Genomic DNA, 113,555 nt, shown 5'->3' with positions numbered 1-113,555 from the left:
CCAGGCAGCATAACGCCAGCACGCCCGCCAGCATGTTTGCTGCCGGGCCGCTGAAGGTAGACTGAAACTGGTCATAAATTGCCGTGGTGAAGGTATCAAAGCGGATCATCACGTACAGGCCATATTCCGCCAGCAGGTGCAGCGCCACCAGCAGCGCGCCGCCGCAGATAGCCAGCTTGAGCTGGGGCAGCACCACGCGGAAAAAGACCCGCCACGGCGGGGTGCCGAGCGATGCGGCCACATCTTCGAGCGTCGGGTCAAGGCGGCGCAGCACCGCCGCAACCGGCATGTAGATAAAGGGATAGTAGGCCAGAACGGAGAGAAACACGCCCGCGGAGAGCCCGTGCATGGACGGAACAACGCTCACCCAGGCATAACTTTGCACAAACGCGGGGATCGCCAGCGGGGCGACCGCCAGTGCAGACCAAATTCCACGACCGGCAAGCTGCGTGCGCTCTGTGAGCCAGGCTATCGCCACGCCCGTCACGATACACAGCGGAACCGCTAAAGCCGTCAGCCACAGCGTGTTGCTGAGCAGCTCAGCCACACGCGGGCGAAACACCAGCGCCTTTATCGTTTCCCAGCCCGTCTCAATGCCAATGGCAATGATAAAACCCAAAGGCAGAAGCGCCAGTAATGAAAACAAGACAGCTAACGCAACCATCGGCAGTGCAGGACGCCTGCGAGCAGGCTCCTGCACTCTGTTTTTTCCGATGTCGAGACTCAGACCAGACATAAGACGTTCACTTCACTCTCAGTGATCACAGCAGACCGGCTTGCGTCATCAGCTCGATAACTTTCTTACTGTTGAGCGTTGAAGGTTCAACTTTCGGCGCATCAAGATCTTTCAGCGGAACCAGTTTCGGGTTGGAGGACGCGTTCACGCCCACGGCGTATTCAAAGGCGTTGTTGGTACGCAGACTTTCCTGACCTTCTTTGCCGGTAATGTATTTGATGAAGGCCTGCGCCTGCGCTTTGTGTTTGCTGGACACCAGCACGCCACCGCCAGAAAGGCTTACGAACGCGCCCGGGTCCTGGTGTTTGAAGTAGTAGAGCTGGGTGTTTTTGCTGTTTTCACCGGTTTTGGACTGATCGACAAAGCGGTAGTAGTGATAAATCACCCCGCCATCAATCTGACCGGCATTGACCGCTTTCATCACCGTGCTGTTACCTTTATAGGCAACGAAGTTGGCTTTCATCGCCTTGAGCCATTCCAGGGTGGCTTTTTCGCCTTTCAGGGCCAGCATCGCGCTCACGATGGCCTGGAAATCCGCGCCTGAAGGAGATGCTGCCCAGCGGCCTTTCCACTCGGGTTTCGCCAGATCCATCAGCGATTTAGGCAGCTGCTGTTCGCTCAGCTTCGCCGGGTTATAGACGAATACGGTGCTGCGGGCGGCAATGCCGATCCAGCGGCCGTGCGCCGGACGATACTCTGCCGGTACCTGCTCCAGAGTGTCGGCATCCAGCGGTGCAAACAGGTTGGCGTTATCCACCAGCACCATGGATGGCGAGTTTTCCGTCAGGAATACGTCTGCCGGCGATGCGCTGCCTTCCTGAACCAGCTGGTTACCCAGCTCGCTGTCATCACCATTACGCAAAGTCACTTTAATCCCGGTTTCTTTGGTAAAACCGTCAACCCACGACTTCACCAGGTTTTCATGCTGCGCGTTATAGACAACGATACCGTCGTTGTTATCGGCGGCAACCGATTGTGTGGAAAGGAAAAGGGATGAAGACAACAAGGCAAGCGAGAAGCAGGACAGCAGGCGAGAATTCATGAACATATCCTTAATAGACCAACGGGAGTAACCACTCATAGCTTTGTGGGACAGGATTAAAGCATACAACAACGCTAATGATAATTAGTATCAATCCAGTTTACGCGTAAAAGTGTAAAATTTCTTTTTAGCAGATTTTGTAATGATAAAAATCCAAATTTTAACGCGAGATAATTTCTAGATTAAGAAAACCTTAAGCCTGCCAACAACGAAATTCATTAGCCTTCTATTCATTATGGCGCGAAGGTAAATCTGTTATTCGCGCTCCCGGCAGATATAAAAATGCCCCGATATTGCGGGGGCTTTTTATGGTTATCCGGAGATAGCTAAATTTATTAGGCTACTCATTTAAAAAGCATTACATAGCCGCATGAGGGGCATACACAGGATAGGTGAAGAACAATAAATGCACGCAGTTCAGTCCAAAATGGAATAACGTTGCAACCCAGAGCCTGCCGCTCCACATCCACGCCAGGCCGTAAATAATGCCGGAGAGACTGGCAAAAATAATCAGTAGTAAACCGCCGCTATAATGCATCAGCCCAAAGATGACTGAGGTAATCAACAACGCGACAACAGGATGAACGATCCGGGACAAGCGCTGCTGCAGGTAGCCTCTGAACAGGGCTTCCTCGGCCAAAGAGACGAAGAAAATATTCGCAAGGGCAAATTGCGCGAACCATTCTGGCGCATGCGGCTCAATTCTCAGCCCGCCCAACGCCACAGCCAGAAGTAACAGCGCGGGTACCGCAAGTACCAATATTCCCCAGCCGAGCTTGCCAATTTTATAGAGGGGTTTTGCTACGAATAGCGTTGGCATGCACGTAATTAAAAAGAACGGCACCACCGCCTTGTCCATATTAAAGTACATACTGAACGGTATGCTTTGCGGACCAACGACGACAGCATCCAGCACTTTGGGATTATGGAAGCCCGGGAGCACATGCATAACCAGGGCAACGGCGATGACCACGCACAGGCCTTCAATCAGATAAGTATATTTATCATCTTTATTACGTAGCCATTCAACAACAGACCAGCCAATTACGATTGATGCAATAACCAGCAGCGCCGGGGCGTCAAGAATGCTCTGTTTCCAGCCGAGAAATGCCGTTAATCCCAGCAGCAGGTAAGCCAGGCTTTTATTAAGGGAAAGTGCGGCAAGCGAAATTGCGAGTAGATACCACATAAATGTCCTTCGTGACCGATAAATTTTAGGGTCGATGTCCCAAATATGTCCCAAAACGGAAATCAGGAGGATGTGAGTGAGGCGTAACTCTATGAAATGAAATGGCACGCCCTGTAGGATTCGAACCTACGACCTACGGCTTAGAAGGCCGTTGCTCTATCCAACTGAGCTAAGGGCGCACTGAGAAGCGTGTACTTCGCGGCGGTGAAACGCGAAGAATTATACGGTCAATGGCAGGTGAGTCAATGCCTTTTCCGTTTTAAGGAGCAATTACCGCTAGCCGATTGTAAATACGGCTATTTTCTCAACATTTATCCCCGTTTTACCGTAAAATTTAGCGCTGCGAAAAGGCTTAGTTGCATTTAAGTAACGCCTGCTGTTTTCCTGTACGTCAGCTCGTCACACTAGAGTCAGGTATCCCGGCCGCCTGGAGGCTGACAGACAACAGGACAATGGAGTGACAGCGCAAAACCTGATCGATACGCCCCCCCGGTTACAGTACTTATCTCAGGACATCGTCGGCATTAAGCTTGAGCCCATCGTCGCCCTTACCTCCTTGCGCCAGGTTGGCGTCGAGGTCCTTAGCGTTCTGGCCGACACGCGGCACAGTGAGGACTTTTTTTGCGATCGGTCCGCTGAGTGGTCGATAACGCTGCTTGAAGCGCAGCTTGCCACGTTAAAAAATACGCCGCACGGTCATAACCTTTTTATTAATCTGCCGATAACCGTCCTGACAGAGCCTGCGTCCTTTCAGCGTCTTATCAGACTCCCCTGCGTGCCGCTCAATATTGAGTTTGTCGACCCTGCGGCTTTTTTGGCGCTGTCTGTCGCGCGCAAGCAGCTTGTGGTTCAGAATCTGCTGCAGCTGAGCAGACAGGGGCACGCAATCTGGCTGGATGACATCGATGACGTCTTAGTGCAGTCGTTTTTATCCTGTCGACTCCCGTTAAGCGGCATCAAAATAGATAAGGAAGCATTCTGGCGTTTACGCGACACCCCTGCGCTGAGGCAACTGGTTTCCCTTTGCTTTCAGCTTGCCGGGAAAGTGCTTATCGAAGGTATTGAGACTGAACGCGATCGTACCTGGGCACTGCAGGCAGGCGCAGACTTCGGCCAGGGATATTACTGGCCGTCCTGGACATGGCCGGAGGATTAAAACGCCATTTCCAGGAGGGAGACCATGCGAATGACAGTGCGCCGTTACCGGCGGCGGCGTACAGGAAGTGATGCACTGGGATTTACGCGCTCACCTTTTGCTCCCCCCTTTTTCGACCGGCTCGAATTCTTGAGCCAGTCCATCAGCCAGCCCCGCAAAACAGACGCCCCGTTTATCCTTCTGGTGACGGAGGATCACTATCTGCGCACCGGTTTTCTCAACGGGCAGTTCCCGCTGAGCAGCTGCTGTGACTACGCCACGCTGGATGACGCCCTTGTCGCGCAGACGCAGTGGCCCTCTGCCCGTCTGGTCGTGGATATTGAAAGCCGGTCCACGGGGCTTCTGGAGAAACTGGATCAGTTGAGACGCCACAGCCTGTTTCCGCCTTTCCTTACGCCCTGGCTGTTAGTCCGGGCCGATAATTACGACACCCGCCTCTTCTGCAAAGCGGCAGGTCCTTTTCATGTGCTCGAACGCCAGCTGAACGCCGCAGCACTTCAGCACAGCCTGCTGGATACCCGCCCCCCACAGGGCTCCGACAAAGACTGGTTCTCCCGCAACGAATGGCCGATCCTGCAGGAACTTTCCCGGGGCAAGACGTTACGTCAGATTGCCCTTATGCAGAATCGTCCCTATAGCCGCATTATCTATCGTCTCAGCTGCATCCTGGTGAAACTGGGGCTGAGTCATCGGCAGGAATTACTTCACCTTCTTAATAACCTCTCAGACTGCACGTTTACACTCACGTCCTAACCCCTTATTTCCTAAAGCGCTTTAGGAATTTACTTACCATTCGTGTTTCAAAAATGTTAATTTTTAACAATAAAGTCGAAATTATAACTATTCCTAATTTATGGCCGCGAACCTTGCGAAATGCCACAAATTGAACGAACGGCAGCACTTTCCTCCATCCGTTAAGTGAATGCAGACGGCGTTAACAAGATGATAATGATGTAAAAACAAGCAGGTTAGCGGGAACGCTCAGGAGGAAAAAGCGAAGCGGATAGCATGTTCTCCTGTGCATGAGATGTGGGCCTTCGGGTCAACCTGCGCGCTTTCAGATGAAGGTCTGACGGCCTGCGAGGGCAATTGTTGTCCTCATCAGCGTGGGCTTGTCCCCCTGAATGACGCGTATTTTTGTTAACAATTGATCAACATAAAGAGATATGTGTTATTTTTTGTTATTACATAAAGATGAAAATATGCGGTAAATGAGATAACAGGATATTTCCGCTAAATTTAAAAAAATAGCGATTCAGATCCAGAAGATAATACAAACCCATAAGCGGATATTAATTTACAGGGTTTTCGGAAAAAACTTACCCTGTATAATAAGATGCGTACCAAATCTGAATAAGAAAAACCTTTTTGCCAACACCAGCCTAATGAGATGACCGCGCTGAGGCATAGTTCTTTTCATTACGTAAACAAGGATGCTTTCGCTCTTTCCAGGGAAATACTACGGTATAGGGATCTGCACATTATATCCTTCCGGCATTTCGAGAGTTTTACCAAACTCTGCATAACGCTTTTAACAATCTGAGGCATTAAAAATGAAACCGGCATCCGTTATCATTATGGACGAACATCCTATCGTCAGAATGTCGATAGAAGTCCTGCTACAGAAAAATAAGAATATCACAGTCAAGCTCAAGTCTGGCGATAGCCATGAAGTTCTTGACTGTATCCGTAATCACCCTATCGATCTGGTGATCCTTGACATTGAACTCACGGGCACGGATGCTTTCGCTTTACTCAAGAGAATCAGAAACTTAAACAAAGACATTAAGGTTCTGTTCCTCTCGTCTAAATCAGAGTTATTTTACGCGGGTCGCGCTATTCGCGCCGGGGCAAATGGCTTCGTCAGTAAACGTAAAGATTTGGGTGAGATCTACAACGCCGTAGAAATGATCCTGATGGGCTATTCCTTTTTCCCGTCGGAAACGCTGAACTTTATAAACCATTTGGGTTCAGGGAAAGGGATGGCTGTCGATATGCCATTATCGAATCGCGAGGTCACGGTATTACGGTATCTGGCGAATGGATTATCCAATAAGGAAATTGCTGAACAGCTACTATTAAGCAACAAAACCATTAGCGCGCATAAATCCAATATTTATTCCAAGCTGGGTGTGCAAAGCATCGTGGAATTAATTGATTACGCCAAAGCGCACGAGCTGCTTTAACCTGAATTCACTCCCTGCAGCTTATCTGAGCTGCAGGGAGTGCGGTCAGTGCTAATTATAGTTAATCATAAAGGTGGCATCCGCATCGGCTCGTCCGGGCTGAGGGTTATCTGCAGTGGCAATATAATTGGCATAAAACGACAATGTTGCATTCCCCTGCGCATCAACCGAGACCGGCTGGCTGGCCTGCTGGAGAGCCAGACGCGTTTTATCCGCATCCCTGATCTCTACCGCAACACGGCTCGCTGTACTGGCGTCGTTCAGCGCCAGCAATCCGTTATTGCTCCCGTCGGCTTTGCCCGAAAACGTAATGGACGCCGCCCCCGGCGGACAGCCGGTCAGCTTCAGCGTAAACGGCATGGGCTGCGTGCGGCTCCCGGTCGTGCTGAGCTGTTTCGTGGGCCAGGTGCCCAGCGTAACGGTCTTGTCGCTGTCGCTCCCCTCGGCGACGCAGGTAAAATCGACAATGTTGCCGTAGAGCCGAATGTTAATTTCGCCCAGCGCGGTGTCCGCCTGAGCCTGTGTACAAAGCGCATAAAGCGCCACGGTGATAAAACGGATCCCGTTTCGCATATCGGCTCCTTAGTCGTAATCCACACGCAGATACCCGCGCGAGGTAAAACGCCCTTCCGCTGGCTTATTGCCCGTCACGCTCACCGGCCAGACCCGGATCCCCACCTGTGCCTGCGCGCTATCGTCGAGGCGGAACGGAATTTTGCTTGTCAGGTTGTTAGGCGTCAGCGGCGCCCCGCTCTCGTTAGCGATGATAAACCCGACGTCCGGGTTATCCGACACCAGCACATTATCAGAGACTTTTTCCGCCTCAACGCGCATCGTCAGCATGGCGTTCGCCTCCACGTTGGTGCATTTGATCGCAATGGTTTTGCTTTGCGATGAGACCCCCTCCGGTTTGTTACCTACACCCGCCTTGCTGAACAGGGAGGCACCAATGTCACCGAAATCAAACTCCACCACGTTACCGGCATTGATGGCGCAGCTTTGCGGCACCTGGATGGTACCGCTGTAGCTGATGGTATAGACCGGCGTGGTGAGCGGATCGGAAGAGGTGGTGGTGACGTAAACGCGGAACATGGTGGCGCGCGGGATCACGACCATGTTAATAAAACGCCGGGTCACCTTAAGGCGGAAGACAAGGCTGGAGTCCTGCACGCCAAACGGTTTGTTTTTCGAGACGTTAGGGTGGCTCCCCATCTGGATATAGTTTTTGGGCGGATAAAACACGCCAGCATAGCTGTCCGTGATTTTCATGGCCCCGTCCAGATAGTCGTTAAGCTTCAGATACTGATAGCCATCGCTCGTGCCCGTTACCGGGTAGTCGGTCACATAGCTACGCTTGGTGGTATTCCCGACGGTGCCCTTCGGGCAGACGGCATTCACCCCTACCCACTGCGACTTCTCGCTGAGCGTCACGACCTGTCCAATCTGGTTATTCGAGCTATTGAATTTATCCGTCAGGTCGTAATGCACCTCCGTCGGCACGCCCTTTTCATTGACGCACACGGTAGCGAATGCGTTTGTCGCAGGCAGTAACGCCAGAAGCGACAAGGCAAAGATGTGGGTTTTATTCACAGCGAATCCCCTTCAGTGTGATTGCCTGTTGCAGGCTCTTTTCAGGCAAGCTGTAAGGCGCGCGACACTGGGACTGCGCCCCGTCGCCCCACTGGATCAGCAGTTCGCCTTCCAGCGGCAGCCCGCTCAGGTAAATTTGCCCGTCGTCCCCCACCATGCTGGTGACACCGCTCCGGGTCTCACGGACCACCGCACCGAACGGCACCGGCTGGTTACCGCGCATCACCGTCAGCAGGGCGCGCACGCCAATGCGGGTATCAAAGCTGGCGCGCACCAGCGCGCCTTTGGTCGGTACCACGCTGCTCACGTTGTTTTCGATGTCGGTGTTGTTGCTCATGGTGTTGGTATCCAGCGCCACGCGGTTATAGCGGTAGACGGTGGCATACGGCATTACCGCGTAGCCTCGCCAGTCGGTTTTCACGCCAGTCTGGTTTTCGACACTGACGCCGGATGCCCCCGGCGCTTTGATCAGCACGTTGGTGTCGCCCAGCGGCTGGCTGAAGGTCACGCCGTCGGCATGGCCGACGACCCCGCCGGAGAGCTGCCAGTTGAGATCGTGCTGATCGTCGCTGTAGTTGTAGCCCACGCCCAACGTGCCGTAGGTCGCCTGCCAGTTGGCGCTGGCGCTTCCGCTTGCGCCGTTGGTGCTGGTGTGTCCCTGGGTCACGCTGTAGTTCAGGTTGCGGTCCTCCAGCAGCGTGCCGCTGACGCCGGTTTGCCAGCTCGTGTCGCCATCGCTGTTCCGGCTGGCGGAGGCCGTGGCATAGGCGCGGTCAATCGCGCTGTCCCGGCGATAGCCCTGGCGAGTAAAGATACTGAACGGCACGGAGACGTTAAACGACGCGATCCGGTCGGTGCCGTCGATCCCGACGGATTTGTTCCACGACCACGAAACGGAGTAGTTGATCCCCTTCACGCCCCCCGCGTAGCCCAGCTGGTACCAGAGGTTCGACTCGTCGGTTTCCCAGTAGGTCTGCTCGCTGCCGGAGATATAGATCGAGCCGTAGTCCCCCAGAGACTGAGATACGTTGAGCTGGAAGCGGCCTTTTTTATTCCACGTCAGGTTGTGATAACTCTGCACGTCCGGCACACCGTCATTATCCTGGCTGTCGGCATACTGATAGCCTTCCATTGAGCGCCAGGCCACATCATCGAGGGTGTAAAATCCTTTTGTGGAGTAGCGGTAGCCCAGCAGCTGGAAGTTGGTGCCGAAGCCGTTAAGGGATTTCGCATAGAGGAAGCGCAGAGACTGCCCTTCATGCTTGCTGTCGTCCGCGAGCTGGCTGCGGGCGTGGGTGATATCGAGCGAAACCGCGCCCCAGTCGCCCAGGTTTTTTCCGGCCCCGACGGCGACCGCGGTATAGCGTGAGGCCAGCTGCGTTCCGCCGTAGAGCGTAAAGCCGTTGGCAAGTCCGGTAATCAGGGTGCCCTGGGTGAAGAACGGCGTGTCCTGATCGCTGTTACCGCTGCGGTAATCCCCCGCGACGAGGTCATACTTCCAGCGCCCTTCGCGCTGCAGAAGCGGCACGGTGGAGTACGGCACGGTATAGCGCTGCTGGCTGCCGTCTTTCTCTTCCACCGTCACTTCCAGGTCACCGCTTGAAGAGGTGGGGTTGAGATCGGTAATCGCAAAGGCGCCCGGCTGCACATAGCTTTGATAGATCACGTAGCCATTCTGACGGACCACCACTTTGGCGGGCGTGCGGGCGATCCCGCGCACGGTGGGCGCGTAGCCCTGCAGGCTGTCCGGATACATGCTGTCAGACGAGAAGAGCCGTCCGCCGCGGAACCCCATACTGTCGAAGACGTCATTGCCGGTATTGCTGTCGCCCAGGACCAGTTCGCTTTTCAGCGGGATCACGGTGCGCTGCGCCCAGGTGCCAATATTCTGCCACTCGCTGTGCCGCTGCCCGTTGGTCTGCGTGTATCGCCAGGCGCCGTTGTTACGCAAGCGCCAGGCGCCATAGTTCAGCCCGCTCTGCAGGTTGAGATAATAGCTGTCGTCTTCGCTGCCCCGGTTGCCGGAGAAGCTGTAGTTCAGCAGCGCGGCGGGAATGCCCTCATCCCACTGTTCAGGCGGAATGTAGCCCCGGGCGCTGTTCTGCAATGCCACCTGCGGCAGGCTGACGTTCAGGCGCTGTGAGGCAAAGTTGAATACCGTTTCGCTGCCGGGAATGGCCGTGGTCAACGGGACGCAGGTCTCGCCCTGGACCTGAGCCAGCTCGGGAAACGCCGCGACGTTGACGCCAAAGCGGTCGAGCATCGCCCGCGTAATACACGGCGATAACCCGCCCGCCACCGGCGGCGTGTTCTCAGCCTGCTCAAAACGCACGTCCTGAGTTCCGATAAATTCATCGTTACGCCAGATATCCACGCGATAAACGCCGGGTGCCTGCTGGTGCCCTTGTTCAAAACGCGACAAATCCGCCACGCTGGCGGTGTCGTCGGACAAAAAGGCCGGGTTGAAATAGCTTTCGCTCCAGCCAGCCTGTGGCCAGAGCGCAGCCATCAGCGCCAGCGCAACCGGGCAGTAACGTCCCTGGTGGTTTTTCATCGCCCTGACTCTGCTCACAGGTTGACGCTACGCGCCGGCGTGATGGCACCGTAGTCATTCACGCTCTGCCAGGAGAGCGTGCCGCCGGCACCGGCTGGCAGCACCTGCTGTGCCGCGCTTTTCGGCGCAACCATCAGGTTATCCAGCGTCTTCCCGCCCAGCTTCAGATTGACGAGGGTGATGTAATACGGAGACGCGTTGCTGACTTTGAGATGGTTGCCGGCGCGCTCAAACCGCAGCTGGGAAAGCGCCTCTTCCGGCTGCATCGCCAGGTTGTTCGGGCGCACAAACAGCTTGATGCGCGAGAGGATAGCCAGCTGCAGCACGTTATTGTTTTCCGTTTTGGCTTTGTTCACTGACGGGATCGCTTTCACGTTCATGTAAAACAGCGATTCACGGTCGGCAGGCAGCGCAGGCCCGGCGTAAATAATGCGCAGCGTGTTTTCACTGTCCGGCTCGCTAACAAACAGGGGCGGCGTGACGGCAAACGTTTTTTCTTTTTGCCCGTTTGCATTTTCAATCCACGCGTTAATTAAATAGCGTTCCTGTTTATTGCTGTTGGTGATTGCCAGCGACGTTTGCTTCGCCTCTGCGGGATAAATAACGCGGGTGGCTCCCAGCGCAATACCGCCGGATGCATTCGCGCATGCAGAAACCATCATTAAAATAAACGATAAAAAAAGTCCTGGTTTAATTAGGGTATTCATCACAACCGTACCTTTAATAATGTGTTCGCAGGTGTTATGGATAAATCAACGTAAACCAGACATCCGACTGAATTTTGCCTGGCTCGAGGTGTTCGGAAATAGCCCGATAGCGGGCGCTAAAATGGAACGCCAGCTCGCGGGTATCGATCGGCAGCCAGCTGACGGCCGTGGCATTCGGGATAATCTGACGTTGCTGTTCGTCAAAGAGCGCCAGCCCGACGCCGCTGCTGACAGGCGTTTCACCTGGCCGCGATGTCGCCAGAAAGACCTGCGGATCCTCTGCGGGTGTGACGCCCTGAAACTGGATCCCCACGGTGCGCGAAACATCAACGCTGCAGTCCAGCAGCCGCACGGTGAACGGCACATTCACCGTGGAAAAACTGCCCACGCCGGAAAATGAGTTGGTTCGGTACTGCCCCATATCGATGCGCATGTTCTGACTGTCGGGCGCCACGGCGCAGCCGCCGTTCACCAGTTCACCCCGGAGATGAACCTTGCCGCCTTCGATCACCACGGTATGCGCCGATGCCGGGCAAGCCATCGCAAGGGTTAACAGCAGTAGTGTTCCTGTCCTTGTCATCCTTCGTTCCTGGCAATAGCGTATGACGGGCCTCGTCCCTGAGGCCTGAACATCCCTGTGCGGAGGAATTATTCGTATTTCATTACGAAGGTGGCGTCAGCGTTCGCCTGGCCTGGCTCGGTAGTCGCAGCCGTTGATTTATAACGCGCGGTGAACTTCAGGGTGTTTGTCCCTTCGATCAGCGTCTGCGCAGCAGAGAAGGTCGCACCGTCTGGGGTCAGAACGCTGGATTTGCTGTCGAGGATCTCGATACCCACGCCTTTCGCGGTGTTGTCGTTGCTGCCAGAGGTGACGGCCAGCAGGGTTTTATCGGTTGGGTCGATCTGACCGGTGAACGCAACGGCTGCGGTTTTGGCGACCAGCGGATCGCAATCGTTCAGTTCAATGTTGAACGGAATATTAGAGGTGGTGTCGCCCACTTTGGTGAATTTCGCGGTACGATACTGACCCAGATTAACGGTCTGCTCGGAAGAATCAGTATTGACTGAACAAGCCGCATTAACCAGCTCACCTTTAAAATGTACGGTACCGCCATTTACGGAAACCGGGGCAGCAGGATCTGCTGCATTTGCGGCACCCGCAACCAGGGCCAAAGTTGCAATAACAGTAGAAGCAATGTTGCTGAGTTTCATGTCTATTCCTTTAAAATGTAAATAACCCTTCCCGCGAATAATCGGGAATAAGAAATACGTTCAATTGATAAATTGAAAGCTTATTTCGGAGGAGACAAAGTAGCTCAGGAGGCGATTTTTAAATATGTCAAAACGCTGCCATTTCGCCAGGTCACATCCTAATCCCGCCTAAGAAATTGACCATCCCTTAAGAAGGGTTTTTGCGGCTTGCTGATAAAAACGCGCAAAGGGTGACTGACAGCGAGGCTCGCTTCTGACAAAATACACGCATCCCCCCTTTCGAACGTTACAGACGGAATCTTCTCTCTGATGGCAGCAAAGATTATTGACGGTAAAACGATTGCGCAGCAGGTGCGCTCTGAGGTCGCGGAAAAAGTGAAGGCGCGTAAAGCGGCCGGAAAACGCGCCCCCGGGCTGGCCGTTGTGCTGGTTGGCAGTAACCCGGCATCGCAGATTTATGTCGGCAGCAAGCGCAAAGCGTGTGAAGAGGTCGGCTTCGTCTCCCGCTCTTACGATTTGCCGGAAACCACCAGCGAAGCAGAACTGCTGGAACTTATTGACACTCTGAATGCCGATAAAGAGATCGACGGTATTCTGGTTCAGCTGCCGCTGCCCGCCGGTATCGACAACGTGAAGGTGCTGGAGCGTATCACACCGGATAAAGACGTGGACGGTTTCCATCCGTACAACGTGGGCCGCCTGTGCCAGCGCGCGCCGCGTCTGCGTCCGTGCACGCCGCGCGGTATTGTGACGCTGCTGGAGCGTTATAACATCGATACTTACGGCCTGAACGCCGTGGTCATTGGCGCGTCCAACATCGTGGGCCGTCCGATGAGCATGGAGCTGCTGCTGGCCGGCTGCACCACCACCGTTACCCACCGCTTCACCAAAAACCTGCGCCACCACGTTGAGAACGCCGATCTGCTGATCGTCGCGGTCGGTAAGCCGGGCTTTATTCCAGGCGAGTGGATTAAAGAGGGTGCGATTGTCGTGGACGTCGGGATTAACCGTCTGGAAAACGGCAAAGTGGTCGGCGACGTGGTGTATGAAGATGCCGCCGCGCGTGCCTCTTACATTACCCCAGTACCGGGCGGCGTAGGCCCAATGACCGTCGCGACGCTGATTCAGAATACCCTGCAGGCATGCGAAGAATATCACGACGTAGAGGACGCGTAAGATGGCCACATTTTCATTAGGCAAACACCCGCACGTTGAGCTGTGCGATCTGCTCAAGCTGGAAGGCTGGAGCGAAAGCGGCGCGCAGGCGAAAATCGTCATCGCCGACGGGCAGGTAAAAGTCGACGGCGTGGTGGAAACCCGCAAGCGCTGCAAGATTGTTGCGGGCCAGACCGTGAGCTTTGAAGGCCAGAGCGTAACCGTTACGGCCTGAGCCCCCTCACCCTAATCCTCTCCCCAACGGGGAGAGGGAACAGTCCGAACGCCGTATCCAGGCCGGGTAAGGCGAAGCCGCCACCCGGCAATGTCTCTCATCATCCCCTCACACCCATCACGGTTATTTATCGATCCACTTCAAATAATCACTATTTCATCTGTTGAAAAGTAAGAATTCAGTTGCGCGTTTTTCACTCTTTGCGCACGATAAGTAGAACGTTCTACTAAAACGTTCTACTTACAATAACAGCGCCAAAAAAAGCGCTACTCGGGGGAAATCAGCATGAGTCTGATATCAGGGTTTGTTAAATCGCTGTCTAAGTTATCGATGATTGGTCGCGCCTTAATGCTGCCAATTTCACTGCTTCCCGCTGCGGGCCTGCTGCTGGCCTTTGGCGATAAGTTCCATCTGCCGCTGATGATGAACGCGGGCGGGGTTATTTTTGATAACCTGCCGATGCTGTTTGCCATTGGCTCTGCCGTGGGCCTGGCGTCAGAATCCGGTATTGCCGCGCTGTCCGCGGCGGTCTCGGTGTTTGTCACCAATATCACCATCAGCACCGTGCTGAGCATCACGCCGGAAATGGCCTCCCAGGGCGGGAAATACGCCATGGTAGTGGGCATTCCGACGCTGCAGATGGGCGTCTTTGGCGGCCTGATCTGCGGTATTCTCGCGGCCTGGTGCTACAACCGCTTCCACACCATGCAGCTTCCGGAATTCCTGGGCTTCTTCTCCGGCAAGCGCTTCGTGGCGATTGCAACGGCGTTCCTCTCGTTCCTGATGGGGCTGCTGCTGCCGTATGTCTGGCAGCATATCCAGGCCGGTATCGACGCCCTCTCCGTGGTCGTTAACGGCGATAATCAGGCGGCCTCGACCTTTATCTTCGGTCTGGTGGAACGCGCCCTGATCCCGCTCGGTCTGCACCATATCTGGTATCCGTCGTTCTGGTATTCGTTTGGGGATTACACCACCCAGGCAGGCCAGGTGATCCACGGCGACCAGACCATCTGGTTCAAGATGCTGGAAGAAGGGGTGAAATCCTTCAGCAGCGACACCTACCAGAACGCCGGCAAGTTCATGCAGGGTGAATTCCCGCTGATGCTGTTCGCGCTGCCTGCGGCGTGCCTGGCGATGTATCACGAAGCCCATACGAAGAATAAAAAAATCGCGGCCGGTATTCTGTTCTCTGCGGCGCTCACCTGCTTCCTGACGGGGATCACCGAACCGGTTGAGTTTACCTTTATCTTCGTGGCACCGATTCTGTACGTCTTTAACGCCATCATGGCGGGCCTGGCCTACATGACCATGTACCTGCTGCATGCGCATATCGCCAAGTCGTTCTCTGCAGGCTTTATCGACTATCTGTCATTCGGGATCCTGCCGTCGTTTAACGGCTACCAGACCCACTTCCTGAGCGCCATTATCATCGGCATTCCAATGGGCCTGATTTATTACTTCACGTTCCGCTTTGTGATCCGTCGTTTCGACGTGAAAACGCCGGGCCGCACCGAAGTAACCGCCAACGCGGATGAGAAATCGGATTCCGAGCTCGCGACCGAGATCATCACCCTGCTGGGTGGCGCGCATAACATCGACTCCGTCGGCGCCTGTATCACTCGTCTTCGCCTGGAAGTGACAAAAAGCGAGGCGGTGGATAAAGACGGCCTGAACGGACTCGGCGCGCGCGGCGTAGTGTTTGTCGGCGACAACGGTATTCAGGTGATTTTCGGTGCCAGAGCACAGTTTATCGCCCAGACCATGTCCACCATGATCGGCAAATAATAAGATGCCTGAACGACACGTCTCCTGTACGCTGGGAGACGTGTTTTATCTGGCTGATAATCGGTAAATTTCAGGGAGCGGTTTTGAAGAAAGTCAGCATTATTGATGTCGCGAAGCACGCGGGCGTGTCGGTTTCCACCGTCTCGCTGGTGCTGCGCCAGAAAGGGAAAATCTCAGAGGCAACGATCGAGAAGGTCAACGCTGCCATCAATACCCTGGGCTATGTTCATAACGTTGCCGCTGCCAACCTTCGCGCCAATACCTCCAACCTGATTGGCCTGATCCTCCGTGACTTTAGCGACAGTTTCTCCATCAAGGTGATGGCGAGCATCGTTCAGGATCTTGAAAAACAGGGGTATATGGTTTTTCTCGGTCAGCCCCAGAACGACCATGACCATCTTGAGAGCTGCCTGCTGTCGTTTAAGCAGCAGGGCGTTGCAGGGGTGATCTATCTGGCCTCGGATACCCGCACCGCCACCCTCCCGGAAAAGATTCGCCACTGCCCGCTGCCGCTGGTGGTGGTCTCGCAGTCGCTGCTGGATGAAAAATGCAATCTGGTGATGCGCGATAACCGACAGGCGGCCAGTCTGGCGGTGCGTTATCTTATCGAGCGCGGTCATCGTAATATCGCCTACATTGGCGGACGCGAAGGCTGCCTTATCCGCGAACAGCGCCTGCTCGGTTTTCGCAGCGCGATGGCGCAAAACGGGCTGGTCTGGCGCGATGAATACTCTCCGGCCTGCAGCGATGACACGCTGGCAGCGGGTTTCGCGACCCGCCAGCTGCTGGAAAAAAACAATACCATCACCGCCCTGCTCTGCCACTCGCCGGATGCCATGATCGGCTCCATCTCCGGTATTCATCAGGTCGGGCGTACGGTGGGTAAAGATGTGTTTCTGACGCAGCAGGTCGCCCTGGTCGGTTTCGAAGATATGCTCCACGTTAACCTCACCTCACCCTCGTTTACCTACGTTTCGTCCGCCAGCGAAGAGACGGGGCGTCAGGCGGCCGGGCTGATTATTCGCACGCTGAAGGAGCCGGCACTGCAAACCCAGCGCATTACGCTTTCCGGGCAGCTTATCGCACGCGAGTCGGCGTAAAATCAGAATTTCGCACAGGTTTTTTAGCGCGGAATGACTGCTATATTTCCATGATTTGCCATGGATAATCACAATGCCTACCGTCATTACACACGCTGCTGTTCCGCTTTGCCTGGGCTTAGGCCTGGGGACAAAAGTTATCCCACCCCGTCTGCTGTTTGCCGGGATTGTTCTCGCCATGCTGCCGGACGCCGACGTGCTGGCGTTTAAGTTCGGCGTCGCGTATGGCAACGTTTTCGGCCATCGCGGCTTTACCCACTCCCTGCTGTTTGCCTTCGTGGTGCCGATAATTTGCATACTGACTGGACGACGATGGTTCAGGGCCAGCCTGACGCGGTGCTGGCTGTTTTTAACCGTGTCACTGCTGTCGCACAGCCTGCTGGATTCGATTACCACAGGCGGGAAAGGCGTCGGCTGGCTGTGGCCGTGGTCTGATGAACGCTTCTTTGCGCCGTGGCAGGTGATTAAGGTCGCGCCGTTTGCGCTCTCACGCTATACCACGCCGTACGGGCATCAGGTGATTATTTCAGAACTGCTGTGGGTGTGGCTGCCGGGGGTCGTGCTGATGGGAATGTTGTGGTGGAAAAGAAGGTAAAAAAAGCCGGGTGGCGGCTGCGCCTTACCCGGCCTACTTTTGCCTGTAGGCCCGGCAAGCGTGAGCGCCACCGGGCGTTACAGACTTACTTACGGCGCCAGGTGGTGCCCTGCGGGCCGTCTTCCAGGATGATGCCCATCTCGGTCAGACGGTTACGCGCCGCATCTGCCGCAGCCCAGTCCTTCGCCTGACGCGCTTCCAGACGCGCCTTGATCAACGCTTCAATTTCCGCCACTTCACCGTCGTCCGCCTGCGCACCGCTCTGCAGGAACGCGTCCGGCTCCTGCTCCAGCAGGCCAAGCACGGCAGAGAGCTTACGCAGATGGGACGCCAGCGCATTCGCCGCGGCCATATCTTCTGACTTCAGGCGGTTCACTTCGCGCGCCATGTCGAACAGTACGGAGTAGGCTTCCGGGGTGTTGAAGTCGTCGTTCATCACCTCAATAAAGCGCGCTTCGAACGCTTCGCCGCCTGCCGCCGGAACAGACCTGTCGGTACCGCGCAGCGCGGTGTAGAGACGCTCCAGCGCCGAGCGCGCCTGTTTCAGGTTCTCTTCGCTGTAGTTCAGCTGGCTGCGATAGTGGCCGGACATCAGGAAGTAGCGCACGGTTTCCGCGTCGTAGTATTTCAACACATCGCGCACGGTAAAGAAGTTACCCAGCGATTTCGACATCTTCTCGCGGTCAACCATTACCATCCCGGAGTGCATCCAGTAATTCACGTACTCGCCGCCGTGGGCGCAGGTGGACTGCGCGATTTCGTTTTCGTGGTGCGGGAACATCAGGTCTGAGCCGCCGCCGTGAATGTCGAAGTGTTTGCCCAGCTGCTTGCAGTTCATCGCAGAACATTCAATGTGCCAGCCCGGACGGCCTTCGCCCCACGGGGATGGCCAGCTTGGCTCACCCTCTTTGGACATCTTCCACAGCACGAAGTCCATCGGGTTACGCTTCACGTCAACCACGTCAACGCGGGCGCCGGCCTGGAGCTGATCCAGATCCTGACGGGAAAGCGCACCGTAGGTTGGGTCCGTCGGCACGGAGAACATCACATCGCCGTTGTCGGCAACATATGCATGACCGCGGGCGATCAGCTTTTCGGTGATCTCGATGATTTCGTGAATATGGTGGGTCGCGCGCGGCTCGCTGTCCGGACGCAGAATATTCAGGGCGTCGAAGTCTTTGTGCATCTCAGCGATCATGCGATCCACCAGCGCGACAAAGCTTTCGCCATTTTCATTCGCGCGCTTGATGATCTTATCGTCGATGTCGGTGATGTTGCGCACGTATTTCAGGTTGTACCCCAGAAAACGCAGGTAGCGTGACACCACGTCGAAGGCGACAAAGGTACGGCCATGGCCAATGTGACAGAGATCGTAAACCGTAATACCACACACGTACATGCCGACTTCCCCGGCATGGATAGGTTTAAATTCCTCTTTTTGGCGCGTCATTGTATTAAAGATTTTTAACATCGAAGATTCCATGTAAACACGTGTGTGGTTGAAAACCGGCTATTCTACCCTTAATTCAAACCCGAAGCAGCACACAATGCAAGGTGATCGCATCCTGTGGTTATGCTATAACAAGCCCCTATAGATGACCCGAAGGCGGGTCGACGTACCACAATAACGGAACAGGATGCAAAAATGGTTACTTTCCACACTAATCATGGCGATATCGTAATCAAAACCTTTGATGACAAAGCGCCTGAAACAGTTAAAAACTTCCTGGACTACTGCCGCGAAGGTTTCTACAACAACACCATTTTCCACCGCGTGATCAATGGTTTTATGATCCAGGGCGGCGGTTTCGAACCTGGCATGAACCAGAAAGCCACTAAAGAGCCGATCAAGAACGAAGCGAACAACGGCCTGAAAAACACCCGTGGCACGCTGGCGATGGCACGTACTCAGGCGCCTCACTCTGCTACTGCACAGTTCTTCATTAACGTGGCGGACAACGACTTCCTGAACTTCTCCGGCGAAAGCCTGCAGGGTTGGGGCTACTGCGTATTCGCAGAAGTGGTTGAAGGTATGGACGTGGTTGACAAGATCAAAGCCGTCTCTACTGGCCGCAGCGGTATGCACCAGGACGTTCCAAAAGAAGACGTTGTGATTACAAGCGTGACCGTCAGCGAGTAATTGGTGGCGACACTCTTTATTGCGGATCTTCATCTGCAAACAGAAGAACCGGCGATAACCGCCGGTTTTCTGCGTTTTTTACGCGGTGAAGCGAAAAGCGCCGATGCGCTGTACATCCTGGGCGACCTCTTTGAAGCCTGGATTGGCGACGATGATCCTAACCCGCTGCACCGTGAAATGGCCGCCGCCATTCACGCGCTGGTGGATTCCGGCGTCCCCTGCTACTTCATTCACGGCAACCGTGATTTCCTGATCGGCAAGCGCTACGCCCGTGAAAGCGGCATGACGCTGCTGCCGGAAGAACAGGTGCTCAACCTCTACGGCCGCAAGGTGCTGATCATGCACGGCGACACGCTCTGCACCGACGATACCGGCTACCTGGCGTTTCGCGCCAAAGTCCACACCCCGTGGATCCAGAAGGTGTTCCTTGCCCTGCCGCTCTTTATCCGCAACCGCATCGCCGCCAGAATGCGCGCAGGCAGTAAAGCCGCCAACAGCAGCAAATCCATGACCATCATGGACGTTAATCCACAGGCGGTCGTGCGGGTGATGGAAAAGCATGACGTTCAGTGGCTCATCCACGGTCATACCCATCGTCCTGATGTGCATTCACTTATCGCCAACGACGAACCAGCCCATCGCGTGGTATTAGGTGCCTGGCACACCGAAGGCTCTATGGTCAAAATCACGCCTGAGGGTGTGGAGCTGATCGCGTTTCCGTTTTAACCCCTCTTCATATCATTCTATTTTTTTGAATAATAACGGCAAATTGTTTCGATTTTAATCAGCCCGTGGTCGGCCTATTATTTATCACATCAGGGCAACACGCCCTACCCCAGACAAAACACTTAAGGAATACGACCATGAAATCCATCAAAACTTTCGTTGCAGTTGCAGCTCTCTCCCTGGTTTCTTTCGGTTCTTTCGCGCAGAGCGTGAGTGCAACCGCCTCTACCCTTGACCGCGCAGAAGCGAAAATCGCTGCACAGGCTGCTGAACAGGGCGCGTCTTACAAAATCACCAGCGCGAAGGTCGACAACCGCGTCTATATGACCGCAGAACTGACGAAATAATGATTGCCCTTCGACAAAAACAGACCGCCAGAATGCGGTCTGTTTTGTTATGAATTGATGGCAACAACGGCTCAAGATTTAACCGCGCAACCGTTTTCCTTGCCCGTATAACATGCTATTCTCTGTGCCCTCGAAAGCAGTGTGTTTCGCACCACAGGAGTTTTAAGACGCATGTCTTCCCGCAATAATCCGGCGCGTGTCGCCATCGTGATGGGGTCCAAAAGCGACTGGGCTACCATGCAGTTCGCCGCCGAAATCTTTGACATCCTGAATGTTCCGCACCACGTTGAAGTGGTCTCCGCGCACCGTACACCGGACAAACTGTTCAGCTTCGCCGAAAGCGCCGAAGAGAACGGTTATGAGGTGATCATTGCCGGTGCGGGCGGCGCAGCACATCTGCCGGGCATGATTGCCGCCAAAACCCTGGTGCCGGTGCTGGGCGTCCCGGTACAAAGCGCCGCGTTAAGCGGTGTGGATAGCCTCTACTCCATCGTCCAGATGCCGCGTGGCATTCCCGTCGGCACGCTGGCGATTGGTAAAGCGGGTGCCGCCAATGCCGCCCTGCTGGCCGCGCAGATCCTGGCGACGCACGATAAAGACTTACATCAGCGTCTGGCGGCGTGGCGTAAAGCCCAGACCGACGAGGTGCTGGACAATCCAGACCCGCGGGGTGCCGCATGAAGCAGGTTTGCGTTCTCGGTAACGGCCAGCTAGGCCGCATGCTGCGTCAGGCTGGCGAACCGCTGGCGATTTCCGTCTGGCCCGTCGGCCTGGACGCCGAGCCGGAAGCGGTACCGTTCCACCAGAGCGTCATTACCGCTGAGATCGAACGCTGGCCGGAGACCGCCCTGACCCGCGAGCTGGCGCGTCATAACGCCTTCGTTAACCGCGACGTGTTCCCGATCATTGCCGACCGTCTGACGCAAAAGCAGCTTTTCGACAAGCTGGGCCTCGCAACCGCACCGTGGCAACTCCTGTCTGATAAAAACGAGTGGAACGACGTCTTCGCCATGCTGGGCGAGCTGGCGATCGTGAAGCGCCGCGTGGGTGGCTACGACGGCCGCGGCCAGTGGCGCCTGCGCGCAGGCGACACCGCCGAGCTGCCGGATGATTGCTACGGCGAGTGCATTGTTGAGCAGGGCATTAACTTTAGCGGTGAAGTGTCGCTGGTTGGCGCGCGTGGACATGACGGGCACACCGTGTTTTATCCGCTGACGCATAACCTCCATCAGGACGGCATTCTGCGCACCAGCGTGGCCTTCCCGCAGGCCAATGCTGACCACCAGGCGCAGGCGGAAGAGATGCTCTCTGCCATCATGCACGAGCTCGGGTACGTGGGTGTGATGGCGATGGAGTGCTTTATCACCCCGTCTGGTCTGCTGATCAACGAGCTGGCACCGCGCGTGCATAACAGCGGCCACTGGACGCAAAACGGCGCCTCCATCAGCCAGTTCGAGCTGCACCTGCGCGCAATTACCGACCTGCCGCTGCCGCAGCCGGTGGTGAACAGCCCGTCGGTGATGATCAACCTGATCGGAACCGATCTGAACTACGACTGGCTGAAGCTGCCGCTGGTGCATCTGCACTGGTATGACAAAGAGGTTCGTCCGGGTCGTAAGGTTGGCCACCTGAACCTCAACGACAGCGACACGGGCCGTCTGAGCGCCACGCTGGAAGCCATGATCCCGCTCCTGCCGCCGGAATACGCGAGCGGTATTGTCTGGGCACAGTCAAAGCTTAAATAGTTATCCCTCCGCCGGGGAGTTGACCTCCTCTTTCCCCGGCGTACAATTCCCGCCCATTGCTGCTTAGCTTTCTTCTGGAATAACCATGAACGATGGAACGGACTATCGCGCGATCCTCGCGTCCGATACCCCTTTAATCGACGTTCGCGCGCCGATCGAATTTGCCCAGGGCGCGATGCCAGCGGCAGTCAACCTGCCTTTAATGAATGATGACGAGCGCGCCGCCGTCGGCACCTGTTATAAACGTCAGGGACCGGACGCCGCGCTGGCGCTCGGCCATCGCCTGGTGAGCGGCGACACGCGTGAGGCCCGCATCAACGCCTGGCGCGAGGCCAGCCTTGCCCATCCTGAGGGCTTTCTCTGCTGCGCGCGCGGCGGCCAGCGCTCGCATATCTCGCAGGCCTGGCTGAAAGAGGCGGGTATCGACTACCCGCTAATCCGCGGTGGCTATAAGGCCCTGCGCCAGACGGCAATTCAGGTGACCATTGAGCAGTCGCAAAAGCCGATGGTGCTTATTGGCGGCTGTACCGGGAACGGTAAAACCCTGCTGGTGAAGCAGCATGCACAGGGTATCGATCTGGAAGGACTGGCGCACCATCGCGGTTCATCGTTTGGTCGCACGCTGACGCCGCAGCTTTCCCAGGCCAGCTTTGAAAATCACCTTGCGGTTGAGCTATTGAAAAAAGATTCCGCGCGCTGGGTGCTGGAAGATGAAGGTCGGATGATTGGCTCCAACCACCTGCCAGCCTGCCTGCGCGACCGCATGGTTGAAGCCCCTATCGTGGTGGTAGAGGATCCGTTTGAGATCCGTCTTGAGCGCCTGCGCGAAGAGTATTTCGACCATATGTGGGCGGATTTTTCTGCTGCCTACGGCGAGGAAGCAGGCTGGAAAGAATACAGCGAGTACCTGCATCACGGCCTGTTCGCCATTCGTCGCCGCCTGGGGCTGCAGCGCTTTGCGGAATTTACCGCGCTGTTAGATTCCGCGCTTTTGGAACAGCAACGATCTGGCCGCACGGACGCGCACTTCAGCTGGCTTGTACCGCTCCTGAACGACTATTACGACCCGATGTACGGCTATCAGCTGGAGAAAAAAGCGGAGAAGATTGTCTATCGCGGGACGTACGAAGAAATTGCTGAGTGGCTTGATCGCTGAAAAATAAAGCCGGGTGGCGGCTACGCCTTACCCGGCCTACGCGTACTGTTGTAGCCCCGGTAAGCGCAGCGCCACCGGGGAACAGACGGCTTAGAAGTCGTAACGCAGACGCACCAGGTTCATGTCGCCCAGGTTGTCGGTGCTGGAAGTGAACACGTGTTCGTAATCCACGCGGAAACCGTAATCCAGCTGGAAGCTGATACCCACGCCGTTGTCGATGCGCTGGTAGTTACGGCCGTTCACGTACTCAATGCGGTCACCCATGAAGTAAGGCTGGATGGATTTAACCGCGTACTGACCGATTGGGAATTTATAACCTGCGAAGTACTCAATACCCCACGCGTCGCCCGCAAAGTAATCGTTAACAGACACTTTTTTGGTGGTCAGGAAGTTCTGGTACCAGCCGCCGCCTGCGGAGAAGGTCCAGTTGTCCGGGGTCCAGCTCAGCGCGGTACCGAGAATGTTCTGGTCGTAGGTTTTGCTGTCGCCGTTGTCCGGGTTACGCATGTCGGCGCGGGTGTAGTTCCACGCGGCGCCCCAGGTCAGGTCGGTAGTCAGGTGGTAATCCAGGCCCAGTGAACCGCCGCCTTTACGCTTGTAGCGCAGGCCGTTGCCCGGCAGGTATTCACTGTCTTCAAACAGGTAGGATGCATAAATATCAGCATCGCCCACGGTTTTCTTATATTTCAGCATCTGGCGTGAACGGTAAGAACCGTCGTAGTCGCCGTTGATCCCGTTACCTGGCGCCTGAGCGATCATGTCGTAGTCCCAGATATCGGTTTTCGCGCCCACCACATCATAGTAAACGCTGTTCTGTTGACCGAAGGTCAGCGTACCCCAGGTGTCGCTCTTCAGACCGGTGTAGAGCATACGACGCGTGGTGTCGTGTGCGCCTTCGGCGTAGTGGTGATCCCAGTTAAACTGCGCAGGAATGTTCACACCCAGCTCGTAGTAGCTGATCCAGCTGATGTCATCAAACAGGTAGTAATCTGCAGCGAAACGGAAACGGGTGCCGCCGTCAAAGCCGTTACGCTTGTAGCTGTTTTTACCGTCGTCGCCGGTCATGTTCTGGAACTGAGGACGAATACTGCCGCCAACGGTGAAGTTCAGGCGGCTCAGCGGATTACCCGCCTGAGGATCCTGCTTAAGAACGGTGATTTCCGCCTGAGAAGCGAAGGTCGTTAATGCCACTGCCGCGCCGATCGTTGCCGCCAGCGCTGATTTTTTTATAGTCATTATTTTTCCTTAATAGACACGCTGCTAAATATTTAGCGGGTGAATATTAACTGGAAATAATCGGGCTGTGTGGTTGGGTTTTTAATGTTTTGTGCTACTAAATGAGTGGGTATTATCACTTTGTGCTATTTAAACACTACGCACCGGCATAAAAATCCGGTGCGTAATTATCACCATACTAAATCAACTCGCAAACTGACGGAACAGGGCTTTGCCCTTTAACAGCCGCGTGCCAAGCCAGCCTCCGCAGAGAGAAAGTAGCGCAGCGCCGCACAGAGGCAGGATCAACCAAAGACGCCAGTCAGGCTCCCACGGGAAGTCGAAGACCTTTGTCTGCAGCACCGCCAGCGCCGTCTCTGCGCCAATGGCGGCCACCAGACCGGCCACCAGCCCCAGCAGCGCAAACTCGCTCCAGAGCGTCATTCGCAGCAGCCGCTTACCGGCCCCCAGCGTGCGGTATACCACCAGCTCCTGATGGCGCTGGCGCATGCCCACCTGCACCTGGGCCAGCAGCAACAGCACGCCGCAGATCGTCACCAGCACCACCATCACCTCCAGCGCGCGGCTCACCTGCTCCAGCACCTGCCCCACCTGCTTCAGGATCGCCCCAATATCCAGCAGGCTGACCGTCGGAAACTCCCGGTTAAGCTGGGTCAGCATGCCGTTGCCATTTTCCCAGCGGAAGCTGGTCAGCCAGCTCTGGGGCTGCCCGTCCAGCGCCCCCGGCGGGAAGATAAAGAAGAAGTTGGGCCGCAGGCTTTCCCAGTCCACTTTACGCAGGCTGGTCACTTTCGCGGTGAAATCCTGGGTATCCCCTGTGAAGGTGACGCTGTCTCCCAGCTTCACGTTCAGGCGCGTCGCCAGCCCCTCCTCCATCGACACTTCTCCCGCTTTCGGCGGCCAGGTGCCGGCGGTTATCGGGTTGTGGTCAGGGCGTTTCTCCTGCCAGGTGAGGTTCAGCTCACGGTTAAGCGACTCGTCCTTGTTCCCCTCCGTTGGCTGCCCGTTGATCTGCGTCAGACGCGCGCGAACGATGGGATAGAACGACTCAGGGATGATGTGATGCTCCGCCAGGAAGCCCTTCAGCGGCGTAACCTGCTCAGGGGCGATATTGATCAGGAAATAGTTCGGGCTTTCCGGCGGAAGCTGCTGCTGCCAGCGATCGAGCAGATCGCCGCGCAGCACCAGCAGCAGCGCCAGCAGCATAAACGACAGCGAGAACGCCGACAGCTGGCTGAGCGTAGACCAGGGCTGGTGCAGCAGACGGTTGACCGCCAGGCGCACGGGCAGGGATTTTACCGTCACCCTTTTCAGGAGGTTAAGCAGTATCCAGCCCAGCACGCCGCACAGCAGCGCCAGCACAACCGCCCCGGCCAGCACCGCCCACAGCAGCGTGCTGCCGCCCATCAGCCACGCCAGCAGCCCCACCGCCACCGCAATAATCACCGGAAGGTAGAACTTCAGCGGCCAGACGTTCGCCACCACATCGTTGCGAAGCACGCGCAGCGGCTGCGTGGCGAGCAGCAGGCGGTAAGGCCGGAGCCCCACCAGCACCGAGATCACCGTCATCGTGCCCATCGCCCATAGCCACGGCCAGAGGCTGGCCGGCGGCAATGCGGCCGGGAGCACCGGTTTTAGCATCACCATCAGCAGTTTTTCAAACAGCAGCCCCATTATTCCGCCGGTCAGCGCCGACAGGACCAGCAGCATCAGCCACTGGCCGACGATCAGCTTGCGCAGCTGCGCCCGGCCCGCCCCGAGGGTTTTGAGGATCGCCACCAGGTCGTAGCGGCTGCGGCAGTAGTGCCCCATCGCCACGGCCACCGCCGCCACCGCCAGCAGCAGGGTCAACAGGGCCGACAGCAGCAGGAACTGCTGAGAGCGCTCCAGAGATTTACCGAGCGCCCCCTCGTCCTGCTCCAGCCCGTACCAGCGATGTTCCGGTTTGAGCTGCGGCAGAAGCCATTTTTCATACGCGTCAAGCTGGGCGGGCGTGCCGCCAAATTTATAACGCCAGGTAACGCGGCTGCCCGGCTGTACCGCATGGGTGGCCGCGACATCCGCGGTGTTCATCAGCAGACGCGGCGCAAGCTGGAACGGGTTAAATCCGCCGTCGGGCTCCTGCACCACTTCCCCGGCAATCCTGAGGGTAGCGTCACCGACGTCGATACTGTCGCCGGGTTTCAGGTTCAGCAGCGCCATCAGACGCGATGCCAGCAGCACCGTACCGGGCGTCGGCTTTAATCCCGGCGGGCGGGTCTGCAAGTCACCGTACATCGGGTAGATATTATCGACGGCCTTGACGCTCGCCAGCTGCGGCGTGTCGCCCGCGAAGGTCATGGTCTGGAAGGTGAGCTGCTCCCCCACCTTCAGCCCTTCTTTACGCGCTGCGTCAATCCAGCCCGGCGGCACGGGGCGGGAGCTTTCCAGCGCCCTGTCCCCCGCCATAAACTCCCGGCTCTGCTGGCTGAGCCCTTTTTCCATGCGGTCGCTGACGCTGCCGAGCGCCAGCACGCAGGCCACCGCCAGGCTGAGCGCCAGCCAGACAATCAGCAGCGAGGGCGAGCGCCACTCGCGCCAGAACCAGCGGGTAATCATGCTTCCTCCTGCAGAACGCCGTTCACCAGCCGCAGGCGACGGTCGCAGCGCGCGGCGAGCTGCGGATCGTGGGTCACGAGGATAAGCGTAGTGCCGTGCTCGCGGTTGAGCGAAAACAGCAGGTCGGCAATCCGGTCTCCGGTTTTACGGTCAAGGTTGCCGGTAGGCTCATCGGCAAACAGCACCTCAGGGCGGCCGTTAAACGCGCGGGCCAGCGCCACGCGCTGCTGCTCACCGCCGGAAAGCTGGGCGGGAAGATGGTCGAGACGTTTCCCCAGACCGAGCTGTTCCAGCAGCGCCTTCGCGTGAGCGCGGCTTTCACGGCTGTTTTCACCGCGCAGCAGCGCCGGGAGCTCGACGTTTTCCAGCGCGTTCAGGGTCGGGATCAGCATAAAGGACTGAAAGACAAAACCAACGTGACGCGCGCGCAGCGCGGCCCGCGCCTCTTCATCAAGCTGATGCAGCGGCTGCCCGACAAGGTGGACCTCACCGCTGCTGCCGTCGTCCAGACCGGCTAAAATCGCCAGCAGCGTGGACTTACCGGAACCGGATTCGCCAATCAGCGCAATGGTTTCAGCGCGTTTGACAACGAGTTCAACTCCGGTAAGGATGGAAAGCTCGTGCTCCCCCTGACCGACGGACTTCTTAAGATGATGAACTTCAACACTGTTTTCCGCTGGCATTTGCCCTTCCTGTTTTTGATTCTGATGACTTTCCGCGCGGCGGCAGCGGACACGTTACTGGTTCTCGGCGACAGCCTGAGCGCAGGCTATCGTATGGCGGCCAGCGCGGCCTGGCCCGCCCTGCTTAATGACAAATGGCAGAGCAAAACGGCTGTAATCAACGCCAGCATTAGCGGCGACACCTCGCAGCAGGGGCTGTCGCGCCTGCCTGCGCTGCTCAAACAGCATCAGCCACGGTGGGTGCTGGTTGAGCTTGGCGGTAATGATGGCCTGCGCGGTTTCCAGCCTCAGCAAACGGAGAATACGCTGCGCACCATTTTGCAGGACATCAGGGCGGCAAACGCCCAGCCGCTGCTGATGCAAATTCGCCTGCCCGCCAACTACGGTCGTCGGTATAATGAGGCCTTTAGCGCGATCTACCCCAAGCTTGCCAAAGAGTTTGATATTCCGCTGCTGCCATTTTTCATGGAAGAGGTCTATCTCAAACCCCAGTGGATGCAAGACGACGGGATCCACCCCAATCGCGATGCGCAGCCGTTTATTGCCGACTGGATGGCAACGCGGCTGGCTCCTTTAGTTAAACATGACTCCTGATTAAGCGGAGATCCTGACAGGTAAAGTTATGCAAAAATCGGTCTTAATTACAGGATGTTCCAGCGGAATCGGCCTGGAAAGCGCGCTCGAATTGAAGCGCCAGGGGTTTCGGGTTCTGGCGGCCTGCCGCAAACCCGACGATGTCGAACGCATGAACGGTCTGGGCTTTACCGGCGTGCTGCTGGATATGGACTCGCCGGAGAGCGTTGAGCGCGCCGCGGACGAGGTGATCGCACTGACCGGTAATCGTCTGTACGGCCTGTTTAATAATGCCGGCTACGGCGTGTATGGCCCGCTGGACACCCTCTCCCGCGAAACGCTGGAGAAGCAGTTTTCGACCAACTTCTTCGGCGTGCATCAGCTCACCATGCGTCTGCTCCCCGCGATGCTGCCGCACGGTGAAGGGCGCATCGTGATGACGTCGTCGGTGATGGGGCTGATTTCCACCCCGGGCCGCGGCGCCTACGCCGCCAGCAAATATGCGCTGGAGGCCTGGTCCGACGCCCTGCGTATGGAGTTACGCCACAGCGGCATTAAGGTCAGCCTGATTGAACCCGGCCCGATCCGCACCCGCTTTACCGAAAACGTTAACCAGACGCAGGCGGATAAACCGGTCGAGAACCCCGGCATCGCCGCACGTTTTACCCTCGGGCCAGAGGCGGTGGTAGCCAAAGTGCGTCATGCTTTTGAGAGTGAACATCCCAAAATGCGCTATCCGGTGACGCTGGTCACCCATGCCGTCGGCTGGTTAAAACGCCTGCTGCCGGGCCGGATAATGGACAAAATTTTACACGGTTGAGTTGAAGCGCCGACGCGCATCCCCATGTAAAGAACAAACCGACAAAAGAGAAAGCCGCATGTCCGTACAGAATATCGTCAATATCACAGAAGCTAACCTGCAACAGACGCTTGAACAGTCGATGACCAAACCGGTCCTGTTCTACTTCTGGTCTGAACGTAGCCAACACTGTCTGCAACTGACGCCGGTGCTGGAAAGCCTTGCCGCCCAGTACAACGGTCAGTTCATTCTCGCGAAGCTGGATTGTGACGCCGAGCCGATGGTCGCGTCTCAGTTTGGTCTGCGCGCCATTCCTACCGTCTATCTGTTCCAGAACGGCCAGCCTGTTGATGGCTTCCAGGGGCCACAGCCGGAAGACGCTATCCGCGCCCTGCTGGATAAGGTGCTGCCGCGCGAAGAAGAGCTGAAAGCGCAGGAAGGCATGGCGCTGATGCAGGAAGGCAAATACGACGAGGCGCTGCCGCTGCTCAAAGAGGCGTGGCAGCTGTCAAAACAGAACAGTCAGATTGGCCTGCTGCTGGCGGAAACGCAGATCGCCCTGCACCGCTCAGAAGACGCAGAAGCCGTACTCAAGACGGTTCCGCTGCAGGATCAGGACACCCGCTACCAGGGGCTGGTTGCACAAATTGAGCTGCTTAAGCAGGCGGCGGATACCCCGGAAATTCAGCAGCTGCAGCAGCAGGTTGCCGACAACCCGGCGGACGCCGCGCTGGCAAGCCAGCTGGCGCTGCAGCTGCATCAGGTTGGGCGTAACGAAGAGGCGCTTGAGCTGCTCTTCAGCCATCTGCAAAAAGATTTAGCCGCCGCAGACGGTCAGGCGCGCAAGATGTTCCAGGAGATCCTGGCCGCACTGGGCACCGGAGACGCGCTGGCGTCGAAATATCGCCGTCAGCTTTACGCGTTGTTGTATTGATGCACTTTGCCCGGTGACGGCTTCGCCTTACCGGGCCTACAAAAGCACGAATCGTAGGCCGGGCAAACGCAGTGCCGCCCGGCACAATCACCGCACCTTTTTCAACTGCGTCACCACCAGCTGGTGACGCGCGTTGTAGAACTTCCGATAGGTCAGGTAGCAGGCAATGATGGTGGACAGGCTTGCCGTGGAAAGCAGCATAAACGTCACCATGATCTGGTACTTAATCGCTTTTACCGGATCGATACCGGCAAAAATCAGCCCCGACATCATGCCCGGCAGGCTCACCAGCCCCACCGTTTTGGCGGAATCTACCGTAGGGATCAGCGATGAGCGAATGCTCTCGCGAATCAGCCGCGCCGAGGCCACTTTTGGCGTTGCCCCCAGGCTTAGTTTCTCCTGCAGCTGCTGCTGTTCGCTGCTGAAACGCTGGCCGAGATTGTTATAACAGAGCCCAACGGCCACCATCGCGTTCCCCGCAATCATCCCCGAGATAGGGATAACCTGCATCGGCGTAAACTCAATCGAGCCGGAAAGTACCAGCACCGCCAGCGTGAGCGCCGTTCCGGTGGTAATCGCGATAAACGATGAAACAAACGCCTTATCGATGTATTTACTGCGCTTTTGCGCATTCCACGCCGCGTTAAAGCAGATAAAGAGCACCATCAGCAGCGTCAGCACCGCGTGGTTAACGTTGAAGATATACTTCAGCACATAGCCGACGATGATGAGCTGAATCACCGCGCGACAGATACTCCATACGATATCTTTTTCCAGCCCCAGCTTTTCGCGGTAGCTGACCACAATCGCAATCAGCACCAGCACCATCGAAAAGGCCAGCGATTCGTTGGTAATGTTGTGTTCACCCACGGTTTGCCTCCTGCATTTTCCCGCCGTGCGGCTGGAGCGTAATAACGTCATCCGCATGGGTTATTTCGTTAGCGTCGTGCGTCACCCACAGCACGGCAATGTTCTGCTCCCGGGCGTAACGATGAATAATCTCGTTAACGTTGCGCTTGTTGACGTCATCGAGCGCGCTGGTGATTTCGTCCAGCAACAACACCTTCGGTAAAAACTGCAGGTTGCGGATCAGCGAGACCCGCTGCTTTTCGCCGCCCGACAGCGCGTTGATGGATTTGCTCAGCGTCTCCTGCGCCAGGCCAAAGCGGGCCAGATCCTGGATAAACTTTTCCGGCTCCGGCGTTTTATTGCGGATTTGCCACGGGAAAATCAGGTTGTCATAGACCGTATCGCCAAAAAGCACGGGCGTTTGCACGCAGTACGAGACCTGCTGGCGATAGCTTTCCGGAGAAAGCGAGGCGATATCCTCGCCTTCAAACAGAATGGCGCCCTCCGTCGGGCTGAGGAGTGACGCCACAATCTTCAGCAGCGTGCTTTTACCACAGCCTGAGGGACCCGTGATTAATTTAAACTCGCCCGGCGACAGGCTAAACCCGACGTGCTGCAGGATCGTGTTTTCCCCGACTCGAAATCCGACATCCCTGAGCAGTAATACGTTTCTTTTATCGTTCATCGCGCTTCCGTTGACCGCTTCGTGTAATAACCGCCTGTAGCATAATCCTTTCGCCCGCACAGCGCGAATAGCCTCACGCTGAAGCAAGTGTTAAACTTTTTGTTTGCAAATTGTCACCTTCATCACTACAGGAAGTATGCGACATGGCACATATCTTTTATGAGTTTCCCTCCCTGAAGCCTGGTGTTCCTGATGTAGAAACATTAATGGAAGTCATCAAATCGTCGGAGCTCACGCGTTTTGTGATAGGTGCAGAGGTGGTGGACTTTGTTAAGAAGGCGCTCATCGTGAACACCACGATCGGCAGCTTCAAAAATTGCTATTTCGCCTTCGACAACGGAACACACTTCCTTGAATTTGACGGTGAAGGCAAATCAAAACGCTTCAATGAGGTGCCGGACTGGTTCGTCTCTCCGGCGGAATTTTCACGCACCCAGTGGCTTATCAACCACAATCTTGCGGATGTGAAAGCCACACAGTTCATTGACGTCCTGATGTCCTACCCGCTGAAAGCGCGCCGCGCGCACTGCAATTTGCTGTTCGGACTGGAGCTGGAAAAGGTGAACGCGGTTCCGGCCGCGGCATCAGCGGCAGGTAAAATCGGCAATAAAAACGGTAAAACCACCAAGCCCCGCGTCACCGATCTGGGCTCGTTCGAGCTGTTCAGCCAGTTCTTTGCGCGCATGAAAACCGCCGTGCTGGCCGATGAGTTCCCGACTCTGCAGATCCTGACGGGCATGGATAACCTGGCAAAAGCGCCGCATAATTTAAAGCAGGGCATCAGAACCTGGTTTAAAGCCATCGCGGGCGACCTTCCACCGAATAACAAACGCGTTGAAGCGGGGAATGCCGTTCTGTTCTGCGCCCCCATTCGCGAACAGATCCAGCGTATCGAAGCGCTGGGGCTGGAGAATTACTACCAGGGATTATCGAAAGCCATTGCTGAAGCGGGTGATGGATTCATCTCTGACTTTACCTATACTTACGAGCAATAAACACACACTTTCACTCGCCACAGCATGCAAAACAGGAGGTTTTTATGCTTATCGTTGTTCCCGTCCTTATTTTCGTTGCGCTGGTTATCGTGGGCGCCGGCGTCAAAATTGTCCCTCAGGGTTATCAGTGGACCGTCGAGCGTTTCGGCCGATACACCAATACACTCCAGCCAGGCTTAAGCCTGATTGTTCCGTTCATGGACAGAATTGGTCGCAAGATCAACATGATGGAGCAGGTTCTGGACATTCCGTCCCAGGAAGTGATCTCCAAGGATAACGCCAACGTCACCATCGACGCCGTCTGCTTTATTCAGGTGATTGACGCGCCGAAAGCGGCCTATGAGGTCAGCAACCTGGAGCTGGCGATCGTCAACCTGACGATGACCAACATCCGTACCGTACTCGGCTCGATGGAGCTGGACGAGATGCTTTCCCAGCGCGACAGCATTAACACCCGCCTGCTGCACATTGTCGACGAGGCAACGAACCCGTGGGGAATCAAAGTTACCCGCATCGAGATCCGCGACGTGCGCCCGCCGGCGGAGCTGATCGCCTCCATGAACGCCCAGATGAAAGCCGAGCGAACCAAGCGCGCCTATATTCTGGAAGCCGAAGGGGTGCGCCAGGCGGAGATCCTCAAAGCGGAAGGGGAAAAACAGTCGCAGATCCTGAAAGCGGAAGGTGATCGTCAGTCCGCGTTCTTGCAGGCGGAAGCGCGTGAGCGTTCCGCCGAAGCGGAAGCCCGCGCGACCCAGATGGTGTCCGAGGCGATTGCCGCCGGTGATATTCAGGCCGTGAACTACTTTGTCGCGCAAAAATATACCGACGCGCTGAAAGAGATTGGGTCGGCGAACAACAGCAAAGTGGTGATGATGCCGCTGGATGCCAGCAGCCTGATGGGCTCTATCGCGGGCATAGCCGAACTGATCAAGGACAGCGGAAACGAGCGTAAAAAATGATTGAGCTGATCGTTGCACATCCACATGCCTTCTGGCTAAGCCTCGGCGGCTTATTGCTGGCGGCGGAGATGCTGGGCGGCAACGGCTACCTGCTCTGGAGCGGTGTAGCCGCCGTCATTACCGGTCTTCTGGTCTGGATCCTTCCCCTGGACTGGGCGTGGCAGGGCGCGCTGTTTGCCGTGCTGACGCTGGTGGCCGCCTGGCTGTGGTGGCGCTGGCTCAACCGGCGGGTTAACGAGCAGAAACCGGTGGACGCCCATCTTAACCAGCGCGGGCAGCAGATTGTCGGCAAGCGTTTCACCCTCGACAGCGGCCTGGTGAACGGACGTGGGCACATGCGGGTAGGTGACAGTTCGTGGCCGGTGGTGGCCGACGATGACCTCAGCGCCGGCACGCGGGTGGAGGTCATCGCGGTGGAGGGCATTACCCTGCGGGTAAAAGCCTGCTAAGCATGGGTTTTGCGATGGCAGCAGCCGGCAAGGTTATCGATAATCGGGCAGTCGGCGCTGTCATCCCCCGGACAGGACGCCGCGAGCTGCAGCAGCTGTTCGCGCATCGCCTGTAGCTCGACAATGTGGCGTTCAATTTCAGCCACCTTTTCCAGCGTGCGTTTTTTCACGTCGGCGCTGTGACGCTTTGGATCGTTGAACAGGTTAACCAGCTCGCCGCACTCTTCCAGATTAAAACCGACCTGTCTGGCCTGGCGCAGCAGCGTCAGTTCATCCAGATGCAGCTGCGTGTAGCTACGGTAGCCGTTTTCACTGCGCAGCGGCGGCGTCACCAGCCCCTTCTCTTCATAAAAGCGAATCGCTTTGCTGGTTAAGCCGGTTTTTTTTGCCACATCACTGATATTCACATTTCCCCCTTGACCTTCCCCTTGATGGAAGGTTTAACCTTCATAACAGTTAGTGAAAAGCGTTACTCCGGTCAACAACTGACCAAAATATTATACGGGAGTTTTGTTATGTCTCACACTATTGACCTGACGCTGGACGGTCTCTCCTGCGGCCACTGCGTCAAACGCGTTAAAGAAAGCCTGGAACAGCGCCCTGATGTGGAAAGCGCTGATGTGACTATCGATCATGCCGCTGTGACCGGCAGCGCCAGCGCGGATGCGCTGATCGATACCATCAAGCAGGCCGGTTACGGGGCGGAGTTAAGCCACCCAAAGGCTAAACCGCTGGCAGAGTCATCATCCCCGTCGGAAGCACTGACAGCGGCCACTCCTGAGCTTCCGGCAGCGGATGATATTGATGACAGCCAACAGCTGCTGATCAACGGCATGAGCTGCGCCAGCTGCGTCTCCCGGGTACAAAACGCCCTGCAGGCGGTACCGGGTGTCGCGCAGGCACGGGTCAATCTTGCGGAGCGTACTGCGCTGGTAATGGGCAGCGCCTCCGCCGCAGAGTTAGTGCAGGCCGTTGAGAAAGCGGGCTACGGCGCGGAGGCCATCGAAGATGATGCCGAGCGCCGCGAGCGCCAGCAGGAAACGGCTATCGCCACCATGAAGCGCTTCCGCTGGCAGGCGATTGTCGCCCTGCTGGTCGGTATTCCGGTGATGGTGTGGGGCATGCTCGGCGACAACATGATGGTCACCGACGACAACCGCACGCTGTGGCTGGTGATTGGTTTGATTACCCTTGCGGTGATGGTGTTCGCAGGCGGACATTTCTATACCAGCGCCTGGAAGAGCCTGAAAAATCGTACCGCGACGATGGATACCCTGGTTGCCCTCGGTACCGGCGCGGCGTGGCTCTATTCGATGAGCGTGAACGTCTGGCCCCAGTGGTTCCCGATGGAAGCGCGGCATCTCTATTATGAAGCGAGCGCGATGATTATCGGCCTGATTAACTTAGGCCATATGCTTGAAGCCCGCGCCCGCCAGCGCTCCTCGAAAGCGCTCGAAAGATTGCTTGATTTAACCCCACCGACGGCCCGCGTGGTCACGGACGAAGGGGAAAAAAGCGTTCCGCTGGCCGAGGTTCAGCCCGGCATGACGCTGCGCCTGACCACCGGCGACCGGGTTCCCGTTGACGGCAAGATAACCCAGGGTGAAGCCTGGCTGGATGAAGCGATGCTGACCGGGGAGCCTATCCCTCAGCAGAAATCAGACGGCGACGCCGTGCATGCCGGTACGGTCGTGCAGGACGGCAGCGTGCTATTCACCGCCAGTGCCGTCGGTAGCCACACGACGCTGTCGCGTATTATCCGCATGGTGCGCCAGGCGCAGAGCAGCAAGCCGGAAATTGGCCAGCTTGCTGATAAAATCTCGGCCATTTTTGTGCCGGTGGTGGTCGGCATTGCCCTTCTGAGTGCGGCGATCTGGTACTTCTTCGGCCCGGCGCCGCAGATTGTGTATACCCTGGTGATCGCCACCACGGTACTGATCATCGCCTGCCCTTGCGCCCTTGGTCTGGCGACGCCAATGTCGATCATCTCCGGCGTAGGCCGCGCGGCCGAATTTGGCGTGCTGGTGCGGGATGCGGACGCGCTGCAGCGGGCCAGCACCCTGGACACACTGGTGTTTGATAAAACCGGCACGCTGACGGAAGGCAAACCGCAGGTGGTCGCCGTCCACACCGTGGGCATTTCGGAAGAGGATGCGCTGCGTCTTGCCGCCGCGCTGGAGCAAGGCTCCAGCCATCCGCTGGCGCGCGCCATTCTTGATAAAGCCAATGCGTCTGCCCTGCCGCAGGTGAATCAGTTCCGCACCCTGCGCGGGCTCGGCGTGAGCGGTGAAGCAGAAGGCCACGCGCTGCTGCTGGGCAACCAGACATTGCTCAATGAAAACGGTATTGATACCGCCGCGCTGGACAGTGAGCTGAAGGCGCAGGCGTCACAGGGCGCCACCCCGGTTCTGCTGGCGGTGGATGGCAAAGCCGCCGCGCTGCTGGCCGTGCGCGATCCGCTTCGCCAGGACAGCGTGGATGCCTTACAGCGCCTGCACCGTGCGGGATATCGTCTGGTGATGTTGACCGGGGATAACCCGACCACCGCCAACGCCATCGCGAAAGAAGCCGGTATTGATGAGGTGATTGCGGGCGTACTGCCGGATGGCAAAGCGGACGCCATTAAAAACCTGCAACGTCAGGGCCGTCAGGTGGCGATGGTCGGCGACGGCATCAACGATGCCCCGGCGCTGGCCCAGGCGGATGTGGGGATCGCAATGGGCGGCGGCAGCGACGTGGCCATCGAAACCGCGGCCATCACGCTGATGCGCCACAGCCTGATGGGCGTGGCCGATGCGCTGGCCATTTCGAAAGCTACGCTGCGCAACATGAAGCAGAACCTGCTGGGGGCGTTTATCTACAACTCGCTCGGTATTCCGATTGCTGCCGGTATTTTGTGGCCGCTGACCGGCACGCTGCTTAATCCGGTCGTCGCGGGTGCGGCGATGGCGCTCTCCTCCATCACCGTGGTCAGCAACGCCAACCGGCTGTTGCGGTTTAAACCGAAGGATTGAACCTTGTACCCGTACGCGCTAGCATGAACCTTTCCGTTTATGGAGCGCGTATGGGTCTGTTTCATCGTATAAAAACATCGTTCCGCGCCCTTTTCCCTCGCCGTTACGCCTGGCCCGGTCTGGATATTTCGCTTCCCGGCGGGCAACACCTGCACCTGGTTGGCAGCATCCATATGGGCACGCAGGATATGTCTCCCCTGCCTCCCGGCCTGATTAAACTGCTGAAACACGCCGATGCGCTGGTCGTTGAGGCGGACATTTCGGGTCAGGAGTCACCGTTTGCCGGGCTCGAGAGCGATCTCACCCTGGCGGAGCGCCTGGATGAAGCCCAGCTTGCGGAACTAACGCGCGTCGCCGAGGAAACCGGCGTCTCGCTCTCCATGATTGACACCCTGCCGCTGTGGCAAATCGCGATGGTATTGCAGGCTACGCAGGCGCAGCGTCTGGGCCTGCGCGGTGACTACGGCATTGATTACCAGCTGCTGAACGCGGCAAGGGCGCGCAGTTTGCCCATCATCGAGCTGGAAGGAACGGACAGCCAGATTGCGCTCCTGCGACAGCTTCCCGACGACGGTCTGATGCTGCTGGATGATACGCTGACCCACTGGCACACCAACGCGCGCCTGCTGCAGACCATGATTGGCTGGTGGCTGGATGCGCCACCCGCGGACGGCAGGCTGGCGTTACCATCGACGTTCAGCGAATCGCTGTATGATGTGCTGATGAATGCGCGCAATAAAGCCTGGCGGCAGACGCTGCATGCCTTACCTGCGGGGCGTTACGTGGTGGCGGTCGGGGCATTACATTTGTACGGAGAAGGGAACTTGCCGTCGTTGCTGAAATAAAAAAATGGCCAATATTTCTATTGGCCCGTCAAAGAGGAATTTCATCGTTTTTATTATGCCGAAGGAGACCTTCGGTTGAGCCGATTGTCGCTCAAAGTGACCATCACTGCCAACACTATTGCGCAAGATGGTGCTATTTTTTAGACAAACGTCAGGCGTATGCTGTTGGCATGATTTGTCTGTCGTAAGAAGGATAGCTATGACTCCCGCCGTTAAATTACTCGAAAAAAACAACATTTCTTTCCGGATCCACACCTACGATCACGATCCGAATGAAACCAACTTTGGTGATGAAGTGGTGCGTAAGCTGGGGCTGAACGCTGACCAGGTTTATAAAACGCTGCTGGTGGCGGTGAACGGCGATATGAAGCACCTCGCCGTCGCGGTGACGCCCGTGGCAGGACAGCTGGATCTAAAGAAGGTCGCCAAAGCGCTGGGGGCGAAGAAGGTGGATATGGCGGATCCGATGGTGGCGCAGCGCACCACGGGCTACCTGGTGGGCGGCATCAGTCCACTCGGGCAGAAAAAACGCCTGCCGACGCTGATCGATGCCCCTTCACAGGAATTTGACACCATCTTTATCTCCGGCGGCAAACGCGGGCTGGACATTGAGCTTGCCGCGGGCGATCTGGCGAAAATGCTGGACGCGAAGTTTGCGGATATTGCCCGCCGGGAGTAAAAAAAGCCGGGTGGCGGCTACGCCTTACCCGGCCTACATTTTGCACCCGTAGGCCCGGTAAGCGCAGCGCCACCGGGCAACACAACGGCACTACTGCCAGCTCACCTCACCTTTCGGCTCATACGCATTCACGTCAATCGGCGAATTCTGCTCGATATACTGCTTCAGCACTTCCGCGTCGATAAAGCCGGTGTTCACGTATCCCGGTTTATTATCAATATGCGGATAGCCGTCGCCGCCAGTAGCGTTAAAGCTTAACGTCGCCAGACGGTAGGTTTTCGCCGGGTCAATCGGTTCGCCTTTGATCTTCAGGTCGTTAAGCTTGCCGTCTTTCGCTACGAAGCTCACGTTGGCAAACTGCGGATAGGCCCCGGAATCCGGCTTCATCTGCGCCACGGCGGTCAGGTAGTCAATGACCTCCTTCCCGCTCATGTCGGCATAGACCACCACGTTACCGAACGGCTGCACCTTCAGAACGTCTTTATAGGTGATGTTTCCACCTTCGATGGAATCACGAATGCCACCGCCGCTCATTACGCCAAAATCAGCCCCGGTGCGCGCCATTTGCGCCGCCAGCACCAGGTGGCCCATGTTGGTCTGCACGAAGCGAACTTTACTGCGATCCCCCTCCAGACGCCCGTTCAGCGTGCCGATTTTCACATCCAGCTGCGCCTTGCCTTTGTTCTGGAACGGCGTCAGCAGGGAGAGCATCTGCTGGTTTTCAGCGATCTCTGGGGTGTAAAGTACGCGCTCGCTTTTCCCGTCAGGGTAAGTGACTTTCTTCTTCAGATTGACCGGAATGAGTTGGTAGTGGACCAGCTTCATCTCGCCGTTACGGAACTCAAAGTCTGCCCGCCCCACGTATTTGCCCCACTCGTGCGCCTGCACGATCCAGATACCGTTTTGACGGTCTGGCGCACACGGCGTACCCGGGACGTAGTCCACCTGCTTTTTGTTTTCGGATGCCATGCACACCGGATCCTGTGAGTGACCACCCACAATCATCGCTAGCGAGCCCGCAGGCAGGCTGCGCGCCATCTCCACGTCACCGGGCGCGTTAGAGCCGTGCTCACCGTTGTCGTAGTGCCCCATATGCGTGGTGGCGATAATCACGTCCGGCTTTTCGTTTTGCTGCAGCTCCTGAATCACCAGCTTCGCTTCGTCTGCCGGTTTGCGGAATTCGATATCGGTGAAGAACTCAGGGTTGCCAATTTTCGCCGTATCGTCGGTGGTTAAGCCGATGACCGCGATCTTCAGATCCTGACGCTTAAACAGCGCCCACGGCTTAAACAGGCGCTCGCCGGTACTTTTCTGGTAAATATTGGCGGAGAGGAACGGGAATTTGGCCCATTTTTCCTGCTGACGGAGTACGGTCAGCGGATTATCAAATTCATGGTTACCGACGGCCATCGCGTCGTAGCCAATCAGATTCATGCCGCGAAAGTCGGGTTCGGCGTCCTGCAAATCGGATTCCGGCACGCCGGTGTTGATATCGCCGCCTGAGAGCAGCAGCACGCTGCCGCCCTGGGCTGCGACCTCTTTACGAATGCCGTCCACCAGCGTTTTTTGTGCCGAGAGGCCATATTCGCCGTATTCACTGCGCCAGAAATGACCGTGGTGGTCGTTGGTATGCAGAATGGTAATTTTATAGGTTTTGTCTTTTTCATACGCCTGCGCGGGCAGGCTTACCAGCCCCCACGCCGCGATGAGCGCCAGCGCGACGCCCCGCTTCATTAACTTCATCTTCTCTCTCCCTGACCAATAGACAAAGGCAGAAATTACAGTGACTAATAAGAATAGACAAATAAGTTTTCATAATTGCGACTTTCTTCAAATGTCGCAGGCGGGTATGTTAGTCGGATAATAATTACTCCCTGCACTTCTGCTAACAAAACGTGGTATTTATGGCAATCAGTGAATCAACCCAGCCCGTTTCGGGCGCGCCGGCGTCGCGCACCTCCTTTAAAGTCTTAGGTGCAATCAGTCTTTCACACCTGCTCAACGACATGATCCAGTCGTTGATTCTGGCAATTTATCCGCTGCTGCAGTCCGAATTTTCGTTAACCTTCGTGCAGATCGGGATGATCACCCTGACCTTCCAGCTGGCTTCCTCGCTGCTGCAGCCGGTGGTGGGCTACTGGACGGATAAATACCCGATGCCGTGGTCGCTGCCGATCGGCATGTGCTTTACCCTAAGCGGTCTGGTGCTGCTCGCCATGGCCGGGAGCTTTGAAGCCGTGCTGATCGCCGCCGCGCTGGTGGGTACCGGCTCGTCCGTGTTCCATCCGGAGTCCTCCCGCGTGGCGCGGATGGCGTCCGGTGGTCGTCACGGCCTGGCGCAGTCACTTTTCCAGGTGGGCGGTAACTTTGGTAGCTCACTCGGCCCGCTGCTGGCCGCAGTCATCATTGCCCCTTACGGTAAAGGCAACGTGGCGTGGTTTGTGCTGGCCGCGCTGCTGGCGATTATCGTGCTGGCGCAGATCAGCCGCTGGTACGCCGCACAGCATCGCGTCAATAAAGGAAAACCTAAAGCGAAGGTTATCAATCCCCTGCCGCGCAATAAGGTTATCCTGGCGGTAGCCGTCCTGCTGGTGCTGATTTTCTCGAAATACTTCTATATGGCGAGCATCAGCAGCTATTACACCTTTTATCTGATGCAAAAATTCGGATTATCGGTACAAAATGCGCAGATTCACCTGTTTGCCTTCCTGTTCGCCGTTGCGGCCGGTACGGTCATTGGCGGGCCTGTTGGGGATAAGATTGGGCGTAAATATGTCATTTGGGGCTCTATCCTCGGCGTGGCGCCCTTTACCCTCATTTTGCCGTACGCCAGCCTTGAATGGACGGGAATTTTAACCGTGATTATTGGTTTTATCCTCGCTTCCGCGTTTTCCGCCATTCTGGTCTATGCCCAGGAGCTGCTGCCTGGCCGTATCGGTATGGTTTCCGGACTCTTTTTCGGTTTTGCCTTCGGCATGGGCGGGCTGGGTGCAGCGGTGTTAGGGATGGTTGCGGATCACACCAGCATCTTCCTGGTTTATAAAATCTGCGCTTTCCTGCCACTTCTTGGGATGTTGACCATATTCCTGCCTGATAACCGCCACAAAGCGTGAATTACGGGCAGCCAAAGTGCGACGTTGGCTGCCTGACACCCTGATGCCATAAGGGTTTCTTCTTTCTCCTCTCGCTGAATTTATCAAAATGCGCTTTTTTACGCGCATATTGCTGTTTTATTCAAACTTCAACAATTATTCATAAACATAAGAGTAAAAATTGTCATAAACTATTACTCGGTTTTTTGGTTTTTCACCAAAAAGGAACACCCACAACGAAAGGAGACGGAATGCACCACGCCACACCGCTTATCACCACCATTGTTGGTGGACTTGTGCTCGCTTTTATCCTCGGCATGATTGCCAATAAACTGCGTATTTCTCCTCTTGTCGGCTATCTGCTGGCAGGTGTGCTGGCGGGACCGTTTACGCCAGGTTTCGTTGCGGATACCAAACTGGCCCCTGAACTGGCGGAATTGGGCGTGATTCTGCTGATGTTTGGCGTCGGTCTGCACTTTTCCCTGAAGGATTTGATGGCGGTAAAGTCGATTGCCATACCGGGAGCGATCGCCCAGATAGGGGTGGCGACGCTGCTTGGGATGGCGCTTTCGGCCGTGCTGGGCTGGTCGTTAATGACCGGTATCGTATTTGGGCTGTGTCTCTCAACCGCCAGTACCGTGGTGCTGCTGCGCGCGCTTGAGGAGAGACAGCTGATTGACAGCCAGCGCGGGCAGATCGCGATTGGCTGGCTGATTGTTGAAGATCTGGTTATGGTCCTGACGCTGGTGCTGCTGCCCGCCGTCGCCGGGATGATGGAAAAAGACAACGTCGGCTTCGCCTCGCTGGCGCTGGATATGAGCATCACCATCGGTAAAGTGGTGGCGTTTATCGCCATCATGATGCTGGTGGGCCGCCGTCTGGTACCGTGGATCATGTCCCGCAGCGCGGCGACCGGCTCCCGCGAGCTGTTCACCCTCTCCGTGCTGGCGCTGGCGCTGGGCATCGCCTTTGGTGCCGTTGAGCTGTTTGATGTCTCCTTTGCCCTGGGCGCGTTCTTCGCCGGGATGGTGCTGAACGAATCCGAGCTGAGCCACCGTGCGGCGCACGATACGCTGCCGCTGCGCGATGCGTTTGCCGTGCTGTTCTTCGTCTCCGTCGGGATGCTGTTTGACCCGCTGGTGCTGATCCAGCAGCCGCTGGCCGTGCTGGGCACGCTGGCGATCATTATTTTTGGTAAGTCGCTCGCCGCCTTCTTCCTGGTGCGAATGTTCGGCCACTCCCCGCGGACGGCGCTGACCATTGCCGCCAGCCTGGCCCAGATTGGCGAGTTCGCCTTTATTCTGGCCGGTCTGGGCATGGCCCTGAACCTGCTGCCGCAGGCCGGACAAAACCTGGTGCTGGCGGGGGCGATCCTGTCGATTATGCTGAACCCGGTCCTGTTTGCCCTGCTGGAAAAATACCTCGACAAAACCGAAACGCTGGAAGAGCAGACGCTCGAAGAGGCCATCGAAGAAGAGAAGCAGATCCCGGTTGATATTTGCAATCACGCCCTGCTGGTCGGCTTTGGCCGCGTGGGCAGCCTGCTCGGCGAGAAGCTGATGGCGCAGGGTATTCCGCTGGTGGTGATTGAAACCTCACGCACCCGCGTCGACGAGCTACGCGAGCGCGGTATTCGCGCGGTGCTGGGCAATGCGGCAAACGAAGAGATCATGAATCTGGCGCATCTGGACTGCGCCCGCTGGCTGCTGCTCACCATACCCAACGGCTATGAAGCGGGTGAGATTGTGGCTTCCGCGCGCGCGAAGTGCCCAACGATTGAGATTATCGCCCGGGCGCATTATGACGACGAGGTGGAGTACATCACCGAGCGCGGTGCAGATAAGGTGGTGATGGGCGAGCGCGAGATTGCTAACACCATGCTGACGCTACTGGAGAAACCGCCGGTTGAAGAGGCGGTGACGGGGTAGGTTTGGTGCGGCCTGATGCCCTCACCCTGACCCTCTCCCTGTGGGAGAGGGAACAAACATTAAAAAAGGCAACTTACGTTGCCTTTTTACATTTACCGATCCCAATACGCCTCTTCGAGGCTGTCTTCCCGTTCCGGCAGGCCACGCGTTAAGCGCGGCGAGTGCTGGTTCAGCACCTGATAGCTTACGCGGTTGGCGTACTTGCACACCTGCGCCAGCGACGAATAGGTCAGCCAGCTGAACTTATGCTTGCTGGAATTCGGCACGTTGGTTTTGTGGTAGGCATTGGCGGTAATGTCGTGCAGCAGCGCGGCCAGCGCGCCGTCGCCTGCGCCGTTGGTGTTCATGATCTTCTCCGGACCGCCCATGTAGGGGGCGATGTGAGAATAAATACGCAGCGGATTCACGCAATCCTTGTAACGCATGCCGCGGCTGAACTCGTACTGGTTAAACTCGGCAATCGCGCCGGGCAGCAGCGGATGCTGGGTTTTGCGTTTGCTCTCTTCCTCCGTGAAGCCGGCCATATACAGTCCGACAGGGCCCGCGGTGCAGAGCACCAGATCCACCCAGTCCAGCGCTTTATCGGACGCCAGCAGCGGATCGCTTTCACCGGTCAGCGCTTCGGCCTCCTCTTCGTTCATCGCCAGAATCGAGACGTGCTCTTTCAGGAACGCCTGCCACCACTCTGGGTTATCGGCAATCACGAATTTGGTGCCCAGCGTCAGAACGACCGGCACGTCGTACTTCTTCGCGTACTCAATCGCCTTCATGGTCGCTTCCGGCATCGGCTCGCCCGGCTTGCAGCGCACCAGGTAGGAGGTCAGCACCAGCGCCGAGGCGCCCGCAATCACCTCTTCGGGAATGCTTTCCGCACGCAGCTTGTTCATATGCCCAGGACTGATGGCAAAGGTCCGCTCGCCGGATTCGCCGATCAGCGTAAAGCAGCGGCCAATCGGGCCGTCGACGCCCTGAAGATAGTTCAGATCGGTACGGCTGGAGGTGTTGCACAGATAGCGGTAAGCGTAGCCGCCGATTTCAATGTTGCTGCACATCACGCCAAGCAGTACTGAACGGTCGTCAGCCAGCACGGAGTAGTTGTGCATGGTGTTACCGATGGTACCGCCGGCGAACTGATGGGTAATCAGGTTTTCGCGCACCAGCTCCTGGTACAGCGCTTCGGCAACGTCATCCTCAATCACCAGCGAGTGCCCGGCGCTCAGACCGTAACGGGCGACAAACGCATCATCCACTTTCGCCTCAATATCCACCAGCGTCTGATCGATACCGACGACCCACGCCGCACTGGTTTCATTTTCTGGCTGGATCTGCTGCAGGAGCGGATCGCGGGCATCGACGGGGAAGTAGTGTTTGGATTTACGTTTACCGGGAAATTTCATGGTCTGAACTGTACGAAGAATATGGGCCGGGAATGGTAGCACAAACCCGGCCCGGAGTGCGATCAGCGGCTGTTCGTCACCAGTGAGACCATCATGTCGATATGCTCAGGCGAGTCGTTAAGCGCCGGAATGTATTCGTACTTTTCGCCGCCAGCCTCCAGAAAAAATTCCCGGTTTTGCACCGCGATCTCCTCCAGCGTTTCCAGACAGTCTGCCGAGAAGCCCGGCGACATCACCTGAATATGCTTCACGCCCTTCTCGCCGAGCATTTTGAGGGTTTCATCAGTGTACGGCGTCAGCCACGGCTCGCGGCCGAAGCGCGACTGGAAGGTCATCATCACCTTCTCCGGCGGCAGGCCAAGGGCGGAGACCAGTTCGCGGGTGGTATCGCGGCAGCGCTGCGGGTAATCATCACCCTCGTTAGCGAAACGCTGCGGGATCCCGTGATAGGAGAGCAGCAGCAGATCCGGCTCACCGTGCTTTTCAAACGACGCGCGCGCGCTGTTAGCAAGCGCCTTGATGTAGAGCTCGTTATCCGCGTAGTCGCGAATAAAGGTCACGCCCGGAATGCGGCGGCGGGTTGCCAGTATGCGCGCCAGCTCGTCCCAGACGGCGGCCACCGTCGAGCAGGAGTACTGCGGGTAGAGCGCCAGCACCACGATATGGTCCACGCCCTGCGCCAGCAGGGATTCTACCGCGCTTTCCAGAGAGGGTTTGCCGTAGCTCATGCCGAGCGCGACGGGCATCTCCGGCAGGCGGGCGGCCAGCGCTTTTTCCTGGCGACGGCTGTAGACCATCAGCGGCGAGCCCTCTTCCATCCATACGGACTGATAGAGTTTGGCGACGCGCGGAGAACGAATCGGCAGAATGACGCCACGCAGCAGCGGCCACCACAGCAGTCGCGGAAAATCCACGACGCGCGTGTCGCTTAAAAATTGTCGCAGGTAGCGTTTTACCGCGTCTGATGTAGGTGCTTCTGGAGTGCCCAGATTGGCAAGCAGGATGCCGGTTTTCGCCTGACTCATTCACGCCTCTTAACCATTTGAATGGTTGTCAATTGTAGCGGAAATGCGTTTAAACGGAACCCATTGCTGCAATAGGTAAGATGAGAATATTTCTCACCCGGAGGACCCGGGTGAGAGAAGTGCAATTAGCCGAGGATTTTTTCCAGCTCTGCACGTACGTCAGCCACGGCTTTGGTGCCGTCGACTTTGGCGTATTTGGTGTTACCCGCCTGCGCTTCTTTGGTGTAGTAGCCGATCAGCGGCGCGGTCATTTGATGGTATTCCACCAGGCGCTTGCGCACGGTCTCTTCCTGATCGTCTTTACGGGTGGTCAGCTCTTCGCCGGTCACGTCATCTTTGCCTTCAACCTTAGGCGGGTTGAATTTGATGTGGTAAACGCGGCCAGAAGCAGCGTGTACGCGACGGCCAACGATGCGGTCAACGATCAGCTCGTCCGGTACGTCGAACTCCAGAACGTAGTCCACGTTGATGCCCGCTTCTTTCATGGCGTCAGCCTGAGGAATGGTGCGTGGGAAGCCGTCCAGCAGGAAACCGTTACGGCAGTCTTCCTGAGCAATGCGCTCTTTGACCAGAGCAATTACCAGCTCGTCGGTCACCAGCTTGCCTGCGTCCATGATGTCTTTCGCCTGTTTACCCAGCTCGGAGCCAGATTTAACAGCGGCGCGCAGCATATCACCGGTGGAGATTTGCGGAATACCGTATTTCTCCATGATGAACTGAGCCTGAGTTCCTTTACCCGCGCCCGGAGCGCCAAGCAGAATAATACGCATTGCGAAAATCCCCTCAAAAGTCGTTTCAATTTTTCAAAAGCGCTAAACAATACCACCAGAACGGGCATCGCTCAAGGAAGGCAGGAAGGCTGAAACGGTTAATGGGGGGAGATAATTTGGAGTTGTGCGGTCTGGTGCCCTCACCCCGGCCCTCTCCCACGGGGAGAGGGAGAAGACCAGGAGAGGCGTGGTCAATTACGCCAGCAGCAGCGCATTCACACGTTTAATGAAGAGGTTAGGATCTTCCAGCGTGCCGCGTTCGGCCAGCAGGGACTGATCCAGCAGGAGTTCAACCCACTCGGCAAAGCGGGCGTCGTCCTGGGTATCCGCCGCGCGTTTCACCAGCGGATGATCCGGATTAAGCTCAAAGATATATTTCACTTCCGGTACCGCCTGGCCCGCTGCCGCGAACAGCTTCGCCATCTGGGTGCTCATTTCGTCGGCATCGGTCGTGACGATGGCCGGGGTGTCGGTCAGACGGTGAGTGAAACGCACCTCTTTCACGCGGTCACCCAGCAGGGTTTTCACGCGCTCAACGAACGGCTCCAGCGCCTTCTCGGCTTCTTTCGCGTTCTCATCCACTTCATCCGCCAGCTTGTCGATAGATTCGTCGGCTTTGGCAACGGACTGGAACGCCTTACCGTCGAACTCGGTCAGGTAGTTCATCATCCACTCGTCGATGCGGTCAGAAAGCAGCAGCACTTCGATGCCTTTCTTACGCAGCAGCTCCAGGTGCGGGCTGCTCTTCGCCGCGGCGTAGCTGTCGGCGGTGATGTAGTAGATCTTCTCCTGCCCTTCTTTCATGCGGGAGACGTACTCTTCCAGCGACACGGTCTGCGCGGAGGAGTCGGTGTGCGTAGAGGCGAAGCGCAGCAGTTTGGCGATGGTTTCAACGTTCGCGGTGTCTTCTGCCGGGCCTTCTTTCAGCACCAGGCCGAACTGTTTCCAGAAGGTCTGATATTTTTCCGCATCATCTTTCGCCAGTTTTTCCAGCATCTGAAGCGCACGTTTGGTCAGGGCGTTGCGCAGGTTACGGGTGACGGTGCTGTCCTGCAGAATTTCACGGGAGACGTTCAGCGGCAGATCGTTGGAATCGATCAGGCCGCGGACAAAGCGCAGGTAGTTCGGCATGAACTGCTCGGCGTCATCCATGATGAAGACGCGCTGCACGTACAGCTTCAGACCGTGCTTATGATCGCGGTTCCACATGTCCCACGGCGCCTGTGCCGGGATGTACAGCAGGCTGGTGTACTCCTGCTTACCTTCCACACGGTTGTGGCTCCAGGTCAGCGGGTCGGTAAAGTCGTGGGCGATGTGCTTGTAGAATTCGTTGTACTCGTCGTCTTTAATTTCAGACTTGTTGCGCGTCCACAGCGCCTGCGCCTTGTTGATTTTCTCCCAGGAAACCACGGTTTCACCGTCTTTCTCTTCCTGTTTTTCAATCTCAACCGGCAGGGCAATGTGGTCGGAATATTTGCTGATGATGGAGCGCACGCGCCAGTCGTTCAGGAAATCATCTTCCCCTTCACGCAGGTGCAGGGTGATTTCGGTGCCACGGTCCGCTTTGGTGATGTCATCAACGGTGTATTCGCCTTCCCCTTTGGATTCCCACAGCACGCCGTTCTCGGCGCTGTCACCTGCCGCACGGGTGCGCACGGTGACTTTGTCCGCCACGATGAACGCCGAGTAGAAACCGACGCCGAACTGGCCGATGAGCTGGCTGTCTTTCGCCTGGTCAGAGCCCATGGACTCCAGGAACGCCTTAGTGCCGGATTTCGCGATGGTCCCGAGGTGGTCGATCACCTCGTCGCGATTCATCCCGATGCCGTTATCGGCGATGGTCAGGGTGCGGTTCTCTTTATTGAACGAGACGCGCACGCGCAGCTCGCCGTCGCCTTCGTACAGATCCGGGTTAGACAGCGCGCGGAAGCGCAGCTTGTCCGCCGCATCCGAGGCGTTGGAAATCAGCTCACGCAGGAAAATTTCTTTGTTGGAATACAGGGAATGGATCATCAGGTGCAGAAGCTGTTTTACTTCTGACTGGAAACCACGGGTTTCTTGTCCTTTCATCTATGTCGACCTCAACAATGCCATTTAATGGGGTTTTAAAACGTTGAGTGAGAGATGGGGATACGGGGGGAAATTTTCAAGCGGAGGCCACGCGCGCAGCCTCCGTTTGGTCAGAAAATAATCTTGTGACGTCCGGCCAGAGAGTGTGACAGCGTGGTGCCGTCCACCATCTCCAGCTCGCCGCCGACCGGCACGCCGTGGGCGATGCGGCTGGCGTCAACGCCATACTGCGAGCACAGCTCGGCGATGTAGTTGGCGGTTGCCTCCCCTTCCACCGTGGGGTTGGTGGCGAGGATCACCTCTTTGATCGTTTCGGACTCAAGACGCTGTTCAAGGCGGTCAAGACCGATATCGTCCGGGCCAATACCGTCCAGCGGGGAGAGATGCCCCATCAGCACGAAATAGCGGCCGGAAAACTGCCCGGTTTGTTCGATGGCGTAGATGTCCGCCGGACTCTCCACCACGCAAATCTGGCCGTTTTCCTGACGACGCGGGTTCGTGCAGATGTTACACACGTCCTGCTCGGTAAAGGTACGGCAATCCGCACAGTGACCGATTTCTGACATGGCGCGGGTTAAAGCCTGCGCCAGGCGCATCCCGCCGCTGCGGTCGCGCTGCAATAGCGTAAACGCCATACGCTGCGCCGACTTCGGGCCAACGCCCGGCAGGCAGCGCAGTGCTTCCATTAACTGCGTGAGCAGCGGACTGGTTTGCATCAGAACGGCATCTTGAAGCCAGGCGGCAGCTGCATGCCGCTGGACACGGAGGCCATTTTCTCTTTCTGGGTTTCGTCGATACGGCGAGCGGCATCGTTAAACGCGGCTGCAACCAGATCTTCCAGCATCTCTTTGTCGTCTTCGAGCAGGCTCGGGTCGATTTCCACGCGACGGCAGTTGTGCGCACCGTTGATGGTCACCTTGACCAGACCGGCACCGGATTCACCCGTGACTTCCAGCTGAGCGATCTCTTCCTGCATCTTCTGCATTTTTTCCTGCATCTGCTGAGCCTGCTTCATCAGGCCACCCAGACCGCCTTTTCCACCAAACATAGGCTTCTCTCTTCTTTCACGTTTAAGGATTACAACCGTAAGTCAGACTCACGATCAAATGGGGCGAATACTCTCTTCATCCAGATCGGCGTCGAAGAACCGGCGCAGAGTCTGAATGTTGTTATCCGCAATAATCGCCTCGCGCGCCTGCGCGAGCTTCTCTTCATAAATGGCCTGGCGCCACTCGAGCGGCGTTTTCACTGCCGGATTATCATCTTCAATGATAGTCAATTCAACCGGTGCCCCCTGTAAAGCGGCGAGCGCCTCGGCCAGCGCCTTTTGCGCGCCAGGGGAATTGAGGTGACGCTGGCCCGGACGCAGGTGCAGACGCACCTGATTGCCGTCCTGCTCTTTCCAGGCGTTCAGCGCGACCTGCTCGACCAGCTTCGGCAGCTGGAGTTTGCTGACCTCGGCGGCCCAGGCATCGCGCGCAATGGACTCTTCGGCAAGCTTCGCGGAAAGCTCCGGCGTTTTTTCATGCTCCAGCGCCTTTTTCAGCGCTTTCGGCGTGGCCACCTCTTCCTTCACGGTTTCAGTGATGGTGGTTGCCTTCCAGCGGTAAGCCTCTTCTTTCACCGGGGCTTTCTGCTCGAGCGCGGACGGTGCCGGACGCGACTGAACGCGCTCCGTTACCGAGGCCAGTCGTTCAAGCGCGGCGTTGTTCACCGGCCGCGATCTTCCTGGCGCTGCCGGTTCACTCTTTTTTGGTTTGGTTACTCCCTGGGCACGCTGCAGCTGGCTGCGCGCGGCAAGCACCGAACTGGTGGCATCCGACAGCGGTACGTTCTGCTGCGGTGGCGGCGTCGGCTGCGGCGGCACCTGCTGCGGTGACATCACCGCCGTGGGCGCGACCGGCGCGAAAGACTGTCGCGGCACTTCCGGCTCCGGCAGCGGCATGCGCGGGTGGAACGCCAGCGCGCGCAGCAGCGTCATTTCAACGCCCATCCGCGGATCCGGCGCAAACGGTAACTCTTTGCGGCCAATCAGCAGCGTCTGGTAATAAAGCTGGACGTCGGCAGGCGGCACGGTGCGGGCAAGCTCACGCATCCGCTGTTCAATGGCCGCCATATCCGCACCAATCGCGGAAGGAGAAAGCTGCAGCATCGCCACGCGGTGCAGCAGGCTGAGCATCTCAACCAGCAACCCTTCCCACTCAATACCGCGGGCAGCGGCCGCGTTCACCTGCGACATCACGCGTTCGCCGTTAGCGGCAATCATCGCTTCGATAAGCGACAGCGCCTGATCGTCATCCAGCGTACCGAGCATGGTGCTGACCGCCTCGGTGGAGAGTTTGCCGTCACCGCTGGCAATCGCCTGATCGGTCAGACTGAGCGCATCGCGCAGGCTGCCGTCCGCCGCGCGGGCCAGTAGCTGCAGGGCGCGCGGTTCGTGGACAATGTTCTCTTCATCGAGAATGTGCTCAAGCTGCGCACGGATCTGCTCGACGTCCAGTGCCTTCAGGTGGAACTGCAGGCAGCGCGATAAAATCGTGACCGGCAGCTTTTGCGGATCGGTGGTCGCCAGCAGGAACTTCACGTGCGCGGGCGGCTCTTCCAGCGTCTTCAGCAGGGCGTTGAAGCTGTGGCGCGACAGCATGTGCACTTCATCGATCAGGTAGACCTTGAAGCGGCCGCGCGCCGGGGCGTACTGCACGTTGTCGAGCAGGTCGCGGGTATCTTCCACTTTGGTGCGCGAAGCGGCGTCGATCTCGATCAGATCGACAAAACGCCCCTGCTCGATCTCCCGACAGTTATCACACACGCCGCACGGCGTGGCGGTGATCCCGGTTTCGCAGTTGAGACCTTTTGCCAGCAAACGGGCAATAGAGGTCTTACCGACGCCACGGGTGCCGGAAAAAAGATAGGCGTGATGGATGCGACCTAGCGACAAGCCGTTCGCCAGGGCCGTCAGCACATGTTCCTGACCGACAACGTCAGCAAAGGTTTGTGGTCGCCATTTACGGGCTAACACCTGATAACTCATGGGCAGGCTCTGCAACGCTGGAAGGTGAATTTATGGAGGGGAATGCTATCACAACCTCACCCATTGAGCGAGGTTGTGAAAACCGGGATTAGTGACCCGGGAAAGGCACCAGGCTGTAGCTGGTAATACCCTGTTTTTCCAGGCGCTGTTCACCGCCGAGATCGAACAGGTTGATGATGAAGGCCGCGTCGGTCACTTCCCCACCCAGACGGCGGATCAGCTTCACGGTCGCTTCAATGGTGCCGCCGGTCGCCAGCAGATCGTCAACCACCAGCACTTTGTCGCCAGGCTTGATCGCGTCAACGTGGATCTCCAGCTGATCGGTGCCGTACTCCAGCTCGTAGCTTTCTGCAATGGTTTCACGCGGCAGCTTGCGCGGCTTACGCACCGGCACAAAACCTACGCCCATCGCCAGCGCAACCGGTGCGCCAAACAGGAAGCCACGGGCTTCGGTACCTACTACTTTGGTGATCCCGGCGTTTTTATAACGCTCGACCAGCAGTTCAATGCTGAGAGCGTACGCTTTCGGGTCTTCCAGCAAGCTGGTGACATCACGGAAAAGAATGCCAGGCTTTGGATAGTCCTGGATGCTTTTGATGCTGTTTTTCAGATATTCAAGCTGCTGTGCAGTTGCGGTCATCGGTTTGTGCCTAAATGAAACAGTGTTACTCACGGCGCGCAACGGGTCGGCAAAGGTAACAATTGTTTAACCTTTAACCAGGCGCGCCTGTGCTCGAAAACGGTCGAATTTACTGGCTGTACGCAATAATTGCAACAGCCATGATAAGGCTTCAGTGCTTTTGTTGCTTTTCATCAACCACGGGGATTCGCCACATGAAGATAAGTAGGCAGGTCAGGATGACCAGCAGCAGGATCCGCACCCACATCATTTTCACCAGCCATAATGAAATGGCGAAGGTGATAAGGATCACCGCGATCGCGCGCGGCTTCGCGCCGGGCGGCATGGCCCGGTGTTTTTGCCAGTGCCGCAGATAGCCGCCAAACCATGAGCGATAGAGCAGCCAGTGGTGAAAACGCGGTGACGAGCGGGCGAAGCACCACGCCGCCAGCAGGATAAACGGCGTGGTCGGCAGCAAGGGTAAAACCACACCCAGCGTGCCAAGCACTACCGCGAGCCAGCCAATGATGATTAAAATAGTACGCTGCATAATGCGAATCGTTATCAAACTGAACGGCTACTTTACCACTGGAGAGCGCCTTGAAAACAGCACTGCTTCTTGAGAGGCTGCAAAATCAGCTGATTGCTCTGCGGGAGCAGGCCACGCCGCTGATGGGGCACGCCACGCTGAAACCGCGCTTTGACCGGCAGCTTTTTCGGACCCGCAGCACCGTTATTCAGGATTACCTGGCTGAAGCGCAGACGAACCTCGACGAGCTTCGCCATGCGGTTGAGCATGAACAGCAGGAACAGGTGGCGTGGCTTGCGGCGCATCTCAGCGAGCAGATCACCGCGCTGCATCGCGAAATCGCCGCCTGGCCGCTGCGCGCCTGGGACAGCGCCTCGCCGGGGCTCGGCAAATGGCAGCGCAAGCGGCTGGAGAACCAGGAGTTTGAACGCCGACTGTTTGAGATGAAGCGCGAACGCGAGGTGCGCCTGAACAACAGCGAAACGCTGGAAGAGCAGCAGCTATTGATGCGCGAGATTAGCGCGCTGGAAGGACGCATCGTCCGCTGCCGTCAGGCGCTGGATGAAATTGAACGCGTCATAGAACGTTTGACCCGTTAACAGGAGCCACACCCATGTCACTGGAAAATGCACCCGATGAGGTCAAGCTGGCCGTCGATTTGATTATGCTGTTGGAGAATCATGATATTCCCGCCGGGACGGTGCTTAAGGCACTGGAGATTGTACGGCGGGATTTTGAGGGGAAACTTACCCCTCACCCTAACCCTCTCCCACAGGGAGAGGGAAAATAGATTAAGCCGGAGTCGGGTCGTCGCCCTTAATGTCGCGCTTCACTTCCGTATGCTCATCACCTTTCTCGTTACGCAGGTGAACCTCAAGCTGGTTGAAGGCGATATTAATATCGTTTTCACGGCACAGACGATCGATAGAGCGGTTAAGCTCATCCACCGTGTAGCTGCGGTCACGCAGTTCACGCACGTATAAACGCAGCTCGTGATCCAGCGTACTCGGCCCAAAGGTGGTGAAGAAGACCGCCGGAGCCGGATCGTGCATCACTTTCGGATGTTCAGACGCCGCCTTCAGCAGCACCTCTTTCACCTTATCCAGATCCGATCCATAGGCCACGCCCAGGCGGATCACCACGCGTGTCACCGTATCCGAGAGCGACCAGTTGATCAGACGCTCGGTCACGAACGCTTTGTTCGGGATGATCACCTCTTTGCGATCGAAGTCGGTGATGGTGGTCGCACGAATACGGATCTTGCTGACCGTTCCCGAGAACGTGCCGATGGTGACGGTATCGCCGATACGTACCGGACGTTCAAAGAGGATGATCAGGCCGGAGACAAAGTTACCGAAGATCTCCTGCAGGCCAAAACCAAGACCGACCGAGAGGGCGGCCGCCAGCCACTGCAGTTTATCCCACGAGACGCCAAGCGAACCAAAGACCGTCATCGCTCCAACAATAATGATGACGTAGTTGAGGATCGTGGTGATGGCGTAGGACGCCCCCTGGCGAAGATTCAGACGTGACAGGAGCAGCACTTCGAGCAGGCCAGGCAGGTTGCGGATCAGCGCCCAGGCGACCACCGACGACACCAGCGCAAACAGCAGGCTGCCCATGGTCACGCTTTTCATGACCGCCGCGCCGGCTTCGGTTCCGTTGTATTGCCAGAGGGTAATACTGTCGAGATAGGCGAAAACGGTAATAAGATCGGACCAGATCGCCCAGAACATCACGGCAAACAGGGCGATCATCACCAGCATGGTGATGCGCAGCGTCTGCTGGTTAACCTGCTCCAGCGCGATGGTCGGCTCTTCCTGCGGCTCCGCGCCCTCGGCCCCCTCTTTCACCTGATGTTGACGACGCGCGATGGCACGGCGATAGGCAATGCGGCGAGCCGCCACGCTCAGGCCGCGCAGTACGGTCTGATAGAGCAGGTTCCAGACGATCACCAGATAGACCGTTTCAATCCAGCGCCCGGACAGGCGCAGCGTGGTATAGAAGTAGCCCGTTGCCGTCAGCACCATCAGCGCCAGCGGAATGATCGCCAGCACGGTCACGGTGGCCAGACGGATATTGTGGGACTCTTTATCACGCCAGCTGTCGCGGCACATCGGCCACATCAGGATAGCAATCAGCAGCAGGTTCAGCAGGATGACCAGCTGGCCCAGCACATCATCCATCAGATGCAGCGGGGAAAGCTCAGAGACAACCGACCAGAAGTGCAGCGGCAGCAGCGCCAGGCTGATGCGCACAATCTGACGACGCCAGTGGCTGGTCAGCTGCGCAGGCATGTTGAAATGACGCACCGCCACGCCGTCTTTTTCCAGCACCTTCCAGCACAGGCCAAACACCAGCCAGAACAGCGCCAGTTTTTTACTGAACGCCCACAGCAGATCGCTGACGTTGAGCTGCATGGTGAGCAGAATCAGACCCACGGCCAGAATAATCAGGCACACCGGCAGGGCGCGAATAAGGTCGATCAGAATCGCTTTTGGCGTATGGAGCTGGCTATCGTTACGCAGCTGCCCCACTTCGGACGCCAGCTTCGCCTGGTATTTTTTCAGCCAGCCCAGACGCCAGCGAATCAGACCTGCGATCAGCAGCAGCGGCAAACCTGCCAGGAAAGCAATCATTACCGCAGGCCAGGCTTTCTCCCAGTTCACGGTGATTTTCATGCTCTTGATCTGCGTTTTCAGCGTCTCAGGGAAGGATTTAATCCAGTCCCAGTCCATCGGTTTGTTGCTGTTTACCCAGAAAATCTGCTGGGTCAGGATCTCCTGCAGACTTTTCGAAACGCTCACCAGCTGCTGCTGGTTGATTTGCAGGTTAATGGCCATCATCAGCTGGTTGCCCAGCTGTTTGTTGAGCTGATCCAGCAGCTCGCGACGCATATCCACGACCTGGAGCAGCGCATCGTGCACTTCCGGGTTCACGTCGCTGGAGTGCCCTTCTTCAATTTTGGCGACAAAGGTATCGCTCTGGAAAAGGGCATCGCGCTGCTGGTTGACGTCAAACTGTTCCAGACGTAAATCCGCAATGCGGTTGGTCATGTCTTCCAGCTCATCGGCAGACGGAAGCGTCTGCTGCTGCTGGTAGAGAATACGCGACAGCAGGAGACTGCCTTTCAGGACCGCGATCTGCTCTTTGATGTTGCGTTCCGCCTGCAGGGCGCGATCCAGCCAGTTCTTCACCTTGATATTTTGCTGAACCAGCGAGTTGCCATTTTCGGTCGCCAGTATCAGGCGCTGGCTAAGCTGGTGGTTGGCCTCGAGTTCCTGCTTCACCAGAGGATTAGCCTGGATGCGGGCGGTTTCGTCAGGGGATACGGCCTCCTGGGCGGTTTTTTCTGTCAGCGTCAGGCGCTTGCTGTTAACCGCTTCCTGCAGCAGCTGTAGCTGGTGCTCCAGACGATTAATGTTCGCGGTGACGTAATCGCGCTGTTTCTGCAGGGTGTCCTGCAGCACCGTATTCCCTTCCAGACTTTTACGCTGCTGTTCAATCTGCGCATTGAGCAACGTCTGCTGCACCAGCAGCAGGGTTTGCTGCGTCGGGCGCAGCGTGCCCTCTCCTACCGTTGTGCCGTTGAGGCGGTTGCGGATCTGCTGCAGCTGCTGAGACGCGGCGTACATCGCATTTTGCACGCGCTCGGGCTGGGTCTGCAGGGAGACAAGCTGGCTGTTGTAGGTGGCGAGATCGGACTGCGCCGTTTGCAGGTCGTCGAGCAGTTGCGCCACGCGCGACTCGAGCTGGCGTAAGGAGAGCGCGGCGAGCGTTTTGCGCGTTTCGTCGTCGTTATCCACGTCGCTCAGGGCATTCAGCGATTCCGTCGCTTTGCGCATGTTTTCTGGGGCCTGGGCCACCTTCTGACGAAGCTGTGCGGTTTCGGCCTTAACGCGTTCAATTTTATCCAGCGTTTCCAGTGTTTCCGTCAGATCCTGCTGCGTCTGTTTTTCCTGAGGAGAGAGTTCTTTTTGTTTGTTCAGCGTGTCGAGCTGCGACTGAACATCCGCACGCGTGGGGATATCGTTGCTGTTGTCGGCGCGGGCCCAGGTCAGCGGCGCCGTGGCGAAGAAAAACAGCATCGCAAAGAGCAATGCAAAAACAGGATGTTGCGAGCGATTGATGGGCAGCATAGTTGTGAATGATGTCAGAAGATGACCGAAAATAGTCCGGCGTGAAGAATATCACGCTCGCCGGAAGCAGAATAGCGCGAACGTGAGCCTCTGAGATAAATCCTGGAAATGAGTCAGGCGGTTAGCGACGGCGCGTCACTGCGCAGCGTCGGGCAGAGCTGTAGCATTTCCAGTAAAATCGCGACGTAGCTGCGGGCCTCCGCTTTAAGATCAAACGACTGTGGCGCAAACAGCCAGTTTTCCATCAGACCGGAAATGTAGCTACGCATCAGAATCGCCGCCCGGCGGGTCAACAGGTTGGCCGGCAGCAGTTTTGCCTGCATGCACTGATTCAGGTTGTATTCAATACGGTCATAGCTCTCCAGGCTGAGGCTGCGTTGTGCCTGCTGAACAATCGCCATCTCGCCCACGAACTCGCATTTATGAAAGATTATTTCCATCATTAATCTGCGACGTTCTTCAACTACCGTAGCTTCAAGGATATATACTAATATTTCTCTCAATACTGAGAGTGGATCGTCAGGGAATTTTGCCCGATACTCACTCTCGAGATCGCTAATGCTGGACTCTGAAAGCTCCCAGATTTCACTGAACAGATCTGACTTGTCTTTAAAATGCCAGTAAATCGCTCCCCGCGTCACACCGGCAGCCTGAGCAATTTGTGCCAGCGAGGTAGATGAAACACCCTGCTGCGAGAACAAACGTATTGCCACATCCAGAATGTGTTGTCGGGTTTCCAGCGCTTGTTGTTTAGTTTTTCGTGCCATAGGTGGGTGAATTTACAGGAGTCAGATTTACATACATTTGTGAATGTATGTACCATAGCATGACGATAATATAAACGCAGCAATGGGTTTTTAGACTCAGGACCCTTGATCAATTTGAAATCGGACACTCGAGGTTTACATATGAACAAAAACAGAGGGTTAACGCCTCTGGCGGTCGTTCTGATGCTCTCAGGCAGCTTAGCGCTAACAGGATGTGACGACAAACCGGCTCAACAAGGAGCTCAGCAGGCGCCAGAAGTAGGCGTTGTGACGCTCAAATCTGAACCTCTACAAATCACCACCGAATTACCCGGCCGTACAAATGCTTACCGCATTGCGGAAGTGCGTCCTCAGGTTAGCGGCATTATCCTGAAACGTAACTTCACCGAAGGCGGTGATGTGAAGGCCGGTGAGTCTCTGTATCAGATTGATCCCGCAACCTATCAGGCGTCTTATGAAAGCGCGAAAGGCGATCTGGCTAAAGCACAGGCCGCGGCTAAAATTGCTCAGCTGACGCTGAACCGCTATCAAAAACTGCTCGGCACTAAGTACATCAGTCAGCAGGATTACGATACCGCCCTGGCGGATGCCCAGCAGGCTAACGCAGCCGTGGTGGCAGCCAAAGCGGCCGTCGAAACCGCGCGCATTAACCTGGCCTATACCAAAGTGACCTCGCCTATCAGCGGTCGTATTGGTAAATCTTCCGTGACGGAAGGGGCTCTGGTGCAGAACGGTCAGACCACTGCGCTGGCGACCGTGCAGCAGCTCGATCCGATCTACGTTGACGTCACGCAGTCCAGCAATGATTTCCTGCGCCTGAAACAGGAGCTGGCTAACGGCACCCTGAAACAGGAAAACGGCAAAGCCAAAGTGGAGCTGATTACCAACGACGGTATCAAGTTCCCGCAGGAAGGTACCCTGGAATTCTCTGATGTGACGGTCGACCAGACCACCGGTTCCATCACCTTACGTGCGATTTTCCCGAACCCTGACAAGAATCTGCTGCCAGGTATGTTCGTTCGCGCGCGTCTGGAAGAAGGAACGAATCCAACCGCACTTCTGGTTCCACAGCAGGGTGTGACCCGTACGCCACGTGGCGATGCGAGCGCGCTGGTTGTCGGAGCAGATGACAAAGTCGAAACGCGCAATATCACCGCCACGCAGGCGATTGGCGATAAATGGCTGGTGACGGAAGGTCTGAAAGATGGCGATCGCGTGATTGTCTCTGGTTTGCAAAAAGTTCGTCCTGGCGCGCAGGTTAAAGCACAGGAAGTGAAATCTGACGATAAACAACAAGCTTCGGCCGCTGGCCAGTCAGAACAAACCAAGTCTTAACTTAAACAGGAGCCGTTAAGACATGCCTAATTTCTTTATCGATCGCCCCATATTTGCGTGGGTGATCGCCATTATCATCATGCTGGCCGGGGGACTTGCGATCCTGAAGCTGCCTGTCGCGCAATATCCAACGATTGCGCCACCGGCGGTGACTATCTCCGCAACCTACCCGGGGGCTGATGCGAAAACGGTGCAGGACACCGTCACTCAGGTTATCGAACAGAACATGAACGGTATCGATAACCTGATGTACATGTCCTCAAACAGTGACTCTACCGGTACAGTTCAGATCACCCTGACCTTCCAGTCAGGTACGGATGCTGACATTGCGCAGGTTCAGGTGCAGAACAAACTGCAGCTGGCGATGCCTCTGCTGCCGCAGGAAGTACAACAGCAGGGTGTGAGCGTCGAGAAATCGTCCAGCAGCTTCCTGATGGTTGTCGGCGTTATCAACACCAACGGCACCATGACGCAGGAGGATATTTCCGACTACGTGGGTGCCAACATGAAGGACGCCATCAGCCGTACTTCCGGTGTGGGTGACGTTCAGCTGTTCGGTTCTCAGTACGCGATGCGTATCTGGATGGATCCGAACAAACTGAACAACTTCCAGCTGACCCCTGTTGACGTGATCAATGCGATTAAAGCGCAGAACGCCCAGGTGGCAGCCGGTCAGTTAGGCGGTACGCCGCCGGTGAAAGGCCAGCAGCTTAACGCCTCGATCATCGCACAGACCCGTCTGACCTCTGCCGATGAGTTCAGCAAAATTCTGCTGAAAGTGAATCAGGACGGTTCCCAGGTTCGCCTGCGCGACGTGGCTAAAGTCGAGCTGGGCGGTGAGAACTACGACATCATCGCGAAGTTCAACGGTAAACCGGCTTCCGGTCTGGGTATCAAACTGGCGACAGGGGCTAACGCCCTGGACACCGCCACGGCGATCCGCGCAGAGCTGAAGAAGATGGAACCGTTCTTCCCGTCAGGTCTGAAAATCGTTTACCCGTATGACACCACGCCGTTCGTCAAAATTTCGATTCACGAAGTGGTTAAAACGCTGGTAGAAGCCATCATCCTGGTGTTCCTGGTGATGTACCTGTTCCTGCAAAACTTCCGCGCGACGCTTATCCCAACGATTGCCGTGCCGGTTGTTCTGCTCGGGACCTTTGCGATCCTGTCGATATTTGGCTACTCGATAAACACCCTGACGATGTTCGGGATGGTGCTCGCCATCGGCCTGCTGGTGGATGACGCCATCGTCGTGGTCGAGAACGTCGAGCGCGTAATGGCGGAAGAAGGTCTGCCGCCGAAGGAAGCGACCCGTAAATCAATGGGTCAGATCCAGGGCGCGCTGGTCGGTATCGCGATGGTGCTGTCTGCGGTATTTATCCCGATGGCCTTCTTCGGGGGCTCTACCGGTGCGATTTACCGTCAGTTCTCGATTACCATCGTTTCCGCGATGGCGCTGTCGGTGCTGGTCGCATTGATCCTGACCCCTGCGCTGTGTGCCACCATGCTGAAGCCGATTCAGAAAGGCGGTCACGGCGAGCATAAAGGGTTCTTCGGCTGGTTTAACCGCATGTTTGATAAGAGCACGCACCACTACACCGACAGCGTGGGCAACATCCTGCGCAGCACCGGTCGTTACCTGCTGCTCTATATCATCATCGTCGTGGGGATGGCGTTCCTGTTCGTTCGTCTGCCAAGCTCGTTCCTGCCGGATGAAGACCAGGGCGTGTTCCTGACGATGGCACAGCTTCCTGCGGGCGCATCGCAAGAGCGTACCCAGAAAGTGCTGGACGAAGTGACGGACTACTACCTCACCAAAGAGAAAGACAACGTTGAATCCGTGTTTGCGGTTAACGGCTTTGGCTTTGCAGGTCGTGGTCAGAACACCGGTATTGCCTTCGTTTCTCTGAAAGACTGGTCTGAACGTCCAGGCAAAGAGAACAAGGTTGAAGCCATTACCGGCCGTGCGATGGGCACCTTCTCGCAGATTAAAGATGCGATGGTGTTCGCCTTCAACCTGCCAGCGATTGTTGAACTGGGTACCGCGACCGGCTTCGACTTCCAGCTTATTGACCAGGGCGGTCTGGGTCACGAAAAACTGACGCAGGCGCGTAACCAGCTCTTTGGCGAAGTGGCTAAGCACCCTGACCTGCTGGTCGGCGTGCGTCCGAACGGCCTGGAAGATACGCCGCAGTACAAAATCGACATCGACCAGGAGAAAGCCCAGGCGCTGGGCGTATCCATCAGTGACATTAATACCACGCTGGGCGCCGCCTGGGGCGGTAGCTACGTTAACGACTTCATCGACCGCGGTCGCGTGAAGAAAGTGTACGTGATGTCCGAGGCGCAATACCGTATGTTGCCAAACGATATCAACAGCTGGTTCGTGCGCGGCAGCAATGGTCAGATGGTACCGTTCTCGGCGTTCTCAACGTCTCGCTGGGAATACGGTTCGCCGCGTCTGGAACGCTATAACGGTCTGCCATCGATGGAGATCCTGGGTCAGGCCGCTCCGGGCCGAAGCACCGGTGAAGCCATGAACCTGATGGAAGAGCTGGCGAGCAAACTGCCTTCGGGGATCGGCTACGACTGGACCGGTATGTCCTATCAGGAACGTCTGTCCGGAAACCAGGCCCCTGCCCTGTACGCGATTTCACTGATCGTCGTCTTCCTGTGTCTGGCAGCGCTGTACGAGAGCTGGTCAATTCCGTTCTCCGTTATGCTGGTGGTACCGCTTGGGGTTATCGGTGCGCTGCTTGCGGCAACGTTCCGCGGACTGACCAACGACGTGTACTTCCAGGTAGGCCTGCTGACAACCATTGGCTTGTCGGCGAAGAACGCGATACTTATCGTTGAATTCGCCAAAGATCTGATGGAGAAAGAAGGTAAAGGTCTGATTGAGGCGACGCTTGAGGCTGTTCGTATGCGTCTGCGCCCAATCCTGATGACATCACTGGCGTTTATCCTCGGCGTACTGCCGCTGGTTATCAGCTCCGGTGCTGGCTCCGGTGCGCAGAACGCGGTTGGTACAGGCGTTATGGGTGGTATGGTTACCGCAACCGTACTCGCTATCTTCTTCGTACCGGTGTTCTTCGTGGTGGTTCGCCGCCGCTTCAGCCGGAAAAATGAGGATATTGAACACACGCATTCGGTAGAACCTCACTGATACCGGTTTCACATGATAAAAAGGCCGCATTAGCGGCCTTTTTCATTTTCAGAAAAAATCATAAATTACGCTTATTGTGGTTCTATTTATTTTCTGCCATCTTAATTAGACATATCATAATTAACTGATAACTTAATCGGTGAATTCAGGATTTTTTTAATTTCATTTCCCCGCTTAAGCTATTAGGAATATTCCTAATAAGAAGTTCTGACAAAGAGAAGTTCGAATCTGAACTTTTCAGGCCGTTTTGCTAAGCCAATGAAACGTAAGGAAGCGATAAAAAATCGCGTTAATTTGGATAAAAAAAGGGTGTCCAGGACGGAACATTGCGTACATGCTCGCAGTCTACGGTTTTATTTGTAATTTTTCGTAATAGCGCGATGAAATCCAGGAAGGAGTGGCTTATAGTTAAGTTATCAGGAACACAGCACTCATGTAGCTAAGTCAGTTGTATCCATCCCGACTATGATGTTCGGTGAGTAAGAAATCACTCAGAAGGGGATGCGCTATGGACGAGTACTCGCCAAAAAGGCATGATATCGCGCAGTTGAAATTTCTCTGCGAATCCTTGTACCATGACTGCCTTGCCAACCTTGATGAAAGTAACCATGGCTGGGTAAACGACCCAACGTCTGCCATCAATTTACAGTTGAATGAGCTGATAGAGCATATCGCAACCTTCGCACTTAATTATAAAATTAAGTACAATGAAGATAATAAGCTCATTGAGCAAATTGATGAATACCTGGACGACACCTTTATGTTGTTCAGTAGTTACGGCATTAACGCCCAGGATTTGCAAAAATGGCGTAAATCGGGAAACCGGCTATTCCGCTGTTTCGTCAACGTGAGCAGAGCTAACCCGGTTAGTCTTTCCTGTTAAAATTATTACAATTACTAAGGTGAATTTATGTCTGATAAACCACTCACAAAAATCGATTATTTGATGCGCTTACGACGTTGTCAGTCAATTGACACGCTCGAACGCGTCATTGAAAAGAATAAATACGAGCTTTCTGATAATGAACTGGCCGTATTTTATTCAGCCGCGGACCATCGTCTTGCTGAACTGACCATGAATAAGCTGTATGACAAAATCCCTACTTCTGTATGGAAATTTGTCCGTTAATGTTTGAAGGGTGTCTGTAGAGTTCTACGCCACGTTCTAAGCTGTTTTTACCTATCCCGTTATGCTCCCTGTGCCCAGGCCAGGTCTCCGTGTAAAACGTGTTTATCAGCAACATTGTTGTGACGCCAGTCACATCGGCTTTTCGGGAACGTTCCCCTCCTGGCCTGTTCCTATTACTCTGCGGTAATCTTTTCCAGAGAGGTTTCCTATGAGCGTAGAAAAACAGAAGATGATTGCCGGTGAACACTACCGCCCCGGCGATGAGACGTTACGGGCCGACAGACTGCGGGCCCGCCATCTGGTGTACCGCTATAACCACACCGCGCCCGATGAAAAGACAGAACGCCAGAACATCCTGGCGGAACTGCTGGGGCAAAGCGAAGGCGCTTATATCGAACCGAGCTTCCGCTGCGACTATGGATATAACATCTCTCTGGGTAAAAACTTTTACGCGAACTTCGACTGCGTGATGCTGGATGTCTGCCCCGTTCGTATCGGCGATAACTGCATGCTCGCGCCGGGTGTACATATTTATACGGCCACCCATCCGCTGGATGCAGAGGAACGGAACAGCGGCGTGGAGTTTGGCAAACCCGTCACCATTGGGAATAATGTCTGGATCGGTGGTCGGGCGGTTATTAACCCTGGCGTCACCATTGGTGATAATGTGGTGGTGGCCTCCGGAGCCGTGGTGACGAAAGACGTCCCGGCTAACGTTGTCGTGGGCGGCAATCCGGCAAAAATCATCAAAACGCTGTGAGGGAGTGGGGAGCCAACTGTTATGGTCTTTTAGCACCAGACTGTTACTTTTTTCAGCCCAATGGCTCCCCTAAAATTGGCAGACACCCTGTATTGTCAACTCTCATAAAGGCAAAAAATGACCGAGATACAGCGCCTGCTCACCGCCACCATCGACGATCTTAACCTCCGCGAAAAGCGCGACAATCGCCCGCGCTTTAGCATTAGCTTTATTCGCAAACATCCTGGACTGTTTGTCGCCATGTATGCCGCCTGGCTGGCGACGCTTATTGTGATGCTGAAGTCTGAAACACTGGTGGACTCCGTCTGGCTGCTGGTTGTGCTGTTTGTGGTCTTTAACGCCTTTTTCTTTTTCGACGTGAATCCGCGCTACCGTTACGAAGATATCGACGTCCTCGATTTCCGGGTCTGCTATAACGGCGAATGGTACAACACGCGTTACGTGCCAGAAGAGCTGATCGACAGCATTCTGCACTCTCCGGCCGTTGAAACCGTGCAAAAAGAGAAGCTGCAGAAAATGGTCTCTACCAAAGGTCAGCTCTCTTTCTATGACGTCTTTACCCTTTCGCGCCCTGCTGCTGCGTAATTAACGCCTGCAGACGCCGGATCCCCGGCGCAAACTGAGAAGCAGAGGTATTGCCGTAACCTAAAACCAGACCGGTTTGCCCCTGCTTCGCCTCCAGGTAGTACCCGCTCAATGCAGCGGGTGCCAGCTGAAACGCCCTCGCCTGCTCCACCAGTTTCTGGTCATCAATATCGTCTATCGCCAGCGTCAGATGCATCCCGCCTTCACCGGCCAGAATACGGTGCGGCGCATGAAGCTCTGCGCCCAGCACCTCTCGCAGCTGGCGGTATCGTTTACGATAGAGCCGACGCATGGCGGCAAGATGACGGGCATAGTGACCTTCTTCGATAAACAGCGCCAGCGTGCGCTGTTCGGCACGATGCCCACCGCGCAACAGCGAGCCGATGGCCGAACGAACCGCCTTCGCCAGCGCAGGCGGCAAGACCATGAACCCTATTCGGAGCGACGGAAACAGCGTTTTACTGAACGTCCCGAGATAAACCACGGGTGCGTTGTTGACCATTCCCAGCATCGCCGGCACGGGCTCACCGGCATAACGGAATTCGCTGTCGTAATCGTCTTCTATGATCCACGCGTTGTGCTGCCGGGCGAGCTCCAGCAGCGCCAGACGCCGTCGGGCGCTGAGCACGCTTCCGTAGGGGAACTGGTGTGAAGGTGAGGTAAAAATTAACGAGGGAGAAGGGGCATTCAGTCCCTCCCAGCACATCCCCTCGTCATCAACCGGGATCCCCGTCATGGTCAGGCCGGTTTTAACAAACGCGCTTTTTGCCCCGCTATAGCCGGGGTTTTCTACCCAGGCGATATCCCCCGGCTCACTCAGCAGCATTGTGCACAGGTTGACGCCCTCAAGCGCGCCTTCCGTGATCACAATCTGGCTCGCGTCGCAGTCGATACCGCGAGACAGGGCGAGATGCCGGGCAATCGCTGCCCGCAGCGACGGTTCACCGGCCGGGTCGCCATACCCCAGCAGGGCATTTCCCTCCTCCCGCATCACGCGATCGTACAATCGCCGCCACAGCGGCAGAGGGAAATAGTTGATGGCGGGTGTCCCCGGCGTAAATGCCAGTACCGGGGTATCCCGCTGCACCGGCGCAGGCAGCAGGCCAACCCGCCGGGCGAGCCTGATGTCAGGGTCCGGCAATGTCCGGGTGGCCGAACGGTAAGCCAGCTGTGCCACCCGCGTTCCCTGGCGGTTACGCTGCAAATACCCTTCCAGCGTGAGCTGGTCCAGCGACGCATTGACGGTATTGCGGGAAAGGGAGAGCTGCTGGGCCAGCGTTCGCGAACCGGGAAGCTGGCTGCCGGACAGGAGTCTTCCGCACAGAATCGCCTCCCGTAAAGCAAGATAAAGCGCGCGCTGGAGCGTCTCTTCCCCGCGTTTTTTCAGGGCTGCGTTGAGCAAGGTATAAAATTCATCACCCGGTATATTCATCTCGCCTCCTCGTGGCACCATCAAAACATAGCGCAGTGGTTCTTTTTAAGGAACCAGCAATTCACTAGTCTGAAACTCTTTTCAACGTCACGGAAATTAAGATGAAGACATTCAATCAGTTCGGACAGCCAGTGGGCGAAGCGCTTAGCGACTGGCAACCTCGTCAGCCCCCATCCCGGGTCGTGCTTCAGGGCCAGTATTGTCGCCTTGAACCGCTGCGCGTGGAGCATGCCAACGCGCTGTTCTCCGCCTATTCCCTGGCCGGAGATACGCGCAGCTGGACATGGCTGCTGCGTGAACCCGACGCTACCGCAGAGGAGTTTGCCGAATGGGTGGCGAGCGTAAGTGAGTTATCCGACCCCATACACTTTACCGTTATCGATAACCGGACTCAGTCACCCGTTGGAACGCTGTCCCTGATGCGGATCGATCCTAAAAACGGGGTCGTGGAGGTGGGGCACGTTCACTTCTCGCCTCTTTTAAGCCGCACGCCCATGTCGACAGAGGCGCAATATCTGCTGATGCGGTATGTGTTCGATACCCTGGGCTACCGGCGTTATGAGTGGAAGTGCAATAGCCTGAACGAGCCTTCCCGCAAGGCCGCCCTGCGTCTGGGTTTTCAGTTTGAGGGGCGTTTTCGTCAGGCGCTGGTGATTAAAGGCCATAACCGGGATACCGACTGGTTTTCGATTCTCGATAAAGAGTGGCCGACGCTGGCGAACGCCTTTGAAAGCTGGCTTGCCACCGACAATTTTACTGCCGATGGCAAACAGAAAAGATCCCTGGAAAGCTGGCGAGAAACGCGCGTTTAGCGTCTTTTTTTACGTCCCTGAACCGCCTTAAAGCGCGGATTGGATTTGCAAATCACGTACAAGCGTCCCTTGCGTTTGACTATCTGGCAATCCGGGTGACGCTGTTTTGCACTGCGCAATGAGTTAAGTACCTGCATGGTTAGCCCCGCTTCGCATTGAGAAAACCACCAAAACGCTTGCGGAAGCGCGCTGCGCTACCGTCCGTGGAGAACGTTTTCTGCTTACCGGTATAAAACGGGTGCGATTTTGAAGAAACCTCGATGGTGATGTACGGATACGTTTCACCGTCGAGTTCAATTTCGCGGTCGGTCTTAATGGTTGAGCCCACTTTGAAGTATTCATTCGCGCTGGTGTCATGGAAGACCACGGTGCGATAGGCGGGATGGATATTGGGTTTCATCGTCAATCCTTTATGTTTTGTTATAACATAACAAAATAATATCCAGGCCAGATTCAAAAAACAACCCCTCCCCTTTGATGATATTTTCTGGTTTACCTGAGATAAAATGAAAACCAGGCCACCCACGTGCTATAACTATATCATTTCGCGGTAAAATCTTTCTCTTCAGGCAGGGAACTCAGTGCTCAGGAACGGGTATACGAGGAAGGACACGACAGCATGAAAACCCGACATCTGGTCAGTCTGGTGACTGGCGTACTCATCTTTTCCGTGCTGGTCCCCATTTGCCTGAGCATCTGGCTGGCCCATCGCCAGGCGGAAGATAAATTTGTCGATGCGCTGGAAAACTATGCCTCACGCGTGCTGATACGCACCGACAAGGTCGTGGATCAGGCGAAAGAAGCGCTTAATCATCTGCAGGCCTTTGAGGGCGTGCCGTGCAGCCCGTTGCAGTTAAGAGAGATGCGACGGGTCGCTTTCTCGTGGCGATACGTTCAGGAAGTGATTTATATCGACAACCTCAGGCCGCTCTGCTCCTCTCTTGAGCAAACCAGCCATGCCGCCCCTTTCCCCCCGCCGATGCGCATTACCGAAGACGGTTACAGCGCATGGCTGACCACGCAAAACGATCTTGGGTTTCATCGCTACATGGCCGTGCTGGGGCAAGGTCATTACCTTGTCCTGGTCGATCCGGCCTCACTGGTGGATGTCATCCCTTTCGGCGAGATAGCGATTGATGCTGCCCTGGTAGGAAGCACAACACACCGTATCTTCGCCAGCAGCAGTACACTCGATCCGCATATCCGTGACATGATCAAAGGTCAGGCGATGACCAGCATACAATACGACGGTTCAATGTACGTTATGAAGCCTGTACCTGAACTGGGGTTTACCGTTGTCGCATGGGCTACGCTCAAACCGCTGGCGGAAACCTGGCACCGGCAGCTGCTTTTATGGCTGCCCTTCGGCGTCCTGATAAGCCTGCTTGCCGCGCTCTTTGTCCTGCGGATACTGCGTCGCATCCAGTCGCCGCGCAACCGCCTGCTTGACGCCATTAACAGCCGCGATTTTGTGGTTCACTATCAGCCCATCGTGGCGCTGTGTAGCGGAAAAATTGTCGGCGCAGAAGCGCTGACGCGCTGGCCGCAGCCGGACGGAAGCAGCCTCTCGCCTGATATTTTTATTCCCCTTGCTGAGCAAACCGGGCTTATCTCCCAGCTGACGCAGCTCGTTATCGAAAAAGTGTTCGAGGATATGGGCAGTTGGCTGCATCTTCATCCCGATCAGCATATCTCCATCAACCTCGCGCCCGCCGATTTGACCTCCGGCACGCTGCCGCCGCTGCTGAGTCACTTGCTAAACAAATGGAAGGTCCATCCGGGCCAAATCGCCCTTGAGGTCACCGAGCGCGGCTTTGCCGATCCCAAAATCAGCGCGCCGGCAATCGCCGCATTCCGCCGTTCGGGGCACCCTGTCTATATTGATGATTTTGGTACGGGCTATTCCAGCCTGAGCTATCTGCAGGATCTGGATGTCGACACGCTAAAAATTGATAAATCGTTCGTGGATGCGCTGGAGTACAAAAACGTGACGCCACATATAATTGAAATGGCGAAGTCGCTGAAGCTGGCGATGGTGGCGGAAGGCGTCGAGACCGCCGGGCAGCTCGCCTGGCTGCACCAGCACGGCGTGCAGTACGGGCAGGGCTGGTACTACAGCAAAGCGCTGCCGAAAATGGAATTTATCCTTTGGGCAGAGAATAACCTCGGCACGCACGCTACTTAAGATAGGATTTGATCACCTGCAGCACCACGCCAAGATCGGCTTCACGCTGCGCTTCTTCAGGTTCTTTCACCACATGATCGGTTAAATGCCCTTCGATCACCTGCATCATCATGCCGTTGACCGCCCCGCGGATCGCCGCCAGCTGCTGTAACACCTCGGCGCATTCGTGATCGCTGTTCAGCATTTTCTCCAGGGCGTTGCTCTGCCCCTGAATTTTCTTCAGCCGAGTCAGTAACATTTTCTTGTCGCGAACGGTATGTGACATCTCTCTATCCCTTATTTTTGGCTTTTAAAGCATAACACGCTCTACTCCCCCTGAGTATTTTTCTACTGGGGGGTAGTATTACCCTACTGGGGGGGAGTAGTATTTGCAGACATTTTCCACGCCGGAATCCCCCATGACCGATTTTGCTTCACTTCTGCAGCAGGGTAATGCCTGGCTGTTTGTTCCCAGCGCCATCCTGCTTGGCGCGCTGCATGGCCTGGAACCGGGCCACTCAAAGACCATGATGGCCGCCTTTATCGTGGCTATCCGCGGTACGCTGAAACAGGCGGTCCTGCTCGGCCTGGCGGCCACGCTTTCCCATACGGCAGTGGTCTGGATTATCGCCATGGCGGGTTTATGGTTTGGGCGGGGATGGGATGCGCATACGTCTGAACCCTGGTTCCAGCTGATCTCAGGGGTATTGATCGTTGCGATCGCCCTGTGGATGGCGTGGCGAACCTGGAAAGAGAGCCAGCCACACGATCATCATCACGACCATGATCATCACCACCACCATGATCATGACCATCATCATGAGCATCACTACCACGAACACCCGCTGGTTGAAGAGGAGCGGCAGGACGCCCACCAGCGCGCGCACGCGCAGGATATCAACCGGCGCTTTAGCGGACAAAACGTCACCACAGGACAGATCGTCATGTTTGGCCTGACCGGCGGGCTTATCCCCTGCCCGGCATCCATCACCGTTCTGCTGATCTGCCTGCAGCTGAAGCATTTTGCCCTCGGCGCGACGCTGGTGTTCAGCTTCAGTATTGGTCTGGCGTTAACCCTGGTGGCTTCCGGCGCAATTGCCGCCTTAAGCCTCAAGCACGCGACAAAACGCTGGCCCGGGTTTAACGAGCTTTCCCGTAAAGCGCCGTGGATTTCCGCTGCGCTGATTACCGTAGTAGGAATTTATATGAGCCTGCACGGTCTGAGCGGCATTCTGGCGTAAGCCTGCGGCCACGCCCTGTGGCCGCATCTCAATGATCCGTTAAGGATTTTGCTGCCAGCTAAAGGTGTAGCGGAGCTGGCGTGTCTGCAGAATGAATTCCGGTGAAACGCTGGGGCTCCAGGAATCGTCGCCGCCCACGCCCATATGGAAAGCATCGAGGTTGAGCCAGCACCCCGGCTCTTCCCGCAGCAGATGGTGATGGGTTGTCTCGCGCAGCTGCTGCTGGCTGTAGCGGCTCACCGAGAAATGGAACCGGCCAAGTAGCTGATGCATTCCCAGCGCCAGCTCCCGCGTATCACAGCGCAAACCATTTTCCGTCGGGAAAATATACGGGGTGTGCATCTCCGTCAGGGGTAATGTCCAGCGTCCCTGCTGTGCCGCCAGCGTTCTGTCCGGGTAGTTTTCATGCGGCCCCAGCCCCAGCCAGGACACATTTTCCGGCGTTTCGGCGAGATGAACGCTCAGGCCAATACGTGCGGGTTCCGGGATATCGGACGCAATATCCACCTGAATATCGCCGTGCAGCCTCCCGTGGTCATCCACCCGCCAGACTTTACGGCTCAGGAACAGCGTTTTGCCATGATACTCCCCGACGTGAAGGGTATTGACCACGACTTCGCCCGCATGCTGCTCTGCCTCACAGTAAAGAACGCGTGAGGTGAAATTGTACATGCCCGCCGCTTTCCAGCGTTCAACCCAGGCATTCGGATCGATCCTCGTCGCTTCACTCACGCCAATATCATTGTCCAGCGGCGCACGGCTGACGTTATCCGTCAGAGGTGACATCAGCGTTTCCACGCCATTTCGCCACCATTGGGTCAGGTTTCCGGATGCAAGATCGAACTGCCAGCGCTGTTGACCATGCGCGATCGCCAGGATGCGGTCGTTTTGCGTCAAAACCGGCGGCTCGCCCGCAGAGGCTGGCGGTGCGACAAACAGCGGAGACGGAAGCGGCCACTGCTCCCACGCGCAGCGATGGTCAGCCGGTGACCACGGCGTTGCACGCGGCTGGCGCACTTCAATATTCAGCCAGACTTCCCCCGGTTCGGCTTTCAATTCTGGCAGAGCGATCTCCAGACGCTGAGCGCCTTCAGGGGCTATCGCCAGCGTCACCTCGCCCGAAGCCAGCACCTCCCCATCCCGGGCGACCGTCCAGCTCAGCACCTCGTTATCGGTATGGCGGAACAGGTAACCGCTTTGCACCTCAATCACCAGCGGAGAGGTGCTGACCCGCGTAAAGGTGAAGAACTGCTGCGCGCGCTGCGCCTCGTACAGCGCCGGGTGCGGCGTGCGATCGGGGAAGACCAGCCCATTCAGGCAGAACTGTCGGTCGTTTGGCTTATCGCCAAAGTCCCCGCCGTATGCCCAGAACGAATTGCCCTCTTCATCTTGCTTCGTCAGAGCCTGATCGACCCAGTCCCAGACAAATCCCCCCTGCAACCGAGGGTGGCTGCGAAACGCCTGCCAGTACTTCGCGAACCCGCCGAAGCTGTTCCCCATCGCGTGGGCGTATTCGCAGAGGATCAGCGGGCGTGTTTCATCCGGCATGCCGATCCATTTCTTGATTGACCATTTAGGCACTGCCGGGAAGGGCTGATCCTGATCGACCCGGGCATACATCGGACAGACAATATCGGTCGCCGCCGTGTTCGCGCCGCCACCTTCATACTGCACCGGACGCGTCGGATCCGTGGATTTCACCCAGCGGTACAGCGCGTCGTGGTTTGCACCGTGCCCGGACTCATTGCCCAGCGACCAGATGATAATTGAGGGATGATTACGATCGCGCTGCACCATACGGGTCACGCGCTCGCTCATGGCGGGCAGCCAGCGCGGATCGTCAGCAAGGCGGCTCATCGGCACCATGCCGTGGGTTTCGATGTTGGCTTCGTCAACAACGTACAGCCCATAGCGGTCGCAAAGCCGGTACCACAGCGGATGATTCGGGTAGTGCGAGCAGCGCACGGCGTTGAAGTTGTGCTGCTTCATGATCTCGATATCGCGACGCATCGTCGCTTCGTCCATCACCTGGCCGTTTTCCGGATGATGCTCGTGCCGGTTAACCCCGCGGATCAACAGCGGTTTACCGTTGAGCTTCAGCAGGCCGTTGCTGATGTCAACCCGGCGGAAGCCGACATCGCAGGCTTCCGTCTCCAGCACGGTGCCCTGCGCATCCAAAAGCGCGATCGTCAGGCGATAGAGTTCCGGGGTTTCTGCACTCCATAACGCCGGGGCTGTAACCGGGATCGCCGCCGTTAACCGCTCGGCCCAGTTGCCGCGCTCGTCCACAATGGCAGAGCCTGGCCGTTGGGTAGTGCTGCCACAGCGTTCACCGTTGCGCCACAGCGTTATCGCCACGTCGCACTCCGCGTAGTCAGCGCCTGTCAACGCGACCTCAACTTTCAGCACCGCGCGGTCCAGCTCCGCATTCAGATCGGTGACCACATGATAATCCGCAATGTGCGTCTCCGGCTTATGCAGCAGGGAGACATCACGGAAAATGCCGCTCATGCGCCACATGTCCTGATCTTCCAGATAGCTGCCGTCACACCAGCGCAAGACCATGACCGCCAGGCGGTTCTGCCCGGGGCGTAATGCCGCCGAGAGGTCAAACTCGGCGGGCAATCGACTGTCCTGGGAATAGCCTATCCACTGCCCGTTACACCACAGATGGAACGCCGAGTTCACGCCATCAAAAATTATTCGGGTTTGCCCGCTCTGAAGCCAGGCGTCATCCACGTCGAATGTGAGCGAGTAACAACCTGTCGGGTTTTCCTGCGGTACAAAAGGCGGGTTAACGGGGATCGGATAGGTGACATTGGTATAGATGGGCGTGTCGACCCCCTGCATCTGCCAGTTAGACGGCACGGGCATCGCGACGACATCAGCGCAATCTTCGGTGACCCATGCCTGAGGAACCCGCTCGGGAGCAGAAAAGTAGCTAAACCGCCAGATCCCGTTGAGGGAGCGCCTGCTGAGGGATCCAGCGTCATCCCTGGCGGAAGATTCATTACGCCAGCTGTGCAACGGCGCGTGTGCGGGCAGGCGGTTCCACTGGGTAACGCCGGGGTTTTCCCAGTCCCGACGGGCCAGGATGTCGCTGAGGGTCAGCGAAGGTGTATGAGACATATCAACCTCTTTGCGAAGCGCTCACAATTTTGGTTAACATGCCCTGGCACTCTGCGACGGTAAAGCGTTCGATCGCAGGGTAGCGAGTCCGATCACAAAGTTTTATTTGCGGGCAAGCTGCTCGGCCAGAAGTGCCAGACTTCTGAGCTGCTGCGCCAGATCCTCGCGTTCGGCCTGCTGCGGCGTGCGGCGCGCGCTGGAATGCCGGGTAACCAGCGCCACCGGCAGCTGAACCTGCCAGCACGTCTCGCCTTCGGTGGGGGCCAGCAGCCACTCCACGCTGCGCTCGCCAGCCTCGCGAAATGCCTGGCGAATGGTCGTCAGCGGCGGGGAAAACCAGGCGCTGTCAGCCGTATCGTCGAACCCGACCACCGACATCTGACCTGGAATCGCGATCCCCTTTTCAGCACAGGCGCGCATCACTCCGAGCGCCATTTGATCGTTCGCCACCAGAATGGCATCCGGCACTGCGCTACCCGACAGCAGCACATGCCCTTTCTCATAACCGCTGGCCGCGCTCCAGTCTCCATAAGCCACCGCAGCGGCGTCATGCCCCGCGCGGGCCAGAGCCGCTTTCCATCCTGCCAGGCGCGCCCGAGCAGAGACCGAGCTTTCCGGCCCGCTCAGCAGGGCAATATGCTGATGCCCCAGCGAAAGCAGGTGCTCAACGCCCAGATGCGCCCCCTGCCCGGCGTTAAACACGAGGCTGTTTACCTGTGCTGAAGGCGAGACATCAAGGAACAGCACCGGAACAGGTGATGCCAGCGCCCTGAGCGCTTCGGCGTCAGGATCGTCGAGCGGCACATTCACCAGCAGCGCGTCCACCCGCTGCGCCAGTAGCGCCTGAAGTGCGGCCTGACACTGCTGCGGTTGCTCCACCATGGAAATGAGGACGCTCGCCCCTTTTTCGGCCGCACGTGATTTTACCGCCGACACAATTTGCGAGGGCGCATGCAGGGCAAGATCGGTGGTGATGAGTCCCAGCGTGCGGGTGCGTTTACCCGCCAGCTGCTGTGCCCGCAGGTTAGGCACGTAGTGCAGTTCTGCCATCGCCTGCTGCACCTTTTCCCGCGTGCGGGCAGAGACATGCTCCGCGTCGTTAATGACGCGAGAGACGGTCTGATAAGAAACCCCCGCAAGGAGGGCGACATCATAGAGAGTGATCGCTTTCATGCATTGTGGCATCGCGTGAGTTGTGGCCCATTATTGTGGCACAGCGACGCCGCTAAAACATGTGAGCGCTTCGCAAAATTAAACAACCCGCTCCGGCTGCGCGATTTCAGCAACGCGCGGCTTCTGGCGGAACCAGGGCAGACAGAGCTGGATAAGTGGGCCAATGGTCAGGGCATACACGACCGTTCCCACCCCAAACGTGCCGCCAAGCACGCACCCAATCAGCAGGACGGACACCTCAATGGAGGTGCGCACGCTGCGAATGGACCACCCCAGACGGGCATGAATGCCGGTCATCAGGCCGTCGCGCGGACCAGGCCCAAAACCGGCGCCAATGTACATGCTGGTCGCAATCGCGTTCATCACGATGCCCGACACCAGGAAAGCGATGCGAACAGGTAACGAATCCAGTTCCGGAATAAGCGCCATGCTGGCGTCCGCCGCCAGACCGATACAAATCACGTTGCTGATGGTGCCCAGGCCCGGCATCTGGCGCAGGGGGATCCACAGCAGCAGCACCGCAGCACCGGTTAAAATGATCACCGTCCCGATGGTCATCCCCAGCTGTATCCCCACCCCAAGGTGAAAAACATCCCAGGGATCGACACCCAAATCGGAACGAATAAACATCGCGGTGGACAGGCCATACAGTCCTAAACCGACATAGAGTTGTAGCAGACGACGTACCATTTTTATCTTCTCCAGTGAACCAGGCTTTCATCCTGACCTAAAATGGCACTATGATTAATGTCCAGTTTTCAAATAGTGGACTGCATATGTCGTCACGTCGCTTCGGAAGCCAGTCGCTGGTACGCCTTTTAGGCCACTGGCAGCAAACCTCATCCCGCACGCCGCTCTGGCGGCAGCTGGCCGATGCGCTGCGCCTGTTAATTCTTGATGGGCGTCTGGCACTGAATACACGGCTACCGGGAGAGCGCGAGCTGGCCACGGCGCTGGACGTAAGCCGGACCACCATCAGCAGCGCCCTCGCCCATCTGCGCGAGGAGGGATATCTAGAGAGCCGCCACGGCAGCGGGTCACGCGTGATCCTCCCGGATACGCGCGCCGTTCCCACGCTTTCCGCAGCGAGTGCCGCGCTGGATCTCTCCACTGCCGCTCTCAATGCCGGGCCGGAGATCCACCAGGCGTATACCCATGCGCTCACGGCCATTACGCAGCACCTCTCGCTGACGGGCTACGATCAGCTAGGACTGCCAACGCTGCGGGAGGCCATCGCTGCGCGTTATACCGCGCGGGGCCTTCCCACCCGCGCGGACGAAGTGATGGTGGTCAATGGCGCCGTCAGCGGCTTCGCGCTGGTCCTGCGGATGATGACCGGGCCCGGGGATCGCGTTGTGGTCGATCACCCCACCTATCCGCTGGCGATTGCCGCCATTCAGGGCGCGCAGTGTCGGCCCGTGGGGGTGTCGCTGCCGGAAACGGGCTGGGATACGGATGGCTTCGCCGCCACGCTTGCCCAAACCGCGCCGCGCCTGGCGTATCTGATGCCTGATTTTCATAACCCCACCGGGCGCTGTATGGATATTGCGACGCGCCAGGCCATTACCGATATTGCTGCGCAAACCCGTACGGCGCTGGTGGTGGATGAAACGATGGTGGATCTCTGGTTTGACGCTCCTCCTCCGCCCCCGCTGGCCTCCTTTAACCCGCAGGCCACCGTCATCACCTTAGGCTCCGCCGGAAAAAGTTTCTGGGGCGGGCTGCGTCTCGGCTGGATCCGCGCCTCCTCGCGCACGATCGCCACGCTTGCCCAAACGCGAGATACCCTCGATTTAGGTTCGCCACTGCTGGAACAGCTGGCGGCGCTGTGGCTCATCAACAACAGCGAGACGTTTCTACCCGCCCGCCGCAAAATGCTGGCGGAACGACGCAATCGATGCGGTGAACTGCTGCGTGAACATTTCCCGGACTGGACATTCCATGAAGCGGAAGGCGGGCTCTCTTACTGGATCGAGCTACCGGGCATGCTGGCGACACAGCTTGCCGCGCGGGCTGAGATTCTGGGGATTAATCTGGGAACCGGTACGCGGTTTGGCTTATCGGGCGCGTTTGACCGCTATTTGCGGATGCCCTTCTCGCTCGAACCAACAGAGCTTGAACAGGCGCTGCTGAGGATTAAACCGTTATGGCTCGCCCTGAATAAAAACGTGCCAGCCGTTAAACGCAGCGTGATTTAATATTAAAAGTTTGAAGCCGATCATAAAAAATAAAAACTGCTGACTGTCACGGATACAGTCAGCAGTTTTCACCCATCCGGAATTAATGCTGAGCAGGAATAGGAAACCCTTTCAGTGAAATAACGAAGTTTTCACCGTCTTTCTTTATTTTTGCGCCAGTATCACACCAGTCAGACGCAATACGAAAGAACTCATCACTTCCGACATTCCAGCCAAGACGTACATGCTTCACGTAGCCTGAACGCAATAGATCGCAGGCCTCTTTGTAGTCACTGGCAGTTGACAGTTGTTGTTTCATTTTCTCTTCTTCAGAAGTTTGCGTAGAGCTTTGATTTCTTTAGGAGTAAAAGGAGAAACACTCTCTTCTTCCGTATGCTGATTATCAATATCCTCTTCCGATACTCCCGCCTCTTCTACTGCTTCGAACGCCAGCAGCAGCAGTTTCTCTGTCGTCACGCTTAAGTTCTCGTTATTCACTTCCGCATAGTGGCGAAGCCTTTCTTTTAGCGCGTCATCAATCTTAACGTTTAATACCGCTGTAGCCATGTTTGTCACTTCCCTTCGGAATAAGTACTTTATTTAATACACGAAGTTAACAATGTTATCCAGATATATATTTTTTTGAGTTATGCCAGAAAATAGACGGCCAATGATAAAATGCCCGACTATTATTACAGGTTTATGACATTAATATTTCAGCACGATGAAATATATATTACACGATATAGGCATACTATTATTGTGGGATAGCCGTCAAAAGTGAGAGGTGAAAGCAGGAAGATTTTATGAGAGCGAAAATGGGTGGGGGCCCTGCCAGCTACATCCCGGCACACACGTCGTCTGCCCTGGCTGCTTCCTTCCGGACCTGACCTGGTGAACAGAGTAGCGTTGCGGGAGAACCAACAGAGCCCCCATTGAGAGCGTTGATAACCAACGCACTGGCGCATTATCCCTGTGCGAAGGCCCAATTGCAAGCCGCCAGGAACCGGATGCTGGTTTCTTGCGCAAACAGGCGCAGCAATCATGACGATCTTCGTTTACCATGGCTCTCCAGAAACTCCCCACAGGTGAAGGTATGGACGAGCACGACTCCTTTCCACAGCGCGTATGGCAAATCGTGGCTTCAATCCCGGAGGGCTATGTCACCACCTATGGTGATGTCGCGCGCCTGGCCGGTTCCCCGCGCGCGGCGCGACAGGTTGGAGGCGTCCTGAAACGGCTGCCGGAAGGCAGTACGTTACCCTGGCATCGGGTGGTGAACCGTCATGGCGTCATCTCACTCACCGGGCCGGATCTCCAGCGTCAGCGTCAGGCGTTACTTTCAGAGGGGGTGCAGGTGTCAGGGTCGGGTCAGATCGATCTGCAGAAGTACCGGTGGGTGTATTAACCCCTCTCCCGAAGGAGAGGGGAATACCCATTACATCTGAGTGGGTGGGGTTGGCAGGGACGGCTGATTGGTCTGCGGTGCGATCGGCACTTCGGTCTGCTGCACAGGCACCAGGTTCAGGTCGATTTTGGTCCCACCGTTGTTAATCGCTTCCTGGACCGTATCGGTGATAAACACCAGCTTACCGTTGATGGTGACCGCTGCGCTCAGCAGAATACGGGCATTAGGCTGCACGTCCGACGGGTTATACGGCAACACGAAGCTAAACGGCGCCTGCTTGCCTTCAGTACGGACGGCACGCTGAGCCACGACTTTCGACGGCGCGTCGGCCAGGGAAGCATCAGACAGCGTCACCGTTAATACCGCATCCGGCGGCAACGCAACTTTCTGTTTAATCCAGATGGTACCGGAAACGTTAGGCTGCTGAATGGACTGCTGCGAAAGGGTATTAATCCCGTTCGGGTCAGCTGCTGGCACTGGCACCTGGGCGCTCTTACCGGCACAGGCGGACAACGCCACCGCAATCGCTACACCACTTAGCATAGGCACGAGTTTCATTGAAGTCTCCTTATCATCAATGCACCAGCGGGATCGATCCCATCCGATGTCGTTTCAATCACATAACGTAGTTAAGTGTGGCACAACTCACTGATTAATGCCTGAAATCATCCCGATATTCAGATTATTCTACCCATCGGACCACTTTCATTTCTGCGTTATACTCTGCCTATCTTTCGCTACGGCGTTTATTGAGGACAACTATGAGTCAGGCACTGAACAATCTGCTGACATTACTGAATCTGGAAAAAATTGAGGAAGGACTCTTTCGCGGACAAAGCGAAGATTTAGGCTTACGCCAGGTCTTCGGTGGGCAAGTCGTTGGACAAGCGCTGTACGCTGCAAAGGAGACTGTCCCGGCAGACCGTCTGGTGCATTCATTCCACAGCTACTTCTTACGCCCTGGCGATAGCGCGAAACCCATCGTGTATGACGTTGAAGTTCTGCGAGACGGTAACAGCTTCAGCGCGCGCCGCGTCGCGGCCATTCAGAACGGTAAGCCGATCTTTTACATGACCGCCTCCTTCCAGGCGCCAGAGCCGGGTTATGAGCATCAGAAAGTCATGCCCCCTGCCCCCTCGCCGGACGATCTCAAATCGGAAACGGATATCGCTCGCGCCCTGGCGCATCTGCTGCCGCCGCAGGTCAAAGAGAAGTTTCTCTGCGATAAGCCGCTTGAGATCCGCCCCGTCGAATTCCACAACCCGATGAAAGGCCACACCGCCGAGCCAAAACGCCAGGTGTGGATCCGCGCCAACGGCACCGTGCCGGAAGATTTCCGCGTCCATCAGTATCTGCTGGGCTATGCGTCTGACTTCAACTTCCTGCCGGTGGCGCTGCAGCCGCACGGCGTCGGCTTCCTCGAAAAAGGGATGCAGGTCGCGACGATCGATCACTCGATGTGGTTCCACCGTCCCTTCAACATGAATGAGTGGCTGCTCTACAGCGTGGAGAGTACGTCGGCATCCAGTGCCCGCGGATTTGTGCGTGGGGAGTTTTATACTCAGGACGGCGTGCTGGTGGCTTCAACGGTGCAGGAAGGGGTAATGCGTAACAGAGGTTAATGTAAAAAGCCCGGTGGCGCGACGCTTACCGGGCCTACGTTTTGTGCTGTTGTAGGCCGGGTAAGGCGAAGCCGCCACCCGGCAAGACACTCAGATCATGCGTTATACGCATTCTCGCCGTGGCTGTTCACATCCAGACCTTCGCGTTCCTGCTCTTCCGGTACGCGCAGACCGACCGTCATGTCCGCCAGCTTGTAGCCGATGAACGCGACAACCGCAGACCACACCACGGTGATAGCAATACTTTCCAGCTGCACCAGCACCTGATGAACCATGGTGACGCCTTCTGCATAGCCCACACCACCGAGCGATTTCGCCGCGAAGATACCGGTCATGATACAGCCGACAATCCCGCACACGCCGTGAACGCCAAATACATCGCAAGGGTCATCCACGCGCAGCAGACGTTTCAGTGCGGTCACGCCCCACAGACCCGCCAGACCGGACACCAGACCGACCAGCAGCGCGCCGCCGACACCGACATAACCACACGCAGGGGTGATACCAACCAGACCCGCAATCGCCCCCGAGCAGGCACCCAGCAGGGAAGGTTTACCGCGCACCGCCCACTCGCCAAATACCCAGGAGAGGATTGCACCCGCCGTGGCCACCACGGTGTTCACGAAGGCCAGTGCGGCAATTTCGTTCGCGGCACTGGCTGAGCCGGCGTTGAAGCCAAACCAGCCAAAGTAGAGGATCGCGGTACCGGTAAAGACCATCGGCAGGTTGTGCGGTTTGAACGCCTCTTTGCCGAAGCCCACGCGTTTGCCAATCAGGTATGCGCCCACCAGACCCGCGACCGCGGCGTTAATGTGAACAACGGTACCGCCCGCGAAGTCCAGCGCGCCGTGCGTCGCCAGCAGACCGCCACCCCAGACCATGTGCGCAATCGGCACATAGGAGAGCGTCAGCCAGACCACCACGAAGATCAGGACCGCAGAGAAACGAATACGCTCAGCGAGCGCGCCCACAATCAGCCCGACGGTAATGCAGGCGAAGGAGCCCTGGAACGCCACGTGAATATACTGATAGAAGCTGCCCATCAGCGCGGTCAGTTCAATGTTTTTCAGCATCACCCAGTCGAAGTTACCAAAGAACGCGTTGCCCGTGCCGAACGCCAGCGAGTAACCGTAAACCACCCATAGCACGCAGACCAGTGCGAACGTCACGGCAACCTGCGTCAGCATGGAGAGAACGTTTTTGCCACGGATCAGGCCGCCGTAGAACAGCGCAATGCCCGGAATGGACATGAACAGCACCAGCGCGGTGCTGATCATCATAAAGGCGTTATCGGCTTTGTCGGCCACCGCTGGGGCAGCAGCCAGCGCCAGGCCCGGCAGCAGCGCCAGCGAACCCAGACCCGTTTTAAGTGTTGCTATCTTCATTTTCTCGATCCCTATCACTGTGTGCCAGGCGTTAATTACAGAGCCGCTTCGTCAGATTCGCCGGTACGGATGCGAATGACGCGCTGCAGTTCGGCAACGAAAATTTTGCCGTCGCCAATTTTGCCGGTGTAGGCCGCTTTGCTAATGACATCAATGACTTCATCAAGCTGATCGTCAGCAATCGCGACATCAATTTTTACTTTTGGCAGAAAGTTAACGCTGTATTCCGCCCCGCGATAAAGCTCGGCATGACCCTTCTGACGACCAAAGCCTTTCACTTCGGTGACAGTCAGTCCCTGAATACCCATTGAAGACAATGCTTCACGCACGTCTTCGAGTTTGAATGGTTTGATTACAACCGTAACCAGCTTCATAGATCCCCTCCAGTCAGAATTCGGTAATGGCCGCAGCTTACGCGGAAGGTATTGCAAGGGATGTGCCAGAAATGAAAACGGGAGGGAATCGCGGTGCGATGTGCGTTACACGGTCCTGATAAATGAACCGGTGAAAAAAAACGCACCATGCCGGTGCAGGGTGCGTTTCAGTTTTGCACCAACAGGAATGACTGTTAGCGCGGCGCCTCATTTTAGTGCATCAGGCGCTAAGCGACTCTTCATCACGCACGCTGGCGGCCAGCTCTTCACCCGCCAACTGCAGCTGGTACATCTGCCAGTAGCGCCCTTTTGCTTCCAGCAGCTCGCGGTGCGTACCGCGCTCCACGGCTTGTCCGCGATGCAGCACCAGAATAGTGTCCGCGTCGACGATGGTGGAAAGACGGTGGGCAATCACCACCAGCGTCGTATGGTCGCGTACGGCGGCCAGCGCCTGCTGAATCGCCTGCTCGGTACCGGAATCTATGCTGGCCGTGGCTTCGTCAAGAATCAGCACCTGCGGCGTTTCAATCAGGACGCGCGCCAGCGCCAGGAGCTGTTTTTGCCCCACGGAGAGATTGTTGCCCTGCTCGCCCAGCTTCGTGTTGATCCCGTCGCTGAACCCGCGCGCCAGCTCTGCCAGCTGCACCGTTTCCAGTACTGCCCAAACCTGCTCCTCCGAATAGTCCCGTCCCAGGGTTACGTTGGCAAAGAAGGTATCGGCCAGTACGACCGGATCCTGCTGCACCATCGCAACGCCTTTGCGTAACACCGTGTGGCTAAGAGACGCGAGCGGGCGTCCATCGAGGCGGATTTCGCCTTGCGTGACCGGGTAGTAGCCCATCAACAGGCTGGCGAGCGTGCTCTTACCGCTGCCGGTATGACCCACCAGCGCGACGAAACCGCGCGACGGAACGTCAAGCGTGATGTCCTGCAACACCAGACGGTCTTCACGATAGGCAAACGAGACGTTATCAAAGGCGATAGTCCCGCTTTGCAGAGGTCGCTCATCATTGCCGTAGGCCTGACGCGGCCTGTCCATCAGCTCAAAGACGCGCTCACCGGCGACGACCGCCTGTTGCAGCATCGATTGCTGCGTAGTGAGCTCGATCAGCGGCTCGTTGAGGCGTCCCAGATAGCTAATAAAAGCGTACAGCACGCCCACCTCAATCGTACCGTTTGAGCTCAGGCCAAAGAGCATCAGCAGCCCACACAGCACCAGCGCTGAGAACAGGCTCAGCAGCGGTCGCAGCAGGAAACCGTCCAGGCGCAGCGTCTGCATACGCGCCATATAGTGTGAACGGCTGGCTTCGCCCATGCGCTCGCCAAAGCGCGCCTGCTGGCGGAACTGCTGGATGACGCTCATGCCGTTAATCACTTCGTTGAAGCCATCGTTGATGTCGGCCAGATAGGCGCGAACCCGACGCACAATCGGCGTGCTGTAACGCTGGTAAATCACCATGACGATCAGCACCGCCGGGAAGATAGTGATCGCCACCAGCGCCATGCGCCAGTCGAGGCTGAACATCGCCACCAGCATCGCGCCAATCAGCGCCGCGCTGCGAAATACCGTCGCAACCACGGTCACGTACAGATCGCGGATCACCTCGGTATCGTTGGTCACGCGCGAAATCACCTGCCCGACCGGCTGGATATCAAACTCGCTGAGCGGCTGGCGAAGCGCCGCGTCCATGACATCGGTACGCAACTGCTGAACAACGCCCACGGCGGCCCGGTTAAACAGCAGCGACTGAGCATAATGCAACCCTGCCGCCGTCAGCTGTAAGCCGACGTAGGCCACGCCTAAACCCGCCACCAGATCCAGCGGTAGATAGCTTTTGGCGACCATGTTGTCGATAAAATAGCTGATGAGCAGCGGACCGCTCACTTCGGCAATTGCCGCAATCCAGAGTAAAAGCACGGCAACCGAGAGCGGTTTACGCCACGGTGAGCCGTAGGCCAGCAGACGTTTAAGCGTCGGCCACATCGTTCCGAGCTTACGCATTGGCGGCCTCCTGATCCTGCTCCGGCGCATCGTCAAGCGCCGCTTCAAGCTGTTGATAGCGGTACATATCGCGATACCAGCCCGGCTGCTCGGCCAGCGCGTCATGCTGCCCGCGCTGGGCAATATGGCCGTGCTGCAATACCAGAATTTCGCTGGCTTCGGTAAGCGCTGACAAACGGTGGGCACTGATGATTATCGTGCGTCCGTCACCCCACTGGCGCAGGTTATGCAGGATCTGATGCTCGGTACGGCCATCCACGGCGGAGAGCGCATCGTCCAGGATCAGGATTTCCGCATTCAGCAGCAGCGCGCGGGCAATGGAGATACGCTGTTTTTGCCCGCCGGACAGCATGACGCCACGTTCCCCGACTTCGGTGTCGTAGCCCTGCGGCAGGCGCAAAATGTCATCATGTACGCTGGCTAAACGCGCCACATGCTCGATCTCTTCCTGCGTTGCTGCCGGGCACCCAAGCGCGATGTTGTTCGCCACGGTGTCAGAAAAAAGAAACGGCGTCTGGCTGACAACCGCCAGGCGACCACGCCACTCATCCAGCAGCAGGCTGGTGAGCGGAATATCATGGAAGCGAATATCGCCCTGCGTGACGTCGAAGTGGCGCTGGAGCAGCGACAGCACGGTACTTTTACCGGATCCCGTCGGGCCACAGATGCCCAGCATCTGGCCGGGCTGCAGCGTAAAGCTGACGTTCTCCAGCACCGGATGCTCCGTATGCGGATAGACAAACTTGCGGACGTCGACATGCATGACGCCGCGCCCTTCCGGTACGGCTTCGCTACCGTCGATGACCACCGGCGCTTCGGCCAGCATGGCGCGAATGCGGCTATAGGCGGCACTGCCGCGCTCAACAATATTAAACATCCAGGCCAGCGCCAGCATCGGCCAGATCATCAGCCCCAGATACATGGCAAAGCTGGTCAATTGCCCCAGGGTGAGCGTGCCCTGTACCACCATCCAACTGCCGCCGCCAATGGCCAGCAGGTTTGCCATGCCGATTGCGATATAGATCGTCGGGTCAAAGCGGGCGTCAATACGCGCGACGCGCATGTTCTTCGCTCCCGTGTCCGCGGCATCGGCCGCAAACAGCGCTGATTGCCGGTCCTCCAGGCCAAACGCCTTGATCATGCGGATGCTGGTCATGCTCTCCTGGGTGCGATCGTTCAGCGACGAAAACGCCGCCTGCGCCAGCTTGAAGCGCTCGTGCAATTGTTCGCCATAGCGATTGATCGCCAGCGCCATGAGCGGCATCGGCAGCAGGGCCAGCAGGGTCAATTGCCAGCTGATCTGCGTGGACATGACGATCAGCACCGCACAGCCCATCACCAGCGAGTCCACCAGCGTCAACACCCCTTCCCCGGCGGCAAAGACCACGCGGTCAACGTCGTTAGTGGCGCGCGCGATGAGATCCCCGGTGCGGTGGCGCAGATAGAATTCGGGATGCTGTCGGCTCAGCTGGTGATAAAAATCTTCGCGCAGCTCAACGGCCAGCTGATAGGACGCACCAAACAGCAGCACGCGCCAGACGTAGCGCAGCAGATAAACAATGACCGCCGTCAGCACCAGCGTGCCAACCCACATCAACACCCGTGCGGTGGTGTAATGCTGTTCGGTGACGCCATCCACGACGTAGCCCACCACTTTCGGCGGGATCAGCTGCAGGATGGCAATGATAATAAGCAGGGCGACTGCACCGAGGTAGCGTTGCCACTCCCGACGAAAGTACCAGCTTAATTGGGCAAATAATCGCACGCGGTTTGTTCCTGAAGGTATTTTACGAAGTTATTCAATAGGTAATGCTGTGGTGTATTTAATCTGTTCCATGGCGAAGCTTGAGGTGACGTCCGATAACCCCGGCACGCTGTTCACCAGCCGCTTGTAGAAGTCATCATAGCGCTTCATGTCGGCCACCTGGACGCGCATCAGGTAATCGTACTCGCCGGCCATGCGCCAGAAACCGAGCACTTCGGGCATCTCAGACACCTGGGTGACGAAGCGGCAATACCACTCGCTGCTGTGATGCTGGGTTTTTATCAGCACAAATGCCGTCAACCCAAGCCCCAGTTTTTCGGGATCTAACAGCGCGACGCGCCCCAGAAGAATGCCGTCATCTTCCAGCTTCTTAAGACGCTTCCAGCACGGGGTGGTGGTCAGATTAACGGCATCTGCCAGCGCCTGCAAAGAGAGGGTACAGTCACTTTGCAGCAATGAAAGGAGCTTGCGGTCAATTTTATCTAGCATACCCACCTCACAGAGAAAATTTTTCTCCCTTCATTCTATTTTAAAGGCCAGATAGCAACAATTTTTTCTGTGCTTTTCGCTATGCTAGGCACAAAATGACAAACGGATAACGACGATGAATAGCACCTGGGTTAAACATGCGATCAGCGAAATCAATGCCGACTATCAGCGCTCGGCGGATACGCACCTGATTCGCCTTTCCCTGCCGGGATTTGACGGCATTCAGCTCTATCTGAAAGATGAAAGCACCCATCCTACCGGCAGCCTGAAGCATCGCCTGGCGCGCTCGCTGTTTTTATACGGTTTATGTAACGGCTGGATTAAAGAAGGCACCACCATTATTGAATCCTCTTCCGGTTCAACGGCGGTATCCGAAGCCTATTTCGCCCGCCTGCTGGGTCTGCCGTTTATCGCGGTGATGCCCTCCTGCACCGCAAAACGCAAAATCGAGCAGATCGAATTTTACGGCGGTCGCTGCCACTTTGTGGAAAGCGCCTGCGAAATTTACGCCGCCTCCGAAATGCTGGCCCGTGAGCTGAACGGCCACTATATGGACCAGTTCACCTTCGCCGAGCGCGCGACGGACTGGCGCGGGAATAACAACATTGCCGACAGTATCTTCCGCCAGATGACCCACGAACCGCATCCGGTTCCGTCCTACATTGTCATGAGCGCCGGTACCGGCGGCACGTCAGCCACGATCGGACGCTACATCCGCTGTCAGGGATACGATACCCAGCTGATGGTGGTTGACCCGCAGAACTCCGTGTTCCTCGACTACTGGCAAAACCGCGATGCCGACCTGCGCAGCCCGGTAGGCAGCAAAATTGAAGGCATTGGCCGTCCGCGCGTCGAGCCCTCTTTCATCCCCGATGTGGTGGACGAGATGATGCGCGTGCCGGATGCCGCCAGCGTGGCCACTGCTCACTGGCTGGAGACGCAACTGGGCCGCAAAGTGGGTGCCTCGACGGGCACCAATATGTGGGGTGCGCTGCAGCTTGCCGCACGCATGCGCGAAGCGGGCCGCAGCGGTTCCATCGTCACGCTGCTGTGCGACAGCGGCGAGCGTTACCTTGATACCTACTACAATGCGGAGTGGGTGCAGGCTAACATCGGTGATATCGCCCCCTGGAAAGCGCAGATTGCGCAGCTGCTGAAATAAAAAAAAGCCAGACCGAAGTCTGGCTTGCTGGAAGGGTCTCACTATTCGGGGGAATAGGGGAGGTTGTTATTGTCCAGCCAATGCGTCAAAAAATGGGACACCGCTTCATTACGGCAGTGACCAATAACCGGCAGATGGGGAAGTTCTGCTTTCAGCTGCGCCATCGCATTCCCCATGATCAGACCACGACCTACGCTACCCAGCATTTCGCGGTCGTTCATGGCGTCGCCGAACGCCATACACTCCTGCAGCGTTAATCCCAGGTGGTCGCTCAGCACCGCCAGAGCGGAACCTTTGTTACAGCCCACCGGCAGCACTTCCAGGCAATCCACCGCCGAGAAGGTCAGGTGTGCCCGGTCACCCAGCGCCTCATTCAGTTGAATCCGTAAGCGACAGAGATCGTCGTGATCGCCGCAGAAGCAGATCTTGGTTACCGCATGGGCAGGGATCCGACGCAGATCGATAAGCTGGTATTTAAAGCCGCTGTATACATGCGCGTGCAATAATTCCGGGATGTCGCTTCCGGTAAACCAGCCGCGATCGTTAAAGACGTGGACGCTGGCCTGCGTGTCCCAGGTACTGTGCAGCACGATGTCCGCCACTTCCGGGTTGAGATCCTGCCGGTGCAGCACATCGCCTTCTACGGAGTGAATTCGCGTCCCGTTGCCGGTGATCAGAAAGGCGTCGAGGGAAAACGCGCCCAGCAGGTGGCGCATCTCCAGCACATGGCGGCCAGTGGCAAACGTCAGGGTGACATTACGCTCGTGCAGACGCTTCAGCGTGTTCAGGGTTTTCTCCCCTAAACGGTGATCCGGCATTAACAGCGTACCGTCCATATCAAATGCAGCGAGCCGAGCCATGATTACTCCCGAAATGTGATGCGGTTAACTTGTGCAACAGTATCGTGTGAGATATACGGAAGTAATAGTGAAAAGATGATAATTATTGTTCCGGGTTTAGCATGCGCCAGCTCAATCGACTTAATCAGTATCACCGGCTCTGGCAGCCTTCCGAGGGTGCAACGCAACAGGTCACCATCAGCGAGCTGGCCGCCCGCTGTTTTTGCAGCGAGCGGCATGTCCGAACGCTGCTGCGTCAGGCACAGGAGGCGGGCTGGCTGAGCTGGCGAGCGCAGTCTGGCCGCGGTAAACGGGGTGAACTGACGTTCCATGTCGCGCCTGAATCTCTGCGCAATACCATGATGGAGGAGGCGCTGAGGCGGGGAGAACAGCACAACGTGCTTGAGCTGGCCCAGCTCGCCCCCGACGCATTGCGATCATTGCTGCATCCCTTTTTAGGCGGGCAGTGGCAAAACGATACGCCAACGCTGCGCATCCCCTATTACCGCTCGCTGGATCCGCTTCATCCGGGTTTCTTACCCGGTCGGGCGGAACAGCATCTGGCAGGACAGATCTTTTCCGGACTGACGCGCTTTCACGGCAACAGCAGTGAACCGACTGGCGACCTTGCCCATCACTGGGAGGTGTCGGCGGACGGTTTGCGCTGGCATTTTTATATTCGTTCCACCTTACACTGGCATAACGGCGATAAGGTCGAAACCGGACAGCTTCAGCAAAGCCTGAATGCGCTTTTTGCCTTACCCGCCCTGCGGAAACTGTTCCAGAGTGTCCTGCGCATTGACGTCACCCACCCTCAGTGTCTGACGTTCACGCTGCACCAGCCGGACTACTGGCTGGCACACCGCCTGGCCACCTACTGTAGCCGGCTTGCACATCCCGAACAGCCCATGACGGGCTGCGGCCCCTTCAGGCTAAGCGTATATGAGCCCGATCTTGTCCGTCTGGAAAGCCACGAGCAGTACCATCTCAGCCACCCGCTGCTTAAGGCTATCGAATATTGGATCACACCGACGCTGTTTGACTATGGGCTGGGTACCAGCTGTCGCCATCCGGTGCAGATCGCCATTGGCGAGCCGGATGAACTTGAAAGCCTGCGCCTGGTGACGAACAGTACCAGTCTTGGCTTTTGCTATCTCACCCTGAAGCAAAGCCCGCGGCTGAGTGAAATGCAGGCACGACGGCTCATCAACATCATTCATCTCTCATCGCTTCTGCATACGCTACCGCTTAACGAGGGGCTGATTACCCCAACAGAGGAATTACTGCCCGGATGGGCGATCCCTCAGTGGTCGGATCTGGCACATGTCCCCCTGCCGGAGACCTTAACCCTGATTTACCATTTGCCAGTTGAGTTGCACACGATGGCGCGTCAGCTAAAACAGTACCTTGCACAGCAGGGCTGCGAGCTAACGGTTATCTTTCACGACGCAAAAACCTGGGACGGATGCCAGCAACTGGCGGACGCGGATCTCATGATGGGTGACAGGCTGATTGGCGAAGCGCCGGAATATACGCTTGAGCAGTGGCTACGCTGTGATGCCCTCTGGCCACACCTGCTGAGCGCGCCGCAATATGCCCATCTGCAGGCCACGCTGGATGCGGTACAGACTCAGTCCGATGAGCAGGCCAGACATGCCGGGCTCAGGGCCATTTTCTCCGGACTCATGGAAAAGGCGGTGATCACCCCACTGTTCAATTATCAATACCAGATCAGCGCCCCGCCGGGTGTCAACGGCATACGCCTCAACACCCGCGGCTGGTTTGACTTTACCGAAGCCTGGCTGCCCGCCCCCAAAGCGTGAAGAAGCTGGTCGCCGTCGTGGTCAGACGGTAACATAACGTTTTTACCGTAACAGTCGAGATGATTTATGAAACGTGCCGTCGTCGTGTTCAGCGGAGGACAAGATTCTACTACCTGCCTGGTTCAGGCTCTTCATCAGTACGATGAAGTTCACTGTGTGACTTTCGATTATGGTCAGCGTCATCGCGCTGAGATCGACGTTGCCCGTGAACTGGCCCTGAAACTGGGGGCACGCGCGCACAAGGTGCTGGACGTTACGCTGTTAAATGAACTGGCCGTGAGTAGCCTCACCCGGGACAGTATTCCCGTCCCGGACTACGAACCCGATGCCAGCGGCATTCCGAATACCTTCGTGCCGGGCCGTAATATCCTCTTCCTGACCCTGACGGCGATCTACGCCTACCAGGTGAAAGCCGAAGCGGTGATCACGGGCGTGTGTGAAACAGATTTCTCCGGCTACCCGGACTGTCGTGATGAGTTCGTGAAGGCATTAAACCACGCCGTCAATCTGGGGATGGCGAAAAAGACGCGCTTTGAAACCCCACTGATGTGGCTGGATAAAGCCGAAACCTGGGCGCTGGCGGACTACTGGGGCAAGCTGGACCTGGTTCGCAGCGAAACCCTCACCTGCTATAACGGCATCAAAGGCGACGGTTGCGGCCAGTGCGCCGCCTGTAATCTGCGCGCGAATGGGCTGAACCACTATCTGGCCGATAAAGCCGGCGTGATGGCCGCGATGCAGAAAAAAACCGGGCTTAAATAGGGCTACTTAACCGTGCTGTCGAACAGTTTCACGCCGGCAGCACGGGTGACTTTCATCAGCGTTGTCAGCGTTGGGTTGCCGTTGTCTGATAAGGTTCGGTATAGCTGCTGACGAGACAGGCCTGCTTTGGCAGCGATTGTACCTATGCCGCCGCGGGATTCGATAACCTGGCGGAGTGCAATGAGATAGGCAGGGATCCCCTGGTCTTCATAGATTTCTTCCAGGGCTGTTTGCAAATAACGCTGAGCGTAGGAAGGATTCTCTCGTAGCATTTTCACAACAGCATCATGATGGCTAACAGAACTCGAATATTTTCGTTCAGTGGCGCTCATTCGATTGTCCTTTTATTTGATGATCTTTCCAGTAATCTATTGCCAGTTTGATATCCGCTTTTTGGCTCTTTTTGTCACCACCGATAAGTAACAATAAAACCTGCCGATTCTCTACTGCAAAATAGATTCTGTAGCCGGGGCCACTGTCGACTCGCATCTCCCAAACACCTTCCCTGAGGTATCTGTAATCGCCAAAATTACGTTTTATTGCGCGGTTGATCCGCATAAGGATCCGGAAAACTGTATCCGGATCCCTTCGATTCATTCTGGCTACCCACTCCTCAAACGGCACTTTCCCGTCACGGGTCCGGTAACGTTCAACAACGTAGTCCCTGTCCATTATTCTATCCCTGAAAAACCCTTTTGTCTTTTATAAAAGACAAATTCCTACGCGATCATCAGCTCCAGCTTTTCGCGCAATTCCCCTTCCAGCGGCAGCGCTTTCTGCGTTTTCAGATCGATGCAGACAAAAGTAATCAGCGCATCAGCGACCACCTGCCCTTCGGGATCGAGCGTCACCACCTGGCTTAACACGCCGCTTTTGCCATTGATCTGCTGCACCTGGCTGGTCACCGTGAGTACATCGCCCAGCACGGCCGGACGACGGTAGTTGATGTTGATATTGACGACCACGAACGCGATGTTGTGCGCGGTCAGCCACTGAAAGCTTTCGCTGTTTTCCAGCCCGTCCCAGCGCGCTTCCTCAAGAAACTCCAGGTAGCGGGCATTGTTCACATGCTGGTAAACGTCGAGGTGAAAACCGCGTACTTTAATTTTTGTCTGCATAGCGCAATAGCCTTTACTGTTATTGTAGGATGAGAGGTCATAACTGGTATGACCTCTTTATCCTGGCAAATTTTTGCCGCAGTGCAAGAAATTGCGTGATTACAACGTCAGGTGTGAGAGATTGCGCTCAACCAGCGCGCTCCCCATGCCCGGAACCTGTTTGAGATCGTCGACCGTTTTGAAAGGACCATACTCTTCACGATAGCTGACGATAGCCTGCGCTTTTTTCAGTCCGACGCCATTCATCACGCGGGCGAGATCCTCGGCAGAGGCTGAATTGATGCTGACCCGCGTACCATCATCGTCCGCATTTTTACCGGCTTCGGTCGCTTTAGTCTGCCCTTGCGCCGGCGTCGCTGCGTCGGATTTGCTCTGTGTCGTCTGTTGTTTGGCGGCAGGCGTCGCCGCCAGCGCCCCCGCGCTCATCCCGGTGGTGGCAATAGCCAGTGTAATTAACAGTGCTTTGATTCCACATTTCATGCTGTTATCTCCTTGTTTGTTGACAGCCCCGTCACGATAGCCGCCCGAGAAAACCGGCACAAACAGCAGAGTGCAGAAATGGAAAAGGCCGCGAAAGCGGCCTTTAGTTATTGCAGAGCGTTACGAAAATCTGCGAGCAGATACGTAATTATTGCTGCTGAGTGATGATGTCGCCCAGCTTAATTTTGGCATCTTTACGCAGGTTGCTCATCATGGCTTCGAAGGCAATCTGAGCATTGTTCTGGGTAATCCCCTGGACCATCGCCTTCTTCTGCGCGTCTGGCAGGGTACCGGCTTTCACTTCATCCAGCGCCAGCAGAACGACGTTACCCTGCGCATCGGTGGTAGTACCGAAGCTTGGCTTGTCCTTCGCAGGCAGAGTCAGGCCAAACGCGGCCTGGCTGATTGGATCCTGACCGGTACGGCTCAGCGTTTTCGCTTCACCGAAGCTCAGGCCAGCCGCTTTCAGCGCATCCTCTTTACCCGCTTTCAGATCGGCCAGAATCTTCTCAGCATCCAGCTTCGCCTGCTGTTCCGCTTTGTTGTGCTTAACCTGAGCGACGACCTGATCCTTCACTTCCGCCAGCGGTTTGACCGCTTCTGGCTTGTGCTCGCTGACGCGCAGCACAAACGCACGATCGCCATCAACGGTAATGATGTCAGAGTTACTGCCCGGCGTGCCGTTCTCGCCGACCAGACCACCGTTGAAGATGGCATCAGAAACCGGTTTGAAGTTCAGCTCTTCCGGCAGGTTGTCACGGCCAAACCAGCCCGTCTCAACCGCTTTCACCCCAGCCGCCTGCTCGGCACCCGCCAGAGATTCGTTGTCGTTGCTGGCAGCATCGCTCACCTTCTGCTGCAGCGCATAGTAGGCATCCAGCGCTTTTTCCTGTTTCACTTTCGCAGCGATATCGTCGCGAACCTCAGCCAGCGGCTTGGTTTTCGCCGCGGTGATGTCGTCCAGACGCACGACCAGGAAACCTACGGAAGATTTAATGACGCCAGACAGTTGGCCTTTCTCTTTCAGGCCGGCATTTTTCAGCTCGTCCGGCGTGGTCGCGTCTTCCAGCCAGCCCATATCGCCGCCGTTTTTCGCCGAGATAATGTCGGTGGATTTCGCTTTCGCGACGGTCGCGAAATCAGCGCCTTTGTTCAGCTCATCCAGTACCGCTTTGGCATCCGCCTCGGTTTTGGTCTGAATCACGCTGTAGCGGTTACGCTGCGGCTGTGTGAACTGATCCTGATGCTGGTCATAGTAAGACTGGATTTCCGCGTCAGACGCGGTTTCCTGCAGCGCGGCAGCATCCAGCTTGATGTAGCTCACACGGAACTGCTCTGGAGAAACAAAGGTATTCTTGTTCTGCTCGTAATAAGCGTTAACGTCAGCGTCGCTCACCTGCTGTTTCGCGGCAAGGGCGTTCACATCAATGGTCGCTTCACGTACAACGCGCTGCTGTGCTACCAGCGCGGCCAGTTCATCCGTTTCACCTTTGAGCATGAAATCAGTGCCGACAACGGCATTGATGAGCTGCTGAGTGGTCAGCTGGTTACGCAGAGCCTGCGCGTACTGATCGGCCGTCATCCCCATCTGGTTAACGATGCTGTTGTAACGCGCATTGTCGAATTTACCGTTAGACTGGAAGGCTTGCGTGGAGAAAATGGCTTTTTTCACCTGCTCATCGCTGATGCCAAGGCCCAGTTTTTTGGCATACTGATCCAGCAGCGCTTCGTCGATAAGACGGTTCAGAGTCTGTTGGCGCAGGGTTTTCATGTACCCTTCGTTCGCTGCCAGTTCAGAGAATTGGTCGCCCAGCTGTTGCTGCATACGGTTACGTTCACCGGCAAAAGCATTCTCGAACTGACCGCGGCTGATCTCCTGGCCATTCACTTTTGCGGCATAGTTCGCGCCACCGCCAATAAGGTAACTGCTCACGCCGGTCAATATGAACGACACGATAATGATACCGAAAATAATCTTGAGCACGAGACTGTTAGCAGCCGTGCGTAAGCTGTCCATCATGGTGTAACAACACTCCGCTGTAGGTGACTGGTTACCTGACGCTGACGGAAAATCCTGCCCGTCGCGCGTAAAGTCGTATTGTGACAAGAAAACGGGGCGATTGTCAGCCCACAACTCGCATAAACTCGCACAAATCAGGTCTGGACAAACAAAAAAGGCACATCAAACGATGCGCCCTTGTACTATCCGGCTTCCCTGAAACGGGAAAGCAATCAGTTTACTGCGTCTTTCAGCGCTTTACCTGCACGGAAACCCGGCACTTTAGCGGCAGCAATGGTGATCTCTTTACCGGTCTGAGGGTTGCGGCCAGTACGGGCAGCACGCTCTTTAACAGCAAAAGTACCGAAGCCTACCAGTGCAACGTCGTCCCCAGCCTGCAGAGATTCAGTAACAGAAGCAATTAATGCATCTAACGCACGTCCAGCTGCAGCTTTAGAAATATCAGCACCAGCAGCAATTTTGTCAATCAGTTGAGATTTATTCACTGTTCTCTTCCTCTCTTTATAATTTATATCGCGCCTGAATCCTTCACAACGCGACCGCGCAGCAGTTATATCAGGCCTGCCATGACCTTACAACACCCGTTGTTGATGGCTGACCTAATCAGCAATCTAAATTAGCTATACAAAAAAAGGCTGGCAAGTGCGAAATGACTTACCAGCCTTGTTTTTATTGACGCTCTTTGCGCGAGGTCACTATTTTGCGGTTACAACCTGCATTCCTGACGGTTCATTCTGCAATGCGAGACTAAGAACTTCCTCAATTCGCTTAACAGGATGAATCTGCAGGTCGGCAATCACGTTGTCCGGAATCTCTTCCAGATCGCGTTTATTTTCGTAAGGGATCAATACGGTTTTGATCCCACCGCGGTGTGCCGCCAGCAGTTTTTCTTTTAAGCCGCCAATCGGCAGAACCTGGCCACGCAGCGTAATCTCACCGGTCATCGCCACATCGGCACGCACCGGGTTCCCTGTCAGGCAAGAAACCAGAGCGGTACACATGGCAATACCCGCGCTTGGACCATCTTTCGGCGTCGCCCCTTCAGGTACGTGCACGTGGATGTCGCGTTTTTCGTAGAAATCAGGGTTGATCCCCAGTTTCTCCGCGCGCGCGCGCACCACGGTCAGCGCCGCCTGAATGGACTCCTGCATCACTTCACCCAGCGAGCCGGTGTAGGTCAGTTTCCCTTTACCCGGTACACAGGCGGTTTCGATGGTCAGCAGATCGCCGCCCACTTCCGTCCATGCCAGACCGGTCACCTGGCCAACGCGGTTTTCGTTGTCCGCGCGACCGTAGTCGAAGCGCTGAACACCGAGATAGGCATGCAGATTATCGCCGTTAATCACAATGTGTTTCAGGCTCTTATCCAGCAGCAACTGTTTCACCGCCTTACGGCACAGTTTAGAGATTTCACGCTCAAGGCTACGCACGCCCGCTTCACGGGTGTAGTAGCGAATGATGCCAATAATCGCGCTGTCCTCGACGGTCAGCTCGTTGGCTTTCAGCGCGTTACGCTCAATCTGTTTCGGCAGCAGGTGCTGTTTAGCAATGTTCAGCTTCTCGTCTTCGGTGTAACCGGAGAGACGGATCACTTCCATACGGTCCAGCAGCGGGGCCGGAATGTTCATGGAGTTCGACGTCGCCACGAACATGACGTCGCTCAGGTCGTAGTCCACTTCCAGGTAGTGATCGCTGAACGCCACGTTCTGTTCTGGATCAAGCACTTCCAGCAGGGCTGACGCTGGATCGCCACGCATGTCAGACGACATCTTGTCGATCTCATCCAGCAGGAACAGCGGGTTTTTAACGCCCACTTTCGCCATCTTCTGGATCAGTTTACCCGGCATAGAACCGATGTAGGTACGGCGGTGACCGCGAATTTCCGCTTCATCGCGTACGCCACCCAGCGCCATACGGATATACTTACGTCCGGTCGCTTTAGCGATGGACTGACCCAGAGAGGTTTTACCCACCCCTGGCGGTCCTACCAGGCACAGAATTGGGCCTTTGATTTTGTTTACACGGCTTTGTACCGCGAGGTACTCAAGAATGCGGTCTTTCACGCGTTCCAGGCCATAGTGGTCGGTATCGAGGATTTCCTGCGCCTGACGCAGGTCTTTTTTGACCTTGCTGCGGGCGTTCCACGGAACCTGCACCATCCACTCAATGTAGCCGCGTACAACGGTCGCTTCAGCCGACATTGGAGACATCATTTTCAGCTTCTGCAACTCGGCTTCGGCTTTCTCTTTCGCCTCTTTCGGCATCTTCGCCGCGTCGATCTTACGCTTCAGCGCTTCGTTTTCGTCCGGCGCATCGTCCATCTCGCCCAGTTCTTTCTGAATGGCCTTCATTTGCTCATTCAGATAGTACTCACGCTGAGATTTTTCCATCTGCTTTTTCACGCGGTTGCGAATACGCTTCTCAACCTGCAGCAGATCGATTTCGGACTCCATCATCGCCATCAGGTATTCCAGACGTTCGTTAACGTCGGACATTTCCAGCACAGACTGTTTGTCAGCCAGCTTCAGCGGCATATGTGCAGCGATGGTGTCCGCCAGACGTGCAGGATCGTCGATGCTGTTCAGCGACGTCAGCACTTCTGGTGGGATTTTCTTGTTCAGCTTGATGTAGCCTTCAAACTGGCTAATCGCGGTGCGAACCAGTACTTCCTGCTCGCGCTCATCAAGTTCAGGCGAATCAAGGTACTCTGCCTTGGCAGAGAAATGTTCGCCGTCGTCTGACAGAGTGGTAATACGCGCACGCTGCAGGCCTTCAACCAGCACCTTCACGGTGCCGTCAGGCAGCTTCAGCATCTGCAAAATAGAGGCCACGGTCCCGACGGTGAAAAGATCGTTTACACCCGGCTCATCCGTTGATGCTTCTTTCTGCGCCACCAGCATGATTTTTTTATCATGATCCATAGCGGCTTCGAGGCAACGGATAGATTTTTCCCGCCCTACAAATAAGGGTATGACCATGTGCGGATAAACCACCACATCGCGCAACGGCAATACGGGGATTTCAATGCGTTCAGAACGCTCAGGATTCATAGAGCTCTCTCTTAGTTAGTGTCCGCCAGGTAAGCTGGTCATGTCACTGTGCTTCACATAACCATTAACATGTATCCAGTATATGGGGATGTTTCCCACACATTCAACGCTATGAATACGGAAAAAGTAAAGGGGAGATAAAATCCCCCCTTTTTGATTAACTGCTTGTATGATTTGGTGAATTATTCGCCAGATGCCTGCTGGGCTTCCGGTTTACCGTAAATCAGCAGCGGCTTGGTTTGACCGCTGATGACGGACTCGTCAATCACCACTTTCTCAACGTCTTCCATCGATGGCAGATCGTACATGGTGTCGAGCAGTGCCGCTTCAACGATAGAACGCAGACCACGAGCACCGGTTTTACGGACCATCGCTTTCTTGGCAATGGCATCCAGCGCTTCGTCGCGGAATTCCAGGTCAACGCCTTCCAGATTGAACAGCGCCTGATACTGCTTGGTCAGCGCATTTTTTGGCTCTTTCAGGATCTGGATCAGCGCGTCTTCACTCAGCTCATTCAGCGTTGCCACAACCGGCAGACGACCGATGAACTCAGGGATCAGACCGAATTTGATCAGATCTTCCGGTTCGACCTGAGACAGCAGCTCGCCTTCGTTCGGTTTTTCAGCCGTCGATTTCACCGTTGCGCCAAAACCAATGCCGGAGCCGGTTTCAACACGGTGGGAGATGACTTTATCCAGACCGGCAAACGCACCGCCACAGATGAACAGGATCTTGGAGGTATCAACCTGCAGGAACTCCTGCTGAGGATGTTTACGACCACCCTGTGGTGGAACGGCGGCTACCGTACCTTCGATCAGCTTCAGCAGTGCCTGCTGTACGCCTTCACCCGATACGTCACGGGTGATGGACGGGTTGTCGGATTTACGGGAGATCTTGTCGATCTCATCGATGTAAACAATCCCGCGCTGGGCTTTCTGTACGTCGTAATCGCACTTCTGCAGCAGTTTCTGGATGATGTTTTCGACGTCCTCACCCACGTAACCGGCCTCGGTCAGGGTGGTGGCATCCGCCATGGTGAACGGAACATCAAGCAGACGCGCCAGGGTTTCAGCCAGCAGCGTTTTACCGGAACCGGTTGGGCCGATCAGCAGAATGTTACTTTTACCCAGTTCCACGCCATTGCTGGTGTCGCCGTTACGCAGGCGTTTGTAGTGGTTATAGACCGCTACCGCCAGCACTTTCTTGGCCTGCTCCTGACCGATGACGTAGTCGTCAAGGTGATGACGAATTTCATGCGGCGTTGGCAGCGCGCTGCGCTCACGGTGCGGTGCGACTTCTTTAATCTCTTCGCGAATGATGTCGTTACATAAATCGACACATTCGTCGCAGATATACACGGACGGCCCGGCAATCAGTTTACGCACTTCATGCTGGCTTTTGCCGCAAAAAGAGCAGTACAGCAGTTTGCCCGAACCATCTTTGCGTTTATCTGTCATGAGTCCAAACCTCTTTTTAAGTTCTTTGTGCCGCACATGACGACGCAAATGCCATTCTAAGACGCAAGCTGCATCAAGCAGCGTGCCGCCCTACCTTAGTATAGCGGCACACTCGCGTCGCGGGCATCAATTACGATGGGTCAACACGGAGTCGACTAAGCCGTACTCAACTGCCTCTGAAGCAGAGAGGAAGCGATCGCGCTCGGTATCGCGCTCGATCTGCTCGAGAGGTTGACCCGTATGCTGCGCCATAAGTTCATTCATGCGCGCTTTTACTTTCAGAATTTCGCGGGCGTGGATTTCGATATCCGTCGCCTGCCCCTGGTAACCGCCCAGCGGCTGGTGAATCATCACGCGGGAATTTGGCAAGCAGAAACGCTTACCCTTCGCCCCTGCGGTTAACAGGAACGCGCCCATAGATGCTGCCTGACCCATACAGATCGTGCTGACATCCGGTTTGATGAATTGCATGGTGTCATAAATGGACATCCCTGCTGTAATCACGCCACCCGGGGAGTTAATGTACAGGTAAATGTCTTTTTCCGGGTTTTCCGCTTCCAGAAACAGCATCTGCGCCACGATCAGGTTAGCCATGTGGTCTTCCACCTGGCCGGTCAGAAAGATAACGCGTTCCTTGAGCAGACGGGAATAGATATCAAAAGAACGCTCACCACGTGAGGTCTGTTCAATAACCATTGGCACCAGAGCCATATGGGGTGCAAAGTTATCTCGTTCGCCACTGTATGACATTTCCGTCTCCTGGATCAAAATTGAAAACACCTGCTGTACTGATTGTAACCTTACGGACGGATTATCAGCCAGTCTCATTCATCATGATTACGTACTTATGGGGTTCACAGTGCCCTATTTCAAGCATAACAACCTTTTGTTGTTACGCTAACACCGAAAGGGCGTTTTAGCACTCTTCCTGGGCTCTGGCTGCGATAAAAAAAACCCGCTGCCGCAAGGCAACGGGTTTTCTGTTCAAACTTTAAACCGTTGGGGCGAAATTACGCCTGCTGGTTCATCAGTTCGTTGAAAGAGGTCGCTTTTTCGGTCACTTTCGCTTTCGCCAGTACCGCTTCAACCGCCTGCTCTTCCAGGGCTACGTTGCGCATGTTGTCCATCAGCTCTTTGTTCTTACCGTAGAACTCGATCACTTCTGATGGATCTTCGTATGCAGAAGCCATCTCTTCGATCAGGCCTTTCACACGCTCTTCGTCAGCTTTCAGCTCGTGGGTACGAATCACTTCGCCCAGCAGCAGGCCAACCACAACGCGACGTTTCGCTTGCTCTTCGAACAGCTCGCGTGGCAGTTCCATCGCTTGCTGCTGGTTGCCACCGAAACGCTGTGCAGCCTGACGGCGCAGAACGTCGATTTCGCTGTCGATCAGGGCAGCAGGAACGTCGATTTCGTTGGCTTTCACCAGACCTTCGATCGCCTGAGACTTCACGCGGTTGCGCACAGCGCCGTTCAGCTCGCGCTCCATGTTTTTACGCACTTCGGTACGCAGGCCAGCAACAGAACCGTCTTCCACGCCGAAACGTTTGATGAACTCTTCAGTCAGTTCTGGCAGTTCGCGCTCTTCCACTTTCTTCAGGTTGATCACGAACTTCGCTGCTTTACCCTTCAGGTTTTCAGCGTGGTACTCTTCAGGGAAGGTCACGTCGATGGTGAACTCTTCGCCCGCTTTGTGGCCTTTGATACCGTCTTCGAAGCCTGGGATCATACGACCCTGGCCCATTGCCAGTACGAAGTCAGACGCTTTGCCGCCTTCGAACTCTTCGCCGTCTACAGAACCGGTGAAGTCGATGGTCACACGGTCTTCCGCGTCAACAGCGCCTTCTTTCTCTTTCCAGTTCGCCTGCTGCTTACGCAGGGTGTCCAGCATGCCGTCAACGTCTTCGTCAGTCACGGAGACAATCGGTTTTTCAACTTCGATAGATTCCAGACCTTTCAGCTCAACTTCCGGGTACACTTCGAACTCTACGGAGTAGGTGAAGTCTTCGCCCAGTTTGTATTCGCCTGGAACGTAGTTTGGCGCACCGGCCGGATTGATTTTTTCTTTGATGATCGCATCGATAAAGTTGCGGCTCATCAGTTCACCCAGCACATCCTGACGCACGGAAGCGCCATAACGCTGAGCAACAACATTCATTGGTACTTTGCCCTTACGGAAGCCGTCAATACGTACTTTTTTTGCTACGTTGACCAGCTCGCTTTTCACAGCAGTTTCGATGCTGTCAGCAGCGATAGTAATCGTTACACGGCGGCCAAGGCCTTGAGTGGTTTCAACTGAAACTTGCATCTTGTTACCTCAAAAAAATCACAGTGCTCGGTCAACTCTGAATCTGTCTGTTATACCGGGATGCTCTCTTAGTGCAGATTCACATTCCCTGTCGCCAGAATCATCCCGAAGACATTCAATAAGACGCGGCATTATAGCGGCATCACTTAGGTGAGTCGAGAACGGTTGGGGCATGTTGCTGCGGCTTTTTTCACACTTTAAGGCTATTTTTAGCCTTAAAATCGCACCATCCGCTCAAAACTCAGACAAAACAAAACGGCCCGGAGGCCGTTTTGAGGAAATCTGTAAGCAACATACTGGAAAAGCTCCAGCCGTTGCAAATCCGATTTATCAGGCGATAGTGCCTGCACCGCGACAGGGCGGCGATGCGAAAACCGTATCCTGCAAGCCTTCCCATTCCTTAATGGTGTAGGTATGCAGTGCCAGCGCATGCACGGTCGTGGAGAGCTCTTCCGTCAAGGTGCTGTAGATCAAGCGATGTCGGTTCAGGAAACGTTCTCCCGTGAAGCGATCGCTAACCAGAACCACTTTAAAGTGGCTTTCAGAACCTGCCGGTACGTTATGACGATAGCTTTCGTCGACGACTTCGAGGAACACAGGGTTGAACGCTGCCCTTAATTTATCTTCTATATGCTCACGTATCATCATGAAATTACTCCTCCGACAACGCCAGGATGTCACCCATCCCTTTAAATGTTAGCCGCTTTTACCGTTTCCATTACACCTTGACAACAAATATTTAGCTTTCGTCTGATTTTCTCATTCAAACGAATGAAGTTCACTGTGAGGCTCATACCTTTTGTCATCCGTGGAAGGAGAAAATGGGTGAGCTGGTCAGTTTTCGGACAAGGCGATGAATTTACATGCGTTGACCACTTCCCCTGACCGTTGGCGATGTTATGATGGCGGCAATTTTTCTCTCTATTATGCTTACGATTCGTGAGAACCTTAAAATGTTAAAAAAACTCTTCTTTCCATTGGTAGCCCTTTTTATGCTGGCAGGCTGCGCTACCCCGCCGACCACCATTGATGTCTCACCGAAAATCACCCTGCCTCAGCAGGACCCAAGCCTGATGGGCGTCACCGTGAGCATTAACGGCGCCGACCAGCGTCAGGATCAGGCCCTGGCAAAAGTGACCCGCGATAACCAGCAGGTGACGCTCACCGCCTCCCGCGACCTGCGCTTCCTGCTGCAGGAAGTGCTGGAGAAACAGATGACCTCCCGTGGCTATATGGTTGGCCCAAGCGGCGCGGTGGATCTGCAGATCATCGTGAACAACCTGTACGCTGATGTGTCTCAGGGCAACGTGCGCTACAACATCGCCACCAAAGCGGATATCGCCATCATCGCGACCGCGAAGAACGGTAACAAGATGACCAAGAACTATCGCGCGAGCTACTCTGTAGAAGGCGCGTTCCAGGCATCGAATAAAAATATTGCTGATGCGGTTAACAGCGTGCTGACGGATACCATTTCCGACATGGCGCAGGACACCAGCATTCACGACTTCATCAAGCAGAACGCGCGTTAATCCTGCCCGCTGACCCGGTCTATCGCCGGGTCAGTTTTATAAGAACATGTCCAGCCATTACTTACGCATTTTCCAGCAACCGAAATCAGCGATTCTGCTGATCCTCGGCTTTGCCTCGGGTTTACCCCTCGCGCTCACCTCCGGCACGCTTCAGGCGTGGATGACGGTCGAGAACATCGATCTGAAAACCATTGGCTTCTTCTCGCTTGTGGGTCAGGCCTATGTATTCAAGTTTCTGTGGTCTCCGGTCATGGATCGCTACACGCCGCCTTTTCTCGGGCGTCGTCGCGGCTGGCTGGTGATGACGCAGCTCCTGCTGCTGCTGGCCATTGCGGCGATGGGTTTTCTTGAACCCGCCACGCAGCTGCGCTGGATGGCCGCGCTTGCGGTGGTGATTGCCTTCTGTTCCGCCTCTCAGGATATCGTGTTCGACGCCTGGAAGACGGACGTGTTACCAGCGGAAGAGCGCGGTGCCGGTGCGGCCATCAGCGTGCTGGGCTATCGCCTCGGGATGCTGGTCTCCGGCGGGCTGGCGCTGTGGCTGGCAGACCGTTACCTAGGCTGGCAGGGGATGTACTGGCTAATGGCTGCTCTGCTGATCCCCTGCATTATCGCGACGCTATTGGCGCCTGAACCGAGTGACGTTATCCCGGTTCCCCGCTCGCTGGAGCAGGCCGTCGCCGAACCGCTGCGTGACTTCTTTGGCCGCAACAACGCCTGGCTGATCCTGCTGCTTATCGTCCTTTATAAGCTGGGTGACGCTTTTGCCATGAGCCTGACCACCACCTTCCTGATCAGGGGGGTCGGCTTTGACGCCGGTGAAGTGGGCGTGGTGAATAAAACGCTGGGGCTGTTTGCGACCATTGTCGGGGCACTGTATGGCGGCGTGCTGATGCAGCGCCTGACGCTGTTCCGCGCGCTGCTGATCTTCGGCATTCTGCAAGGCGCCTCTAACGCAGGCTATTGGCTGCTGTCGATTACCGACAAACATACGATCAGCATGGCTGCGGCGGTATTTTTTGAAAATCTCTGCGGCGGTATGGGGACAGCGGCCTTTGTCGCCCTGCTGATGACCCTGTGCAACAAGTCATTTTCCGCTACGCAGTTCGCACTGCTCTCGGCGCTCTCTGCCGTAGGCCGCGTTTATGTAGGCCCAATTGCCGGCTGGTTCGTGGAAGCCCACGGTTGGCCAACATTTTATCTCTTCTCGGTCGTGGCTGCCGTGCCGGGGATTTTATTGCTGCTGGTGTGTCGCCAGACGCTGGAATATACCCAGCGGACCGAACACTTTATGCCGCGCACCGAATATCACCGCGCCTACCGTTTTGCGTTACGACTGTTAATGGTGGGCTGCATTGCGCTGGCACTCTGGCTTGTGGTGCTCATTATTAATGCCAGCACGTCTCTGGCACTCCCCTTCGGGGCCCTTCTGCTGGACGCCGGTGCCCTGCTGGCCATCGTTGGGATCCTGACCGGGGGTCTGCTCGATTTCATGGCGTTGCGTAAAACGCAGCTGACCTGAAGAAAAATACGAAAGGTTATTTCCCGTTGTAATCACTAACCGAAATTATAACGGTGAAATAGCCACCAGCGACGAAAAAAAATATTTGTTGTTTTGTGCGGGATAGGATTTGGAAATTATTGGCTCCGGTTCCAAAACGCTATTTTTCATTAAACGATTCAGCATGCGATAGTTTGATTTTTCGTTTTTTAGATGTCTTTTTATTGATAATTAATTGTTAATTTTTTGTTTATTTTTAACAATGGTTATACCAATTGCCCCTTTTAGGGTATGCTTGGGGGTCCTTTCGTTATAAAGCCCATCTCATGCGGCTTCGGTCATAAAAACCGACATAATTTGCAACACTTGTGACACGTGCGGCAGAACCCGGTAACACCTTCCTGACACAGGCCTAATGATGTTTACAGTAATGTAACCTTCCCGTAAAATGCCCGCACACTTTAAACGCCACCAGACTCCCGTGGAATTGAGGTCGTTAAATGAGACTCAGGAAATACAATAAAAGTTTGGGATGGTTGTCATTATTCGCAGGCACTGTATTACTCAGTGGCTGTGATTCTGCACTACTAGACCCCAAAGGACAGATTGGACTGGAACAACGTTCACTGATATTGACGGCTTTTGGCCTGATGTTGATTGTGGTTATTCCAGCCATTTTGATGGCTGTTGGTTTCGCCTGGAAGTATCGTGCGAGCAATAAAGATGCGAAGTATAGCCCGAACTGGTCACACTCCAATAAAGTGGAAGCTGTGGTCTGGACGGTACCTATCCTGATCATCCTGTTCCTTGCCGTACTGACCTGGAAAACCACTCACGCACTTGAGCCGAGCAAGCCGCTGGTTCACGATGAAAAACCTATTACCATCGAAGTGGTCTCCATGGACTGGAAATGGTTCTTCATCTATCCAGAGCAGGGTATTGCTACCGTGAATGAAATCGCCTTCCCGGCGAACACTCCGGTTCAGTTCAAAGTGACCTCCAACTCCGTAATGAACTCCTTCTTCATCCCGCGTCTGGGTAGCCAGATTTACGCGATGGCCGGTATGCAGACTAACCTGCACCTGATCGCGAATGAAGCAGGCACCTATGATGGTATCTCCGCCAGCTATAGCGGCCCGGGCTTCTCAGGTATGAAGTTCAAAGCTATTGCAACGCCAGACCGTGCCGCTTTCGACCAGTGGGTTGAAAAAGCGAAGCAGTCTCCAAACACCATGTCTGACATGGCGGCGTTCGAAAAAGTGGCTGCACCTAGCGAATACAACAAGGTGGAGTACTTCTCTAACGTGAAACCCGATTTGTTCAAAGATGTGATTGGCAAATTTATGGATCACGGCAAGAGCATGGACATGACCCAGCCTGAAGGCGAGCACAGCGCGCACGAAGGTATGGAAGGCATGGACATGAGCCACGCGGAAACCGCTCACTAAGGGGCCGAGGAAGAAAATGTTCGGAAAATTGACACTGGATGCAGTGCCCTACCATGAACCGATTATCGTGGTTACGGTGGCTGCAATTATCATTGGTGGCGCGGCCTTACTGGCCTTAATCACTTACTTCGGTAAGTGGAGCTACCTGTGGAACGAGTGGCTGACTTCGGTTGACCACAAAAAACTCGGTATTATGTACTGCATCGTCGGTATCGTCATGTTAATTCGTGGCTTTGCGGATGCAATCATGATGCGTAGCCAGCAGGCACTCGCCTCTGCGGGTGAAGCCGGCTTCCTGCCACCGCACCACTACGATCAGATCTTTACCGCCCACGGCGTTATCATGATCTTCTTCGTGGCGATGCCGCTGGTTATCGGTCTGATGAACGTTGTCGTTCCGCTGCAAATCGGCGCGCGCGACGTGGCGTTCCCGTTCCTGAACAACCTGAGCTTCTGGTTCACGGTTGTCGGCGTTATCCTGGTTAACCTGTCACTGGGTGTGGGCGAATTCGCGCAGACCGGCTGGCTGGCTTACCCACCGCTGTCAGGAATTGAGTACAGTCCGGGCGTTGGCGTCGACTACTGGATTTGGGCGCTTCAGCTCTCCGGTGTCGGTACAACCCTGACCGGTATCAACTTCTTCGTGACCATTATCAAGATGCGTGCCCCTGGCATGACCATGTTCAAGATGCCGGTATTTACCTGGGCATCTCTGTGCGCCAACATCCTGATTATTGCATCCTTCCCAATCCTGACCGTCACCATCGCGCTGCTGACCCTGGACCGCTACCTGGGCACCCATTTCTTCACGAACGATATGGGTGGCAACATGATGATGTACATCAACCTGATTTGGGCCTGGGGTCACCCGGAAGTGTACATCCTGGTTCTGCCTGTGTTCGGTGTGTTCTCCGAAATCGCAGCAACCTTCTCGCGTAAACGTCTGTTTGGTTACACCTCTCTGGTGTGGGCAACCGTGTGTATTACCGTTCTGTCGTTCATCGTTTGGCTGCACCACTTCTTCACCATGGGTGCGGGCGCGAACGTAAACGCCTTCTTCGGTATTACCACCATGATTATCGCCATCCCGACCGGGGTGAAGATCTTCAACTGGCTGTTCACCATGTACCAGGGCCGTATCGTGTTCCACTCAGCAATGCTGTGGACCATCGGCTTCATCGTGACCTTCTCCGTAGGTGGGATGACCGGCGTACTGCTGGCGGTACCGGGTGCTGACTTCGTTCTGCACAACAGTCTGTTCCTGATTGCGCACTTCCATAACGTTATCATCGGTGGCGTGGTCTTCGGCTGCTTCGCTGGCGTAACCTACTGGTGGCCAAAAGCGTTCGGCTTCACGCTGAATGAGAAATGGGGTAAACGCGCGTTCTGGTTCTGGATCATCGGCTTCTTCGTGGCATTTATGCCGCTGTACGTGCTGGGCTTCATGGGTATGACCCGTCGTCTGAGCCAGCAGATCGATCCGCAGTTCCACCCAATGCTGATGGTTGCAGCGGGCGGTGCCGTGCTGATTGCCTGTGGTATCGCATCTCAGCTGATTCAGTTCTACGTGTCTATTCGCGACCGCGACCAGAACCGTGACCTGACCGGTGACCCATGGGGTGGCCGTACGCTGGAGTGGGCGACCTCTTCTCCACCGCCTTTCTATAACTTTGCCATCGTGCCGCAGGTTCATGAACGCGACGCATTCTGGGAAATGAAAGAAAAAGGTGAAGCGTACAAGCAACCTGCTCATTACGAAGAGATCCACATGCCGAAAAACAGCGGTGCGGGCATCGTGATTGCCGCTTTCGCGACGGTATTTGGTTTCGCAATGATCTGGCACATCTGGTGGATGGCGATTGTTGGCTTCGCTGGCATCGTAATCAGCTGGATTGTGAAGAGCTTTGACGAGGACGTGGACTACTACGTACCAGTCCGTGAAGTTGAGAAGCTGGAAAAACAGCATTTCGACGAGATTTCTAAAGCGGGGCTGAAAAATGGCAACTGATACTCTGGCGCACTCAACTGCCCACGCGCATGAACATGCGCACCACGATACAGGACCGACCAAAGTCTTCGGTTTCTGGATCTACCTGATGAGCGACTGCATTCTGTTCTGCTGTCTGTTCGCGACCTATGCCGTTCTGGTGAACGGCACAGCGGGCGGCCCGACCGGCAAGGACATCTTTGAACTGCCGTTCGTTCTGGTTGAAACCGCACTGCTGTTATTCAGCTCCATCACCTACGGCATGGCGGCTATCGCCATGTACAAAAACAACAAGAGCCAGGTTGTATCCTGGCTGGCGTTGACCTGGCTGTTTGGTGCTGGATTTATCGGGATGGAAATCTATGAATTCCATCACCTGATCATGGAAGGCTTCGGCCCGGATCGCAGTGGCTTCCTGTCCGCGTTCTTCGCGCTGGTCGGCACCCACGGTCTGCACGTGACCTCCGGTCTGATCTGGATGGCAGTACTGATGTTCCAGATCTCCCGTCGCGGCCTGACCAGTACTAACCGTACCCGTATCCTGTGCCTGAGCCTGTTCTGGCACTTCCTGGACGTGGTGTGGATCTGTGTGTTCTCTGTTGTCTATCTGATGGGGGCGATGTAATGAGTCATTCTAACGATCATGGCGCTTCCCACGGCAGCGTAAAAACCTACATGACAGGTTTCATCCTGTCGATCATCCTGACGGTGATCCCGTTCTGGATGGTGATGAGCGGTTCTGCGTCTAAGCCGGTTATCCTGGGTGCAATCCTGGTGACCGCGGTGATTCAGATTCTGGTGCATCTGGTTTGCTTCCTGCACATGAACACCAAGTCCGATGAAGGCTGGAACATGACCGCCTTTATCTTTACCGTGATTATCATCGCTATCCTGGTAGTCGGTTCCATCTGGATTATGTGGAACCTCAACTACAACATGATGGTTCACTAAGAGCGGCGAGTATGTTTAAGCAATACCTGCAAGTAACGAAACCAGGCATCATCTTTGGCAACCTGATCTCCGTGATCGGAGGGTTCCTGCTGGCCTCCAAAGGCAGCATTGATTACACCCTCTTTATCTACACGCTGGTCGGTGTGTCACTGGTTGTTGCGTCCGGTTGTGTATTTAACAACTACATCGACATGGATATCGACAAGAAGATGGAAAGGACCAAAAATCGGGTGCTGGTGAAAGGCCTGATCGCCCCTTCCGTCTCGCTGGTGTACGCCACCTTGCTGGGTATTGCTGGCTTTATGCTGCTGTGGTTTGGTGCTAACCCGCTGGCCTGCTGGCTGGGGGTGATGGGGTTCGTGGTGTATGTGGGCGTCTACAGCCTGTATATGAAGCGTCACTCCGTCTACGGCACGCTGATTGGTTCTCTCTCCGGCGCTGCGCCGCCGGTGATTGGCTACTGCGCGGTCACGAATGAGTTCGACAGCGGTGCGCTGATCCTGCTGGCTATCTTTAGCCTGTGGCAGATGCCGCACTCCTATGCCATCGCGATTTTCCGCTTTAAGGATTATCAGGCAGCGAACATCCCGGTTCTGCCGGTCGTGAAAGGCATCTCCGTTGCCAAGAACCACATCACGCTGTACATCATCGCCTTTGCCGTGGCAACGCTGATGCTCTCTCTGGGTGGTTACGCTGGGTACAAATATCTGGCGGTAGCGGCTGCGGTGAGCGTCTGGTGGCTCGGCATGGCGCTGCGCGGTTACAAAGTGGAAGATGACAAAGTCTGGGCGCGCAAGCTGTTTGTGTTCTCGATTGTGGCCATTACTTCACTGTCCGTGATGATGTCCGTGGACTTCATGGTGCCGGATTCACATAACCTGCTGACTTACGTCTGGTAAGCCACAACAGGTGGATAAAGGGGTGCTTCGGCACCCTTTTTTATTCACTGAATCTATTAATAACGCATGTAATATTTGTTAAATAACCCTTTATTTACCCCGCCCCTTCCCCGCACTACACTATGGCCTGCTTTTGAACTGAGGTGGTAATGAACGATTATAAAATGACGCCAGGCGAGCTACGCGCGACCTGGGGCTTAGGGACTGTCTTCTCGCTACGGATGCTTGGCATGTTTATGGTCCTGCCTGTTCTGACCACGTACGGTATGGCGCTGCAGGGGGCCAGCGAGGCGCTGATTGGCCTCGCCATTGGCATTTATGGTCTGGCGCAGGCGGTGTTCCAGATCCCGTTTGGCCTGCTCTCTGACCGGGTGGGCCGCAAGCCGCTGATTGTCGGCGGGCTGCTGGTATTTGTGCTCGGGAGCGTTATTGCCGCCCTCTCCCACTCCATCTGGGGCATTATTCTTGGCCGCGCGCTGCAGGGCTCCGGTGCGATTGCCGCCGCGGTGATGGCGCTGCTGTCAGACTTAACCCGCGAGCAAAACCGTACCAAAGCGATGGCGTTCATCGGCGTGAGCTTTGGCGTGACGTTTGCAATTGCGATGGTGCTCGGCCCCATCATTACGCACACGTTGGGTCTGCACGCCCTGTTCTGGATGATTGCCGTGCTGGCAACCATCGGTATTGCCTTAACCCTGTGGGTCGTGCCGGACAGCAAAAACCACGTCCTCAACCGTGAGTCGGGGATGGTAAAAGGCTGCTTCAGCAAAGTGATTGTCGAGCCGCGCCTGCTTAAGCTGAATTTTGGCATTATGTGTCTGCACATTCTGCTGATGTCGACCTTTGTTGCCCTGCCCGGCCAGCTTGCCGCAGCGGGTTTCCCGGCGGCTGAGCACTGGAAAATCTATCTGGTTACGATGCTGATTTCGTTTGTCTCCGTCGTGCCGTTCATCATCTACGCTGAAGTGAAGCGCAAAATGAAGCGCGTCTTCGTGGGCTGCGTGGCAGTCCTGCTGATTGCCGAGATCGTGCTCTGGGGTGCCGGCCCGCACTTCTGGGAGCTGATTGCCGGCGTGCAGCTGTTCTTCCTGGCATTTAACCTGATGGAAGCCCTGCTGCCGTCGCTGATCAGCAAAGAGTCCCCCGCCGGTTACAAAGGCACGGCAATGGGCATTTATTCCACCAGCCAGTTTCTCGGCGTGGCGATCGGCGGCTCGCTTGGCGGCTGGGTGGACGGACTCTTTGATTCACAAACCGTGTTTCTCGCGGGGGCGCTGCTGGCGACAGTCTGGCTGCTGGTCGCCGGTACCATGAAAGAGCCGCGCTACGTGAGCAGCCTGCGCGTAGAAATTCCGGATGATGTGGAGATTAGCGATGCGCTGAAACAGCGTCTGGAAGCTAAAGACGGGGTCACAGAGGTGCTGATTGTTCCCGAAGAGCGCAGCGCTTACGTCAAAATTGACAGCAAGGTGACCAACCGCTTCGAGGTCGAGCAGGCGCTCAAGGCGTGAAAAAAGCCCGGTTAAACCGGGCTTTTTATATTAATCGCGGAAGTTTTTAAACTGGAACGGCTGCCCCAGATCGCCGCCGCGCACCAGCGCCATCACCGACTGGAGGTCATCGCGGGACTTACCGGTCACGCGAATCTCTTCGCCCTGGATCTGCGCCTGCACCTTCAGCTTGCTGTCTTTGATGAGCTTCACAATCTTCTTCTGCACCGCGCTCTCGATGCCCTGCTTCAACTTGGCTTCCACAAACCAGTTCTTACCGCTGTGCACAAACTCTTCTGGCACATCCAGAGACGTCCCTTCGATGCCGCGCTTTAACAGCTTGGCGCGCAGAATGTCGAGCAGCTGATTTACCTGGAAATCAGACTCGCTCAGCACCTTAATGGTCTTATTTGCGTCGTTCAGCTCAAACGACGCCTCAACGCCACGAAAATCGAAACGTGACTCAACTTCGCGGGTTGCGTTCTCAACGCCGTTGCGAACTTCCTGGATATCAACTTCGGAAACAATATCGAAAGATGGCATCTTTTCTTCTCCCTTCACTTTTGTTGCGTTGCATAATACCCGCTACGAGGCATAACTCAACAGAAGCTTAGCTGTATAATTAAGCTGTAACACCTGGCGCAGTTGCAGGTGAGGAGGAACAATGAAAATTACAGTGCTCGGATGTGGAGCCCTTGGTCAGCTATGGCTGACCGCGCTGTGCAAGCACGGACATGAGGTTCAGGGCTGGCTACGCGTACCCCAGCCCTATTGCAGTGTAAACCTGATTGGTGAAGACGGAAGCATCTTTAACGAATCCCTCACCGCGAACGATCCTGATTTCCTGGCGCAAAGCGACCTTTTACTGGTGACGCTCAAAGCGTGGCAGGTTTCAGATGCGGTCAAGACACTGGCCGCCCAGCTCCCCCCCACTTCGCCCATACTGCTGCTGCATAACGGCATGGGGACCCTTGACGAGCTGAAAAGCGTTCCGCAGCCCCTGCTGATGGCGACAACCACGCACGCTGCCCGTCGCGACGGCAACATCATCGTGCATGTCGCGAGCGGGGTGACCCACATCGGCCCTGCCAGAACGCAGGATGGGGACTATAGCTATCTTGCCGATGTGTTGCAGAAGGTGCTGCCAGACGTGGCCTGGCATAACCATATTCGTCCACAACTCTGGCGCAAGCTGGCCGTAAACTGCGTGATCAATCCGCTGACGGCGCTGTGGAACTGTCCGAACGGAGAGCTGAAAAATCATCCTCAGGAGGTTGCACTGCTCTGTGCGGAAGTCGCGGCGGTCGTTGAGCGGGAAGGCCTGCATACCTCGGCAGACGATTTGCGCTGTTATGTCGAGCAGGTTATCGAGAGTACGGCTGAGAACATCTCCTCGATGCTGCAGGATGTTCGGGCATTACGCCACACGGAGATCGACTACATCACCGGCTATCTGCTAAAACGCGCCCGCGCGCACGGCATCGCGGTGCCGGAAAACGCCCGTCTGTATGACCTGGTTAAACGTAAGGAGAGTGAATATGAGCGCGTCGGCACTGATCTGCCTCGCCCCTGGTAGCGAAGAGATGGAAGCGGTCACCACCATTGATCTGATGGTGCGCGGCGGTATTAACGTGACAACCGCCAGCGTCGCCAGCGACGGCAGCCTGGCGATTACCTGCTCGCGCGGCGTGAAGCTGCTCGCCGATGCCCCGCTCGTGCAGGTGGCCGACGGGGATTACGACATCATCGTCCTGCCCGGAGGCCTGAAGGGCGCGGAGTATTTTCGCGACAGCCCGCTGCTGGTTGAGACCGTGCGTCAGTTTCATTTATCCGGGCGCATTGTCGCGGCAATTTGCGCCGCCGCCGGCACGGTGCTGGTTCCCCATGACATCTTCCCCATCGGCAATATGACCGGCTTCCCGGGGCTGAAAGACACTATTCCGGAAGATCAGTGGGTGGACAAACGCGTCGTCTGGGATCCGCGCGTCAACCTGCTGACCAGCCAGGGCCCGGGCACCGCGATTGATTTTGGCTTAAAGATTATCGACCTGCTGGTCGGGCGCGAGAAGGCGTACGAAGTGGCGTCATCGCTGGTGATACCTGCGGGGATTTATAATTACTATGAAGAGTAGTGCATAAAAAAAGTCGGGTGGCGCGAGGTAAAAGCAAAACGGCAACCAAAGGTTGCCGTTTTTAATGTTTGCGCCCTCTCCCTGTGGGAGAGGGTCGGGGTGAGGGCATCAGGCCGCACGCTACGGACGATACACCTTCACATTCGCAAAGCCCTGCTCGCGCAGATACAGCGCCTGCAGGCGGCTCATCACCCCGCGCTCACACCACAGCAGGTACGTTTTGCTCTGGTCGAGGTCGCCAAACTTCGTGCTCAGCTTATAGAACGGCAGAGAAACCACTTCGACGCCATCCACCTGCAGCGGTTTGTCATCCTGCTCGTCAATGGAGCGGATATCCAGAATCGCGTCGTTCGCGCCGAAACCGCTCACGGTCTCCACTTCTACCACTTCCTGCTCGGTCTGCTGAGCGATCTCGCGGATATC

Annotated in this window: 108 protein-coding genes, 1 tRNA gene, 1 other RNA gene, 1 pseudogene and 1 other annotated feature (2 of these 112 only partly in view); of the genes and pseudogenes, 52 read left to right on the top strand and 59 right to left on the bottom strand. The window is 56.1% G+C overall.

The annotated features are described in order from the left end of the window. The 4 genes from ACMGGQ_RS03480 to ACMGGQ_RS03465 form a co-directional block, all read right to left on the bottom strand. Positions 1–736, bottom strand: partial view of an ABC transporter permease gene (locus ACMGGQ_RS03480; RefSeq protein WP_420289587.1) — the 5' portion only. The gene continues 839 nt to the left of window position 1, outside the view; 736 of the gene's 1,575 nt are visible here — the first part of the coding sequence; it begins with the start codon at positions 734–736; its stop codon lies off the left edge, out of view. A 25-nt stretch (positions 737–761) separates the two neighbouring features. Then, entirely contained in the window at positions 762–1,778 is a 1,017-nt protein-coding gene (locus tag ACMGGQ_RS03475; RefSeq protein ID WP_420289586.1) for an iron ABC transporter substrate-binding protein, read from the bottom strand. Between the two features lie 358 nt (positions 1,779–2,136). Further along, positions 2,137–2,967 (bottom strand): CPBP family intramembrane glutamic endopeptidase, encoded by an 831-nt coding sequence (locus ACMGGQ_RS03470; RefSeq protein ID WP_045909679.1) that lies wholly within the window; start codon positions 2,965–2,967, stop codon positions 2,137–2,139. Between the two features lie 102 nt (positions 2,968–3,069). Continuing rightward, positions 3,070–3,146 (bottom strand) — tRNA-Arg (locus ACMGGQ_RS03465). A gap of 278 nt (positions 3,147–3,424) precedes the next feature. On the opposite strand from ACMGGQ_RS03465, the gene ACMGGQ_RS03460 reads away from it, so the two are divergent. The 3 genes from ACMGGQ_RS03460 (at position 3,425) to fimZ (ending at position 6,309) form a co-directional block, all read left to right on the top strand. Beyond that, on the top strand, positions 3,425–4,123 hold the full coding sequence (locus ACMGGQ_RS03460) for an EAL domain-containing protein (protein WP_167214572.1): 699 nt from the start codon (positions 3,425–3,427) through the stop codon (positions 4,121–4,123). A gap of 24 nt (positions 4,124–4,147) precedes the next feature. Next, on the top strand, positions 4,148–4,876 hold the full coding sequence (locus tag ACMGGQ_RS03455) for a helix-turn-helix transcriptional regulator (protein ID WP_048225963.1): 729 nt from the start codon (positions 4,148–4,150) through the stop codon (positions 4,874–4,876). Between the two features lie 800 nt (positions 4,877–5,676). Continuing rightward, on the top strand, positions 5,677–6,309 hold the full coding sequence (fimZ, locus tag ACMGGQ_RS03450) for a fimbria biosynthesis transcriptional regulator FimZ (RefSeq protein WP_008499339.1): 633 nt from the start codon (positions 5,677–5,679) through the stop codon (positions 6,307–6,309). 51 nt (positions 6,310–6,360) lie between these two features. Here fimZ and sfmF read toward each other — a convergent pair whose 3' ends face one another. The 6 genes from sfmF to fimA form a co-directional block, all read right to left on the bottom strand. Then, positions 6,361–6,882, bottom strand: a complete 522-nt coding sequence (gene sfmF / locus ACMGGQ_RS03445; RefSeq protein ID WP_420289585.1) for a fimbria assembly protein — start codon at positions 6,880–6,882, stop codon at positions 6,361–6,363. Between the two features lie 9 nt (positions 6,883–6,891). After that, entirely contained in the window at positions 6,892–7,899 is a 1,008-nt protein-coding gene (gene fimH, locus ACMGGQ_RS03440) for a type 1 fimbria D-mannose specific adhesin FimH (protein ID WP_045909723.1), read from the bottom strand. Next, a complete protein-coding gene (locus ACMGGQ_RS03435; RefSeq protein WP_420289584.1) occupies positions 7,892–10,453 on the bottom strand; it encodes a fimbrial biogenesis usher protein in 2,562 nt (853 codons plus the stop codon). Before ACMGGQ_RS03435 ends, fimH begins: the two co-directional genes overlap by 8 nt. Positions 10,454–10,467: 14 nt before the next feature. Further along, on the bottom strand, positions 10,468–11,160 hold the full coding sequence (fimC, locus tag ACMGGQ_RS03430; protein WP_045335419.1) for a type 1 fimbria chaperone FimC: 693 nt from the start codon (positions 11,158–11,160) through the stop codon (positions 10,468–10,470). Between the two features lie 34 nt (positions 11,161–11,194). Further along, positions 11,195–11,740: a type 1 fimbrial protein subunit FimI gene (gene fimI / locus ACMGGQ_RS03425; RefSeq protein WP_023310642.1), complete on the bottom strand. Its 546-nt coding sequence runs from the start codon at positions 11,738–11,740 to the stop codon at positions 11,195–11,197. A 68-nt stretch (positions 11,741–11,808) separates the two neighbouring features. Then, positions 11,809–12,372, bottom strand: coding sequence for a type 1 fimbrial major subunit FimA (fimA, locus tag ACMGGQ_RS03420; RefSeq protein ID WP_008499333.1), 564 nt, complete (start codon positions 12,370–12,372; stop codon positions 11,809–11,811). 309 nt (positions 12,373–12,681) lie between these two features. On the opposite strand from fimA, the gene folD reads away from it, so the two are divergent. The 5 genes from folD (at position 12,682) to ACMGGQ_RS03395 (ending at position 17,242) form a co-directional block, all read left to right on the top strand. Further along, a complete protein-coding gene (gene folD / locus ACMGGQ_RS03415; RefSeq protein ID WP_420289583.1) occupies positions 12,682–13,548 on the top strand; it encodes a bifunctional methylenetetrahydrofolate dehydrogenase/methenyltetrahydrofolate cyclohydrolase FolD in 867 nt (288 codons plus the stop codon). 1 nt (position 13,549) lies between these two features. Then, complete coding sequence (gene ybcJ, locus ACMGGQ_RS03410) at positions 13,550–13,762, top strand: ribosome-associated protein YbcJ (RefSeq protein ID WP_028012224.1); 213 nt, start codon at positions 13,550–13,552, stop codon at positions 13,760–13,762. Positions 13,763–14,047: 285 nt separating this feature from the next. Then, on the top strand, positions 14,048–15,547 hold the full coding sequence (locus tag ACMGGQ_RS03405) for a PTS transporter subunit EIIC (RefSeq protein WP_045909726.1): 1,500 nt from the start codon (positions 14,048–14,050) through the stop codon (positions 15,545–15,547). A gap of 83 nt (positions 15,548–15,630) precedes the next feature. Then, the gene (gene malI / locus ACMGGQ_RS03400) at positions 15,631–16,647 is read left to right on the top strand and encodes a Mal regulon transcriptional regulator MalI (protein ID WP_420289582.1); all 1,017 of its coding nucleotides are present in this window, start codon (positions 15,631–15,633) and stop codon (positions 16,645–16,647) included. 73 nt (positions 16,648–16,720) lie between these two features. Continuing rightward, a complete protein-coding gene (locus ACMGGQ_RS03395; RefSeq protein ID WP_420289581.1) occupies positions 16,721–17,242 on the top strand; it encodes a metal-dependent hydrolase in 522 nt (173 codons plus the stop codon). Between the two features lie 85 nt (positions 17,243–17,327). On the opposite strand, the gene cysS is transcribed toward ACMGGQ_RS03395, so the two are convergent. Beyond that, the gene (gene cysS / locus ACMGGQ_RS03390) at positions 17,328–18,713 is read right to left on the bottom strand and encodes a cysteine--tRNA ligase (RefSeq protein WP_048225958.1); all 1,386 of its coding nucleotides are present in this window, start codon (positions 18,711–18,713) and stop codon (positions 17,328–17,330) included. 174 nt (positions 18,714–18,887) lie between these two features. Here cysS and ppiB point away from each other — a divergent pair, with 174 nt between their 5' ends. The 6 genes from ppiB (at position 18,888) to mnmH (ending at position 23,356) form a co-directional block, all read left to right on the top strand. Beyond that, complete coding sequence (ppiB, locus tag ACMGGQ_RS03385) at positions 18,888–19,382, top strand: peptidylprolyl isomerase B (protein ID WP_008499327.1); 495 nt, start codon at positions 18,888–18,890, stop codon at positions 19,380–19,382. Positions 19,383–19,385: 3 nt separating this feature from the next. Then, positions 19,386–20,108: a UDP-2,3-diacylglucosamine diphosphatase gene (gene lpxH, locus ACMGGQ_RS03380; RefSeq protein WP_262822756.1), complete on the top strand. Its 723-nt coding sequence runs from the start codon at positions 19,386–19,388 to the stop codon at positions 20,106–20,108. Positions 20,109–20,245: 137 nt separating this feature from the next. Further along, positions 20,246–20,455 carry a YdgH/BhsA/McbA-like domain containing protein gene (locus ACMGGQ_RS03375; protein WP_008499325.1) on the top strand — a complete coding sequence of 70 codons (210 nt, stop codon included), beginning with the start codon at positions 20,246–20,248 and terminating at the stop codon, positions 20,453–20,455. Between the two features lie 171 nt (positions 20,456–20,626). Then, positions 20,627–21,136, top strand: coding sequence for a 5-(carboxyamino)imidazole ribonucleotide mutase (gene purE / locus ACMGGQ_RS03370; protein WP_023616863.1), 510 nt, complete (start codon positions 20,627–20,629; stop codon positions 21,134–21,136). Further along, positions 21,133–22,200, top strand: coding sequence for a 5-(carboxyamino)imidazole ribonucleotide synthase (gene purK, locus ACMGGQ_RS03365; RefSeq protein WP_111967319.1), 1,068 nt, complete (start codon positions 21,133–21,135; stop codon positions 22,198–22,200). Before purE ends, purK begins: the two co-directional genes overlap by 4 nt. A gap of 85 nt (positions 22,201–22,285) precedes the next feature. Next, a complete protein-coding gene (mnmH, locus tag ACMGGQ_RS03360) occupies positions 22,286–23,356 on the top strand; it encodes a tRNA 2-selenouridine(34) synthase MnmH (protein WP_420289580.1) in 1,071 nt (356 codons plus the stop codon). A gap of 90 nt (positions 23,357–23,446) precedes the next feature. Here mnmH and ACMGGQ_RS03355 read toward each other — a convergent pair whose 3' ends face one another. The 3 genes from ACMGGQ_RS03355 to ybbA all read right to left on the bottom strand — a co-directional run bounded on the left by ACMGGQ_RS03355 (position 23,447) and on the right by ybbA (position 27,873). Beyond that, the gene (locus ACMGGQ_RS03355) at positions 23,447–24,592 is read right to left on the bottom strand and encodes a porin (RefSeq protein WP_048030137.1); all 1,146 of its coding nucleotides are present in this window, start codon (positions 24,590–24,592) and stop codon (positions 23,447–23,449) included. A gap of 183 nt (positions 24,593–24,775) precedes the next feature. Then, complete coding sequence (ybbP, locus tag ACMGGQ_RS03350) at positions 24,776–27,190, bottom strand: putative ABC transporter permease subunit YbbP (RefSeq protein ID WP_420289579.1); 2,415 nt, start codon at positions 27,188–27,190, stop codon at positions 24,776–24,778. After that, complete coding sequence (gene ybbA / locus ACMGGQ_RS03345) at positions 27,187–27,873, bottom strand: putative ABC transporter ATP-binding protein YbbA (RefSeq protein ID WP_008499319.1); 687 nt, start codon at positions 27,871–27,873, stop codon at positions 27,187–27,189. Before ybbA ends, ybbP begins: the two co-directional genes overlap by 4 nt. Here ybbA and tesA point away from each other — a divergent pair. The 3 genes from tesA to ACMGGQ_RS03330 are packed head-to-tail and all read left to right on the top strand — an operon-like array spanning position 27,844 to position 30,179. Continuing rightward, positions 27,844–28,467: a multifunctional acyl-CoA thioesterase I/protease I/lysophospholipase L1 gene (tesA, locus tag ACMGGQ_RS03340; protein ID WP_028015818.1), complete on the top strand. Its 624-nt coding sequence runs from the start codon at positions 27,844–27,846 to the stop codon at positions 28,465–28,467. The genes ybbA and tesA overlap by 30 nt on opposite strands. Before the next feature lie 28 nt (positions 28,468–28,495). Then, positions 28,496–29,266 (top strand): SDR family oxidoreductase, encoded by a 771-nt coding sequence (locus ACMGGQ_RS03335; RefSeq protein WP_023617270.1) that lies wholly within the window; start codon positions 28,496–28,498, stop codon positions 29,264–29,266. Between the two features lie 58 nt (positions 29,267–29,324). After that, positions 29,325–30,179 (top strand): co-chaperone YbbN, encoded by an 855-nt coding sequence (locus tag ACMGGQ_RS03330; RefSeq protein WP_048030131.1) that lies wholly within the window; start codon positions 29,325–29,327, stop codon positions 30,177–30,179. Between the two features lie 87 nt (positions 30,180–30,266). Here the strand turns inward: ACMGGQ_RS03330 and fetB are convergent, their stop codons facing one another. Beyond that, positions 30,267–31,049 (bottom strand): iron efflux ABC transporter permease subunit FetB, encoded by a 783-nt coding sequence (gene fetB, locus ACMGGQ_RS03325; protein ID WP_023617520.1) that lies wholly within the window; start codon positions 31,047–31,049, stop codon positions 30,267–30,269. After that, entirely contained in the window at positions 31,042–31,713 is a 672-nt protein-coding gene (gene fetA / locus ACMGGQ_RS03320; protein WP_048030129.1) for an iron efflux ABC transporter ATP-binding subunit FetA, read from the bottom strand. The genes fetB and fetA overlap by 8 nt, the downstream gene beginning before the upstream one ends. Positions 31,714–31,856: 143 nt before the next feature. On the opposite strand from fetA, the gene ACMGGQ_RS03315 reads away from it, so the two are divergent. From ACMGGQ_RS03315 to ACMGGQ_RS03305, 3 genes are read left to right on the top strand one after another with little or no spacing between them, the layout of a single operon-like run. Further along, positions 31,857–32,708: a hypothetical protein gene (locus tag ACMGGQ_RS03315; protein WP_045909737.1), complete on the top strand. Its 852-nt coding sequence runs from the start codon at positions 31,857–31,859 to the stop codon at positions 32,706–32,708. 44 nt (positions 32,709–32,752) lie between these two features. Beyond that, a complete protein-coding gene (locus ACMGGQ_RS03310; RefSeq protein ID WP_008499312.1) occupies positions 32,753–33,667 on the top strand; it encodes an SPFH domain-containing protein in 915 nt (304 codons plus the stop codon). Beyond that, complete coding sequence (locus ACMGGQ_RS03305) at positions 33,664–34,116, top strand: NfeD family protein (RefSeq protein ID WP_196345885.1); 453 nt, start codon at positions 33,664–33,666, stop codon at positions 34,114–34,116. The genes ACMGGQ_RS03310 and ACMGGQ_RS03305 overlap by 4 nt, the downstream gene beginning before the upstream one ends. On the opposite strand, the gene cueR is transcribed toward ACMGGQ_RS03305, so the two are convergent. Then, positions 34,113–34,523, bottom strand: a complete 411-nt coding sequence (gene cueR, locus ACMGGQ_RS03300; protein ID WP_045909739.1) for a Cu(I)-responsive transcriptional regulator — start codon at positions 34,521–34,523, stop codon at positions 34,113–34,115. The genes ACMGGQ_RS03305 and cueR overlap by 4 nt on opposite strands. A 108-nt stretch (positions 34,524–34,631) precedes the next feature. Here cueR and copA point away from each other — a divergent pair, with 108 nt between their 5' ends. The 3 genes from copA (at position 34,632) to ybaK (ending at position 38,654) form a co-directional block, all read left to right on the top strand. After that, on the top strand, positions 34,632–37,130 hold the full coding sequence (gene copA / locus ACMGGQ_RS03295; protein ID WP_420289578.1) for a copper-exporting P-type ATPase CopA: 2,499 nt from the start codon (positions 34,632–34,634) through the stop codon (positions 37,128–37,130). A gap of 50 nt (positions 37,131–37,180) precedes the next feature. Further along, positions 37,181–37,975: a TraB/GumN family protein gene (locus tag ACMGGQ_RS03290; protein ID WP_111967311.1), complete on the top strand. Its 795-nt coding sequence runs from the start codon at positions 37,181–37,183 to the stop codon at positions 37,973–37,975. Between the two features lie 199 nt (positions 37,976–38,174). Beyond that, entirely contained in the window at positions 38,175–38,654 is a 480-nt protein-coding gene (ybaK, locus tag ACMGGQ_RS03285; protein ID WP_045909742.1) for a Cys-tRNA(Pro)/Cys-tRNA(Cys) deacylase YbaK, read from the top strand. Positions 38,655–38,744: 90 nt separating this feature from the next. On the opposite strand, the gene ushA is transcribed toward ybaK, so the two are convergent. Then, positions 38,745–40,397 (bottom strand): bifunctional UDP-sugar hydrolase/5'-nucleotidase UshA, encoded by a 1,653-nt coding sequence (ushA, locus tag ACMGGQ_RS03280; RefSeq protein WP_196364935.1) that lies wholly within the window; start codon positions 40,395–40,397, stop codon positions 38,745–38,747. Between the two features lie 161 nt (positions 40,398–40,558). On the opposite strand from ushA, the gene ACMGGQ_RS03275 reads away from it, so the two are divergent. Beyond that, positions 40,559–41,767, top strand: a complete 1,209-nt coding sequence (locus tag ACMGGQ_RS03275) for an MFS transporter (RefSeq protein ID WP_048030121.1) — start codon at positions 40,559–40,561, stop codon at positions 41,765–41,767. Between the two features lie 230 nt (positions 41,768–41,997). Further along, positions 41,998–43,674, top strand: coding sequence for a YbaL family putative K(+) efflux transporter (ybaL, locus tag ACMGGQ_RS03270; protein ID WP_045909744.1), 1,677 nt, complete (start codon positions 41,998–42,000; stop codon positions 43,672–43,674). Between the two features lie 92 nt (positions 43,675–43,766). Here the strand turns inward: ybaL and ACMGGQ_RS03265 are convergent, their stop codons facing one another. From ACMGGQ_RS03265 to ACMGGQ_RS03225, 9 genes are all read right to left on the bottom strand, one after another. Next, positions 43,767–45,071 (bottom strand): inosine/guanosine kinase, encoded by a 1,305-nt coding sequence (locus ACMGGQ_RS03265; RefSeq protein WP_047716279.1) that lies wholly within the window; start codon positions 45,069–45,071, stop codon positions 43,767–43,769. Between the two features lie 62 nt (positions 45,072–45,133). Then, complete coding sequence (hemH, locus tag ACMGGQ_RS03260) at positions 45,134–46,096, bottom strand: ferrochelatase (RefSeq protein WP_045909746.1); 963 nt, start codon at positions 46,094–46,096, stop codon at positions 45,134–45,136. Positions 46,097–46,221: 125 nt separating this feature from the next. Further along, positions 46,222–46,866, bottom strand: coding sequence for an adenylate kinase (adk, locus tag ACMGGQ_RS03255; protein WP_006809841.1), 645 nt, complete (start codon positions 46,864–46,866; stop codon positions 46,222–46,224). 195 nt (positions 46,867–47,061) lie between these two features. Beyond that, positions 47,062–48,936 carry a molecular chaperone HtpG gene (gene htpG, locus ACMGGQ_RS03250; RefSeq protein WP_045909747.1) on the bottom strand — a complete coding sequence of 625 codons (1,875 nt, stop codon included), beginning with the start codon at positions 48,934–48,936 and terminating at the stop codon, positions 47,062–47,064. 110 nt (positions 48,937–49,046) lie between these two features. Continuing rightward, complete coding sequence (recR, locus tag ACMGGQ_RS03245) at positions 49,047–49,652, bottom strand: recombination mediator RecR (protein WP_008499298.1); 606 nt, start codon at positions 49,650–49,652, stop codon at positions 49,047–49,049. Then, positions 49,652–49,984, bottom strand: coding sequence for a YbaB/EbfC family nucleoid-associated protein (locus ACMGGQ_RS03240; protein WP_003858972.1), 333 nt, complete (start codon positions 49,982–49,984; stop codon positions 49,652–49,654). Before ACMGGQ_RS03240 ends, recR begins: the two co-directional genes overlap by 1 nt. A gap of 54 nt (positions 49,985–50,038) precedes the next feature. Next, positions 50,039–51,967, bottom strand: a complete 1,929-nt coding sequence (gene dnaX, locus ACMGGQ_RS03235; protein WP_420289577.1) for a DNA polymerase III subunit gamma/tau — start codon at positions 51,965–51,967, stop codon at positions 50,039–50,041. Then, positions 50,645–50,709, bottom strand: a sequence feature (DnaX frameshifting element). Its footprint overlaps the gene before it by 65 nt. A gap of 88 nt (positions 51,968–52,055) precedes the next feature. Then, the gene (gene apt, locus ACMGGQ_RS03230) at positions 52,056–52,607 is read right to left on the bottom strand and encodes an adenine phosphoribosyltransferase (RefSeq protein WP_000127359.1); all 552 of its coding nucleotides are present in this window, start codon (positions 52,605–52,607) and stop codon (positions 52,056–52,058) included. Positions 52,608–52,758: 151 nt separating this feature from the next. Further along, on the bottom strand, positions 52,759–53,136 hold the full coding sequence (locus tag ACMGGQ_RS03225; RefSeq protein WP_013095896.1) for a DUF454 family protein: 378 nt from the start codon (positions 53,134–53,136) through the stop codon (positions 52,759–52,761). Positions 53,137–53,186: 50 nt separating this feature from the next. On the opposite strand from ACMGGQ_RS03225, the gene priC reads away from it, so the two are divergent. Together priC and rsmS are read left to right on the top strand one after the other, a co-directional pair. Further along, the gene (gene priC / locus ACMGGQ_RS03220; RefSeq protein ID WP_048030115.1) at positions 53,187–53,714 is read left to right on the top strand and encodes a primosomal replication protein N''; all 528 of its coding nucleotides are present in this window, start codon (positions 53,187–53,189) and stop codon (positions 53,712–53,714) included. 14 nt (positions 53,715–53,728) lie between these two features. Further along, positions 53,729–53,905: a pleiotropic regulatory protein RsmS gene (rsmS, locus tag ACMGGQ_RS03215; protein WP_420289576.1), complete on the top strand. Its 177-nt coding sequence runs from the start codon at positions 53,729–53,731 to the stop codon at positions 53,903–53,905. Between the two features lies 1 nt (position 53,906). Here the strand turns inward: rsmS and mscK are convergent, their stop codons facing one another. Together mscK and acrR are read right to left on the bottom strand one after the other, a co-directional pair. Beyond that, a complete protein-coding gene (mscK, locus tag ACMGGQ_RS03210) occupies positions 53,907–57,254 on the bottom strand; it encodes a mechanosensitive channel MscK (RefSeq protein ID WP_420289575.1) in 3,348 nt (1,115 codons plus the stop codon). A 113-nt stretch (positions 57,255–57,367) separates the two neighbouring features. Beyond that, positions 57,368–58,021: a multidrug efflux transporter transcriptional repressor AcrR gene (gene acrR / locus ACMGGQ_RS03205; protein ID WP_048225918.1), complete on the bottom strand. Its 654-nt coding sequence runs from the start codon at positions 58,019–58,021 to the stop codon at positions 57,368–57,370. 141 nt (positions 58,022–58,162) lie between these two features. On the opposite strand from acrR, the gene acrA reads away from it, so the two are divergent. From acrA to ACMGGQ_RS03175, 6 genes are all read left to right on the top strand, one after another. Continuing rightward, entirely contained in the window at positions 58,163–59,356 is a 1,194-nt protein-coding gene (gene acrA / locus ACMGGQ_RS03200; protein ID WP_045909753.1) for a multidrug efflux RND transporter periplasmic adaptor subunit AcrA, read from the top strand. 22 nt (positions 59,357–59,378) lie between these two features. Continuing rightward, a complete protein-coding gene (gene acrB / locus ACMGGQ_RS03195) occupies positions 59,379–62,525 on the top strand; it encodes a multidrug efflux RND transporter permease subunit AcrB (protein WP_045909754.1) in 3,147 nt (1,048 codons plus the stop codon). Positions 62,526–63,033: 508 nt separating this feature from the next. After that, positions 63,034–63,408: an Hha toxicity modulator TomB gene (tomB, locus tag ACMGGQ_RS03190; RefSeq protein WP_008499288.1), complete on the top strand. Its 375-nt coding sequence runs from the start codon at positions 63,034–63,036 to the stop codon at positions 63,406–63,408. A gap of 27 nt (positions 63,409–63,435) precedes the next feature. Continuing rightward, positions 63,436–63,654, top strand: coding sequence for an HHA domain-containing protein (locus ACMGGQ_RS03185; protein ID WP_008499287.1), 219 nt, complete (start codon positions 63,436–63,438; stop codon positions 63,652–63,654). Positions 63,655–63,862: 208 nt separating this feature from the next. Further along, positions 63,863–64,414: a maltose O-acetyltransferase gene (maa, locus tag ACMGGQ_RS03180; RefSeq protein WP_045909755.1), complete on the top strand. Its 552-nt coding sequence runs from the start codon at positions 63,863–63,865 to the stop codon at positions 64,412–64,414. A 117-nt stretch (positions 64,415–64,531) separates the two neighbouring features. Continuing rightward, positions 64,532–64,999 (top strand): YlaC family protein, encoded by a 468-nt coding sequence (locus tag ACMGGQ_RS03175; protein WP_045909756.1) that lies wholly within the window; start codon positions 64,532–64,534, stop codon positions 64,997–64,999. On the opposite strand, the gene ACMGGQ_RS03170 is transcribed toward ACMGGQ_RS03175, so the two are convergent. Continuing rightward, entirely contained in the window at positions 64,971–66,431 is a 1,461-nt protein-coding gene (locus ACMGGQ_RS03170) for a PLP-dependent aminotransferase family protein (RefSeq protein ID WP_420289574.1), read from the bottom strand. The two genes, ACMGGQ_RS03175 and ACMGGQ_RS03170, sit on opposite strands and share 29 nt — an antisense overlap. A gap of 101 nt (positions 66,432–66,532) precedes the next feature. Here ACMGGQ_RS03170 and ACMGGQ_RS03165 point away from each other — a divergent pair, with 101 nt between their 5' ends. Next, positions 66,533–67,243, top strand: a complete 711-nt coding sequence (locus tag ACMGGQ_RS03165; protein WP_420289573.1) for a GNAT family N-acetyltransferase — start codon at positions 66,533–66,535, stop codon at positions 67,241–67,243. Here the strand turns inward: ACMGGQ_RS03165 and ykgO are convergent. Both ykgO and ACMGGQ_RS03155 read right to left on the bottom strand, forming a co-directional pair. Further along, positions 67,240–67,380, bottom strand: a complete 141-nt coding sequence (gene ykgO, locus ACMGGQ_RS03160) for a type B 50S ribosomal protein L36 (protein ID WP_003859006.1) — start codon at positions 67,378–67,380, stop codon at positions 67,240–67,242. The two genes, ACMGGQ_RS03165 and ykgO, sit on opposite strands and share 4 nt — an antisense overlap. A 2-nt stretch (positions 67,381–67,382) precedes the next feature. Continuing rightward, entirely contained in the window at positions 67,383–67,643 is a 261-nt protein-coding gene (locus ACMGGQ_RS03155) for a type B 50S ribosomal protein L31 (RefSeq protein WP_006176933.1), read from the bottom strand. A gap of 219 nt (positions 67,644–67,862) precedes the next feature. Between ACMGGQ_RS03155 and ACMGGQ_RS03150 the strand changes: the two genes are divergently transcribed. After that, the gene (locus ACMGGQ_RS03150; RefSeq protein WP_262780389.1) at positions 67,863–69,428 is read left to right on the top strand and encodes an EAL domain-containing protein; all 1,566 of its coding nucleotides are present in this window, start codon (positions 67,863–67,865) and stop codon (positions 69,426–69,428) included. On the opposite strand, the gene ACMGGQ_RS03145 is transcribed toward ACMGGQ_RS03150, so the two are convergent. Beyond that, positions 69,421–69,693 carry a metal/formaldehyde-sensitive transcriptional repressor gene (locus ACMGGQ_RS03145; protein WP_024906840.1) on the bottom strand — a complete coding sequence of 91 codons (273 nt, stop codon included), beginning with the start codon at positions 69,691–69,693 and terminating at the stop codon, positions 69,421–69,423. The genes ACMGGQ_RS03150 and ACMGGQ_RS03145 overlap by 8 nt on opposite strands. Before the next feature lie 133 nt (positions 69,694–69,826). Between ACMGGQ_RS03145 and ACMGGQ_RS03140 the strand changes: the two genes are divergently transcribed. Next, on the top strand, positions 69,827–70,648 hold the full coding sequence (locus ACMGGQ_RS03140) for a nickel/cobalt efflux protein RcnA (RefSeq protein ID WP_420289572.1): 822 nt from the start codon (positions 69,827–69,829) through the stop codon (positions 70,646–70,648). 39 nt (positions 70,649–70,687) lie between these two features. On the opposite strand, the gene ACMGGQ_RS03135 is transcribed toward ACMGGQ_RS03140, so the two are convergent. The 3 genes from ACMGGQ_RS03135 to ACMGGQ_RS03125 form a co-directional block, all read right to left on the bottom strand. Then, positions 70,688–73,777 carry a beta-galactosidase gene (locus tag ACMGGQ_RS03135; protein ID WP_420289571.1) on the bottom strand — a complete coding sequence of 1,030 codons (3,090 nt, stop codon included), beginning with the start codon at positions 73,775–73,777 and terminating at the stop codon, positions 70,688–70,690. A gap of 102 nt (positions 73,778–73,879) precedes the next feature. Beyond that, positions 73,880–74,950 (bottom strand): LacI family DNA-binding transcriptional regulator, encoded by a 1,071-nt coding sequence (locus ACMGGQ_RS03130; protein WP_262802179.1) that lies wholly within the window; start codon positions 74,948–74,950, stop codon positions 73,880–73,882. Between the two features lie 78 nt (positions 74,951–75,028). Beyond that, positions 75,029–75,640 (bottom strand): YczE/YyaS/YitT family protein, encoded by a 612-nt coding sequence (locus ACMGGQ_RS03125; protein WP_032656565.1) that lies wholly within the window; start codon positions 75,638–75,640, stop codon positions 75,029–75,031. Between the two features lie 86 nt (positions 75,641–75,726). Here ACMGGQ_RS03125 and ACMGGQ_RS03120 point away from each other — a divergent pair, with 86 nt between their 5' ends. Further along, on the top strand, positions 75,727–77,148 hold the full coding sequence (locus tag ACMGGQ_RS03120) for a PLP-dependent aminotransferase family protein (RefSeq protein ID WP_420289570.1): 1,422 nt from the start codon (positions 75,727–75,729) through the stop codon (positions 77,146–77,148). 82 nt (positions 77,149–77,230) lie between these two features. Here ACMGGQ_RS03120 and ACMGGQ_RS03115 read toward each other — a convergent pair whose 3' ends face one another. From ACMGGQ_RS03115 to ffs, 3 genes are all read right to left on the bottom strand, one after another. After that, on the bottom strand, positions 77,231–77,446 hold the full coding sequence (locus tag ACMGGQ_RS03115; RefSeq protein WP_008503298.1) for a hypothetical protein: 216 nt from the start codon (positions 77,444–77,446) through the stop codon (positions 77,231–77,233). Then, on the bottom strand, positions 77,443–77,694 hold the full coding sequence (locus ACMGGQ_RS03110; protein WP_023310587.1) for a hypothetical protein: 252 nt from the start codon (positions 77,692–77,694) through the stop codon (positions 77,443–77,445). The genes ACMGGQ_RS03115 and ACMGGQ_RS03110 overlap by 4 nt, the downstream gene beginning before the upstream one ends. Before the next feature lie 262 nt (positions 77,695–77,956). Beyond that, an RNA gene (gene ffs / locus ACMGGQ_RS03105) (signal recognition particle sRNA small type) lies at positions 77,957–78,053 on the bottom strand. A gap of 84 nt (positions 78,054–78,137) precedes the next feature. On the opposite strand from ffs, the pseudogene ACMGGQ_RS03100 reads away from it, so the two are divergent. Further along, positions 78,138–78,535, top strand: a pseudogene (locus ACMGGQ_RS03100) (MGMT family protein). A gap of 30 nt (positions 78,536–78,565) precedes the next feature. On the opposite strand, the gene ACMGGQ_RS03095 reads toward ACMGGQ_RS03100, so the two are convergent. Next, positions 78,566–79,093, bottom strand: a complete 528-nt coding sequence (locus ACMGGQ_RS03095) for a YbaY family lipoprotein (RefSeq protein ID WP_045909766.1) — start codon at positions 79,091–79,093, stop codon at positions 78,566–78,568. Positions 79,094–79,296: 203 nt separating this feature from the next. On the opposite strand from ACMGGQ_RS03095, the gene tesB reads away from it, so the two are divergent. Continuing rightward, the gene (gene tesB, locus ACMGGQ_RS03090; RefSeq protein WP_023293157.1) at positions 79,297–80,157 is read left to right on the top strand and encodes an acyl-CoA thioesterase II; all 861 of its coding nucleotides are present in this window, start codon (positions 79,297–79,299) and stop codon (positions 80,155–80,157) included. A gap of 95 nt (positions 80,158–80,252) precedes the next feature. On the opposite strand, the gene amtB is transcribed toward tesB, so the two are convergent. The 5 genes from amtB to ACMGGQ_RS03065 form a co-directional block, all read right to left on the bottom strand. Beyond that, positions 80,253–81,542 carry an ammonium transporter AmtB gene (gene amtB / locus ACMGGQ_RS03085; RefSeq protein WP_047074530.1) on the bottom strand — a complete coding sequence of 430 codons (1,290 nt, stop codon included), beginning with the start codon at positions 81,540–81,542 and terminating at the stop codon, positions 80,253–80,255. Between the two features lie 35 nt (positions 81,543–81,577). Continuing rightward, positions 81,578–81,916 carry a P-II family nitrogen regulator gene (gene glnK / locus ACMGGQ_RS03080; protein ID WP_008503304.1) on the bottom strand — a complete coding sequence of 113 codons (339 nt, stop codon included), beginning with the start codon at positions 81,914–81,916 and terminating at the stop codon, positions 81,578–81,580. Positions 81,917–82,136: 220 nt separating this feature from the next. Then, positions 82,137–83,918 carry a SmdB family multidrug efflux ABC transporter permease/ATP-binding protein gene (locus ACMGGQ_RS03075; RefSeq protein WP_420289569.1) on the bottom strand — a complete coding sequence of 594 codons (1,782 nt, stop codon included), beginning with the start codon at positions 83,916–83,918 and terminating at the stop codon, positions 82,137–82,139. Next, positions 83,911–85,683, bottom strand: a complete 1,773-nt coding sequence (locus ACMGGQ_RS03070; RefSeq protein WP_126534535.1) for a SmdA family multidrug ABC transporter permease/ATP-binding protein — start codon at positions 85,681–85,683, stop codon at positions 83,911–83,913. Before ACMGGQ_RS03070 ends, ACMGGQ_RS03075 begins: the two co-directional genes overlap by 8 nt. 30 nt (positions 85,684–85,713) lie before the next feature. Next, the gene (locus ACMGGQ_RS03065; protein WP_008503307.1) at positions 85,714–86,172 is read right to left on the bottom strand and encodes an Lrp/AsnC family transcriptional regulator; all 459 of its coding nucleotides are present in this window, start codon (positions 86,170–86,172) and stop codon (positions 85,714–85,716) included. Positions 86,173–86,287: 115 nt separating this feature from the next. Here ACMGGQ_RS03065 and ACMGGQ_RS03060 point away from each other — a divergent pair, with 115 nt between their 5' ends. Then, the gene (locus tag ACMGGQ_RS03060) at positions 86,288–87,334 is read left to right on the top strand and encodes a PLP-dependent cysteine synthase family protein (protein WP_048030096.1); all 1,047 of its coding nucleotides are present in this window, start codon (positions 86,288–86,290) and stop codon (positions 87,332–87,334) included. Positions 87,335–87,375: 41 nt separating this feature from the next. On the opposite strand, the gene cof is transcribed toward ACMGGQ_RS03060, so the two are convergent. Beyond that, positions 87,376–88,194 (bottom strand): HMP-PP phosphatase, encoded by an 819-nt coding sequence (cof, locus tag ACMGGQ_RS03055; protein ID WP_045356424.1) that lies wholly within the window; start codon positions 88,192–88,194, stop codon positions 87,376–87,378. A gap of 101 nt (positions 88,195–88,295) precedes the next feature. Here cof and ACMGGQ_RS03050 point away from each other — a divergent pair, with 101 nt between their 5' ends. Both ACMGGQ_RS03050 and queC read left to right on the top strand, forming a co-directional pair. Then, the gene (locus tag ACMGGQ_RS03050; RefSeq protein ID WP_045909772.1) at positions 88,296–89,996 is read left to right on the top strand and encodes an SgrR family transcriptional regulator; all 1,701 of its coding nucleotides are present in this window, start codon (positions 88,296–88,298) and stop codon (positions 89,994–89,996) included. Between the two features lie 66 nt (positions 89,997–90,062). Further along, a complete protein-coding gene (queC, locus tag ACMGGQ_RS03045; RefSeq protein ID WP_420289568.1) occupies positions 90,063–90,758 on the top strand; it encodes a 7-cyano-7-deazaguanine synthase QueC in 696 nt (231 codons plus the stop codon). A gap of 2 nt (positions 90,759–90,760) precedes the next feature. On the opposite strand, the gene ACMGGQ_RS03040 is transcribed toward queC, so the two are convergent. From ACMGGQ_RS03040 to bolA, 11 genes are all read right to left on the bottom strand, one after another. Next, positions 90,761–91,090: an addiction module antidote protein gene (locus ACMGGQ_RS03040; RefSeq protein ID WP_229225337.1), complete on the bottom strand. Its 330-nt coding sequence runs from the start codon at positions 91,088–91,090 to the stop codon at positions 90,761–90,763. Beyond that, a complete protein-coding gene (locus ACMGGQ_RS03035) occupies positions 91,077–91,430 on the bottom strand; it encodes a type II toxin-antitoxin system RelE/ParE family toxin (RefSeq protein WP_069720235.1) in 354 nt (117 codons plus the stop codon). The genes ACMGGQ_RS03040 and ACMGGQ_RS03035 overlap by 14 nt, the downstream gene beginning before the upstream one ends. Positions 91,431–91,477: 47 nt before the next feature. Next, positions 91,478–91,876 (bottom strand): YbgC/FadM family acyl-CoA thioesterase, encoded by a 399-nt coding sequence (locus tag ACMGGQ_RS03030; protein ID WP_024906822.1) that lies wholly within the window; start codon positions 91,874–91,876, stop codon positions 91,478–91,480. A 99-nt stretch (positions 91,877–91,975) separates the two neighbouring features. Then, the gene (locus ACMGGQ_RS03025; RefSeq protein WP_048030094.1) at positions 91,976–92,356 is read right to left on the bottom strand and encodes a helix-hairpin-helix domain-containing protein; all 381 of its coding nucleotides are present in this window, start codon (positions 92,354–92,356) and stop codon (positions 91,976–91,978) included. A gap of 148 nt (positions 92,357–92,504) precedes the next feature. Further along, a complete protein-coding gene (gene ppiD / locus ACMGGQ_RS03020; RefSeq protein WP_045909777.1) occupies positions 92,505–94,376 on the bottom strand; it encodes a peptidylprolyl isomerase in 1,872 nt (623 codons plus the stop codon). A gap of 212 nt (positions 94,377–94,588) precedes the next feature. After that, entirely contained in the window at positions 94,589–94,861 is a 273-nt protein-coding gene (gene hupB / locus ACMGGQ_RS03015) for a nucleoid-associated protein HU-beta (protein WP_002444653.1), read from the bottom strand. A gap of 210 nt (positions 94,862–95,071) precedes the next feature. Further along, positions 95,072–97,426, bottom strand: a complete 2,355-nt coding sequence (lon, locus tag ACMGGQ_RS03010) for an endopeptidase La (RefSeq protein ID WP_023334706.1) — start codon at positions 97,424–97,426, stop codon at positions 95,072–95,074. Positions 97,427–97,608: 182 nt separating this feature from the next. After that, positions 97,609–98,883, bottom strand: a complete 1,275-nt coding sequence (gene clpX, locus ACMGGQ_RS03005; RefSeq protein WP_045909778.1) for an ATP-dependent protease ATP-binding subunit ClpX — start codon at positions 98,881–98,883, stop codon at positions 97,609–97,611. Positions 98,884–99,009: 126 nt separating this feature from the next. Continuing rightward, the gene (clpP, locus tag ACMGGQ_RS03000) at positions 99,010–99,633 is read right to left on the bottom strand and encodes an ATP-dependent Clp endopeptidase proteolytic subunit ClpP (protein ID WP_008503317.1); all 624 of its coding nucleotides are present in this window, start codon (positions 99,631–99,633) and stop codon (positions 99,010–99,012) included. Between the two features lie 260 nt (positions 99,634–99,893). Further along, entirely contained in the window at positions 99,894–101,192 is a 1,299-nt protein-coding gene (tig, locus tag ACMGGQ_RS02995; protein WP_008503318.1) for a trigger factor, read from the bottom strand. 330 nt (positions 101,193–101,522) lie between these two features. Further along, positions 101,523–101,840, bottom strand: coding sequence for a transcriptional regulator BolA (bolA, locus tag ACMGGQ_RS02990; RefSeq protein WP_021241655.1), 318 nt, complete (start codon positions 101,838–101,840; stop codon positions 101,523–101,525). Positions 101,841–102,145: 305 nt separating this feature from the next. Between bolA and ACMGGQ_RS02985 the strand changes: the two genes are divergently transcribed. From ACMGGQ_RS02985 to ACMGGQ_RS02950, 8 genes are all read left to right on the top strand, one after another. Further along, a complete protein-coding gene (locus tag ACMGGQ_RS02985) occupies positions 102,146–102,724 on the top strand; it encodes a lipoprotein (protein ID WP_028017643.1) in 579 nt (192 codons plus the stop codon). Between the two features lie 46 nt (positions 102,725–102,770). After that, on the top strand, positions 102,771–104,246 hold the full coding sequence (ampG, locus tag ACMGGQ_RS02980) for a muropeptide MFS transporter AmpG (protein WP_223540076.1): 1,476 nt from the start codon (positions 102,771–102,773) through the stop codon (positions 104,244–104,246). A 479-nt stretch (positions 104,247–104,725) separates the two neighbouring features. After that, complete coding sequence (gene cyoA, locus ACMGGQ_RS02975) at positions 104,726–105,673, top strand: cytochrome o ubiquinol oxidase subunit II (RefSeq protein ID WP_008503322.1); 948 nt, start codon at positions 104,726–104,728, stop codon at positions 105,671–105,673. A gap of 16 nt (positions 105,674–105,689) precedes the next feature. Then, on the top strand, positions 105,690–107,681 hold the full coding sequence (gene cyoB / locus ACMGGQ_RS02970) for a cytochrome o ubiquinol oxidase subunit I (RefSeq protein ID WP_262790198.1): 1,992 nt from the start codon (positions 105,690–105,692) through the stop codon (positions 107,679–107,681). Beyond that, positions 107,671–108,285, top strand: a complete 615-nt coding sequence (locus tag ACMGGQ_RS02965) for a cytochrome o ubiquinol oxidase subunit III (protein ID WP_008503324.1) — start codon at positions 107,671–107,673, stop codon at positions 108,283–108,285. Before cyoB ends, ACMGGQ_RS02965 begins: the two co-directional genes overlap by 11 nt. Beyond that, entirely contained in the window at positions 108,285–108,611 is a 327-nt protein-coding gene (locus ACMGGQ_RS02960) for a cytochrome o ubiquinol oxidase subunit IV (protein WP_006176899.1), read from the top strand. Before ACMGGQ_RS02965 ends, ACMGGQ_RS02960 begins: the two co-directional genes overlap by 1 nt. Before the next feature lie 11 nt (positions 108,612–108,622). Then, complete coding sequence (cyoE, locus tag ACMGGQ_RS02955; protein WP_013095848.1) at positions 108,623–109,510, top strand: heme o synthase; 888 nt, start codon at positions 108,623–108,625, stop codon at positions 109,508–109,510. Between the two features lie 149 nt (positions 109,511–109,659). Next, positions 109,660–111,021 carry an MFS transporter gene (locus ACMGGQ_RS02950; protein ID WP_063620961.1) on the top strand — a complete coding sequence of 454 codons (1,362 nt, stop codon included), beginning with the start codon at positions 109,660–109,662 and terminating at the stop codon, positions 111,019–111,021. Between the two features lie 30 nt (positions 111,022–111,051). On the opposite strand, the gene ACMGGQ_RS02945 is transcribed toward ACMGGQ_RS02950, so the two are convergent. Beyond that, the gene (locus tag ACMGGQ_RS02945; protein ID WP_023334701.1) at positions 111,052–111,543 is read right to left on the bottom strand and encodes a YajQ family cyclic di-GMP-binding protein; all 492 of its coding nucleotides are present in this window, start codon (positions 111,541–111,543) and stop codon (positions 111,052–111,054) included. Positions 111,544–111,664: 121 nt separating this feature from the next. On the opposite strand from ACMGGQ_RS02945, the gene panE reads away from it, so the two are divergent. Beyond that, complete coding sequence (panE, locus tag ACMGGQ_RS02940) at positions 111,665–112,576, top strand: 2-dehydropantoate 2-reductase (protein ID WP_023616113.1); 912 nt, start codon at positions 111,665–111,667, stop codon at positions 112,574–112,576. Beyond that, entirely contained in the window at positions 112,539–113,132 is a 594-nt protein-coding gene (yajL, locus tag ACMGGQ_RS02935) for a protein deglycase YajL (protein WP_048225880.1), read from the top strand. The genes panE and yajL overlap by 38 nt, the downstream gene beginning before the upstream one ends. Before the next feature lie 120 nt (positions 113,133–113,252). Here the strand turns inward: yajL and thiI are convergent, their stop codons facing one another. After that, on the bottom strand, positions 113,253–113,555 hold the end of the coding sequence (gene thiI, locus ACMGGQ_RS02930) for a tRNA uracil 4-sulfurtransferase ThiI (protein ID WP_047745429.1). Its footprint extends 1,146 nt past the window's final position; only the last 303 of its 1,449 coding nucleotides appear in the window; its start codon lies beyond the right edge, outside the window; it ends in the stop codon at positions 113,253–113,255.

This window comes from Enterobacter sp. BNK-13, assembly GCF_048685015.1.
GTDB classification, from domain to species: domain Bacteria; phylum Pseudomonadota; class Gammaproteobacteria; order Enterobacterales; family Enterobacteriaceae; genus Enterobacter; species Enterobacter quasiroggenkampii.
This window is presented reverse-complemented; position numbering and strand designations above follow the sequence as displayed.

Excerpts from the sequence above, each read along its gene's own strand:
- cyoB (WP_262790198.1), top strand. The coding sequence starts at position 105,690 with ATGTTCGGAAAATTGACACTGGATGCAGTGCCCTACCATGAACCGATT.
- maa (WP_045909755.1), top strand. The coding sequence starts at position 63,863 with ATGAGCGTAGAAAAACAGAAGATGATTGCCGGTGAACACTACCGCCCC.
- ACMGGQ_RS03075 (WP_420289569.1), bottom strand. The coding sequence starts at position 83,918 with ATGCGTAAGCTCGGAACGATGTGGCCGACGCTTAAACGTCTGCTGGCC.
- ybaK (WP_045909742.1), top strand. The coding sequence starts at position 38,175 with ATGACTCCCGCCGTTAAATTACTCGAAAAAAACAACATTTCTTTCCGG.
- dnaX (WP_420289577.1), bottom strand. The coding sequence starts at position 51,967 with ATGAGTTATCAGGTGTTAGCCCGTAAATGGCGACCACAAACCTTTGCT.
- ACMGGQ_RS03455 (WP_048225963.1), top strand. The coding sequence starts at position 4,148 with ATGCGAATGACAGTGCGCCGTTACCGGCGGCGGCGTACAGGAAGTGAT.
- cysS (WP_048225958.1), bottom strand. The coding sequence starts at position 18,713 with ATGTTAAAAATCTTTAATACAATGACGCGCCAAAAAGAGGAATTTAAA.
- amtB (WP_047074530.1), bottom strand. The coding sequence starts at position 81,542 with ATGAAGATAGCAACACTTAAAACGGGTCTGGGTTCGCTGGCGCTGCTG.
- acrB (WP_045909754.1), top strand. The coding sequence starts at position 59,379 with ATGCCTAATTTCTTTATCGATCGCCCCATATTTGCGTGGGTGATCGCC.
- ACMGGQ_RS02965 (WP_008503324.1), top strand. The coding sequence starts at position 107,671 with ATGGCAACTGATACTCTGGCGCACTCAACTGCCCACGCGCATGAACAT.
- ACMGGQ_RS03040 (WP_229225337.1), bottom strand. The coding sequence starts at position 91,090 with ATGAGCGCCACTGAACGAAAATATTCGAGTTCTGTTAGCCATCATGAT.
- ACMGGQ_RS03065 (WP_008503307.1), bottom strand. The coding sequence starts at position 86,172 with ATGCTAGATAAAATTGACCGCAAGCTCCTTTCATTGCTGCAAAGTGAC.
- ACMGGQ_RS03130 (WP_262802179.1), bottom strand. The coding sequence starts at position 74,950 with ATGAAAGCGATCACTCTCTATGATGTCGCCCTCCTTGCGGGGGTTTCT.
- ACMGGQ_RS03125 (WP_032656565.1), bottom strand. The coding sequence starts at position 75,640 with ATGGTACGTCGTCTGCTACAACTCTATGTCGGTTTAGGACTGTATGGC.
- ACMGGQ_RS03025 (WP_048030094.1), bottom strand. The coding sequence starts at position 92,356 with ATGAAATGTGGAATCAAAGCACTGTTAATTACACTGGCTATTGCCACC.
- ACMGGQ_RS03120 (WP_420289570.1), top strand. The coding sequence starts at position 75,727 with ATGTCGTCACGTCGCTTCGGAAGCCAGTCGCTGGTACGCCTTTTAGGC.
- fimZ (WP_008499339.1), top strand. The coding sequence starts at position 5,677 with ATGAAACCGGCATCCGTTATCATTATGGACGAACATCCTATCGTCAGA.
- ACMGGQ_RS02945 (WP_023334701.1), bottom strand. The coding sequence starts at position 111,543 with ATGCCATCTTTCGATATTGTTTCCGAAGTTGATATCCAGGAAGTTCGC.
- clpX (WP_045909778.1), bottom strand. The coding sequence starts at position 98,883 with ATGACAGATAAACGCAAAGATGGTTCGGGCAAACTGCTGTACTGCTCT.
- ppiD (WP_045909777.1), bottom strand. The coding sequence starts at position 94,376 with ATGATGGACAGCTTACGCACGGCTGCTAACAGTCTCGTGCTCAAGATT.
- ACMGGQ_RS03150 (WP_262780389.1), top strand. The coding sequence starts at position 67,863 with ATGAAAACCCGACATCTGGTCAGTCTGGTGACTGGCGTACTCATCTTT.
- tomB (WP_008499288.1), top strand. The coding sequence starts at position 63,034 with ATGGACGAGTACTCGCCAAAAAGGCATGATATCGCGCAGTTGAAATTT.
- ACMGGQ_RS03155 (WP_006176933.1), bottom strand. The coding sequence starts at position 67,643 with ATGAAACCCAATATCCATCCCGCCTATCGCACCGTGGTCTTCCATGAC.
- ACMGGQ_RS03330 (WP_048030131.1), top strand. The coding sequence starts at position 29,325 with ATGTCCGTACAGAATATCGTCAATATCACAGAAGCTAACCTGCAACAG.
- ACMGGQ_RS03475 (WP_420289586.1), bottom strand. The coding sequence starts at position 1,778 with ATGAATTCTCGCCTGCTGTCCTGCTTCTCGCTTGCCTTGTTGTCTTCA.
- ACMGGQ_RS03095 (WP_045909766.1), bottom strand. The coding sequence starts at position 79,093 with ATGAAACTCGTGCCTATGCTAAGTGGTGTAGCGATTGCGGTGGCGTTG.
- ushA (WP_196364935.1), bottom strand. The coding sequence starts at position 40,397 with ATGAAGTTAATGAAGCGGGGCGTCGCGCTGGCGCTCATCGCGGCGTGG.
- ppiB (WP_008499327.1), top strand. The coding sequence starts at position 18,888 with ATGGTTACTTTCCACACTAATCATGGCGATATCGTAATCAAAACCTTT.
- ACMGGQ_RS03110 (WP_023310587.1), bottom strand. The coding sequence starts at position 77,694 with ATGGCTACAGCGGTATTAAACGTTAAGATTGATGACGCGCTAAAAGAA.
- ACMGGQ_RS03290 (WP_111967311.1), top strand. The coding sequence starts at position 37,181 with ATGGGTCTGTTTCATCGTATAAAAACATCGTTCCGCGCCCTTTTCCCT.
- lon (WP_023334706.1), bottom strand. The coding sequence starts at position 97,426 with ATGAATCCTGAGCGTTCTGAACGCATTGAAATCCCCGTATTGCCGTTG.
- ACMGGQ_RS03405 (WP_045909726.1), top strand. The coding sequence starts at position 14,048 with ATGAGTCTGATATCAGGGTTTGTTAAATCGCTGTCTAAGTTATCGATG.
- ybbA (WP_008499319.1), bottom strand. The coding sequence starts at position 27,873 with ATGCCAGCGGAAAACAGTGTTGAAGTTCATCATCTTAAGAAGTCCGTC.
- acrR (WP_048225918.1), bottom strand. The coding sequence starts at position 58,021 with ATGGCACGAAAAACTAAACAACAAGCGCTGGAAACCCGACAACACATT.
- apt (WP_000127359.1), bottom strand. The coding sequence starts at position 52,607 with ATGACCGCAACTGCACAGCAGCTTGAATATCTGAAAAACAGCATCAAA.
- ACMGGQ_RS03470 (WP_045909679.1), bottom strand. The coding sequence starts at position 2,967 with ATGTGGTATCTACTCGCAATTTCGCTTGCCGCACTTTCCCTTAATAAA.
- copA (WP_420289578.1), top strand. The coding sequence starts at position 34,632 with ATGTCTCACACTATTGACCTGACGCTGGACGGTCTCTCCTGCGGCCAC.
- ACMGGQ_RS03355 (WP_048030137.1), bottom strand. The coding sequence starts at position 24,592 with ATGACTATAAAAAAATCAGCGCTGGCGGCAACGATCGGCGCGGCAGTG.
- purK (WP_111967319.1), top strand. The coding sequence starts at position 21,133 with ATGAAGCAGGTTTGCGTTCTCGGTAACGGCCAGCTAGGCCGCATGCTG.
- rsmS (WP_420289576.1), top strand. The coding sequence starts at position 53,729 with ATGTCACTGGAAAATGCACCCGATGAGGTCAAGCTGGCCGTCGATTTG.
- ACMGGQ_RS03115 (WP_008503298.1), bottom strand. The coding sequence starts at position 77,446 with ATGAAACAACAACTGTCAACTGCCAGTGACTACAAAGAGGCCTGCGAT.
- ACMGGQ_RS03185 (WP_008499287.1), top strand. The coding sequence starts at position 63,436 with ATGTCTGATAAACCACTCACAAAAATCGATTATTTGATGCGCTTACGA.
- adk (WP_006809841.1), bottom strand. The coding sequence starts at position 46,866 with ATGCGTATTATTCTGCTTGGCGCTCCGGGCGCGGGTAAAGGAACTCAG.
- htpG (WP_045909747.1), bottom strand. The coding sequence starts at position 48,936 with ATGAAAGGACAAGAAACCCGTGGTTTCCAGTCAGAAGTAAAACAGCTT.
- ampG (WP_223540076.1), top strand. The coding sequence starts at position 102,771 with ATGTCCAGCCATTACTTACGCATTTTCCAGCAACCGAAATCAGCGATT.
- ACMGGQ_RS03315 (WP_045909737.1), top strand. The coding sequence starts at position 31,857 with ATGGCACATATCTTTTATGAGTTTCCCTCCCTGAAGCCTGGTGTTCCT.
- cyoA (WP_008503322.1), top strand. The coding sequence starts at position 104,726 with ATGAGACTCAGGAAATACAATAAAAGTTTGGGATGGTTGTCATTATTC.
- purE (WP_023616863.1), top strand. The coding sequence starts at position 20,627 with ATGTCTTCCCGCAATAATCCGGCGCGTGTCGCCATCGTGATGGGGTCC.
- panE (WP_023616113.1), top strand. The coding sequence starts at position 111,665 with ATGAAAATTACAGTGCTCGGATGTGGAGCCCTTGGTCAGCTATGGCTG.
- cof (WP_045356424.1), bottom strand. The coding sequence starts at position 88,194 with ATGGCTCGGCTCGCTGCATTTGATATGGACGGTACGCTGTTAATGCCG.
- fimC (WP_045335419.1), bottom strand. The coding sequence starts at position 11,160 with ATGAATACCCTAATTAAACCAGGACTTTTTTTATCGTTTATTTTAATG.
- ACMGGQ_RS02960 (WP_006176899.1), top strand. The coding sequence starts at position 108,285 with ATGAGTCATTCTAACGATCATGGCGCTTCCCACGGCAGCGTAAAAACC.
- acrA (WP_045909753.1), top strand. The coding sequence starts at position 58,163 with ATGAACAAAAACAGAGGGTTAACGCCTCTGGCGGTCGTTCTGATGCTC.
- ACMGGQ_RS03170 (WP_420289574.1), bottom strand. The coding sequence starts at position 66,431 with ATGAATATACCGGGTGATGAATTTTATACCTTGCTCAACGCAGCCCTG.
- ykgO (WP_003859006.1), bottom strand. The coding sequence starts at position 67,380 with ATGCAGGTACTTAACTCATTGCGCAGTGCAAAACAGCGTCACCCGGAT.
- bolA (WP_021241655.1), bottom strand. The coding sequence starts at position 101,840 with ATGATGATACGTGAGCATATAGAAGATAAATTAAGGGCAGCGTTCAAC.
- queC (WP_420289568.1), top strand. The coding sequence starts at position 90,063 with ATGAAACGTGCCGTCGTCGTGTTCAGCGGAGGACAAGATTCTACTACC.
- ACMGGQ_RS03030 (WP_024906822.1), bottom strand. The coding sequence starts at position 91,876 with ATGCAGACAAAAATTAAAGTACGCGGTTTTCACCTCGACGTTTACCAG.
- ACMGGQ_RS03165 (WP_420289573.1), top strand. The coding sequence starts at position 66,533 with ATGAAGACATTCAATCAGTTCGGACAGCCAGTGGGCGAAGCGCTTAGC.
- ACMGGQ_RS03310 (WP_008499312.1), top strand. The coding sequence starts at position 32,753 with ATGCTTATCGTTGTTCCCGTCCTTATTTTCGTTGCGCTGGTTATCGTG.
- fimI (WP_023310642.1), bottom strand. The coding sequence starts at position 11,740 with ATGACAAGGACAGGAACACTACTGCTGTTAACCCTTGCGATGGCTTGC.
- ybcJ (WP_028012224.1), top strand. The coding sequence starts at position 13,550 with ATGGCCACATTTTCATTAGGCAAACACCCGCACGTTGAGCTGTGCGAT.
- ACMGGQ_RS03305 (WP_196345885.1), top strand. The coding sequence starts at position 33,664 with ATGATTGAGCTGATCGTTGCACATCCACATGCCTTCTGGCTAAGCCTC.
- mscK (WP_420289575.1), bottom strand. The coding sequence starts at position 57,254 with ATGCTGCCCATCAATCGCTCGCAACATCCTGTTTTTGCATTGCTCTTT.
- ybaL (WP_045909744.1), top strand. The coding sequence starts at position 41,998 with ATGCACCACGCCACACCGCTTATCACCACCATTGTTGGTGGACTTGTG.
- tesB (WP_023293157.1), top strand. The coding sequence starts at position 79,297 with ATGAGTCAGGCACTGAACAATCTGCTGACATTACTGAATCTGGAAAAA.
- tesA (WP_028015818.1), top strand. The coding sequence starts at position 27,844 with ATGAACTTCAACACTGTTTTCCGCTGGCATTTGCCCTTCCTGTTTTTG.
- clpP (WP_008503317.1), bottom strand. The coding sequence starts at position 99,633 with ATGTCATACAGTGGCGAACGAGATAACTTTGCACCCCATATGGCTCTG.
- ACMGGQ_RS03175 (WP_045909756.1), top strand. The coding sequence starts at position 64,532 with ATGACCGAGATACAGCGCCTGCTCACCGCCACCATCGACGATCTTAAC.
- ACMGGQ_RS03435 (WP_420289584.1), bottom strand. The coding sequence starts at position 10,453 with ATGAAAAACCACCAGGGACGTTACTGCCCGGTTGCGCTGGCGCTGATG.
- yajL (WP_048225880.1), top strand. The coding sequence starts at position 112,539 with ATGAGCGCGTCGGCACTGATCTGCCTCGCCCCTGGTAGCGAAGAGATG.
- ybbP (WP_420289579.1), bottom strand. The coding sequence starts at position 27,190 with ATGATTACCCGCTGGTTCTGGCGCGAGTGGCGCTCGCCCTCGCTGCTG.
- mnmH (WP_420289580.1), top strand. The coding sequence starts at position 22,286 with ATGAACGATGGAACGGACTATCGCGCGATCCTCGCGTCCGATACCCCT.
- sfmF (WP_420289585.1), bottom strand. The coding sequence starts at position 6,882 with ATGCGAAACGGGATCCGTTTTATCACCGTGGCGCTTTATGCGCTTTGT.
- folD (WP_420289583.1), top strand. The coding sequence starts at position 12,682 with ATGGCAGCAAAGATTATTGACGGTAAAACGATTGCGCAGCAGGTGCGC.
- ACMGGQ_RS03135 (WP_420289571.1), bottom strand. The coding sequence starts at position 73,777 with ATGTCTCATACACCTTCGCTGACCCTCAGCGACATCCTGGCCCGTCGG.
- ACMGGQ_RS03275 (WP_048030121.1), top strand. The coding sequence starts at position 40,559 with ATGGCAATCAGTGAATCAACCCAGCCCGTTTCGGGCGCGCCGGCGTCG.
- recR (WP_008499298.1), bottom strand. The coding sequence starts at position 49,652 with ATGCAAACCAGTCCGCTGCTCACGCAGTTAATGGAAGCACTGCGCTGC.
- ACMGGQ_RS03335 (WP_023617270.1), top strand. The coding sequence starts at position 28,496 with ATGCAAAAATCGGTCTTAATTACAGGATGTTCCAGCGGAATCGGCCTG.
- fetA (WP_048030129.1), bottom strand. The coding sequence starts at position 31,713 with ATGAACGATAAAAGAAACGTATTACTGCTCAGGGATGTCGGATTTCGA.
- glnK (WP_008503304.1), bottom strand. The coding sequence starts at position 81,916 with ATGAAGCTGGTTACGGTTGTAATCAAACCATTCAAACTCGAAGACGTG.
- ACMGGQ_RS03375 (WP_008499325.1), top strand. The coding sequence starts at position 20,246 with ATGAAATCCATCAAAACTTTCGTTGCAGTTGCAGCTCTCTCCCTGGTT.
- fimA (WP_008499333.1), bottom strand. The coding sequence starts at position 12,372 with ATGAAACTCAGCAACATTGCTTCTACTGTTATTGCAACTTTGGCCCTG.
- cyoE (WP_013095848.1), top strand. The coding sequence starts at position 108,623 with ATGTTTAAGCAATACCTGCAAGTAACGAAACCAGGCATCATCTTTGGC.
- ACMGGQ_RS03145 (WP_024906840.1), bottom strand. The coding sequence starts at position 69,693 with ATGTCACATACCGTTCGCGACAAGAAAATGTTACTGACTCGGCTGAAG.
- ACMGGQ_RS03035 (WP_069720235.1), bottom strand. The coding sequence starts at position 91,430 with ATGGACAGGGACTACGTTGTTGAACGTTACCGGACCCGTGACGGGAAA.
- ACMGGQ_RS03140 (WP_420289572.1), top strand. The coding sequence starts at position 69,827 with ATGACCGATTTTGCTTCACTTCTGCAGCAGGGTAATGCCTGGCTGTTT.
- ACMGGQ_RS03240 (WP_003858972.1), bottom strand. The coding sequence starts at position 49,984 with ATGTTTGGTGGAAAAGGCGGTCTGGGTGGCCTGATGAAGCAGGCTCAG.
- ACMGGQ_RS02950 (WP_063620961.1), top strand. The coding sequence starts at position 109,660 with ATGAACGATTATAAAATGACGCCAGGCGAGCTACGCGCGACCTGGGGC.
- ACMGGQ_RS03050 (WP_045909772.1), top strand. The coding sequence starts at position 88,296 with ATGCGCCAGCTCAATCGACTTAATCAGTATCACCGGCTCTGGCAGCCT.
- hemH (WP_045909746.1), bottom strand. The coding sequence starts at position 46,096 with ATGAGTCAGGCGAAAACCGGCATCCTGCTTGCCAATCTGGGCACTCCA.
- ACMGGQ_RS03225 (WP_013095896.1), bottom strand. The coding sequence starts at position 53,136 with ATGCAGCGTACTATTTTAATCATCATTGGCTGGCTCGCGGTAGTGCTT.
- ACMGGQ_RS02985 (WP_028017643.1), top strand. The coding sequence starts at position 102,146 with ATGTTAAAAAAACTCTTCTTTCCATTGGTAGCCCTTTTTATGCTGGCA.
- tig (WP_008503318.1), bottom strand. The coding sequence starts at position 101,192 with ATGCAAGTTTCAGTTGAAACCACTCAAGGCCTTGGCCGCCGTGTAACG.
- ACMGGQ_RS03265 (WP_047716279.1), bottom strand. The coding sequence starts at position 45,071 with ATGAAATTTCCCGGTAAACGTAAATCCAAACACTACTTCCCCGTCGAT.
- ACMGGQ_RS03395 (WP_420289581.1), top strand. The coding sequence starts at position 16,721 with ATGCCTACCGTCATTACACACGCTGCTGTTCCGCTTTGCCTGGGCTTA.
- ACMGGQ_RS03060 (WP_048030096.1), top strand. The coding sequence starts at position 86,288 with ATGAATAGCACCTGGGTTAAACATGCGATCAGCGAAATCAATGCCGAC.